Genomic DNA, 115,343 nt, shown 5'->3' with positions numbered 1-115,343 from the left:
ATCGCTAAATGGATGGGAAGGTCTTGGGTTTGCAGTGCAGGCTTATCAAAAACGTGCCTTATCAGTATTAGATTTTATTGAAGATGTTGCCATTAGATCTAAACATAAAGTTATGGTAAGGCTTGTAAAAGGTGCATACTGGGACTTTGAGATAAAAAATGCACAAGAGCTTGGACTTGATGACTATCCAGTTTTCACTAGAAAAGCCTACACAGATGTTTCGTATCTTGCATGTGCGCAAAAGCTTTTGAGTAAAGAAAACAGTTTTTATCCCTGCTTTGCTACTCACAATGCCCACACGCTTTCCGCTATTATTGAGCTCGCTGATAAAGATCATTCAGGTTTTGAGTTTCAGCGTCTTTATGGAATGGGAAAGAATTTGTATGACTACATAACATCAGAACTAGCCAGTAATATAAATTGCCGTATTTATGCTCCAATTGGTAGCCATGATAATCTGTTATGTTACTTAATTAGATGTTTGTTTGAAAATGGAGCGAGTAGTTCTTTTATTAATCAAATAAACAACCCAGAGGTTGATGTTGAAGAGTTAGTTGCAGATCCAATAGATAAAGCAAAAAGTTTTAATTATGAGCCTCATCCAAGTATTCCTTTACCTAAAAATATTATTCCAAAAAGAAAGAGTTCCTCTGGTATAGATATAAACGATTCCTTATCTATGCTAAAAATAGAAGAAGGTATAAAAAGCTTTGCTAACACGCAATGGCAAGTTGGGCCAATAGTAAGTGGTCAATTTTCTGATTCAAGTAATGCACAAGTTATAAATCCAGCAAGATTGGAACATGTTGTTGGATATGTATCAGATACAAATAAAAAACAAGCCTTGGAAGCTTTAGATATAGCATATCATGCATGGCCTGACTGGAAGAATACCAAAGTACAAAGCCGTGCAGAATGCTTAGAAAAAGCAGCTGATTTAATAGAAGGCGAAAGCATGCTAAAACTAATTTACTTACTTATAGTAGAAGCTGGTAAAACTGTAAGTGATGCAATTGCAGAAGTTAGAGAAGCAATAGATTTTCTACGTTATTATGCGGCTGTTGCAAAAAATGATCTAAGTGAACCAAAGGTGCTTCCAGGCATTGCCGGTGAGGATAATTTTATTTTATTTGAAGGAAGGGGAGTTTTTTTATGCATATCGCCTTGGAATTTTCCACTTGCTATATTTATTGGACAAGTTGCTGCTGCACTTGTAGCTGGTAACACTGTTTTAGCGAAGCCAGCAGAACAAACGCCTATCATTGCTTATGAAGCAATCAAGATACTTCTTGATGCTGGAATACCACAAAATGCACTAAGTTTACTTCCAGGAGATGGTGAATTTTTAGGAAGGACTTTAATACCTAACAAAAAAATTGCTGATGTTGCTTTTACTGGTTCAACGCAAACTGCATTTTTAATCAATAAAATGTTAGCTGAAAGGGAAGGCCCTATATCTCCACTGATTGCTGAAACTGGTGGGCTTAATGCTATGATAGTAGATAGTTCAGTTCTTCTGGAACAGGTGACAGCAGATGTTTTACTTTCTGCTTTTGGTAGCAGCGGTCAACGCTGTTCTTCACTGAGGGTCCTATTTATTCAAAATGATATAGCAGACAGGCAAATAAAAATGATATGTGGTGCTATGGAAGAATTAAGGGTTGGAGATCCAATGCTATTTAATACTGATATTGGACCAATTATTGATAAAAATTCGCTTGAGATATTATCTCAGCATACAAAAAAGATGCCAAAAATAGGGAAACTCATTTGTAAAACATCACATCACTCTAATAATGGTTATTTTTTTCCTCCTCATGCCTATGAGATAGAAGATATTTTGCAGTTAAAACAAGAAGTTTTTGGACCAATTTTGCACATAATACGCTATGAAAAATCACATCTTGATAAGGTGATTGATGATATAAATAGCACTGGGTATGGCCTTACATTTGCCCTGCAAAGCCGTGTACAAAACAATATTGATTATATTAGCAGTAAAATATCTGCAGGTAACATCTATATTAATAGGAATCAAATAGGTGCGGTAGTTGAGATGCAACCATTTGGTGGAAGGGGTTTATCAGGTACTGGCCCTAAAGCAGGTGGACCGTATTATTTACATCGTTTTTCTGTAGAGAAAGTGATAAGCGTAAATTCTACTGCTATGGGAGGTAACTCTGCTCTATTATGCTTAAAACCTTAGCTGTAGTCGTTTTATTTTTAACTTAGTAATGATTGAGTCTAGTTTATGTAAAATAGTAGAGAGTTGGAGTGAATGGCTAAGACTGGAAAGAAATCTTGCGCAAAACACTCTTGAAGCTTACAGAAGAGATTTAAGTCATCTGATGTCATTTTTAAACTCAAGTATGGGAGAGATAGTAACACTTAAAACTCTGAAAGGTTTGAGTTTGCATAACATAAGAGGGTGGCTTAGCTTCCGTCATAAAAACAATGTAAGTGCTAAATCTAATGCCAGGGCTTTATCAGCAGTACGCAATTTCTTTAAATATATCAGTAATTATTACGACGTAGATAATCAAATCATATATTCTATATCAAAGCCAATTCTAAGAAGAACTTTGCCTAAAGTGTTATCAAATGACGAGATCAAAACCACTATGGAGGAGATAAAAAAGGAAGATTTTTGGGTTGCACAGCGTAATATTGCAATTATTCTTCTGCTTTATGGTTGTGGTCTTAGAATTAGCGAAGCATTAAGCTTTAAGTTAAAGGATGTAGCGAGTGATGAGATAACTATTACCGGTAAAGGAGGTAAAGAAAGAAGGGTATTTATGCTTCCTATAATTAAAAAGCAAATAGAAAAATATATAAAATTTTGTCCTTACCTTAGTTACAAAATACAAAATCAAGACTTGTTTGTTGGCGTCAGAGGAAAAAAGTTAAGTAGAACTTATTTTGCTAATTACCTGCAAAAGGTAAGGAGAATAGCTAATTTACCTGAGTTTATTACCCCACATGCGTTTCGGCATAGTTTTGCAACACATCTATTTAGAGAGAAAGTTGATATAAGATCAATTCAGCAGCTACTTGGCCATGTGAATTTGTCAACAACACAGATTTACACTCACTTAAACCATAAGGATGTTATCGATATTTATAAAAATTTCCACCCACAAATGAATAGTAAGAAATAAGTAAAGAATATAAAAATTAGTACTAATTTACATTTGTAAGTTTAGTTGTTATAATTATTAATATGTAAATTCCTTAAAAGGGGAGTGGTATGCTTTTTCGTAATAAATTTGTAAAAAGATCTCTTAGTAATTGTCTGTATTTGGATTGTCTATTAGATATTGATTCAAAAGATATAAAAGAAAAATTTAGCTCTTTTGTTATCAAAAATACCGAAGAGAATAGAAAAAAGATATTTTCTCACATTCCAGAAAAGCTTTTTACTAAATTTACTGACGGAGAAGAAAAATATCTAAAAATTACAAAAGCCGATCTATTACGTCACCAAAAAGAACAGATGGCTAATCCTATTAGGGCTTGGGGTAATGATGATGAGTATAGTACAAGGCTTATAACATCTTTGTTATTTGGAGCAACCCCAGGATGGCATGAGTATTGCAAGAATTCATATGAACATGGTCAAGATCGTTATATACATGATCAAAGGGCTGGTGGCGGCAGAGCAAAACAATTTTTAAATTGGATGTATGATGATGAGGGCTATCCAGGGCGTCTTGAAGAGCAAAATGAATATGAAAATCTCATACCTCTTTGTTTTCCTAACCCGGAGTTATTAAGACCGCATTTCAGTTGCATGGGTGATGGTCGGTATGCTTTGGTTGTTTCAACTAGCTGGGGGTGTAGCGAGTTATATCATAAATTATATGAATTAAATCTATTAAACAAATTCACTATTCAAGTAGATGAGAAGACAAATGAAGCAAGGATTATAGCACCTTTCTGCACCTGGCAAGAAGCAATTGCGAAGATTTTAGAAGAACAAAGTTTAGAAAAAGATTTGTCTTTAGAGCAGCAGAAAACCCATATTATTTCTTTAATAATAGAGTTTGTTAAAGATCAAGCTACTAAAAATAAAGAAGAAATTCAAGACATTGAGCAATTGCAAAAGAAAGTTACAGATTTTATTCAGAGTATAAATAATGTAGCAAAAGATGAAAATTCTAATGTATGTCAAGTACAGAAAGCAATCAAAGCGCTTTATCAAATAAGAAAAAACATAACAGCAAATAAAGAATTTTTTGATAAGTTTACAGATGATAAAGGAGTGCTTCAGGCTGAGCAATATTTCCGTGCTTTAACGGCACACATAGATTCTGAAATTACTTTTTTAGTTACTTTTCAGAGTGTTTTAACAAAAAAAGATTTAGATATTTTCTTAAAGCAAACATGCAAAGAAGTTCACAGTGATATAAATGAGCTACTACTTGCGCATGATTTTCTGCTTACAGATGATTTAGAGCACCGTGATATAGTGATTAATTTAACACGCAAGGAGATAAAAGAGTTATATCAATATATATCAGATAAAATCAAAGATTACAAAGGTAATGAAAAAGATAAGTATGAATGGCTACTTCATCAGTTAAAATTACATCCATTATTTGAGTTTTTTAATGTTAGAAATACTAATGAAATGCAAGCTAAAGTTGGCGAGTTATGGAAGATAGTAGAGAGTGATGATTCAAACAAAGAATTTGATAAATCTAGGTTTATTAATGGGTTAACTGAAGTAATCAATAGTTCTGCTGATGATAAGGGCGAAGTACACATTGAGCAGAGTAGGTGGCTGGCGTTTAAACAGTGGCTCTATAATGCTTCATACCATATTCCACTTTCTTCAATCTGGTTGTCTCATGTAAACCCAGGTAAATCACGAACAGGGACAAAATATAAAGGTCAGACTCTAAGGGAAGCATTATATGCACAGAACAGGGTTATTCAAACTTCTGAGTTCTCTCAAAATATTAGAAAGGATTTGAACTTAGATACAGATAACAAGGAGTTTGTAGAGAGCAAACATGAAGCAAGTTGGCTAATAAAAGAATTTCGCAAAAAACATAGAATATCAGGAGCAAAAGAGAAAGTACTTACCTATTTAGGTAAAAACAAAATTCTATGGTATACTTTACTCACTGTCTTTATCTTATTTACTTCTGCTGCTGCAATTGTAGGGAGAGTTTTGTCATATTTAGGTATTGTTCCACCAGTAGTAGTAGATAGAATGATAAATTCACTGCGTGGAATATTTGATGGCTTTGTTGTCATGTTCGGGCTTGATACTATTATAGATAGCATATTTATACTTGCTGCTGATCTAGCAGGTCTAATAGTTAGGTTTGTTGATTATCTTTTACTTTTCGGTCTTGTTTCAAAAACGATACGGTACATGACCAAAGGTATAGGTAGAGTAATTGAAGGAATAAGTAATGGCTTTAAAGCATTATATGAAACAATCAGAATTTACGGCTTAAAGGGTAGCTTCATTCTTTTGCATGACAAAATAATAAACAATAAACAGCCAGCAAAAGAAGAAAAATGTGAAGCAGAAGAAAAGATAGAGAAGAAAAAAGAGATAATGGTAGGTCAAGCACATAACATAGATAATATATCATCCTCAATACAGAAGTTATGGCAAGAATCGCAAATAGAAGGGCATAAGTCAAACGGTGAAAGAATTAAATATATTTTTAATAACCTTAAGTCTCAAATTGAAATTGATTTAGTTGGTAGAGATATAAAATTCCCTAAGCTTTCTAAAAACTTCTTAAGCATGTGTGACTTGAATAATAATAAAAGCAATTTCAAATCTACTTCAGATTGGAATTTTATTAAATTTCAGTATGAGTTCCATTATTTGTTAAGCAAATATCCAGAAAAACTTTTAACAGAAATTTCTGAAAGTAATGACAAAATACAGTATGCAAGAAAAGATATTGCAGCAGAAAATGACAGAATGATAATGTATGATCTTATGGTTGCAGCTTCTTTGCAAACTAAGTTGTCACCAGAAAAGCAAGAGGAAGTGAAATTTGATAATGCTAAAAATATTATTAAAGAATGTATAAATAACCAAGCAAAAGAATTTGTTGATCCAGAAACATTAGATAAAAAAATTGCGGCAATAAAGTGGGCAACTAACGCTTTAGAAAGTCATGATATAGACTTTGCTGTAAAAAAAGCAGAACCTATTTTTCAAACTACAAAGGCCCATATAAGTGCTGAAGTTGCACTTCATGATTATAGTGAAAAATTAAAAGAACTCCGTGATTATGGAAGACAAATATCAGTAGATGAGCTCAATGCTTATGAAATGATTTTTACGCGGTATATTGCAGATGCGCACTATATGCTGAGTAGTATTGATCAACTTACTGCTAAAAACCATGAGAGTAACAGCTTACATCAGTTTAGAGCAGCCTTTAGTGATAATTGCGCACTGCTTGCACCTCCATCTCATGGGGCTAAAGATGCAGCTTTAATTCTTGGAATAGACCGTGGTAGGGTTTCGCTTGTGTCTCGTATAAAAGAGTATACAGTAGATTTCGTTGAGGAATTTCAAGATCCAAAAGTGTTTGCAATAGCTTTTGCTGCATATTATATTGCTGTACAAATTCCAGGTTTATTGAACGTCGCTCATACAATTACTGATGTTCCAGAGATTATGCTTGACCATGCAGGGCTGGGTATGGTTTATGATCACTTTCTTGAAACAGACGTAGGAAGAGCATTAATTGAAATGGTGTACCAAAGAGGTGAGCTATTAAAAGACGTTTGGGTACTGTTTAACGAATTTAAAGATGGTATAATTGGTGAAAGTGAATTAAAAAAGCGTTGGTCTGAGATTAAACAAGAAGTTAAAAAAACAAAATCACATTGTGATCATCATGAGCATGGTAGTGCTAAAGAAAGGCTTACTTCATTCATTAATGGTCTTGTACACTTTATACTTACAATATTCTGTATTAACCTTATTAAAAATTTATTCCATGAAACAAAGACTGAATATCATACTTTCTCCTATTATTATCAAGGAGAACAATGTATTATAGATAATTCTAAGCTAGATGAAACAAAAGGAAATCAAAATATAATAGACAATGGCATGTATAATTTTCCGGAGGTTTCAGAATGTTTGAGTAATTCAGCATTTGTGCAAAAGGTAGTGTTATCCAACTGTGTCAAAGCTAATTTAACTCAACTGAATTTTTAATCTGTTAGGAAAGAAGATGTCAAATTGAGAGATGGTTAATGCCCAATTTGGTATAGTTCAATATTTTGTTTATAGCACTTGCTTGTACAATGTGCTGGTTTTAGTGAATTCCCTGATTTCTATGGGATTGGTAGTATAAACCTAACCGGATCTTAAAACCCCAATTATTTTGCCATGGGAATCCCCATTTTTCTTCCAACTCAAATTTTTAGCCTATTTGAAGCTTTTCTTCAAATCATCCATTTTTGCTGGATACATATTTTAATGAGTTTTATACACTTCTGCGTTGGTTGTTTGTGGCTGTAGGAAAGCTTTTTAACACATTCTACTCTTTTAGATCATTCCAAAGCCTCTCACTTTCCTAATATATGTACTTACTTATGCAACTCCTTAGCTTTACCAACATAAACACTATTGGTTACTGCAGCGCGCCATTCGTTGGTAATAATTTGTCAGTCTGTCGCTGATATTTTGTGGTTGTTTCAATATGTGACATTATATTTTGATAGCCCATATCACTTGCTTAAGTTGATTATTTGAGATTCGATCCTTTGGAGCTCAAATGACCCACTATTTTGTTCCTCATTGTTTGATAGATTTTTAGTCCTATTTCTCAGTTTGATACAGTTTGTTATTATATTAGTAAAAACCCCTAAGTTTACGAGCACGGCTTGGGTGCCTAAGCTTACGTAATGCTTTTGCTTCTATCTGTCTTATACGTTCGCGTGTAACATTGAAAGTTTTTCCTACTTCTTCTAGAGTATGATCTCTTCCACTTTTTCCTAGACCAAAACGCATACGTACAATTCTTTCTTCCTTTGGGGTTAAAGTAGCAAGAACCCTTGTAGTAATATCACGCAAATCAGCAAGTATTGCTGAATCTTCAGGTTTTGAGGCACGTTTATCTTCTATACAGTCGCCAAAAGTACTGCTATCATCATCTCCTATTGGACTTTCCAAACTAACCGGATCCTTTACTATTTTCATAATTTTACGTACTTTTTCAATAGGAATCATAAGTTTATTGCTTAGCTCTTCCACAGTAGGCTCACAACCGTTTTCATGAGTCATCTGTCTTAATGCCCTATTAATTTTGCTTATACTTTCAACCATATGAACAGGAATTCTGATGATTTTAGCCTGTTCAGGTATTGCTCTAGTGATAGACTGCCTAACCCACCAAGTAGCATATGTAGAGAATTTATAACCACGCTTATAGTCAAATTTATCTACAGCCTTTATTAAACCCATATTTCCTTCTTGCACTAAATCGGAAAATGGTAAACCACGATTTAAATATTTTTTAGCAATAGAAACCACCAAACGTAAGTTAGCTTTTATCATTTTTTGCTTTGTTTCATTGAGGATTTTTTCATGCTTTTGTATTCTAGACACTAATTCTTTAAATTCGTGTAAATTATTTTCCCCTAAAAGAGATTGTATTTTACATAACATTTCTTGTATGTAAGAAGTGTTATCACGTAAAAGATCTTTCCACTCTCTGCTAGTATTTGTTTGATATAATAACTGATTATTATATGCTTCTATAAACTCCTTACGGTTTATCTTATAATCTTCAGCTAGAGAAATAATCTTGGCTTCTTCTGCAATAATGGACTTATTTAAGTCATAAATTTGTTTTCTTATTATTGAAACAGCGTTATCACTTAATTTTATCTGCAGTACAATAGCATATATTTTATTATAAATTTCCTCATATTTATTACAATAATCACTACTGGAGAGGTTTTTTCTTTTATCTTTTAACTGTAATATCTGTGCTGTTAAACTAATAATTTCATCTAAAGCATTTATTACTTTAGGCAACAAATCACTTTCCATTTGCAGTATTGACATATTGCTACTTGAAGATACCTTATCTTCATCTTCGTGATCATCTTTAAAGCTATTTTCATGCTCCTTATCATGTGTATTATTATTGTCAATTGAAGAGTTATCTATATCTGCATTTTCAGAATTATAATTGGCATCTAAGTCTATAATTTCTCTAAGTAATATATTGTTATTTATTAACTCATCACGCCATGAAGTTAGTATTTTCAATGTCAAAGGAGACTCAGTTAGTGCTCTTAAAATATTTATCTTCTCATGTTCAATTTTCTCTGCCGTTTGTATCTCTTCTTCTCTAGATAAAAGCTTTATAGAACTCATTTTATGCAAGTATATCCGTACAGGATCACCTGTTTGTCCAACCCATGAAGTATCAACTGATTCTCCTTCAATCTCACATTCTCTGTCAATGCAAGCTAGTTCATTTTCTTCACTTGTTTCAAGTACGTTAATACCAGAGTCCTGTAACAGAGATATGGCTTCATCTACAAAATCTGGTGAGAAGCCATCGTCAGATATAATATCATTTACATCATCAATGGTAACATATCCACCTTTTTTTATTCCTTTTGTAACAAGATTCTTTATAATCTTTTGCTCATTTTCTTGCATATTATTGTTTGATTCCATATTTTTAAAGTAAAGACTGCTATCTGTAACGGATGATTTAAACTATGTCAATTAGGTAAATAAAGTATTACTTACTGTTTTTGCTCAATGCCTCTATTTACTAATTTATTCATTATCCCTACAAACAACCTAATATATTATCAGAGCGGAAGAAGGGGATCGAACCCTCGACCTCAACCTTGGCAAGGTTGCGCTCTACCACTAAGCTACTCCCGCGTTTAAAACTTTAGTAATATAAGGCTATTCCATATAATAAACAATAAAAAAACATCTAAAGTTTGTTTTAAAATTTTTATTTTTAATCTTTATTTTTGATATTTCTAAATCTCCTTCCTTTATTTCTTATTGTTTAGATTGAACATTATAGGTGAAATTATTATCTAAATATTGAATATCATCATTATTTTCTAACACTTCCACTAAATCTATCACTCTTTTAACTAGACCTTCATCATCTATAGTAACTAAATCTTTTGCTTTCCATGCAAGACGTGCATACTCTGGTTCCGCAAATTTTTCATATAATGCATCACGCACTTTGCCAAAATCTTTCACTTCACAAATGACATTGTAAAAATCTTGCTGACCTTCAACATCTAGCACTCCCAGTTCCAGAGAATAGTTAAAAATGTCATCAAAACTTATCTCACCTGCTTTATATACCACTAGTCCTATATGGTCAAAGAGAAAATTCACACTACCAGTTTCACCCAAAATTCCACCATAACGGGAAAATATATAACGTAATTCAGATGCAGTGCGGTTACGATTATTAGTTAGTGCATAAATAATAAATGCAAGACCTGATGGCCCATAGCCTTCATATTGTACTTCTTCGTAATTATTATCAACTGAAGGATTACTGATACTTTTAATTGCAGTTTCTATCTTATCTTTTGGCAAATTTTCTTTGCGTGCAGCAAATATTGCTGAGCGAAGACGGGGATTGAATTCAGGATTAGGTAACCCTTGTTTTGCTGCTACAATTATTTCCCTAATTAATTTTGTGAATTTTTGTGAGCGCTTTGCATCTTGCGCACCTTTTCTATGTTTTATATTTGCAAACTGAGAATGACCAGCCATAAAACTTCAGATTATCGTATAAATAGTAACGCTAAAATACTAATTTTTCTATTACTCTTCCAGCAGATTTTTCTATTACATTTGCTATATTTAAAATACCAGCTTCATCATAGTAATTACCGATTATTTGCAACCCTAAAGGTAACCCTTCACTTGAAAGCCCTGCAGGTACAGACATTGCAGGTAGGCCGGCTAAACTTGCAGGAACTGTAAAAACATCATTGATACACATCATCAAAGGATTTGGCTTATCGTTTAACCCAAATGCACCTGTGGGAGATGATGGAGCTAAAATATAGTCTACTTTTTCAAAGGCATTAATAAAATCCTGTTTTATTAAGGTTCGTGCACATTCAGCTTTGTTATAATACATATCATAGTGACCAGGTGAAAGAGCATATGCTCCCATTAAGATTCTTCTTTTTACTTCCAGACCAAAACCTTCAGCTCTAGTTGATTCATACATCTCTTCAAGCGCTTCTGTTTGGACACGCAGCCCATAACGAACACCATCATAACGTGCAAGGTTTGACGAACTCTCAGCAGAAGAAATAGTATAATAAACAGGTAATGCATATTTAGTATGAGGCAAGCTAATTTCAACTATTTCTGCACCACCGCTTCTCAACCAATCCTCACCTTTTTCCCATAAAGAAACTACTTCATCTTGCACTCCATCCATATTATATTCCTTAGGAATACCAATACGCTTTCCTTTTATGCTGTTATTAATATAAGAGGAAAAGGCAGGAACCTCCTTATTCACAGAAGTTGAATCTCTTTTATCATAACCAGATATTGCTTCTAGCATTAACGCTGCATCTTCAATAGAGCGAGCAAATACGCCAGCTTGATCTAAAGAACTTGCAAAAGCAATCATACCATATCGAGAGCAACGACCATAAGTGGGTTTAATCCCTACTATGCCGCAATAAGCTGCAGGTTGACGCACAGAACCACCAGTATCGCTACCTAAACTTCCAGCACACAAAAAACTAGCAACCGCTACAGCAGATCCTCCTGATGACCCACCTGGAACCACTTTTTCTCCATCACTACTTCGCCTCCAAACGTTTTCCACAGGGCCGAAGTAACTATTAGTATTTGCAGATCCCATAGCAAACTCATCCATATTAAGCTTACCAAGCATGACTGCTCCTTTTTCCAAGAGTAAGCGAGAAACATGGGCTTCATAAGTCGGAATAAAATTTTCTAGCATTTTAGAACACGCTGTAGTCCTAATCCCTTTAGTACAAAAGAGATCTTTTATTCCAACTGGTATACCCAACATTGGTGAGGTAATATCCTGTTTAGCAATAGTTTCATCAGCTCTTTTTGCAGCTGCAAATGCTATCTCAGGCGTTTTAGTTACAAATGCGTTAAGTTTTTCATTCTTAACTGCATCTATATGTGCTTTTGCAAGCTCAACTGCAGAGAATTCCCTTCTCTTTAATCCTTCGTGCATCTGCGCAATAGTTAACCTTAATAGTTCATTCATTTTCATATCTTAATTTCTCAGGAGTTAAAATATTAGCACAAATCTGATTTGCAAACAACTCACTTTTCTTAAGAGCAGATTGCTTTAACTTTTTTATTTATTTTAGTACGGGGAGTAGTTATTATGTTCACTTTAATATGGGGGAGTTAATGAAAGAAGATATTAATGTCTTAAGAAATGCTATTTTGAGAAAAGCTGTTGATGATTGTAATTTACAAAAAGTTGAAGAAGCTTTAAAAGAAGCTACATTAGATAATATCAATCATAGAGTTCATCATAATCATCAAGGATGGTCTTATTACAGTACTTTGCTAGACGATGCAATTGTAGATCAAGATTGCCCAGATTCAATAGCTAATACGCTCATAGAACATGGTGCTGATATCCGTATTAAAGGTGAATATAGAAGAACTTCGTTGATTAACGCAATCATACATAAGAAAGATTCTATTGCACAAAAGATAATCAATGTCATCGTATCTGAAGGGAAAAAGCAAAAATTACTTGAGGAATCAGTAGATGAACATATAAGTAAAGAAATAAGCATTAAAGATAACGGCGGCAAAAGCGCACTATACTATTCTCTTTATTATGAAAGATTTGAAATTACTCAAACTCTACTTCGTTATCATGCAAAAGTAGGAAAAGAAGATATAGAGCTTGCGCGTTCTAAAGGCAACCAACAGATAGTTAAGTTGTTGGAAACGGAGTTTAACGCTCAATTCAGCACGATAGGGGCTACTACCTTAGATACAATAAAACCAGATATTAAAAGTACTATGGAACAGATATGCAACACTAATAGAAGCAATGGTGCTTTTGATTTAAGAAATTGCACAGCTGAAAATACTGCCGTTGCAGACGCTAACAGTACTACTGTTTTAGGTTCAACAACTTTGATTTTATCAATGGCAAATACTGCAGCAGCTGCTATATTAGGAATTGTGATGCAAAATACCCCAAATATACTGACTATATTTAATGGTAAGAGTTCACCTGAGTTTAACCAAACAGATATATCACCTACTCAAAAGGATGATAGCGGATCAACAGCAGGAATTGTTACTGGCACTTTGGGTGCAATTGTTGTTGGAATAGTATGTTGCTTTGTAGTAAAAAAATGGCGTAGTAATCATCAAGAGATAGAATATGATGCAGTATCCAGTACTTTAGATCAATCGCAATCAGAACATGCTAGTCAATCAAGTACACTTGAAACTAGTGTATAATATTATAACTTTTTAAGAGGAAAGCAAAAGTGGTAAAGCTCTGTGAACAGCCATAAAATTCAAAAATCCCATAAAAACCATTTATCGAATCTGCAAAAAATCCTGCTGAAATTTTTTATTTTTCCGAATTACTTGTACAATCATTGCACTTTCCTGTTGGAGGAATTTGCATTTCTTGTTTTTAAGACTGGCTACAAAAGCATATAGCAATTATCAGCTACTACAGTGGAAACATTTTTAATCAGATTTCGTTCTTTTGTCCTGACGTTAGGGTAAATTTTAGGGGCTTGATCTTCAGTTATATCCAAGTGTGAGATCGGACTATTGTCCTGCTTTTTAAGAATGCAAAAATTTGTTCCTATTTTGTCTCTTATATGTATTCAGTCCATATTAATTCACGTTTTATATTTTATCTTATATAGCTGTTCACAGAGCCTAGTGGAAATGCCTTGTATAAGCAGGTGCTATAAACAAAATATTGGACTATGCAAATTGGGCTTTAACCATTTGACATTTTCTTTCCTTGTAGATTGAAAATTCAGTTGAGCTGAAAATCCGGTTTAGCATAATTTACTGCATGTTCCTGCTAATCTATAACTAACCCAATTCCCGGATTTTTGGAATATAAAATCAATAGCATCGTTAATGTTTGGCCAAAAGGTTGGTAGTGTTTTTCTCACAGCGTGTTTAATGGTAAACCAAATATGTTCAATAGGATTTAAATCAGGGGAATATGGCGGTAAAAACATTAATTTACAGCCAGAATTTTCTATTAATTCTCTTATTTTTATGGATTTATGAAAGCTTGCATTATCCATAATTATAGTTTGTCCTGGCTTTAATACTGGAACAAGAGTATTCTCGACATAGGCTTCAAAAATTTCACTGTTACAGTAACTTTCAAATATCATTGGCGCTACAATCCTTCCCTGATTCAATGCTCCAATAATACTAATTCTTTTTCTTTTGAATTCAGGCCTATCAGCAAATAACCTTTTGCAGCCCATCCATATGCATAAATGCGTTATCATCAATGCCAGATTCATCTATAAATATTAAGTCTTCTTTGTTTATTTTAGCTGCTTTTTCTATAAATTCTTTACGCTTTTTCCCATCTCTTTCCTGATACAGAAATTTATATGTATAACCAACTTTTTTGCAATACTGTGCTTTTTACCAAATTTTTCGATTATTTGGTCAACTGTAATATCCTGATTTTTATATAAAAATTTGTTAAAATCATCTATATTTTTGATTGTATGACTATCTCCTTTTTAAAAGCTGGTTTTACATTATCTCCTCATCTTACGCCATCGGTATATTGTCGATATTGAACATCTCTTTTTCATGCTCATCTTTCTTTCACTTTTTAAACTCGTTCTCTCAAATCTTCACTATATGGTTTTAACTCCTCTTTTACCTAATATACCTTTTTATCACACAACCTTACTTGGGGCAATCTATCATGTGTGAGCTATAGATTCAAACAACATATATTGATACTTATCTTAGACCCTAAAAATGGAATTTTAGAAAGAATAAAACAATGCTTCGGCAAATTCTCTAGCATTAAAATTCTTTAGATCTTCTATACCTTCCCCTACTCCAATAGCATGTAGGTTAATTTTATATTTTTGTGCAAGTCCTACCACTACTCCACCTTTAGCACTACCATCTAATTTAGTTATAATGAGACCATTGATATCAGCAATTTCTTTGAATTTCTCTACTTGATTATAAGCATTTTGTCCTGTTGTTGCATCCAGTACTAAGATGGTGTTATGTGGTGCGGATTGATCTTGTTTTTGAATGATTTTGCGTATTTTTGCTAACTCTTCCATAAAATTAGCGTTATTGTGTAGCCTACCTGCAGTATCAATGAGTAAAACGTCTATATTATTTTTAACTGCTTCTTCCATTGCCTTATAAGCAACGCTTGCAGGATCGCTACCATGTTTACCAGTAATTATATTGCACTTTACTCGTTCTGACCAAGCTTCTAGTTGTTCTGTTGCTGCAGCGCGAAAGGTATCACACGCAACAAGTGCCACTTCCTTCCCTAGTTTTTTATACTTATATGCAAGCTTACCTATTGTAGTAGTTTTGCCATTACCATTTACCCCACAAAACATTATTACATGTGGCTTAGCATTTAGATTAAGTGGCCTTTCTATTGACTTTAAAATCTCTTCTATTTCATCTATAATTCTTTTTTGAACCGCTTCAATATTACCATTAAATTTTGAAAATTTACTAACTATAGTACTTGCAGCTTCAACTCCAATATCCATAGTAATTAGTAAGTCTTCAAGCTCTGCTAAGCAATCTATTTTTCTGTCAGCTCTAAAAATCTCCTTAATTTTACTGATGAACTTAAAGCTGTGTAAACTACTTAAAAACTTCACTTTATGCTATTAATGGAAGATAAAACTTACTTTATCAATTACGAATTATCTTCACCTTTAAGAACATCATAACCATTTGCTGCACATAGTTTTGTTGCGTCACCATCACCACCAGTAGTTATAAGATTAACTACTGTAGGAGCACCAAAGAAAATAGCTGCGCCGACAACTATCATAATTATCGTAATCAGCTGAACCTTACCAAAATAAGCTAAAGCAGCTATGAAAAGAACTATTAAGAGAAGTAGCGGCTTACCTATATCTTTTGCAACCTTGAAAACATTGCAGAATACACCTGCAAACACATCAGCCTTAGTACCATCAGTAGCAGTAGCATGGTCTGGAAAGATCGATAATACTAACAACGCCACTAAGACTATAGGAAATATTCTAATACACTTCAAAAAACCAAACATTTTATTCTCCAATTTTGATAAGATATAACCTAAATATGCAAAGTTAATTTTATATTAATTAGCCTGTAGCATTTATATGTCAAGTGATTTTTCTTGTGCGGGCAATTCTTCTCTACCATATATGATAATAGTATTGTGACCATTTATATCCTTATTAACATTTAAGTTAGCACCAAATCTTTTTAAGATTGCTTCGGTGCAATTGTTTGTCGGTTTTACCTCTGTTATTGTTGTTTTACCAGCGGTGTTTAAAGCAGCAAAAAGTATTGCAGATTTTATCTCAGTTGAAGGAATAGTTAAAGTATAGGAAATAGGTATTGTACTATCATAACCAACAACAGCTATGGGAAATGAATTGTCATTAGAAATGAAACCTATGCACATAGATGATAAAGCTTTAATCGTTTCACTGATGGATTTTGAGCGTAAATCTATATCACCAGTCAAGAAAGAGGTAAAGGAATATGTTGATAGAAGACCAATGAGAAGATGCGCTAATGTGTTGGAATTGCCCACATCCAATACATTTTTTGGGGCAACCAGCCCGCCAACTCCAACTCCATGTACTGTATATACATCATCATTTTTAGTAATTTTAACACCCATGAGCTTTAATGCCTGGATTGTTAAGTCAGTACCACTGTTTTCTGCTATCCCCTTGATTACGGTTTTACCAACAGTTTGTGATGCAGTAATTAACAATGCATGTGAAGCAAGATCATTCCCCTTATAATTATACATAATCCAAATTAAATAGTTTAGATGCTATCTCAAATTAACAATTGACAAATATGTACTAATTTTATAACTTTAACCTTTGTTTATTTGCAATTTAAAGATGAAAACTTTTTCACTAAAAGAAAGTGATATCATTAAAAAATGGATACTTATAGATGCAAGTGATATAGTCGTTGGCAGGCTTGCAGCTTTTATTGCAAAAATATTGCGTGGTAAAAATAAACCAGAGTATACTCCTCACATGGACTGTGGTGATAATATTATAGTAATTAATGCTGAAAAGGTGTGTTTTTCTGGAAATAAATTTAAAGATAAAGTTTATTATAGACATACAGGTTATCCTGGTGGTTTAAAGAGTTGTACTCCTAAAAATATTTTAGGTGGCAAATTTCCCGAGCGGGTTATAAAAATGGCTGTAGAGCGAATGTTAGATGATGGTCCTATGGCAAGAAAGCGTTTAAAGAATCTGTACGTATATTCTGGCTCAGAACATAAACATCACGGACAAAAACCTGTAGAGTTGGATTTTGGCTTGTTGAATAGAAAAAATAAAAGGTGTAATGGATGAGTGATATTGTAGATCAAAAAGAAAGTTTGTTGAAACCACACACTGGTAGAAGAAAGGAAGCAATTGCAAGGGTGTGGATTCAGCCTGGTACAGGTAGATTTGTAATTAAAAGAAGCAGAAAAAATAAAGAAGATGCTCTTAGCTATCTAAAAAGAGAATCTATTTTTAAGCTTTTGCAAGGTCCATTTATTGCAACCTCTACTCTTGATAAATATGATGTTATTGCAACTACAAAAGGTGGAGGGCTTTCCGGTCAAGCTGGTGCTTTAGCTCATGGAATAAGTAGAGCATTAGCTAAGATAAGTCCTGACCTACATTCTATACTGCGTAATGAAGGTTTTTTAACTAGGGATTCACGTCAAGTTGAGCGCAAGAAGCCTGGATTACATAAAGCTAGGAAAAGGCCTCAGTTTTCTAAGAGATAATTCTTTTTATGGAATGTAAAAGAGTTGCAGTAATTGGTGCAACTGGCTACACCGGTATTGAGGTTGTACGCCTTTTACTTAATCATCCTAGTGTTACTATTGAATATTTATCAGCGAATCAGAACACTGGTTTGTTATCTAAGATTTATCCCCATATTTTAAATGATGATTTGTTTGTTATCAGTATAGATGAGGTTTATTTTGATAATTTAGATGCTGTTTTTTTGTGTTTACCTCACGGTCAATCTAATCGTCTAATTTCAAAAATACCTAAAAAAGTAAAAGTAATTGATCTATCTGCTGATTTTCGAATTAAGAATTTATCTTTATATGAAGAGTGGTATGGTGCACATAAATCTCCAGACTTAGTTAAAGATGCCGTTTATGGTTTATCAGAAATATATAGAGAGAATATAAAAACTGCTTGCTTAGTTGCATGTCCTGGTTGTTACGCTACTTCTGTTCTTTTGCCGCTTTTGCCCTTATTAAAATTAGGTATAGTAAAAGAGGAATCTATCATTATTGATGCTAAATCAGGAGTTAGTGGTGCAGGAAGAAGTTTAAGTAATGAGAATTTATTTTGTGAGGTAAATGGCAGCGTTAAAGCATATAAAATCTCTAATCATCGCCATATACCAGAGATTGAACAAGAAGCTGGGTTAATTCTACAAAAAGATGTTAGGGTACAATTTACTCCACATTTAATTCCAATAAGTAGGGGAATCTTATGTAGTATATATTTAAATCTTAAAGAAAGTTACTCTTTAGACTATATAAATAGTAAACTGAAGTCCTTTTATAAGGATGCTTCTTTTATTTTAATTAATGCGAATAAATCCATGAATATTCGTTCCGTAGTTGGTACAAATCAATGTCAAATTGGCGTATTCTTGGGAAGGATAGAAAATAGTATAGTTGTAGTGTCATCGATAGATAATTTACTCAAAGGTGCAGCTGGTCAAGCCTTACAAAATTTTAATATAATGTTTGGTTTTGATGAAATGACAGGGCTATCAAATATTCCTTTTTATCCATAAAATGAGTTTAAATGATAAATTTAGTTGACTATAACTAAGGACTTAATATTCTATCTGTGTTAAAATTTTTTGAATAAGAAAGGTATATATATGAGTAAAAGTGAAGTTGTTGATGAAGTATTTGAACAATGTGCTAATAAATTCAATTCTATAAAAAAATTTCATATTAGTGAAATATATGATATTTTTATGCAAGTGATAAAGGATAAGTTATACGAAAAAGGTGAGGTTCGTTTGCATCAAGTAGGTACCTTAAAGGTTATTCATTGTAAAGAAAAGCAATGCCATAATCCTCAGAAGAAAGGTGAAAAGATTACTGTGCCTGCACAAAAAAGAGTGAGATTTAAAGAAAGTATAAGTCTTAAAGAAGGTATTAATTCTTAGTTAAAATTGCCTTCATTTTTTTTATTGAGTGCTCTATTCCGTTAAAGAGAGCGTTGCATATTAAAAAGTGTCCTATGTTGAGTGCTGAAATGTGTGGTATCTTTGCTATTACTGCAGCACTTTCGTAGGTTAACCCGTGTCCGGCATGACATTCTATTTTGTGTTCAACTAGATATTTTGCTGTAGTAGTAATGAGCTTAAATTCTTTTGCTGATGGGTTGTTGCAATAATTACCGGTGTGGAGCTCTACAACATCTGCTTGTAACTCTTTTACATACTTAAGTTGTTCTACGTTCGGCTCAACAAAGAGTGACACTTTAATGTCCAGCTTATGTGCTTCCTTTATCAAAATTGTTAATTCTCTTCTTAGATTCTCATTTATAAGATATAAGCCTCTCTCAGTTGTTATTTCCTTTCTATTTTCTGGTACTATGCAAATAGAGTAAGGTTTTATTTGTTTTGCTATTGTTAGCATTTCATGTGTTGGTGCAATTTCTAAATTTAGTTTTGTTTCTCCAATATTATTTTTTAAATTTCGCACATCCTGGTCTTTTATATGTCTTCTATCTTCTCTTAGATGAACTGTGATGAAGTCAGCACCTGCACTTATTGCAGCTAAGGCTATATCTAAAGGGTTTGGATATGATGTGCCACGTGCGTTTCTCAGTGTTGCTACATGGTCTATATTTACTCCTAAAAGAATATTGTTCATTATTTTACCCTTAATTTGATATACAATGTTTTTATTTATAGTCCTAAATTGCACAAAATCGCCAAAATTTTTCTTTACCTTGGCTTATACCTATTCTTGGGGTACATATATAATCTAGTGAAATATCTGAATTATAAATACAAAAGTTGTGGTTCAATGTTAAATCTTGTTGATTATGTTCTTTCGTCATATTGAGTGTTTTGCATAACTTGCCTGGCCCATTTATGTCTAGTGTATTTGGTTCTATAAGCTTAATCCCACGAATGAGTACTGCAGCTGGATATCCTTGCTTTTCTGTTACTACGTTAAAACAATAATACATACCGTAGATGAAGTATATATAAGAAAAACCCGGCGGACCGAACATCACTGTAGTACGTTTGGTATAGCCTTTAGATGCATGACATGCTGGATCTTCCTGTCCAATATATGCTTCTGTTTCTGTAATAATGCCTCTGTAGCTGAAGAATTTTAGAGTTTTACCAAGCAGCTCTGCAGCAACAGTAAGTGTAGAACGACTGTAGAAACGTTTTGTCAATATTAAGTTATCTGTCATAAACTGTTTTGGATATGTGCTAAATGTCAGTTAAACTAAACCATCTATTGCTGTGTTTAATTTCTTTTTCTGTATTTTATAGTATTGCATAAGATAGTGGCAATTATAAATTTGATTCTGATAAGCATCTTCATTAGTCAACGTAATGTACCTTAACGTACAACTCTTGTTGTAAAATGAATTATACTATTTTTAGTATAAGATTAATACTTTCGTGTTATTTACAGATAATTGATAATTAAGGGAGAATTATATGGGAGAAGAGACTAAGAAATTGTGTGACGTCCAAAAAGAACCTGCGAAAACACTATGTAATAATTTCAATCAATTGATTGATGATTCAAGAAAAGTGTATAAGAGTATAGACGAGAAGTATAAAGATCACTTCAGTGGAATATTGACACTGTTGGATCAAGAATATCACACTTTTTTTAAAGAAGTTGGTATTACAGCTGATGCATTTATTCCAGCTTTAGATAATATTTATAAAAAGATAGACAGTCTTGCCAAAACAGATGATTTGAAGAGCATGGTTAAGATAAATGATTTAAAGGGTTTCATTAAAAAAGGGGATTTAGATAACCTTGTCACAAAAGGGGATTTAGGTATTAAAAACGCAAATTTTGATCTAAAACAGCTTGCTAAAAAAGATGATATAAAGGATCTTACCAAACAAATCAACAGTCCTACTAATGCACCAGTTAACTTGGATGGCCTTGCAAAAGAACAGGATCTAAAGAGTCTTGCTCAAGAGGTTAACAGCATCAAAACTGCTACTAGTAAAATTGATAAGCTTGCCAAAACAGATGATCTAGAGAAGCTTGCCAAAACAGATGATCTAGAGAAGCTTGCTAAGACAGATGATCTAGAGAAGCTTGCTAAGACAGATGATTTAAAAGACCTAGCTAAAACTGATGATTTTGCCACTCTTAATCAACAAGTAGCTGATTTAGTTCAAAAGGATGAAACCTTTTATAAGGCAACAACTGATCAAATCGCAACGGTGTCACAAAGAACAAATACTATGTCTCAAGAAGCAAAAGTGAAACTAGTCAAGGGTAATGAGATAGCAGGTAAATATGAAGCTGAGATACAATTAGCAGATGGCAGTAGCAAAATTGGTATTTTTTCTCCAGAGGGGTACTATTTTTATGAGGGCACTATTTATGTTTATGATCATCTCAGACCTGAAATTAGTATCGACTTGCCATCACAATTTCACTTTTTAACAGTAGTAAAAACTGAAGAAGGCAAATATAAATTAGCTTTCTGCAATAAAGGTGGTGAATCATATTATGATGTTCCGAATGATCATAGACTAATAAATCCGATAGATATTAAAAGTATAAAAAATATTGATTTCGAAAAATATTATAATAAAAATGGCTCAAATCCATCGTTTATTGCTAAAATGAGCAGCGATAGTTATCCAAATCCAAATTCTCACCAGCATGGTGTAGATGTGTATGAGATAGGCGATGGAGGAAAAGAGATAGGATCACTCATAGATGAATTTGGTTACTACGATAGTCAAGGTAAATTTCATTATTCCAATAATTATATAGATGCCCAAGACCATTCTTATGATTCTCTTTTGTTTACCATTAATAAAGGACAGGATAATAAGTGTAGCTTGCATAAGATGCATGAGGGTACAGGTGATATAGATCTTGCTAGTGATACTGCTACATGTAGTTTAGTTGAATATGTAGCAAATTATGTAAATGGTGTATATTTTTAAGTTTAAGTTGTACGAGTTTGTTAAGAATCAAAAAAGATGCGATAAAGTAAGAATAACGAACAAGAAGAAAGGTGGGAAAATTATAAACGGAAGCTTAATGTCAGTTTACAGATTTTCCTTCATTCTTCTTTTTTATGAAGATTTTAAACGGGTTCTTAGGTAGTGTCGACATTAAAAAAATATAATGTTTCTTTTTAGACACAGCAAAACAACAAAAATTCATGTTAATGCATTGGGAAATCCGATAATTAACGCCCGATCAAAGAAATGACATTACGCAAGCAGCATTTAATATTTGTAATATTTATACCCTGGCGATACCGTATCAAAGCACAGCTCAGTGAAATTAATCAATAATTTGGTATTTTGCAACTACTTAGATTTTTCATAAAATATGAGAAAAAGAATTAAAAGATAAAAGGGAATTGAAAAAAGATGTTAAAAAGAATTTGATTTAGGAATTGTGTGTTGATTTTTTAATCGACCTATTGTTGATTTAGTGCCAATCTGGAGAGGTGTACAACATCAGAGAGAGGAGCGTTTTTAGCCCTTTTCACGGATTCCCACCATGAAAAGACTACCAGTTGATAATTGGAAGCGCTATGGTTATATGTTTTAAGGCATATAACTATAAGGATATCAACCCTTACTCTAGGCAAAAGAGCCTAAAATAGCTAAAACTATTCAGTAGGTCGCCAAAGATCCTATTCAATATATTCAGATCTTCTTTTCCTATACATCTGCCACTTTAAAGGCCGCCTCTACAGCCTCAATCTCTCCAGATTGGCTCTCTCTTTATATCATATATGTTTTAAACCATGGAAGCAGAATTTTTGCAGTTTTTTATTGTTTTTTTAAATTTCTCCTTAAACTTGCTATATTAGCTGCTTTTAACCATCTTTTTAAATGTTGACACTGCCTAGATGCATGGCATATTGGATTTTCCTGTCCAATATATGCTTCTGTTTTTGTGATAATCCAAAGAATTTTAGATTTTTGCCAATGCAGAACAGTAAGGACTATAGAAACATCTTGTAAGTATTAGATTATCTGTCATTTTAGATATATGTTAAATGCCAGTTGAGCCAAATCCCCCACTACCACGCTTAGTTTCTTCATTAAATTCATCAACCAGTTGCCACTCTACTTTAACTATTGGACTAATTATAATTTGTGCTATTCTATCTCCCCTATTTATAATATATAATTTATCACTTAGATTGATCAAACAAACTTTTATCTCTCCCTGATAGTCTGAATCTATAGTACCTGGTGAATTAAGTACTATTATGCCAAATTTCATTGCTAGGCCCGACCTTGGGCGTATCTGCCCTTCGCAATAATCTGGTATTGAAATTGCAATGCCAGCCGGAATCAATTCCCTGTTCATCGGCTCTATGTTAACGGGATTATCTATAGCTGCATAAAGATCCATTCCTGCACTTTGTAGTGTTGCATAAGACGGAAGCAGCAGACCCTCATAGTGAGGAAGTGTTTTTATTTCAATAAGCATATCTTAAGTAAATGTAATATATCTAGCAAGTGTATCTTAAACGTACAATTCTTTCTATAAGAATGAGTTACACCGCTTAGTATAAACTTAACCTAATGTTGTCACATTATTTTCACACTAATTAATAATAGAATATGAGTAAGTGCGATGATCTTAAAAGGATGCCAAAAGAAATATGTCAGTTTATGGAAAATAAGTTCGAACCAGAGGTAACAAAATGGCTCGATGCATATGCAAAATTGAATAAAGACGATGATGGTAAAAGAGAGATTGCTGATGAAGTTAAAAAATTAGATGAGTGTTTGCATAGTTATTTTTTTGACCTTCGTATTGAACCAAAAACACTTTTAATGTTAGTAAAGGGTATGCTTGGTGATTTAGAAAACCTTGTTAAAAAATCAGATTTGGGTGTTGAAAAAGAAAGTGTTGATTTAAAGAAGCTTGCTGAGAAGAGTGATCTAAAGAATCTTGTCAAGAAGGAAGATTTGGGTGTTGAAAAAGAAAGTGTTGATTTAAAGGAACTTGCTAAAAAGAATGATCTCGATGACCTTACTAAGGAAGTTAAAGGTATTAAAGATGCTACTGATAAGATAAAGGATATTAAAACTGAGACTGATAAGATAAAGGATCTTGCTAAAACAACCGATCTACCTGATATAAGCAACCTTGCTAAAAAAGATGATATACCTGATCTCAGTAATCTTGCTCAAAAGAATGATCTAAAGGAACTTGCTAAGACAGCTGATCTACAAGGCCTTGCTAAGAAGAGCGATCTAGGCGACCTTACCAGGAAAGTTGAAGGTATTAAAGATGAAACTGATAAGATAAAGGATCTTGTCAAGAAGGAAGATTTAGGTATTAAGGACGATGAAAAACTTGATTTAAAAAACCTTGTTGAAAAAGACGATCTGAAGGAGCTTGCTAAGAAGAATGATCTCGATGAGCTTAACCAACGGGTAGCTGACTTTGCTCACCAAGATCAAGCTTTTGATCAGGCAATAACTAAAGAGATCAAAACGATCTCACAGGGGGTAAACGTCATACCTCAAGAAGTAAAAGTAGAATTCGTAAGAGGTAACGAAGTAGCGGGTAGATATGAAGCTGAGATAAAACTAGAAGGTAATAAGATTGGTACTTTTTCTTCGGTAGGACACTACTTTTTTGACAATAGGATTTATATCTATGACCACTTCAACCCTCAAGTTAGTATTGATCTGCCACCGCAATATCACTTCTTAAAAGTGATAAGAACTGAAGAAGATGGGTATAAGTTAGCCTTCTGTAATGAAGGCGGACAAGAATATTATAAGATCCCAAGTGACTACAAGCTAATTAGTCCAGAAAATCTTAAGAGTATAAAAAATATTGATTTTGAAAAATATTATGCCAAAAATGGCTCAAGCCCATCATTTGTTGTTAAAATGAACAGTGCTAGTTATTCAAATTCTAGTCAGCATGGTGTAGACGTGTATGAGATAGGCAATGGAGGAAAAAAGATAGGATCACTCATAGACGAATTTGGTTACTACGATAGTCAAAATAAATTTCATTATTTCAATAATCATATAAATGCTCAGGATCATTCTTACGATTCTCCTGCATTTACTATAAACAGAGGAGATATTGAGTGTAGTTCGCATGAAATGCAAGTGAAAGCACGTGATATAGATCTTGCTAGTGATACTGCTGCATGTAGTTTAGTTGAATATGTAGCAAATTATGTGAATGATGTGTATTTTTAAAATGTACCTTTGGCCGGACTTGAACCGGCATGCTTTTGCAAGCAATAGATTTTGAGTCTATCGTGTCTACCATTCCACCACAAAGGCTAACATTTGAATTATATTATCATAAATCCTAATAAGAAGAAAATTTTAGTTAAATTATGCTGTGCATTCAAAACTAGCCAATTGGATAATAAAAATATAACTAATCTAAAAGAGAATTAGTACTCTATTTTATCTCTCGATTTTAGCTCATAGTACTTGAATGCACAGAAATGAGAGAAGTTTTAAAAAGGGAGTATTCGGGTTATATTGTTTACTTAACTGCGCGATTGTAACGCTGTAATTCTGTTCGCACAGCGTATTGGCGCGTTTGTGTAATATCTGTCCCATAATATCTCCTTTTCTACTAAGGAATACCATTACTTGATGGGACTAAACAACTAACCTGTGGTATCGTCTCAAATTTGGGAGAACAACCTGAAACTTGAAGTCCATTTTTACAATAATATAATCAAAGGAAAGGGATTTGAAGGGATGTTATGTAGATCATATAGTATAGAATTTGCCTGAAAATAGGGTAAGATAAGACAAGAAGCAAAAGAGATAGTTCAAAAGATGTGTAGAATCAGGGGTATATAATGTTTCTATACTCGGGTGTTGGTTCAATTGATAAGGAAAGAACTTAAGAAAAATATAATGAAGAATAGAAAAGCTTTTTTCATTTTTTTATTCTAATTCCTTGTAAAGAACAAAACTTCAATAATAGTAGAATATTTATGAAAATTTAATTTATAGAAAATAAAGTTTTGAGATTTTTTGATGGTATATAAGTTCAAATATTTGCAAAACTTTATTAAATAATAAGTTATATTGTTCAAAAAAGGATTAAGTAGTTGTCTGATCTTACTATAACTGATTTTAGCAGATTGCTTGTTAGTGAAATACATAGAATATTGCCTCAAGATAATTCTAATAGATTACATTTAGCTATGCGTTATAGCGTTCTTGCTCCTGCTAAGCATTTGCGGCCATTTCTTGTTTTTGCCTCTTCTTGGATTTTTGGAATAAAAGAAATTTTAAAAGTTGCAGCTGCAGTTGAGTTTATCCATGTTTATTCCTTAATACATGACGACTTGCCTTGTATGGATAACAGTGACTTTCGTCGAGGTCAACCAGCATGTCATAAAAAATTTGACGAAGCAACTGCAATACTTGCTGGAGATGCATTGCTTACTTTGGCATTTGAAGTACTATCTACTTCTATAGAGGATAGTAATAAATGCGTCAGAGTAATTAAGACTTTATCTACTGCTATTGGATATAATGGTATGGTAGGAGGGCAGGTTTTGGATTTGGTTGCTAGCAATGTTGGTAAAGTACATGACGTGCATTTGCTAAAAACTGCTAAACTTTTTTCTGCTGCATGTGAAATTGGAGCAATAATGGGTGGAGCGTCAGGTGAAGAATGCAAAGCTTTATCAAGCTATGGAATAAAGATCGGTCTTGCATTTCAAGCAAAAGATGACCTTAATGACTATTTGCAAAAGAATGAAACAAGTAATATTGTACTTTCAATAGGTTTAGAAAATACGAAAGAATACATAAAAAAGTTACTTGATGATGCAGCTAATTACCTTAATTTATTTTTAAATAGAACTAATTATTTATACTCTGTGGTAGAGTTAATAAGAGATTTGTAATGGAAGAGTTTGTGTTCAAGTTACTTAAGAAATTTGTAGTGAAAAAACTTGTGCCCAAGTTGCTATGGATAGGAGTTGTAATTACCTTACTTATTACTACTTTTAGTTTATCTGTTTCTTATTTTACAAATAAAGGTGATGTAGGCAAGGCAGAAAAAAAGCCAGACAAAGGATATGAGATCAATAATTTAAATGATGGGATTATCCAGACAATAGCTTTTTCTTTGCTAAAGCCTATTCTTGAGGCTAGAATTGACTATTATATAGAAAAACATGGGCTACTTGATTACTTGAAGAAAATAAGAAAGCAAAAAGAATTTAAAGATTTAGTAAATTTTTATGACATAAGCTATGGTAATGGTAAAAAAGCTCTATGCGGAAGCAAGGTTTCATTACAGGTGTATAAGCTCTTAAATTATGATAATATCCTAAATAAGGAACAGTATTTGCAAAAGTTTATGAATCTTAACATCAGTTCTACCTCTGAGCGTAAGATAGGGGAGGAAAAAGAATTGGACTTAGGAATAATTGGTATGAAAGAAGGTGGGGAACGCATTATATTGATTAACCATAATATGGATAATGCAGAGGATGCAAATACCAGTGATAAAAAATCCTACTATATAAAACTTCTCTCTGTTAAAACTGAGTCTCCATCTTCAGTTGATAATTTAATGATTTTTGATGATGCAAACTATACAAGTGGTATGCCAGTAATGTGTGGTGATGAGGTAGAGATAAACTATTCGGTGCGCAAGCATAATGGTGAATTATTTACTGACAACCAATCTGCACGTTTTAAAGTTGGTGATGGTAAGGTACCACTAGCTATTGAACTTGGAGTTCTAAAAATACAAGAGGGGGGAAAGCGGACAATAATTTCTCCTTCTGATCTTCTTACAACTACTAATGATATGGTTATAGATCATATAAAACCTGATGAAAAGAATGTGGCAATTATTAACCTTAGTGTAGTACAGAGTAATGATCTGAATTGACCTTAAGCTTATGAATGCTTTTAAGATCTCTGCAAATTTTAAGCCTACAGGTGATCAACCTAAAGCTATTGATGAGCTAACTTTAGGGCTTGAAAGTGGCAAAAAAGATCAAGTACTTTTGGGTATTACTGGTTCAGGTAAAACTTTCACTGCTGCAAATATTATAGAGAGAACACAAAGGCCAGCTCTTATTATTGCTCACAATAAAACTTTAGCAGCACAGTTATATGAAGAAATGAAAGCGTTTTTTCCAGGTAATGCTGTAGAGTATTTTGTTTCTTATTATGATTATTATCAGCCGGAAGCTTATTTACCACAAACTGACACTTATATTGAAAAGGATTCAGTTATAAATGAAAGAATAGATTTACTTAGGCACTCCGCTACGCGTTCTCTGCTTGAGAGACCTGATGTTATAGTTGTAGCTAGTGTTTCTTGTATTTATGGCCTTGGTTCTCCAGAAGCATATTTGCATATGGTAGTATCTTTAAATGTAGGTGATGTGATAAAAATTCCTATGTTATTAAATAAGCTTACTGAACTTCAATATAAGCGTTCAGAGTATGAGTTTAGTCGTGGCACGGTCAGGGTGCGTGGCGATACAGTTGATATATTTCCTTCTCATCTCGAAAACAGAGCTTGGCGTTTGTCGTTTTTTGGTGATGAGATAGAGGAAATTTTTGAAATTGATGTGCTGACAAATAAAGTCATTAGTAATTTAGATAAGATCACTATTTTTGCAAATAATCACTATGTAACTCCAAGACCAACGCTTTTGCAGGCGATTGATTTGATTAAAAAGGAAATGAATGAGCGTGTAGAATGTTACTATGCGCAAAACAAAATAGTTGAAGCTAAACGTCTAGAGCAAAGGACAAATTTTGATATAGAAATGATTAGAGAAGCAGGAAGTTGCAAAGGAATTGAAAATTACTCGCGTTATCTCTCTGGTAAAAAAGCGGGTGAACCGCCACCAACACTGTTTGAATATCTACCACAAAATGCAATTCTGTTTATTGATGAAAGCCATGTAACAATTCCACAAATAGGTGCTATGTACAGTGGTGATCGTGCGCGTAAATCAAATTTAGTTGATTACGGCTTTAGACTTCCTTCTGCTTTAGATAATAGACCTCTAAAATTTGAAGAATGGGAAAATATGCGTCCACAAACTATTTACATTTCAGCTACACCTGGGAAATACGAGCTAGAAAAAACGAAGGGATTATTCACTGAACAAGTCATAAGGCCAACAGGCCTTTTAGATCCAATTTGTATTGTTAAACCTACAGAAAACCAAGTAGATGATATTATTTATGAATCACAAACTGTAATAAAGGAGGGATGCTGCGTTTTAATTACCACCTTAACAAAAAAAATGGCAGAGAATTTAGCTGACTATATGTGTGAAATTGGCACTAAAGCCAATTATTTGCATTCTGACATTAATACTTTTGAAAGAATTGAAGTTATAAATAAATTGCGTACAGGTGGTATACATGTTTTAGTGGGGGTGAATTTATTGAGAGAAGGGCTTGATATTCCTGAATGTGCGTTAGTTGGAATTCTTGATGCCGATAAAGAAGGATTTTTACGCTGTGAAACTTCACTTATCCAAACCATCGGACGTGCAGCACGCAATGTCAATGGTAGGGTGGTTCTTTATGCAAATAAGATGACAAAATCATTGGAGAGAGCATTAAAGGAAACTGAAAGGAGGAGAAAAATACAAAAAGATTATAATGAGTTACATAATATAAAGCCAGTAAGTATAGTAAAATCTGTTTTGAGTTCCCTGCAAAATAGAGTAACAGGGGATGAGGAAGTAAATTGCAAACAGACAAGCAAAGAAGCATTAAGGAAGCAGATGCTGGAGTATGCAGAAAACTTGGAATTTGAAAAAGCTGCGAAAATTAGAGATATTATAAGTAGTTTAAAATGATAATTGTGAAATAATGTGTATAATTTATTTTATATATTTTATGACTTTTAAACCTTATATGCTAAGATATTTTCTATTGCGTTACTTAAGTAGGGATTAATGGGCAAAGTTTATCTAAATAAAAATATTATACCACAACCTCAGGAGGATGGGGACAGCATCTTTCTGGGTAAAATAAGGATAGAGGACCTACAGAGTGGAAATCTTACTCAGCAGTTAGAGCAAAAGTGTGATGATCTGTTAAAACACAATCTCCTCAAAAGATTAGGGCCTGAAGCAGGTTTAAATGAACTTTTAGATTCAATAGATGTAGTAGAGAATGAATTAGACAAAGAATTTAGTAAAAAACTAGATATTAGTGAAGTATTTTGGAAGAAAGTTTTAAAACTACTAAACTTTTTCAATGAAGTGCTTAATTTAAATTTGGATTTAAAGCTAGGAGATGAGCTAGTTCTTACAAAAGAAAAACAAAAAAGGAAAAATTTACTGTTTTCATTTCTTGATGCCATTCGAAAAAAGCTTTTCAAAAAAGAATTAACTTTAAAAGAAATGCTAAAACTACAAATAAAAGCGTTAGAGGAGCAGTTAAGTAGTGAAAACGATCCAGAGGTTGTTAGTCAAATTAAAAAACAATTAGAACTCTTGATGGAACTTAAAGCTAAACTTTTTGAGCTTTCGCTGGAGCAAGGTTTAAACAGAACTACAGAATGGATTTTGACAATTGGTGCCATGCAAACTGTTGCTGAAATGGTGAATAAAGCAAAAGAAATAGTAACAACAAAAGGGCAATGGCAAAAAGTTGATAGTCTATTAAGCTCAGGTAGCTTTGTAGGACAAATTAGTAATGTTTCTCAAAATAATAAAGGTATGGAAAACATCAAAACCAAACCTTTCATGCCTGTTCAAGAGCTAAATAACAATTTAAGTCTCATTCCTCTATCACAAAACATTGCTAAAGATAATAGTGGCTTTTTAAAACTACTATATACGCTTCTTGCACTTGCAAACATTTATGCAGCAAAGCATATGGAACTAGGAATGGGTGGTGGTAAAGAAACAACTACTCAAAAAGTACCTACTGCTGCAAAAGCAAGTGGTCAAACCCAAAAGCAAATTCCAGTAAATCAAGATGAAGTGAAAAAAAGTCGAAAATTTTCTTCTGGTAGTAAAAATCAAAATACAGAGTTACAAGCGCAAAAAGAGCAACCAAATTCATGGGTGCAGGAAGTTAATGTTCAACAATTAGAGATAAATCAGAGTAAAATTTATGGAAAATAAATGTGATTGAGATATGTTATATTTGATATATAATTTAGCTATGGTTATACCTCGGAGGGGATATGAAATGGAATTTAAAAAGTAAAGAAGCTTTTGTACAAGCTTTAAATATAGAATTTTTAACAATAACAGGCACTTATACTAATTTTCAGTTTGGAAAAGCAAAAAGTTATCGAAGCAAAGATCAAATTTGTATGCTATTTCCTAATGGTAAACAAGAAGAGTGTCAAAAATATTTAGAGCAAGTAACTGCAAAATATAAAGGCGCTATAACTTCATTTAAAGAAAGTAATTTTGATGTTAAAAGCTTTCCTTTTTGCATGAGTCCAGGTCGATTTAGCACTAGCAGTAGAAGGGGAGTCAAGTTTAAAGTTCCTTTAGATAAAAAGGTAATAAATAATTTATACTATATGTTTATTTTTCAGATTTTATCATTTAAGCTAAATGTGACAAATCTTCCAAATGATCTTGATTTGGATGAAGATGATAAAAATAAGGGATATGTTGTTGGTTGGGCCTTTCCTAGAGGTGACGGTAATACATCTAAACGAAAAAGAGAAGTAGAGGATCTTTTGAATAAGTATAGTTTTTCTATAAAAAATGGGTCTATATTAGATGAAAATGATGATCTATGTGATTGCACATACATCCATAAACATAGAGCCGACGAAGCAGTACAAAGAGCAATAGAAGACTTTCCCACTGAAATATTAGGACAATATCCAACAAAATTACTTACGTTATTTAACATTTTTTATCATGATCTAAGTGCTAAAGAAGGAATGAATTCAGATTGTGAACAATTTATAAAAGAAACGTGGATTAGGTGCGTACACACAGCAAAGGCTAATGACAGCATTGTAAGTTTTGATTATTATGGAGAAGATTCTGACAAAATGAGGGATCAAGAGCATGTAGAGGAAGTATATAATTTATATAAAGGTAAGGAAACTAATGAAATTTTTCATAATTTTATAAATCTTACACAAAAGGACCATAATACTATTACAGTCTCGTTTAACTTTAATCTTCATAATATGAATACCATTATGAAGAAGGTGCCTTGTGATATAGGTTATGTTGAGAAAGCGCTAGAATTTGCTATTGAGCAGCGTAACAGGGCTGTCTGCATTTATGCTGAAGTAGCAAATAATACTGCCCCTTCAAGTAGTAAACAAAATTTTTTACCAATACCTAATGATTATCTAGAAAGTAATGCGTCTTCAAGTCGTAAAAATTCAATTAAAAGTAATGATTCAGCACTTGGAAAATCTCCTGCTAAGCCTAGTAGCCCTGAATTACATACTAATGCTGCATCTTTTGATTCTGGCCGTGGCAGTAGCTCAAACTCACCTCTTAAAAAGTACAAAAGCAATAAGTCAACTCCTGCATCACCTGCGCGTTCTGATGTTTCTGGTGTTACTGTTGTTAATAAAGATAGTAGAGCGGTATCAGGAGCTGATATAGTAGATCTTGGCAAAAAACCTAATGAGGTAGGAAACAGGAGGTTTTCTCGTAATCAAATTCGCTCAAAAAGTGTTCCTTTGGGTGGACCTAAAGGTGTTTTGAGCGCAATAACGATAAGGAGAAGTTCTAGTGATATAAGAGTCAAAGTTTAGTTTTAGATGAACAAAAGAGAGTTAGCCCTCTTAAGGAGTTTTATAACAGCTATAATGTAGTTTCTTATAGGAGGTTTATACTATTTTAGTTTTTTGATTTAGTTAGAATACCAAATACTGAAACAGCAGCACCAAGAGCTATAGCTATGCACCCAAGCCAGATAGCTATAACTCCTGGTCTGTAGTATACGCGTGTTGCGATTCCCTTGTCTTTGTCTATATCACCGATAGTGACGTGTATGTCAAATAAAGGATGATGATAAATATCACTTTTAATTTTCTTTTGCTTCTCAATTGGATAAAACCTGTTTTCAGGTGTGAGCAGCTTATTGCTTAAGTTTTGGATAACGAAACTTCCTTTTACTGCGCTAAAATTTTTATCTTTTATAAATTCAGCATTAATTAGACTTATTTTATATTTATTTATACTAATGCTTTCTCCAATTCTCATATAGCTTTCATTTTCCTCTTGCCAATTTGCTGCTGTGGCTACCCCTAATACTAAAACTGCTACACCTATATGAGATATCATCATTGCATAATAGGTTTTTGAGATACCTTTTGCTAGAGCAATTGATTCTAAAAGAGGTAGTGAAAATAATTTTGTTCTTTTGCTATAACTCTCTAAAATGGAAACAAATAAAGCAACTGCAAGTGTTATGGCAGTAGTGGCCATAACCCCTTTTTTAAAGATAAAAGGGATGGTTAAAAGTGCTAAAAAAAATGAGAATTTATATTTGCTAAATATTGAGATCAATTTACTACCATTCCAGCTAAGGTAGGGACCTATAATAGTGAGTATTAGAACTCCTAAGGCAATGCTGTTAAACAATAAATTATAATAAGGTGCACCAACTGAGATTACTTCATCAGTTAAATATTCGAGTATTATAGGGTATAAAGTACCAATGCAGACAACGGTAAAAGCAGTAATAAAAAGTAAGTTGTTCAATAATATTGAAGTGAAACGTGATATAAATGGAAATTGGTGACTGCTTTTTTTTACTTTATTTGCAAATAAAATAAAAGTTATCAAACTACTGGTTACAATAAGATAGGACAAAGCTAGTATGCATAGGCCTTGTTTTGGATTGTTTGCAAACGCATGTACTGAAATTAAAATACCGGAACGCACTAGGAATGTTCCCATGGTACTTGATATAAAGGTCATAATTGACAGCAAAATTGCAAAATTCCTAAGTAAATTGAATTTTTTCACTATCAATATCAGATGCAGAAGTGCAGTTGCAATCAGCCATGGCATTAAAGATACATTTTCTACAGGATCCCAAAACCAAAAACCTCCCCAACCAAGCTCTCGGTATGCCCACCAGCTACCAAGACCAATTCCTAGCGTTAAAAAAGACCAGGATATAAGTATCCATGGGCGAACGATATTTGCCCACTTATTTCCTTCTACTTTAGCTATAAGCCCAGCTATTGATAGTGAAAAAACTGCACTAAACCCTAAATACCCTAAGTATAATATTGGTGGATGAATTACAAGGCCTATATCTTGTAAAATAGGGTTAAAACCTAGACCATTACTAGCTGTGGGTTGAATTTGTGCAAATGGGTCTAAGCTAAACAAAGTAAATGATAAAAAGCCAAAGCAAATGAGATTTTGCACTATAAGAGAAATTTTCTTTGATTGATTGTTGTTTAAGGAAAGTTCTAGCAATAATAAGTATAAGGTCAAAACCCAACACCAAAGTAGCATTGACCCTTCCATGTTGCCCCAAATGCCAGAAATTTTGTATAGTAGTGGCTTTGTTGTGTGGGAGTTATAGTAGACATTATATAAAGAAAAATTATCAGTGATATGACAGTAAAGTAAGATTGACAAAGCAAACGTCACGCATAAAAAAGTAATAGCATTTAATGCTCGAGAGGGAATTGAAAAAAAAGGTGTGAAGATATAAGTTGAGGTTAAAACACAAGCTATTAATAGAAATAAGTTACCCAGAATGGAAGACATTGTATGTAGAATATTTATAAATCAAAGTGGGACTGGTAGGACTTGAACCTACGACCCCTTCGTTATGAGCGAATAGCTCTAACCACCTGAGCTACAGTCCCGTATCTTTATTTAAGTTAACATATATAGCTGAGTTTGTCTAATCTTCTATTTCACTATTAACCCACTTAACAAGAGTCTCAAAATCACAACCACCAATTTTTCTTGCCAATTCTTTTCCGTTATTCAATATGATTAAAGTAGGTATAGACATAACATTGTAAGATGAAGCAGCTTCTTGTACCTTATCTATATTAAGCTTGCATACTGTTATTTTTTCCTTATGACTTTCAGCTAATTTTTCTATATGAGGCATTAAAGCTTTACAAGGCCCACACCATTCAGCCCAAAAGTCAACTAAAACAAAATCATTATTTTTTATAACTTCATTAAAATGATTATCATCTTTAATTTCTACGATACTCATAAATTACCTAGCTAACTCAGATTTGTTAATAATATAAAATTGAAAGTACTTTGCCAATTAAAAAATTAATTCATTTTTGTAGTTAGTTTAAAAGTTGAATAATGCAGTAGCGTATATATCGCAATTGCGATTATAGAACACGTTACCGTCAGAAGTAAATTTGGCACAATACTATAACTCACCTTACTAAAATACCCAACTATTGATACACCTACTGCACCAAAAATCATTTGCATAAACGCTATCAATGCTAAACTTAAACCAGATTCTTCAGTTTCTTCCAATGCTGAGGTAACACCATTACTAATTACAAAGGCAAAGCCCACGTTTGCTATTAGCCAGAACGACTCCATAATTACTATAGTTAAGCCAATATTATAATATAGAAAGATTAAAGATAAATCAGATATAAGAGGTAAAAACAGACCTATAAGCAACATATTTTTTATTCCAACTTTTTTGACAAATTTTCTATTGATAGCAGCACCTATCATATAGGATATAATTATTATGGTAATTAAGTATCCATAATATTTAGCTGATATATTCATTCCCTTAATTAGTACAAAAGGTAGATTACCAATGTATGCCCAAATCCACATAAAATTTAGAGAATTAATTGCTGCAAAACCTAAAAATCTATAATTTTTAAAGATTTCAATATATTGTTTTAATATTTTGCACAAAAGCTCAGTTAAAGTTAAATCTTTGCACTTAGGTTTATCAACTGTCTCCTTAAATTTAAAGAAGAGTGATAAAAGAGTAAGTACTGACAGTACTGATATAATTACGAAGAGGAGGCGCCAACTATAGCCACAAGATATGATGTAACTGCCAATTATTGGTGCTATTGCTGGGGAAAGGGCTACTGTCATATTTAATTTTGATATAACTTGGGAACACTCATATCCGGAATACATATCCTTTATTGTTGCATAGCCAACAACAACTGTAACTCCAGCACCAAGCCCTTGGATAAAACGCATTAGTATCAATTGCATTATATTTTGTGCAAAACAGCATGCTATGCTAGCTAAGGCAAATATTGTCATTCCAACCAATATTACTTTACGCCTACCATATTGATCTGAAAGTGGCCCATAGATCAGCCCTGATAGAGAAAGTCCGATAAGATTTAAATCGATAGTAAATTGTACGATGCTATTATAAGATTTAAAATACTCAGCTATTTTAGGTAAAGCAACAGCATAGATGTCAGTAGACATGTCAGTAATTGCTATAGATAAAATAACTAAGATAGACACAAGAGTTTTTGCATTGCACATGTTTAAAATTTAATAAATTAGAAAGATACAGTAACTTCAGTACAAAACAACCTCATTTTGTGTATTAATACTACTCTCTGTTATGGGTTGAGACTTCGTGCATTATGAGAGGAAGCTGTAGGATTAGTCACATTAGAGTGTACAGAATAAGTTAAAGCGGCAACGCTAAGAGCAATTAAAACTGTTGCACCTATAGCAACTGTGATATCAATGATATTTAGCTTTTCACTAGGAACAAATTTTCTTAAACCTTCAGGAACAAAGTACGCTAAAGTTCCAGATGTTCCTACAGCAATGAATACAAGGAAAGCATAATTTTCTTTTTCAGAAAACGCATCTTTTATACCTGCACTTAGTTTTTGAAGGTTAGAACGTTTATGGTTGTAAGTATTATCAATGGTGAAGTTGTTAGATTGACTTGTCACTTCAAGATTACATACAGCATTATGTTGTCTATAATTTGGTGGTTGGTTGTCGTCGTTATAGGTATTATTATAAGATGAATTACTTGGGTACTCTGTATTGTGCACATTAGGGCTTTGAAGTTGGTTTTTTAAATTAATTACTTTATCTTTTGTTTTTTTATACAAAGATATTACACTTTGAGCAGCACTTATAATAATGTCACTTCCAGCTTCCTTTACACTGGTCATTTGTTCTAATTGCACTTCCCTTCTTTTTAACTCTTCTTCTTGCTCATCTAGTAAATAACTACGAGTTACTCCTTCTATTTTTCGTATTTCTAATTCTGCTAATTCTATGCAACTATAGTATATATAGTGAATTTTTTGGTATATTTTTTCATACAGTGCTTTTTCCTCTTGTTTTTGATTAATTTCAATACATTGCTTTATCTGAGATTTTAGATGATGGAATAAAATGGAAGCATCCCTGCTTTCGCCACTGGTAGTACCTTGATTTAATTCTTTCCACTCTTTAAGCTTGCTACTAAGCTCCTTGAATAATTCAAGAATGTGCCCAAGTGTAACTTTATTTTCAACTTTTTCATTTTCCTCTATACAGTCTGTTTGTTCACCAGAGTTCGTTAGAGATAGGTTGATATTCTCTTGTATATTACCGTTTTTAGTATTACTTAACCCTGCATCTTGCTCAGCCAATGATTTACCTATTTCACCTACTATCTGGTTATTCTTGCTCATTTGAATATCAAGCATTAACTGCTCAAGTTCTTCAACATGCTTTTCTAAAAGTTTTGATAAGTCATTGGCATTTTTGTTAATAAAGAGATATATCTTTACAACCTCTTCGTAGCGTTGAATTGCATACGAAATACTCTTTCCAATATTGACTATAATCTTTTCCTGTTCTGAATCAAGGTTTGGCTTTATAATTTGAAACTCTCTGACCTTCTCATCTCTAAACTCATTAAAGTTACTGATATTATCATCTAAAGTAGCTTGTATAATAGACTCATCAGAAAGTTGATCATCTTGCTCTACTTTCTGCTCCCTACCACATTGTAAGGTATTTATTTTTTCTAGTAATTGCTTGCAAACGTGTTGTACTCTACGATGGACAAATTCGCATGCTTTTTTCAAACCTAGCTTTAGCGAAGTATAGTCATTTGCAGGTGTAATCTTGACAAAGCATTCTTCTTGCCAGTCTACATCATATTCTATATATTTTTGAGGTTCAGCTTTTACTTCTTCTTCTTGGGGCTTATTATGGCTTAATAATTTATCGACGTTGATGTCTATTGAACAGAATAAAAGTTCTTTTCCTTCTTTAGTTTTTATTAGATTGCCAATTTGCTTTAAATTACCAGAAATACGACTAAAGCTTTTCAGAAATTGATTTTTTAAAAAATCAATTTCTGAATTTTCATCTAAAAGATGATTGTTAATTTTTAAGTCTTTATGAGCAATAACGTACACGCATGATGGATTATCCTTGTCGTAAAAGAAATTAGACAAATAACAGCGCACTGGATTGCTGATGTTGTCTAAAAATTCTTTTCTGCATGAATCTAATATAGATATACCGCTAATTAAACCTTCAACATCTTTTAATCTGTCAATCGCAATTTTTTGAGCTTCAGCTTCTAGTTTAAATTTTACTTTTTTAGTGCAAAACAAATCTAAAACTTGCACATGCTGTGGTTTGGGATTAGCATAATCTTCTGGCTTTATAAGTGGTATAGCATGCTTTTTTAGCTTTTCACAGATAGTAGGAACTAGCTCTGAATATGAACTTGTTTTAAGAGAAAAAATATTTTCTTTGTCAACTTCTGCAGAAATGGAGAATTTATTTTCGTTAAAACACAAAGCAAAAAAGCTTATTAAGGATGCAATTTTATAAATTGTAGAGTCATATATAAGCTGTGACTCTTTTTGATCCAAGTCACTTTCAACTCTCACTTCAAAATTAAAATATACTTTTTCTTCTGAGACCGACTTCTTTAATTGCAAATGTCCATCTTCATAGTAAAGAGAAGAAGTAAAGCAGGTGGCATTTTCAATTCTAATTTTGGCTTTGTTGCTACCATTTTCCTTTTTATCTTCCTGGCCATTTTTTATCTCAATATCTTCACTAAATATCTTTTCTATCCTCTGCAGGTTGCTAATTTTAGTGTCTCCATTACAAGATGGATCATTAAAGAACAACAAAAAATCAATTAAGTTCTGCGAAAAAGGATTATCTAAACTATAGCTAAGAAGTGAATATTCACCTTCTTTACATTTAATCTTAAATTGGCTTGCGTTATCTCTAAAAATACTACTTACTAATTCAACGTCGTTTTGCTTTGTGGTTAAGCACAGTATTGTCTCTTGCTGTTTAATGTTATCTTTATTATCTCCGATAGTTTTTTTAGCAAAAAATGGATATATATTTAACTTGTCTTGTGATTTAACTACTGGTTGATTGTAATCAATCTCAATCAGTGATTTTATTACATCATTGTTTGTTAATTTTTTAAAATTTGATGTACAATTTAATATGCCTTCCATATGTCGCATATTTATTTCACTTTCAGCAAAAGTAATTTCAACTTCTGTACTCTCATTACTGCTAATTTGAAAGTTTAAATTATCTTTATTAATCTCAATGAATTCTATTTCTTCTTCTCCGCTAATTAGATTCTGAACAAAATTTTTTGCTTTATCAAGCAATTTTCTATTGCCTTTCTGCTTCTCTTTACTTTCTATGTATATGTCACTGTTTCTAATATATTTTTCTACTATAAATGTTTCTTGACGATTTCCTATTCTTACTGAGACATCTTTGTTCTTTTGGCTATTTGGTAAAACAAAGGCTGGAACAATGTAAAGGTTTAATAATTCTATAATTGCATAATTTAAATCCTTATTGCTCTGATTAAGATTGAATTTTACTCCTGTTATTTTGTCTTGAGACCTTATATATTCGACTTTCTCAATGTTAAATATTTTGTGAATGTCTTCGTTCAATTCTTCTAAATTTATATTTCTCCTAACATTACGCATCAGAAAACCATTTTAATTACTTGTGATTAACAAGTATAGCTAATTTTTTAATATTATTCAATAATATATTCACATTAAACTATGTTGTAAGATTAATATTTGGTTAATTGCAGTGAAGCTTTGCTTGGTAAAAAAGAAAATAGTTTTGCTAAAAATTGAATAATCAGTCAGTTATTTAGAGATGCTTTAAGTTGCTAATTTCATTAATTTGAATAGAATTATTCTATAAAAATTTTTTTTGTAATGTGAATAATGGAATGGTGTGCTTGGGTGTGGTTTTGTCACCACATGGTATTAAAGGGGCAGTAAAAATAAAAACTTTTACAGAAAAACCAGAGAATATTGCTATTTATGGTGAATTAACTGATGGTAACAAAAGCTATACAATAAAATCTGTATCTATAATGAATGATAATATTGTTATTGCGTATATTAGAGGTATTGACTCTCGTTGTGATGCTGATCTTTTAAGGAATAAAAAGTTATACATATCAAGAGAAAGTTTGCCGCTGTTGACAAATGAAGATGAGTTCTATGTAGAAGATTTAATCGACTCTAAGGTGAAGCTTATAAATGATATAGATTATGGTTATGTTAAAGCTGTATACAATTTTGGTGCTGGTGATATAATTGAGATCTTAATAAAAGAATGTAATAAAGCAATCATGCTACCTTTTTCAAAAGAGATATTTATACATATAGATTCTAAACAAAAAATTATCACACTAGATTTGCCTGAGTTTATTGATTAAAATGATCACATTTAACGTATTGACTTTATTTCCTGAAATGTTTCCTGGACCTTTAGGCTATTCTCTTGTTGGTCAAGCGTTGCGTAAAGGAATATGGAATTTGAATGCTATAAACATTCGTTCTTTTGCAGATGATAAACATGCAAGTGTTGATGATACGCCATATGGTGGAGGGCAGGGCATGATTATGCGTGCTGATGTAATAGGTAAAGCAGTGGATGACGTCTTGTCCTCAAATCAAGATACTAAATTAATCTATGTAACACCATCTGGTAGTAAGTTTAGTGATAATATTGCAAGAGAATTATCTTGTCTTACTAATGTTACAATATTGTGTGGTCGTTATGAAGGTGTGGATCAAAGAGTAGTTGACGCCTATCCTTTTTATGAGTTAAGTATAGGGGATTATATATTATCAGGAGGTGAGCTTGCTACTATGGTATTAATTGATGCTTGTGTGAGGCTTATTCCTGGAGTAGTAAAAAACAGCGATAGTGTTGTAAATGAGAGCTTTGCTAGCAATACACTTGAATATCCTCAATATACTAAGCCTCGTCAGTGGAAAGGGTATTCAGTGCCAGAAGTGTTGCTTTCTGGTAATCACGAAGCAATAAATAAATGGAGACAAGATAAAGCTTTATTCATTACAAAAGAGCGTCGTCCTGATTTGTTAAATAATTTAAATGGAGGTAAAAATGACTAACTTACTCGAGGAATTTAATCGTAAACAAATTCAAGCTATGGATAGAAAAATACTTGAATTTCGAGTTGGTGACACTTTGAAAGTTACAGCAAAAGTTGATGCTACAAGTGAGCGTACCCAAGTGTTTGAGGGGGTATGTATATCTAAAAGGAGAATGCGTAATCTTTCTTCTAATTTGCATGCTTCTTTTTTTCTTAGGAAGGTGAGTTACGGAGAGAGCATAGTATCACAATTCTTTGTTTACTCTCCTTTATTGGTATCAATAGAAGTTATAAGACTTGGTAAAGTACGTAGGGCTAAGCTTTACTATCTTTGTGCTTTATATGGAAAAGCAGCAAGAATTAAGGAACGCAAAATACATATCAAAACAAGATCTACTGAGTAATAATATGGCAAATGCACCAAAATTTCGTATTGGCATTGGATATGATGTGCATAGATTTATCGCACTTGAAGATGATAAGAGTAGCTGTGAAATAAAAATTTGTGGAGTGTCTGTAAAACATGATATGGAAATAGAAGCGCATTCTGATGGTGATGTTGGGATTCATGCAGTTGTTGATGCAATGCTTGGGGCTATGGCGCTTGGAGATATAGGACAGCATTTCCCCCCTACAGATCTAAAGTGGAAGGATAGAGATTCTAGTCATTTTTTAGAATTTGCTGTTAAGCAGGTAAAAGATAAAGGCTATTTTGTATCTAATGCTGATATTATCATCGTATGTGAAAAACCTAAGATAAGTCAATATAGAGATAGTATGAAAAAACGTATGTCAGAACTTTTACAAGTAAATAATGATCTTGTTGGTGTAAAAGCAACTACTACAGAAAGATTAGATGATATAGGACACTGTAAAGGCATAGCTGCATATGCTACTGTACAGATACAGCGTGTAAATTGGTTTTATTTTTTTTTCAATTGTTGTTTTCAACGATTGGTAAGGTAATACCCTGTTGCTTCATATATTTTCCATTCATTGCATCGTATGACTTTTCACATTCGTCATAAGCACTTAAAAAAATAAACTGACATGCACCTTCGTTTGCATATATTTTTGCTGGAAGTGGTGTTGTATTAGAAAATTCTAAAGTTACATGCCCTTCCCATCCTGGCTCAAGTGGGGTGACATTTACTACTATTCCACATCTAGCATAAGTTGACTTGCCAACACAGATAACTAGAACATCTCTAGGTATACGAAAATATTCAATGGTTTTTGCTAAAATAAAACTATTTGGCGGGATTATACATATGTCATCTTGTTTATCAATGAAATTTCCTGAAGAAAAATTTTTAGGATCAATAATAGTTGAATTTATGTTTGTGAATATTTTAAATTTGTTATCTACTCTTGCATCGTAACCATAAGAAGAAAGCCCATAAGAGATAATGCCTTTACTATTTTTATAGTCAACAAAAGGCTCTATCATGTTAGATTTTTTGACTTTATTTTTTATCCATTTATCAGGCATTACAGCCACGAGGTTAACCCTATTAAACTCATCAAATGATTGTTAAATAAAATGTTGAAGATGTAAAGGTTTTTTAAATTTTTGAATAGCTTAATGATGTTACAAGGTGTTAAAATAATTTTATTTTTATATTGACTATTGATGTTTATTATTTTATCTTTTAGCTTGTAATGTCACTGTTTAAGTTTTTATGCCAACGATAAATCAATTAGTACGGAATGGTAGATCACCTTCTTGTTCTCGTCGCGCAGGTAAAGTTTCAGTTCTTGGTGGTAGTCCCCAAAGAAGAGGGATATGCATAAAGGTATATACAACTACTCCCAGAAAACCTAACTCAGCACTACGCAAAGTAGCGAGAGTGAGAATTAAAAGTACTAATAGAAGAGTTAAAAGGAGTAAAGAATCTTACGAGGTACTTGCATATATTCCTGGTGAAGGTCATAATTTACAGGAGCATTCTTCGGTTTTGTTATGTGGCGGTGGAGTAAGGGATGTGCCTGGTATACACTGTCGTGTTATAAGAGGTGCTGCAGATGCTGGTCCTGTACAAAATCGCAAGAAATCTCGTTCAAGATATGGTGTTAAGAAATCTGGCAAATGAGGTTATATGTCGCGTGGTTATAATAAAATAAAAAAGAGGATTATTCTTCCAGATGTATGTTATCATAGTACTTTAGTTACACGTTTTATTAATAAGCTTATGAAGTGTGGAAAAAAGTCTATAGCTGAAAGGATTGTTTATAAGGCTTTATCTCTTGCTGAAAAAAAGCTTGGGGAAGATGCATTGTTTATTTTTAATAATGCAGTTAAGAATGTTACTCCCACTTTGGAAGCACGTTCTCGTCGTGTGGGCGGTGCAACTTACCAAGTTCCAGTTGAAGTTAGAAAAGAGCGAGCTGTTTCTTTGGCGTTGAGGTGGATTGTTAAGGCGGTTAGGGCTGCAAGAAAAGGGAAAAGTACTTCTTATTATTTATACATTGAGTTAGTTAATGCTTATAATAAGCGTGGTGAAGCGTTTAAAATATGTGAAGATAAGTATAAGGCAGCTATATCATATAGAGTTTATTCTCATCTTAATTTTTAATTGTGTATAGGTTTTTGTGTGGCTAATAAGTTTGATATATCAAAATATAGAAATATAGGGATAATGGCTCATATAGATGCTGGGAAGACTACTACAACAGAACGTATATTGTTTTATACTGGTAAGGAAAATAGGATTGGGGAAGTACATGATGGTGCTGCTTCTATGGATTGGATGGATCAGGAAAGGGAGCGTGGAATAACTATTACGTCTGCTGCAACTACTTGTTTTTGGGGGGATTATCGTATCAATATTATTGATACTCCAGGTCATGTTGATTTTACAATTGAAGTTGAAAGGTCTTTGCGTGTTTTAGATGGTGCTGTTGCTGTTTTTGATGGTGTGGCGGGAGTTGAACCGCAATCGGAAACTGTTTGGCGTCAAGCTGACAAGTATAATGTTCCTCGTATTTGTTTTGTAAATAAAATGGATAGGATTGGAGCTGATTTTGATAAATGTGTTGGCATGATGAAAGAAAAGCTTGGTGCTAAGCCATTAGTTATTCAATTGCCTATTGGTAAAGAAAAGGATTTTATAGGTGTAGTAGATCTGATTTTTATGAGGTCTGTGCTATGGAGGGATGAAACGTTAGGTGCTGAATTTTATTATGATAAAATACCAGATGATATGCTTGAAGTAGCAGAAAAATATCGAGAATTGATATTAGATGAAGCTTCTAAAGTTGATGATAAAATAGAAGATTTATATTATAATAGTCAAGGTATTTCTTCTAATTTATTGATAGATAGTATTAGAAAAGGCACTATAAATAGCAATTTTGTTCCTGTGTTGTGTGGTTCAGCTTTTAAAAATAAGGGGGTTCAACCTCTTCTAGATGCAGTAGTTAATTTTTTACCTTCTCCTCTTGACATTAAGGTAATAGAAGGAAATAATCCAAAAGATCCAGAACAGATAATTGAAATTAAGCCATCAGTTAATGAAAAGTTTGTTGCTTTAGCTTTTAAAGTAATGAATGATAAGTTTTCTGGTAGTTTAACTTTCATACGTATTTATTCTGGTGTGCTCAAATCTAAGTTCACTATTTTAAATTCTAGAAAAAACAGTACAGAACCAGTAGGTAGAATGTTGCTTATGCATGCTAATAATAGAGAAGATATAACTGAGGCGTGTGCTGGTGATATAGTTGCTTTGATAGGGTTAAAAAATACTACAACTGGTGATACTTTGTGTTCTCCTGATTTTCCTATAGTTTTAGAATGTATGGACTTTCCTGAGCCAGTTATGGAGATAGCTATAGAGCCTAAATCTACAGCAGATCAAGAGAAGTTAGGTTTGGCTTTAAATAAATTGGTTGCAGAAGATCCTTCTCTCAAAAGAATTGTGAATCCTGAAAGTGGTCAGACTGTTTTAAAAGGGATGGGAGAGCTTCATCTTGAGATCATTGTAGATAGAATAAAACGTGAGTTTAATGTTGAAGTAAATGTTGGTTCTCCTCAAGTTGCATATAGAGAAACTATAACAAAAGCCGTTGAGATTGATTATACCCATAAAAAACAAACTGGTGGTGCCGGACAGTTTGCAAAAGTTAAGATATTATTTGAGCCTCTTGAACGAGGGGATGGATTTCAATTTGAAAGTAAAATTACAGGAGGCAGTATCCCAAAAGAATATATACCTAGTGTACAGAGTGGATTGGAGCTTATAAAAGAAAATGGTGTCATAGCCGGGTTTCCTGTAATTGATTTTAAAGCTACTCTTCTTGATGGCGCGTTTCACGATGTTGATTCAAGTACTTTAGCTTTTGAGCTTGCTGCTAAAGGAGCTTTTAAGGAAATGTCAAGTAAAGCGGCTCCAAAGTTGTTGGAACCTATAATGAAAGTAGAGGTAATGACTCCTCAAGAATATAGGGGTAATGTTGAGGGAGATATATGTAGCAGGAGAGGGGAAATTTTACACCCAGAAACGCATGACACTATGGTTAGTAGAAAAGGAAAAATTTTACACCCAGAAACGCATGACACTATAATTATTTGGGCATCAATTCCTTTATCTAATATGTTTGGATATGTAAATGTTTTGCGTTCTATTTCTCAGGGAAGAGCTCAATATAGTATGAGTTTTTCTGGGTATAGTGAGGTGCCAAAATACATAATGGATAAATTGAAGTCGAATATTTAAAATTTTAGAGGCACAAATGAGTGAAATAGAGGAGAGGAAAGATCATATAAACACAGGGACGATAGGGCATGTTGATCATGGGAAGACGACGTTAACAGCAGCGATCACAAAGGTGTTAGCGAGCAAAGGACAGGCTAAAGCTATAGGGTATGATCAAATTGATAAAGCACCGGAAGAAAAGGAGAGAGGGATAACTATTTCAACTGCACATGTTGAATATGAAACGGAGAGTAGGCATTATGCACATATAGATTGTCCTGGTCATGCTGACTATGTAAAAAACATGATAGTTGGTGCTGCTCAAATGGATGTAGCAATACTTTTAGTATCTGCGGTTGACGGTCCTGAGCCGCAGACAAGAGAGCACATATTGCTTTCAAAGCAGATAGAAATAGAAAACATCATAGTTTTTTGCAATAAAGTTGATGTTGCAGAGCAAGAGATGATTGAGTTAGTAGAGATGGAGGTTAGGGAATTGCTAAGTGAGTATGGTTATAGTGGTGATGATATTATAATAATAAAAGGTTCTGCACTTAAAGCATTAGAGGGCGATGATAGTGAATTAGGTAAAGGTGCGATATTAAAATTAATGGAAGTGTTAGATAGTGTTCCAAAACCTATAAGAGATTTAGACAAGACGTTTTTAATGCCGATAGAGGACGTATTTACAATACCTGGGCGTGGTACAGTAGTAACAGGTTGTATTGAGCGTGGTAAGGTAAAAGAAGGTGATGAGATAGAAGTAGTTGGACTTAGAGAAGTACAGAAAACAGTTTGCACTGGCGTTGAGATGTTTAAAAAGAGATTAGGATGGGGAAAAGCTGGTGACAATGTTGGTATTCTATTACGTGGTGTAAAGAGAGAGGATGTAGAAAGGGGGCAGATTTTGGCGAAGCCTGGTACAGTTACACCACATAAGAGATTTAAGGCTGAAATATATGTATTAAAAGCAGAAGAAGGAGGGCGAAAAACACCATTTGGATCGCATTATCAGCCACAATTTTATTTTAGAACAACTGATGTAACTGGTAGTATGAGGATTTTAGATGGCAAGGAAATTGTTATGCCTGGAGATCAGGTAAGTATGGAAGTAGAGTTACAGAATCCTTATGGAATAGCAATGGAGAAGGGATTAAGATTTGCAATAAGAGAAGGTGGTAAGACTATTGGTTCTGGTATTGTTAATGATATTTTAGAGTAGGTTTTATTGCATGAGAGAGTAGCTCAATTAGGTAGAGCGTTGGTCTCCAAAACCAAAGGTTATAGGTTCGATTCCTGTCTCTCTTGCTTTTTTTATTAGGTTGGTGATGATAAGGGCTTTAATGTGTTTTTTTAGCGAAATAAAACAAGAGATTGTTAAAGTTTCTTGGGCAAAAAAAGAAGAGATCATGTATTTTTTGTTTTTAACTATAGTAATAATATTATGTTTTTCTGTTTTTTTTTGTTTGGTGGATTTTTCATTTTTTTATGTAATTAGGGTTCTGCTTGGGGTTATATATGATATATAAATCGAAAGAGTGTTTGGAGCAGGAAAGGAAGGTGCAAATATTTTTTAACACTGTAGATGCTGTACAAGATGCAGAGGAAAAAAGTTTAAAAGGTATAATAGAAGTTTTTAAAGAAATGTTAGCACAAGGAATTGATGTTAATGTCAGAAATGGAGAAGGTGAAACGCCTTTAATAAGGATTATTAATTTTATTCCAACATCTGGTGATAAGGAAGGTCAGTATCATGAAATGATTAATCTACTTTTGAAAAATGATGAATTAGATATAAATCTTAAAGATAATAATGGAAGGACTGCGTTAGATCTTGCTATTTTATATTTGTTTGAAAAAATAGTAGATTTATTATTGGGCCATAAATCCATGGCTTATGATACATTAAAAAGAACGATCCAATCTAAAGTGCAAAGTGATTTTAGTGAAGCAATGAAGGAAAAAATAAGGAACTGTAAGCTTTATAGAGAGGGTTTAGAAGAAAGTTTGGAAAAACAAGAGTATGAGTGGTATATTATAGAAGTTTTACCGCGGAATGAAGAAAGAGTTTGTAATTTTATTTTAGATCCAGCAAGAAAATTGTATCCTTTTTTTGTTAAAAGGGCGCTTGCGCCATTTGTGGAGAATGCAACGAAGAAAACCTTTCTTTATCCTCGTTATGTGTTTATACATATGAAACTGTGTGATAAGTCTCTCAAGATTATAAAAAGTATAGAAGGAGTGTTTAGGTTTTTAGGTGGGGATAAACCGCGGATTGTGAGTAATACTGAAATTGATACTATGCTTAATAATTTAGATCGTAGTGAGCTCTGTAATCAGTCTAAACAGAAGTATGAGATTGGAGAGTATGTAGTAATTACACAAGGTGCGTTCAAAGGTTTTTGTGGAGAATTGTTTTGTGTTAATTATGATAGGGGTGTTGCTAAAGTGAACATAAGGGTATTCAAGTTTTGTACATCACCAGTAGAAGTCAGGTTAGATCAAATAGAAAGAAAGGATTAATTATGAAAAGTGCTACTATTATATCTAGAGTTAAGTTAAGCATGAATGTAGGTAAGGCAATGCCAGGGCCTAAAATTGCTTCAGTCCTTGGTCCACGTGGTATTGCTATACCTAAATTTTGTGAAGCTTTTAATAAAATGACTAGTGATAGTAATAAATATAAAATTGGGGATTCAATTGCAGTGAGGGTAATTGTGTATGATAACAAATCTTATGATCTTTTTGTTAATAATGCACCTGCAGTTTCTGATTTATTGAAACAGGCTACTTGCTTAGCGAAGGGAACAAGCAACCCTGGCAAGGAAGTTGTATCTAAGATTAATAGATCAGTGCTAACCGGTATAGCTAAGCTTAAGATGTCTGATATGAAAATTAATGAATTGAAGTCGGCACTGAAAATGGTGTTAGGTACTGCTCGTTCCATGGGCATAGAAGTTGAAGGTTTAGAAGAAGATTAATTTATAGGTATTTGATGCAACAAGGTAATTTACAAACTTATGATATTATTGATTGTTTAAAGATGGTTGTGGGTTCTTCATCAACTAAATTTATTGAGTCTGTTGACGTTGCTGTGAGGCTTAATGTAGATGTGCGTAAGCCTGAAGAGCAGGTTAGAGGTGTGGTTGTCTTACCTAAAAGTACTGAAAAAAATATTAAGGTTGCTGTATTTACTGATAATGAGTATTTGTTAAAGGAGTTAAAATGTATAGCAGATGTTATTGGCGGTAAGGATTTGGTTAACTCTATATTGGTTAACTCTATGAAGGAAAATAGGAAGCTGCTGGATGTTGATTGGTGTATTACAACTTATGATTTTGTGGAATATATTAAGCCTGTTGCTAAAATTCTCGGGCATAAGGGGCTTATGCCCGATCCAAAATTTAACACCGTAACACCTGAAGTTGTAAGAATGGTTAACATTATAAAGTCTGGTCAAATTAAATTTAAAACTGATAAGTACGGTATTATTCATGCTAAAATAGGAAATATACAATTTAGTGTTAAGGATTTGTTTGCAAACTTTATGGCCCTGGTGAAAGCTATAAATGATGTTAAACCTAACGGTATAAAAGGGGATTACTTTAAGAGTATTTTTATTAATTCAACTATGGGTAAATCTTTAAGGGTTGGTAAAGTGGGAAAAATATTTTCTAAGGAGTATTATAGTGAAGCGTAGTTGTAAACAAAAGCATTTGAATAATTTAACAAATATTATATCTCAAAATAGTTTTGTGATTTTAGTTAATTTTAATTATCTTGCTGCAGATGATTCAATTAACTTAAGAAATGAAATAAAATCTACAGGTGGTGGTTTTCTTGTTGTAAAAAATAGCTTAGCTCGTATAGCTATTGTTCAAATAGGTAAGTTTAATTTTTTACTTAATAAGTTTATCGGTCCGGTTGCAATAATATATTCATCTGATATGATAGCAACTGTAAAAGTTCTAGTTAATTTTATTAATAATGATCGCGAAGGAGTGTCTATAGTTTGTGCAGCTAATTTAGATCGATTATTGACTAAAGATGATGTTGTTGCATTAGCTAAATTACCTTCTTTAGATGAGATGCGTATTAAGATAATACGTTTAATACTTATGGTTCCTAATAGGTTAGCTTATCTTTTAAATTTACCTGCTAGTAGGGTGTTCAGAGTTTTAAACTCTAAATAAAAGTCTTTAATTATTATTGAGGTTGTTGTTATGAATAGTGAAATTAATGAAAAAGAATCTTTGTTAAAACAAATACTTTCTTTAGATTTGTTGGGAGCCTCTGAGCTTGCTAAGGGATTAGAGAATGAATTGGGATTGCCTCCAATGGGTTCGTATGTACATCCTGCTCAAAGTTCAGTAAAAAATGATTCTGAAACTCCTACAGTTGAAAAAGCAAAGGAATATAGTGTTATTTTAAAAGAATTTGGTAGTGATAAAAAGGTGTCAATTATTAGAGCTATAAGGGAAATAAAAGTAAGCTATAATCAGGGTGAACTGACTTTAAAAGGTGCTATGGATTTTATTGGGTCATTGCCAAAAGCTGTGGTATCTAATATGTCAGAAAAAGAGGCTGAAAAGATTAAAGAAATGCTTATAGGTGCTGGTGCATCTAAAGTTGAACTTGAGTAATATTAATTGAATTATACTTTAATTTTTGAGACACTTAAATGACTTCTTTCTTACCTTTAATGATGAGCAATTTGAATCTTTCTGTTTCAACTCCGAGGCTTTCTTATGCAAGGTCGGCTGATTTAAAAAATTTTTTAGTAGATTTAATAAAAATGCAAAGAGATTCATATAATTCTTTTGTTGATATGGATCTTGATGGTAAAAGTAAATTAAATTCTATGTTTCACTCAGTTTTTCCCATTTGTGACTCATTAGGGCGTGCAATTCTTGAATGTGTAAATTGTAAAATCGATAGTCCTAAATATGATGAGTATGAATGTATAAAACGGGGTATAACTTTTTCCATTGCTATTCGTATAGTGCTACGTCTTACTGTTCTCGATATTCAAGAACTTAAAGAGATGAGGGGTGAGAATATTGAAGATAAGAATGTAAAGTATTTTAAGGAACAGGAAGTATTGATTGGTGAATTACCAATGATGACTGCTAAAGGGACGTTTGTTATTAATGGAGTTGAAAAAGTTATAGTCTCTCAAGTGCATAGATCTCCTGGTGTCTTTTTTGATAATGATAAAGGAAAAACATATAGTTCAGGTAAGTTAATTTACTCTGCTCGTATTATTCCTTATAGAGGTTCATGGTTGGATTTTGAATTTGATGCAAAAGATATTCTCTATTTTCGTATTGATAGAAAGAAAAAATTACCTGTATCTTTTTTGTTGAGAGCATTGGGCTTATCAAATAATGATATACTTGAAAAATTTTATAAAAAAGTAAAATATGTTAGATGTGGAGATCGCTGGAGAGTACAATTTTTGTCTGAAAGGCTTCAAAACATTAAATTGCCATTTGCTCTGACTGACGTTAACAATAATGTTTTATTGGAAGCAAATGTGAGAATAACTTCTAAGCTAGTTAAGAAATTATGTAAAGATGGCTTAAGAGAATATTTTATACCATTTACTGCCATATGTAGCTTGTTTTTAGCAGAAGATTTAATTGATGCGTCAACTAATACTGTGCTTTTTTCAACCGGAGATTTACTAACTATTGAAGATGTAAAAAAAATAAAGCTACTTTCTATTAATGAAGTATCCTTATTAAATATAGATAACGTTTCAATTGGACCATATATTTTAAATACGCTATTTTTAAATAAAAATATATCTTATCAAGATGCCTTATTTGAAATATATCGGGTTTTACGTCCAGGTGAGGCCCCAACTCTAGAGTTGGCAAAGTCTTTTTTCAATAATTTATTCTTTAATGATGAATATTATAATCTATCTGATGTTGGTAGGGTGAAACTTAACTTTCGTCTTGGGTTAAATTATGGTGAAAATCTGACAATTTTAACTGTAGATGATATAATTGAAGTAATAAAAAATTTGGTTTTATTACGTGATGGTAGGGGAGAAAGTGATGATATTGACCATCTTGGCAATAGGAGAATAAGATCTGTGGGGGAATTTGTTGAAAATCAATTTAGATTAGGTTTAATCAAGCTACAGCGTATTGCTATTGATTATATGTCAACTGCTAATTTTGATGATGCAGCACCGCATGATTTTGTTAATCCAAGGGTCCTTACTACTGTTTTGAAAGATTTTTTTAATTCTTCCCAGCTTTGTCAATTCATGGATCAAACTAATCCTTTATCTGAGATAACTCATAAACGTAGGTTATCAGCTTTAGGGCCTGGTGGATTAACAAGGGATAGGGCAAGTTTTGAAGTGCGAGATGTACATACAACTCACTATGGGCGTGTTTGTCCTATTGAAACACCAGAAGGGCAAAATATAGGATTAATCAATAGTTTAGCTGTGTATGCTCGTGTTAATAAATATGGCTTTATTGAGAGTCCTTATCGCAAGGTGGCAAATGGTATAGTAACTGATCAGATAGAATATCTTTCTGCAACAGAAGAGGATTTCTATTATATTGCTGATGCTAGTGCAAAACTTGATAAAAATAACCACTTTATTGATGATATGTTATATTGTCGTTATAGTGGTAACTTTACAATGATCCAAAGTAATCAAGTAAATTATATTGATGTTGCTCCTAAGCAAGTTGTTTCTATTGCAGCTTCACTTATTCCTTTTTTAGAAAATGATGATGCTAACAGAGCATTAATGGGCTCAAATATGCAGCGTCAGGCAGTACCTTTATTAAAACCTGAGGCTCCATTAGTTGGTACTGGTATGGAATCTATAGTTGCAGCTGATTCTTGTTATGTTGTCTTAGCTAAGCAGGATGGTATAGTTGATCGTGTTGATGGTATATATATAGTTATTTGCGTTCTTGATGCAGAAAAAGAAAAATGTTTGGATGTAGATATCTATAAAATGAGGAAATTTTCTCGTTCTAATCATAGTACTTGTATTAATCAGAGGCCTTTGGTAAAGCCTGGTGATTATGTAAAAAGGGGTGATGTTATTGCTGATGGTTTTGCAATTGATAAAGGAGAACTTGCCCTTGGAAGTAATTTATTAGTGGCATTTATGTCATGGCAAGGTTATAACTTTGAAGATTCAATTATTATTTCGAATGCAGTTGTACAGGAAGATATTTTTACTTCAATACATATAGAGGAGTTTGAATGTGTAGTTCGTGATACAACTTTAGGACCTGAAAGAATAGTTCGTTCTATTCCTGATACTAGTGAAGAATATTTGCATCATTTGGATGATATAGGAATTGTAAATGTTGGAGCAAAAGTTAAACCTGGTGATATTCTTGTTGGTAAAGTTACCCCTAAACCTTCAGTTTCTTTACAGCCTGAAGAAAAGTTACTAATAAGCATTTTTGGTGAAAAAATATTTGATTGTGTAGATTCTTCCCTATATTTATCCCCGGATATTGAGGGGACTGTAATAGATGTCAATATACTGATGCGCAGGGGTATTGAAGAGAATGATAGGTTCTTATTGATAAAACAAAGAGAAATAGTGAATTTTAAGAAGGAATATGGATATGAAACTGATATAGTAAGTAATTATTTTTATAATAAGTTAAAGGAAATTTTAATTGGTTCTTGCATTAAGCAAGGTGATAAGGTGTTTGTCATAACTGAGGAATTTTTAAATTCTATTTCAAAAAATCAATGGTGGACTTTGAAAGTAAGTGACTCTTCTCTCTTAGAGGAAGTAGAAAAGTTAGAAAAAGAATTCAATCTAAAAATGGATAACGTCCATACTAAATTTAAACAGAAAATGGAGCAATTAAATTCTAGTTATGACTTGCCTCAAGGTGTTCTAACTATAGTTAAAGTATTTGTTGCGGTAAAACATGGGTTGCAACCCGGTGATAAAATGGCAGGACGTCATGGTAATAAGGGTGTTATTTCTCGCATTGTTCCAGTGGAAGATATGCCATATTTGGAAGATGGAACTCCTGTTGATATAATTCTTAATCCTCTTGGCATTTCATCTAGAATGAATATAGGACAAATACTTGAAACCCATTTAGGTTTAGCATGTGTGAAGTTAGGGGAAAAAATTGGCAAAATGTTGGATGACTCTAATGAAACCTCGATATCTGACTTGCGGGATTTTTTGTTACGAATTTATTGTAATGACCGTATTATGTGTGGTCAAATAAAAGCATTAAATGATAACTGTTTGATATCATTTGCAGAAAGAGTACGTAAAGGTATACCTATTGCGGCTCCTGTGTTTGAAGGTCCAAAAGACTATGAAATAGCTAGATTGCTTGAACTTGCCGGAGTAGACAAATCTGGGCAGGTAGAGTTATACGATGGAAGGAGTGGTGAAAAGTTTAATCGTAAAATAACAGTAGGGTATATATATATGCTCAAATTACATCACCTTGTTGATGATAAGGTTCATGCTCGTTCTGTTGGTCCTTATAGTTTAGTTACACAACAGCCTCTTGGTGGAAAATCTCATTTTGGTGGTCAACGTTTTGGTGAAATGGAATGTTGGGCACTGCAAGCTTATGGATCTGCATATACATTGCAAGAAATGTTAACGGTAAAATCTGATGATGTTGTTGGTAGACTTAAGATTTATGAGTCAATAATTAGAGGTGATAGTAATTTTGAGTGTGGGATTCCTGAGTCATTTAATGTAATGGTAAAAGAACTACGCTCTTTATGTTTGGATGTAACATTAAAACAAGGAAATGATACTATAGATATACCTCATTGTACTAGTATAGCACAGTCTTTTGATAAAATTGGCATATCAATTGCTAGTCCTGAGAGGATTAGAGCTATGTCCTATGGAGAAGTAAAAGATATTTCAACTGCAAATTATCGTACCTTTAAAGTAGAGAAAGGTGGGTTATTTTGTCCGAAAATTTTTGGTCCTGTTAATGATTATGAATGTTTGTGTGGAAGATATAGAAAAAGGAGATATAGGGGAGTTGTTTGTGAAAAGTGTGGTGTAGAAGTAACATCGTCTAAGGTTAGAAGAGAAAGGATGGGTCATATAGAGCTTGTGTCTCCAGTAGTACATATATGGTTTTTAAAGTCTTTGCCGTCAAGGATTGGTACTCTTTTAGATATGTCTCTTAAGGAGATAGAGAATATTCTTTATAGTGGTGATTTTATTGTTGTAGATCCTGGTGTTTCTTCTTTTGTTAAAGGTGAGGTTCTTAATGAACAAACTTATAATGAGTGCGGTGAAGGTAGTTTTACTGCTCTTACGGGTGCAGAAGCAATAAGAGAATTACTTGCATCTTTAGATTTATACTCTACTAGGTCTAAATTAAGGACCGAATTAGAGTCAGTCACATCAGAGATAAAGAGGAAAAAAATTATTAGAAGGTTACGTATTGTTGAGAATTTCTTAAATTCTGGTAACAAACCTGAGCATATGGTGCTTACGACAATACCAATACTTCCGCCTGACTTGCGTCCATTGATTTCGCTTGAGAACGGTCGTCCTGCAGTTTCTGATCTTAATCATCATTATAGGACTATTATTAATAGAAATAATAGATTAAGAAAGCTGTTGAGCTTAAATCCACCTGCTATTATGGTTCAAAATGAAAAAAGGATGCTGCAGGAGGCTGTGGATGCTCTTTTTGATGGTAGTCGTCGTAGCAGTCTGGCAAATAAAGCTGGAAGCGTTGGTTATAAAAAGTCCTTAAGTGATATGTTAAAGGGTAAACAAGGGCGTTTCCGTCAAAATCTTTTAGGTAAGAGGGTAGATTATTCAGGAAGGTCAGTAATAGTTGTTGGTCCTACATTGAAGTTGCACCAGTGTGGTTTACCGAAGAAGATGGCATTAGAGTTGTTCAAGCCTTTCGTTTACTCCAAACTTAGGATGTATGGTGAAGCTCCTACAGTTAAGTTTGCTAGTAAGATGGTGAAATCTGAGAAGCCAGAAGTATGGGATATTTTGGATGAAGTAATACGAGAGCATCCGGTTCTGTTAAATAGGGCTCCAACCTTACATAGGCTCAGTATTCAAGCATTTCAACCTGTGTTAATTGAAGGTAAAGCAATACAGTTACACCCTCTTGTTTGCACAGCATTTAATGCTGATTTTGATGGCGATCAAATGGCAGTTCATGTCCCTTTATCTTTAGAGGCACAACTTGAGGCAAGAGTGCTTATGATGTCAACAAATAATATCCTTAACCCTTCTAATGGAAAGCCAATTATAGTTCCATCTAAGGATATAGTACTTGGTATATATTATTTAACACTACAACAACAGATTGATGATTCAGAAAGTAATAACTTAATGTATTTTTCTGATTTTGGATGTATTGAACATGCTTTAAATTGCAAAATGATTAATATACATTCTAACATAAAATATGAAATGAAGTTTTTTAATGATGATGGGAAGGAATATTATAATACTGTTCATACCACACCAGGTCGCTTAATACTATGGCAGGCTTTTCCTGAACATAAAAATTTGAACTTTAGTTTGGTTAACCAGGTTCTTACAGTGAAGGAAATAACCAATTTAGTTTCTTTAGTTTATAGAAATTGTGGTCAAAATGAAACTGTTTTATTTTCTGATAGGTTGATGTGCCTTGGTTTTGAATATGCAACACTTTCTGGAATTTCTTTTGGCTATTCTGATATGGTTATACCAGAAAGTAAAGCTATGCATGTTAAAAATGCCACCAATGAAGTAAGGAAATTTTCTATGCAATATCAAGAGGGGCTGATAACCAAAAATGAAAGATATAATAAAGTTGTTGATGAATGGTCAAGATGTACAGACTTTATAGCTAATGATATGGTTAAAGCCATGTCTGTTTGTGACAAAAAAAATAACTTAAATTCTATCTATATGATGGCTAGTTCTGGTGCAAGGGGATCTGTATCACAGATGAAACAGTTAGCTGGTATGCGTGGTTTGATGGCAAAACCCTCTGGAGAAATTATTGAAACCCCTATTATATCTAATTTTCGTGAAGGGTTAAACGTATTTGAATATTTTAATTCAACTCATGGTGCTAGAAAAGGCTTAGCTGATACTGCTTTAAAAACAGCAAATTCTGGTTATCTAACGCGTCGTTTAGTTGATGTTTCTCAGGATTGTATAGTAACTGGATATGATTGTGGCACAACAGATGGTATAATTGCTAAGGCAACTATAGAGAGTGGATCTATTGTTGCAACTTTATCTAGTATTATTTTAGGAAGAGTAGCAGTTATTGATACTTATAATCCTATTACAGGTGAAATATTAGTGAAAGAAGGAGAATTGATTGATGAAAATAAGGTTGAGCAGATAAATATTGGTGGGTTAGATGCTATGAAGATTCGTTCTCCTTTAACTTGTAAGTTTACTGATGGGATATGTTCTTTATGTTACGGTAGGGATCTTGTAACTGGAAGATTTGTTGCAATAGGTGAAGCCGTCGGTGTAATTGCTGCTCAATCTATTGGTGAGCCTGGAACTCAGCTTACTATGCGTACTTTTCATATTGGTGGTGCAGTAACGAGGGGGGCTGAGGTTTCTGATGTTATTGCTGCTTTTAATGCAAAAGTAAAAATTATTAATAGCAATATAATAGTAGATAAAAATGATAATAAGATAGTTATGGGTCGTTCTTGTGAAGTGGCGTTATTGGATGATTTTGGTAATGAGAAGTTCAAGCATAATTTACCTTATGGTGCTAAACTTTATATTAGTGATGGAGAAACAGTTGAAGTTGGAGATAAAATAGCAGAGTGGGATCCTTATACTGTTCCGATTATAACGGAAAAAACAGGTATAGTATCTTATAGGGATTTAATAGATGGTGTGTCAATTAGTGAGGTGATGGATGAATTGACTGGTATTTCGAATAGAGTAGTTGTAGATTGGAAATTAAGTATTCATGGGGCGAATATTCGTCCTAGAATAGTGTTGCTCAATGATGCTGGTGATGTAATTACGCTTGCAAATGATCTTGATGCTCACTATTTTATGCCGATAGGAGCGGTTTTAAATGTACAGGATGGTCAAAAAGTATATGCTGGTGACGTGATTACAAGGATTCCTAGAGAGTCGATAAAAACTCGTGATATTACTGGAGGGTTACCTAGAGTTGTAGAGTTGTTCGAAGCTCGTCGTCCTAAAGAACACTCTGTAGTGAGTGAAGTAGATGGCTGTGTTGAATTTGGTAAAGATTATTATAGATCAAAGCGTCGCGTATTTGTTAACCCTGTAGATGGTCAGAGTTCTCCAATAGAGTATCTTATTCCTAAGGGTAAGCATACTATAGTTAATGAGGGTGATTTTGTTCGCAAGGGTGATTTACTCATGGATGGTGATCCTGATCCTCATGATATTTTACGTGTTTTAGGAGTAGAGGCATTAGCAAATTATATGACTTCTGAAATACAGCAAGTTTATAGGTTACAAGGTGTCCGTATTGATAATAAACATATAGAAGTTATATTAAGGCAGATGCTACAAAGAGTAGAGATTACTGATCCTGGTGATACTATGTATCTAATTGGGGAAAGCGTTAATAGGCAGGAGATTCTGCAAATTAATGAGTCATTGTTAAGTGCTGGTAAGAGGGATGCAAGTTATGTTTCAATTTTGCAAGGTATAACTCGTGCAAGCCTTGCAACTGGTTCATTTATTTCAGCTGCTTCGTTTCAAGAAACTACCAAAGTTTTAACGGAAGCAGCTTTTTATGGGAAAGAAGACCCTCTTTCTGGTTTAAAGGAAAATGTGATAGTTGGCAGGCTAATTCCTGCTGGTACTGGTCTTATTATGAATAAGCTCAAAAAACTCTCTGCTCTAAATGAAGAAGATTATTCTCAATACTATAACAATTTTGAGTTATATAGTGATAAAATTCTTGTGGAAGGAGAAAAAGTTCTTTAAAGATGATTTTTTTAAAGTTTGTTGTCTGTTAGGATAGGGTTTTTGTTTTTTTATACTTTCACAAGTATGTAGAATTTGTTGGGTTAAGGTACATTATTGGTTGCAAATGTAAGAGTGGTAAAGGAAGGGGAGGGGGTAGAGGAAGGAGCACTGTAAAGGCAGTCAAAAAGGAAGTGATTAGTTGATAAAATGCAATATTCAGTTGATAATTGGCTTGTTGATCTTAAAATAGCTTGATTGAGAATAATCAAAAACGAGGCAGAAGAGGCAAAAATGGTATATGTAGAAAAATATATGAGAACACAAAAATTGTATATTCCTTCTATAAAATTGACAATTTGATTAATCTTTTTAAACTCAAAATTAAAAACAGTGCAAAAATATATGACAAAGGAGATTTTAAAAAGTGTTAAATCAATAACCAATGCCGTTTGTATAAAAAAAGACAATTTCTTTTTAGAAGGAAAGTCTACAAAAGAAAAAATTACAGAGCATCTCAGTTTACTGCATGATAATCCAAAATGTAGATTTGAGGTATTAATTGATATTTTTGCTGTCGATTACCCGCAAAAAGATAAACGCTTTGAGCTAATATATAATCTTCTTAGTATAGTACACAACGTTAGATTGTGTTTAAAACTTGAAATAGGAGAGAATGACTCTCCCCCAACAGTGACTAATATTTTTAGCACAGCATCTTGGTTTGAGCGTGAAGTGTTTGATATGTATGGTATAGAATTTACCGGGCACCCAGACTTGCGTCGCATTCTTTCAGATTATGGATTTAAGGGGCATCCAATGCTTAAGGACTTTCCTCTTGTTGGTTATGAGGAGGTAAAATACGACATAGAAGCTAAAAAAGTTGTTTATAACCCTATAGATCTCGCACAAGATTTTCGCATGTTTGACTGTCTTTCTCCATGGAAGGGTACTGAGTATAAAAAACAGGAGAAATAATAATTTGTATATTTTTGAAATTTTATTATAACAACATTTGCAGTGGCGCTTCTATGTAGGATTTAAAGATACTTAGAAATCTTGCTGCTAGCGCGCCATCAACTGTCCTATGGTCAACAGAAAGCGTAATGCTCACTATATTTGCTATTTCTATCTTATTGTCCACAACAACAGGTCTTTTTTCAGATGCACCCACCGACATTATACATGATTGAGGTGGGTTGATTATCGCACTGAATTGTTTTATGCCAAACATCCCGAGGTTGGAAATAGTAAATCCTCCACCTTGAAATTCTTCAGGTTTTAATTTCCCAGATTTTGCTCTACTTATCAGCTCTTTTACCTCTCTTGATATAGCCGATATATTTTTTTGGTTAGCGTTTTTAACAATAGGCGTAATAAGCCCATCTTCCAGCGCCACTGCCACTGAGATGTCTACAGTAGAATACTTAAGTATTTTATCTCCTGCCCATGATGCATTTACTTCTGGAAATTTCTCCATACTAAGAGCAACTGCTTTTATGATAAAATCATTGATTGTAATCTTACTGCCAGATGAATTGATTTCCTCTCTAAGCTTTAGCAGTTTATCGATTTGGCAGTCTATTGTTAAATAGAAATGCGGAATGGTTTGCTTTGCTTCAAGTAGGCGTTGTGCTATAACCTGCCGCATACTGCTTATTTCAATAATTCCTTCATTTTCTATACTTTTTGCACTATTTGCCTCAAGCACATCAGCTTTAATTATACGCCCGTAAGGGCCAGTACCTTTTATAGATTTTAAATCTATGTTTTCTTTTTCTGCTATAACTTTCGCTAAAGGGCTGGCTTTAATTCTTCCACAACTTGTTTCTACCACTTTTTTTTCAATAGTTTCATGTTTTTCATTTATTATTTCACTAGGTTGGTTTTGAATATTAGGTTGGTTTAGATTTTTAATATATTCATCTACAGAGCTAATATATTCCTCTTTTGAAGCCATAACAGCAATCACCTGCTTCACTGGAACACCGCTTACTCCTTCTGGGGATAAAATTTTAGCCATAACCCCATCATCTGCTGATTCCATCTCCATTACAGCTTTGTCGGTTTCTACCTCGGCAATAACTTCACCGTATTTAACTTTATCTCCTTCTTTTTTTAGCCATTTGACTATTTTGCCACCAGTCTTGCTCATTGTTGGTGAAAGCGCTGGCATTATTATTTCTATGAACTTCTTATTTAGATTCATCATTCAAACATAAAATTTGTTTTATGTTAATGTAACTCTTTATTTTTGTAAAGATTAAGTAAGTGGGGGGATAAAAGAGGTAACTAGTGTTACCTCTTTAAGTAACTTTGGCTTTAAGCTTATGATGATTATGCTATTTCTTTTGCATCTGCAAAAACTTGACCTGCTTTCACATCTTTGAGGGTTGTACTTTCATCTGCACTTGCTACAAAATTAATTCCAGCTTTTAGAGTTTGATTACTACTTTCCAACTCCTTATTTGCCTTGCTTGTAGTACGATAAAGCGTAAGATAAACTATACCAGCTATTGCTGTTAAAGCACCAACAACTGCAGTATAGTAGAAAAGTTTTTCACTTCCAAGCTTACCTACCATTTCACCAGCTTTTTCACTAAAGTGAGAAGCTACTTGCATCGCAACCACAACAACTGCAGATGCAAATACTATACCAGCACCAACATGTGGTAAAGCATATGCAAAATCTTTAGCCTTTTGGCCTGGTTTCAATTTTTGAATAATTTTAGATACTTTCATTTTAACTCCTTATTAATAAATTAATATTATAATGTTAATCCATATTTTTAATTAAGTCTATAAAAATATAATATTTATTATAGTTTTTTGATACTTAAATGTTATATTAATTAGTTCTAATCTTAATTTATATGGCTCAATTAACTGTAAGAGAAGCTCTTTGTCAGGCTATACAAGAGGAAATGAGGCAAGATCCTTTAGTGTTCATTATGGGTGAAGAAGTAGCAGAATATGAGGGAGCTTATAAAGTCACCAAGGGTATTTTAAAAGAGTTTGGTAGCGAAAGGGTGATAGACACTCCAATAACTGAACATGGTTTTGCCGGGCTGGGGATAGGTGCAGCTTTTGCTGGGCTCAAACCAATAGTGGAGTTTATGACTTTTAATTTTGCTCTGCAGGCTATGGATCAAATTATCAATTCTGCAGCAAAAACAAACTATATGTCTGGAGGACAGCTTGGTTGCCCTATAGTTTTTCGCGGGCCAAACGCTTCTGCTGCACGAGTTGCTGCTCAACACTCACAATGTTTTGCTTCTTGGTATTCCCATATTCCTGGCCTTAAAGTCATTGCACCTTATTTTGCTTCTGACTGCAGAGGCCTTCTAAAAGCTGCAATTCGTGATCCAAACCCTATTATATTTTTAGAACATGAAATAGCTTATGGTCATGAGCATGAAATTTTAGATTCTGAACTATCAAATAATCATTATACTGTAGAAATTGGTAAGGCATCAGTGCTTAGGCAAGGAAATGACGTAACTATTACTGCTTTTTCGCTAAAAGTGAAAGATGCACTAGAAGCAGCAGATATACTATCAGCTGCTGGAATTGATGCTGAGGTTATCGATCTTAGGACCTTAAGGCCACTGGATACCAACGTTATTATAAATTCCGTACGCAAAACAAGTAGACTTGTTAGCGTTGAAGAGGGATGGGGATTTGCTGGAATAGGGGCAGAGCTTGCTGCTCTTATGATGGAGGAAGCGTTTGATTATCTAGATGCACCGGTTGCGCGTGTTGCTGCCAAAGATGTACCTTTGCCGTATGCAGCAAATTTGGAGTACAAAGCGCTGCCACAAGTTGAGGATATAGTAAATGCAGCAAAACAAGTATGTTTTAGACAAAGGTTTTTATGAATATAACGCAAGAGATAGAAAAAAAAATAAACAGTGCAATCAATGCTCACTATATTAGTGTTATTGATGAATCTAGCGATCATGCTGGACATCACTTTGTTTCACAATCTGCAACTTCTCATATTAAATTGATAGTTGTTTCTGATGATTTTAGCAATATGACCTCTTTAGCTAGGCACAAATTGATATATAAAATATTAGAAGAAGAAATAAAGCTAATACATGCAATTTCCCTTAATCTATATACACAAGATGAATATCGATTAAATAAATGAGAAATTTTGTTTTATGCTATCTATTTTTTTAATTCAAAAAATGTATAAGATAGTGTTATTTCCTCTACGTCAGATGTTTCTGGATCTGCTGCAATTTCAGGATCTATAAAAAAAGATACTGGCATGATTACTTTCTTTTTTGGCGGCAATACTTGCTCATTAAAACAGAAACAAGCTATTTTATTGAAATATTTTCCAGCCTTGTAAGGTGTGACGTTATATACAGCCATCGCATTCATAGCGCTATTAGATAGATTCTCCACATAGTAAAACATAAGTTTTTGCTCTCCTGTCCTCACATCAGTATAGCTCAGCTCTGGTTTAAAAATCCATGGCAGGCTGGGCATTACATCAGCATTGAAATAAACTTTTATTTTTTTACTTTTTATATCTTTTGTCAGCTCAAGAGATTTTACTTTTTTTGTCGTCCCACCATAACCTGTTACTTTGCAAAAAGCTTTATATAACGGTACAGAGGCATAAGCTAAAGACAACATAGATAAAACTAAGAACAATAAAGAAAGAACAGTGTGGCTTTTTCTTTTAAGATTCACTTTTTTGCTTATAAATTTTATCCAACATTAGTGCTGCAGCGTTTTGCTCTGCCAGCTTTTTATTACTAGCACAAGCAGATACTTCTCCATATTTTTCTACGTATACTGCAATATTAAAATTTGGTTTATGTGCTGGGCCAAACTGCTCTACTACTTTGTAGACAGGTATGGGCAACTTCTCACCCTGGACTAGTTCTTGCAATATCGTTTTTGCATCTTGAGGAGGGACTAACATATTCTTAGCAAGAGGTTTCCAATACTTTGAGATAAACTTTTTTACAGCTCTTATTCCTGAGTCCAGATATATTGCTCCTATTAAGGCTTCTAACGCATTTTCAAGATTTCTTAAGTTAGATTCACCACCACTTTGACGCTCACCTTCAGCCATAATGATAAATTTTCCTAAATCAATTTGACCAGCAATTTCCCCTAAAGTTAAACCACATACTAAAGCAACTTTCTTTTTAGCTAAAAAACCTTCGTTATCTTCAGGAAAAAGCTTAAATAGCATTTCAGAAACAACCATGTTTAATATACTGTCACCTAAAAACTCTAGCCTTTGGTAATTAAAGGCTCTATTTTCATGCTTACGCCCAACACTTGGGTGGGTTAGGGCCTCCTTTAGTATTTTATCGTTTTTGAACTTATAATTAATAATCTCACTGAAATCCATATATGAGTATGTTATTACTTAAGTTTTATTGTAACATAAAGATTATTATTCTGGCGCTTTATAAGCAGTGCCACAGATTCTTTATCTTCTTTTTTTACTTGTGTAATTATCCTCTTAAACTCATCAATATTTTTAACTTCATTCTGGTTTATGTGGGTAATTACATCACTTCTTCTTATACCTTTAACATAAGCACTACTTTTAACATCAACGTTTAGTACAACAACACCATTGACCCCATCATTTTCTCTTTTGAATTCATTTGACAAATTTGAAACAGTAATTCCAATATAGTCAAAATATAAATCGTCTTCTTCTTTAGCAAGGTTCTCATCATCTTGAATCTTGCCTACCTTTACTGTGATACCAACTACCTCACCTTTTCTGTATAGCTTTACATTAACTTTTTTACCAACTTCTGCCCGAGAAACAACTTGAGGCAACTGAGACATTCTAGTAACCTTCATTTCGTTAAATTCGATAATTATATCACCAATCTTAATGCCAGCCTTGTCAGCAGGACTACCTTTTATAACTTCAGCAACTAACGCCCCTTGTGTAGCCTCTAGCCCTAGAGAATCAACAATTTCTTTTGTGACTGCTTGAACTTTTACTCCAACCCACCCATGTTCAACTTTCTTGCTTTCTTTTAATAACTTTATCACCGGTTCAACAATAACTGAAGGAATAGAAAACCCAATACCTACATTACCTCCAGAAGGAGAGAAAATAGCAGTATTAATGCCTATAACCTCACCATTCATATTAAATAACGGCCCACCAGAATTTCCTTTATTAATAGCAGCATCAGTTTGAATAAAGTCACTGACAGTACCAATATTAATATTACGAGCTATTGCAGATACAATTCCAGTACTTACAGAGCCACCCAGCCCAAAAGGGTTACCTATAGCTATAACACGGTCACCAACTCTTGCTTTATCAGAGTTACCAAACCTCACAAACGAAAGTTTCTTATCAGTATCGATTTTCAACACTGCAAGATCAGTTTTTGGATCTTTCCCTAAAATTCTTGCTTTATTTTGAGTATTATCATTAAGTGTAACTGTAACCTCTTTTGCGTCAGCAATAACATGGTAGTTAGTTACAATTATTCCACTTTCATCAATGATGAAGCCAGAACCTAAAGATATAACTTCCTTGTTTACATCTTGATTCCTATTCATAAAAGGTTCTATTCTTTCAAAAAATTCTCTAAATTCCTCAAAGAGTGAACCACCTGGTAATTGTGGGAACCCTATGCTTTCATCTCTAACTATCTGCTCAGTTGAGACATTGACTACAGCAGGAGCAAGCTGCTCAACCAGATCAGCAAAACTCTCATAATAAACATCATTAGATGACTTCTCTTGAAATTTTTGTTCATCTACTAATGGTATATTTTCTTCTATTGACATATACTTTTTAGCATATGCAACATTAGTAAAAATAGTAATACTCACTATCAATAAGAGTAAAATTTTTCTTCTCATAAGATTACCTTTGCTCCTTGTTAAAGAGATGTAAAAAATCATTATTTGGTGATAATATCATTTTTGTATTAGAGCTAGAAAATGCATTTTTATATGCTTGCATAGAGCGATAAAAACTAAAAAATTCTTGATCAATTACAAGTGCAGTATTGTATATTTTTGCCGCTAATGCATCACCACGTCCTCTTATTTCTTGCGCTTCTCTAATTGCATCTGCAATAATGATCCTCTTTTGTTTTTCAGTTTCTGATCTAATTTTTTGAGCGCTCTCCTCTCCTTCTGCTCTAATTTCTTTTGCCTCCTTTTCTCTTTCAGTTTGCATTCTACGGAATATTGCAGCACTATTCTCTTCTGGAAGATCTAACCTTTTTATCCTGACGTCTATTACATCTACACCAAACTTTTGAGACTCATTACTAACCCCTTCTTTAATAAGATTAATTACTTCTGACCTTTCTGAGTTTAGTAAATTTACAAGTGATATAGTACCTACTTTCTCTCGAACGTTTGCTTCAATAATAGAACCTAAACGTATTGCCAATCCTAACTCAGTTTTTACAGTCTGATAAAACAGTACAGGATCAATTATTCTATACTTTGCATAAGCGTCAGCAATAAAACGTTTTTGATCAAAAGTAATAATTTCTCTCGAACTATAATCAGAACTAATATCTATTATTCTCTTATCAAAAGAGACAATATTCTGTATCAACGGCAACTTAAAATATAAACCACTTGAGTTTATTTTTCTTGCTACCTTTCCAAATTGCAGCACTATAGCCTGCTTTTCTTCACTAACTATAAAAATAGAATTTGATATAGTAAAAAAGAGAAGAAAGCAAAAAACAACGCTAACTATTTTAATAATATTTTTACTCATATACATTACTTATTAGTATTTTGAATGTTTGCAAGTGGTAAGTATGAAAATAAACCTTTTAAATCATCACTAACAACAACTTTTTCAGTATTATTTAATATACTCTCCATAGTTTCAATATACATTCTATTTCTTACCCCTGCTGGTTGATCTTTATACTCATTATATAAAGCAATAAATCTCCTAGTGCTACCTTTTGCGTTGTCAACCACCTCACTTTCATAAGCTTCAGCATCCAACTTAATCTTTATTGTTTCACCCTTAGCTTTAGGCATAATATCATTACTATAAGCATATGCTTCATTTATAATACGCTCTTTATCTGCACGTGCACTCTGAACATCCCTAAAGGCACTAATAACTTTTTCAGGAGGGTCTATTTTCTTAAGTTGTACAGATAATACTTCAACTCCCATTCTATACTGATCAAGTATTTCTTGTAATAAAATTTTAGTATCCTTAGCAATAACTGCTCTTCCTTTTCCTTCTAAGGCAAAAGAGATCATATTTCTACCTATCACCTCACGCATAGCACTTTCTGCTGCACTTTTTACTGTTGCTCCCGCCCTATAATCTCGTACATTAAATAAGTATTCGTAAGCATCTCTTACTTGCCACTGCACTTCAAAATTAACGTTAACTATGTTCTCATCTCCAGTTAGCATCACACCTTCACCACGATCCACATCCTTATTATACCCGTAACTACTTGAGCCAATTTCTTCACGATTTACTTCCTTCACGTTAACTTTTATAATTCTACCTATAGGGTAAGGAAAATTATAACGCAACCCAGAACTACCAACACTACTATACTTACCAAAGATCAACTCTATACTTTCTTCCCCAGGCCCAACAATATAAAATCCTGTAATAATGTAGATTATTAAAATAATAAGCACAATAAATGGGTAAAGATTAGAAGTATTGCCTCTAAAGAAAGAATAATATGCATTTTTTATTATGAGGATTACCCTTTCAAGAGGATCTTGGTTATTATTGTGAGAAAAATTGACTTTTTTATACTTTTTATCATTTTTCCAAGGATCCTGGCCATCAAACATAATTAAATTTAAAATTTATAAAATAAAATCTTAACACGTACATGATTTGATATCAATATAATTTCAATTCAAAACTTAATACTTTGGAGTTAATAAAAATTGAAAATATATTTTTCGACCTTATCACAAATAGTAGCAATATCTTTTTTTATTGACTATACAGCATTTCTCTCTCTTTGTCATTATGTGTAATAACGTTAACTAGTATTTCTTAGGTCATCAGTTTATTATATAATGAGTTTTGTACCTAAAAAGCTAATTTATTTACATAACCCCATATAAGCAATGCACTTGCTTATGTTATTAGGATCGCTTTTTAATCTACCTTTTTTCCTTATTTTAGCCTTTCCTCTCTAATTGCTTTTAACTATTTTTCAATAGATTATACTTTCTTCTGTCTCTTGTTATTTTTAGTATTCTACATTTTAATTTGTTCAGCAATTTAGTTTGGTGATTAGGAGGATTCTTTCCAAATTTTAGACTATATACAACATATTTTTACTGTGACTATCTGCTGCATCACAGCATTTTTAGCTTTTTTCTTAAGCGGAATTAGTATAAGTATGAAATTATAGTTGCTGTAGTCAGTGTAAAGTAGGGGAATAAAATTTGTTAATCGTTTGACTAGAATTTTTTATGTTTTATCTTAAAAGTTGTAAGAAAAAATACCTATTCGCTAATTTAGGTTATAAGTCTATACTGAAGAACGATTCATGTAAAAATTACTTATGTGTAATAAAAGAACGCAACTAGTTTTATCTACTACTTGTTTTCACTTATGCTACTCAGTTTGTGTTTAATACTTATGCTTCTTTAAAAACTTTCTTGTTTTAACCTTACAAACTTCTTTATTTTAGCAATTGCTTGCTCTTCTATCTGCCTTATTCTTTCTTTTGATACGTTATATCTTTTACTTAATGTTTCAAGTGTTTCATTCTTACCATTAAGATGCCTGCTGGTTAAAATATCCCTTGCTCTTTCATTAAGAGTAGAGAGAGCAGCGTTTAGAATATTGCTTCTTAGTTGTTGCTCCTCTTTTTGTACACACACTGTTTCTTGATTTGGCTGATTAGATGCAATTATGTCCTGTAATTCTCTGTTGCTACTATCGCCTGTAAGAGAATTTAGTGATTTATCTCTATACATTAACCTATCATTCATTTCAATAACATTCTGCTCTGATACAGAACATTCATCGGCAATTAACTTAACCTTTTCTTTACTTAATGTACCATTTTCTGTGCAGCCTAAGATCCTCCTTTTTGTTTTTCGCAAACTAAAAAATAGCTTTCTCTGTGCTTGGGTTGTGCCAATTTTTATAAATGACCATGATTTGAGTACATATTCTTTTATTGATGCTTTAACCCACCATATTGCGTAAGTTGAAAAGCGAAAACCAAGATTAGGGTTAAACTTCTTTACTGCATGAATTAGCCCAATATTGCCTTCCATTATCATTTCCATGAGTGAGAGACCATAGTTTTTAAATGTCATGGCAATTTTTACCACAAAACGAAGATGGCTAGTGATAAGTTTATGAGCAGCTTTCATATCATGATTATCGTACCAGTTTTTTGCTAGCTTTATTTCATCTTCTTGAGATAGCATAGGAAATGCTTGCACCTTTCTCATATATTGTACAATATCACCATCGATATGAATAGAAGTTTGTACTTCTGACATTAACATAATAAACTTCTCCCTTTAAACTACCCAAAAACAATTTGACTATCATTATATTAACAAAACTAAAGAATTTCAAGTCTTAATAAATAAATTGATATTTTTATATATTACAATATACTTCTACCATTATTAACCTTTGTTTAAAAAAGTGTTGCGTATTATATCCGGTAAGTACAGCAGCAGGAAAATTGAAACTGACGAGTCTCTAGGCGCAAGACCAACTATGGCACAGGTAAGAAAAGCAATATTTGCTATTCTTGCCTATAGAAAATCATTAACTGGTTCTAATGTACTTGACCTTTTTTGTGGAAGTGGTTCTTTATCATTTGAAGCCTTATCTTTAGGTGCAAAGCATTCCTTCATGGTGGACTTAAACTATAACAATCTTCAATTGATAAAAAGAACTGCGGAGAATTTAAAGATAACAGATAATGTTACTTTAATTTGTTGTAGTGCTGATAGATTACCTAAAGCAGTAGCAAGATGTGATTTTGCTTTTATTACTCCACCATACAATAGTAGTTTTGTTGAACCAACTTTAGCAGGATTAGTAAATTCGGACTGGCTTACAGATGGAGCATTAATAATGCTTGAAATTAGCAAAAACGAGGAGTTTCAATTAGACAAAAATTACAACATAATGTTAAAACGAGTTTATGGTACAGCAAAGATAATTTTGCTTTCTAAAAATTCGTCTGCAAGCTAAGAATATATAACTTTTATACCGCAAGCAATAGACTCTTATCCTAGTCTTCCTTTTGTGTATTTGCTTTCCCTGTCCATTCCTTAAATTTTTACCCATAATTAAAAGGAAATACAGATGTATTAAGTGAGACTTAAGAATTTAAAATTTTTTGGCTTTTTAATCAAATTTAAGATTATTATTTTATATTTTAAAGTATACTTAATTTTTTGGATAAGGTTTGCTAAAGGATTTGATTAAAAGAAGTAAATACCTTGATGATGCAATTGAATGGTATTGCTATAAATATTTATTCTGCATAACAGAAAGAGCATGGCTAATATTGATGATAACTTTTACTTCTTTATGTTTATGCACAGTATTATTAAATCTGTATTTATTGTTTCCATTAAAAAAAGATTTTATTTTCGTTAAATATACTGAACGTAACAGCGATGAATTCACTGTTTTAAAGAAATTAAGTTTTAGTAATGAGGAGAAAGAACAGGTCTCTCTATCTAGGTATTTAGTTGGAAAATATGTAGAAACATATGAATCATATGATTATGATAACCTAGAATATCAAGTGAATTTTATTGAAAATAACTCTGCACGTAAAGTTTACCTAAACTTTAAAAAGAACATGAATTCTGCTAGCATGACAAGCCCAATACTAAAATATAGGCTAGGTACCAAACGAGTTATAACCGTTCAGTCGATAAAATTATCATTTGATCCTTTAGCTTATTCTAGTAATGCTATTGTAACTTTTAAAGCACAAGAAATGAATAAAGAAGCAGTAATTAATACTACATTTAATTCAGTGGAATTAACCTTCACACTTTCAAACATAAAAGTAAGTGCAGCAGGTGTAATACCCTTAAAATTTACTGTTAATGAGTATCAATCTATTCAAACTATTGTTGCCGAACGTTGACTCCACACAGTAAGCTAATTAATATAAATATATTTACTAAATATAAATGAAATATGAAACTGATATAGTAATAATTGGGGCTGGTCCTATTGGGATATTTGCAGTTTTCCAGGCAGGAATGCTAGGTATGAGGTGTCATGTAGTTGATATCTTGCCTGATATAGGTGGGCAATGCAGTGCGCTATACCCAGAAAAACCTATATATGATATTCCAGGATATTCAGTGATTACAGCACAAGGTTTAATTGATAACTTAACTGCACAAGCATCACCATTTCAGCCTACTTATCATCTAGGAGAGAAAGTAGTAGAAATCTTGGATGATAATGAAACTAACTCTATGACTATAGTGATTGAAACTAAACACTCGAAAAAAAAAATAACCTGCAAAGCTGTTATAATTGCTGCTGGTGGTGGATATTTTCAGCCAAATCGCCCACCACTAGAAAATATCTTAGATTATGAAAATAAATCAGTTTTTTATAGTGTAAATAAAATATCTGATTTTGAAGGCAAACAAGTTGTAATTGCAGGTGGGGGTGATTCAGCTGCTGATTGGGCAGTTGAACTATCTAAGGTAGCAAAAAAAATTTATGTTGTGCATAGAAGAAAAGAATTTCGTTGTATATCAGAGACGGCAAAAAAGATAAAATCACTTGCAGAGCAAGGTATAATAGATTTAGTTACACCGTATCAGTTAAATAAACTATTTGGGGAAAATGGTAAGTTGAGCAAAATTTTAGTAAAATGTATTGGCTCTGAAGAAGAAAAACTGCTAACTGCAGATGTTTTGCTACTATTTTTTGGACTGTCAATGGAGCCTGGTCCCATACTAAATTGGGAAATAGAAATAAAGTACAAACATGTAGTTGTTGACCCAGCAACTTGTAAAACTAGCCGTGATAGAGTGTATGCAATTGGTGACATATCAACTTATCCTGGTAAATTAAAGCTCATATTAAGTGGTTTTTCAGAAGCTGCCATGGCCTGCCATGATATATATAAAATTGTTTTTCCAGGCTTACCTTTAAATTTTCATTATTCAACTTCAAAGGGTATACCACAAATTATTTAGCTCAACAAAGAAGTAGTTTCTATATATGCTAATGTAAATTACACAATGCATAAGCTTAAAGCAGGATTAAGGTGCTGTTTTAAACGTTAAAAACATTTTTCGTTTGTGCTACTAGTTCTTCTACTGTTTTGATTGATTTAGTGAACTGCATTTTCTCTTCGTCAGAGAGCTTTACCTCTATAACTTTTTCAATACCATTTTTACCTATGATTGCAGGTACGCCAATAAATAGATCATAAATACCATATTCACCATTTAAATAAGCAGCACATGGAAGAATACGTTTTTGATCTTTTAGATAAGACTTAAGCATACAAACGGCAGATGAAGCAGGAGCGTAATAGGCAGATCCAGATTTAAGTAACTCTACAATTTCTTTCCCTCCATTACGGGTACGCTCAAATATTTCATCAATTTTCTGTTTTGTAATCATCTTCATATCAATAAGGTCAGTTAAAGGAATTCCGCAGACTGCAGAATAATGAACCAAAGGCAACATGGTATCGCCGTGCCCACCTAAAACAAAAGCAGAAATATCTTTGACTGAAACTCCCAATTCTTGTGCAAGAAAATAAGAAAGGCGAGCTGAATCTAGAACTCCAGCCATCCCTACTATCATATTTGATGGTACATCAGTAACTTGCTTCATTACCCAAACCATAGCATCAAGAGGGTTGGTTATAACTATAATAAATGCGTTGGGAGAATATTTTTTGATATTTTCTCCAACTTCTTTCATGACACTTGTGTTAATGCTCAGCAGATCGTCACGGCTCATTCCCGGCTTGCGCGCTATACCTGCAGTGATAATGATTGCATCTGAATCTTTTATATCCTCATAGTTATTGCTGCCAATAATGCTTACATCAAACTTATCAATAGCTGAAGATTGGGCAAGATCAAGCGCTTTACCTTGTGGTATACCTTCGTTAACGTCTAAAAGAACAACATCCCCAAATTCTGCAAGAGCAATCATATGCGCTAAAGTTCCGCCAATATTGCCAGCACCAATTAAAGATATCTTTTTACGTCTTACTGTCATAACTACTTTTATAAAAGATCAGCTCTGTAGTAACATATTTGCCATAATTTAGCTAATAAATTTTTGCCTTTAGCTCCAAACCAGCATCTATTCCTATCTTTTCAGCATCTTCTACATGTGAAAGACGTTCAGTAAAGTGTACATTTTTACCTTGCTCATCAGCTAACATGCACCTTAGATACAATTGATTTTCACCCTGATACTCAGCTAAAGCAGCAAGTGGAGTAAAGCAAGAACCATTAATTGTCCTCATAAAACTACGTTCTGCCTTAATTTGCATAAAGGTTGCCTTATGATTTATTGCCTCTAGCATTTCTATAACTTTAGTATTATCTGCAGAACATTGCAGACATATAGTTCCTTGGCCTACGCTGGGTAACATTTTTTTTGTAGGTAACACCTCTTTTGTGAAATTATGTTTTTGCAGTCTGATCAGCCCAGCTTCGGCAAGTATCGTTCCATCAAATTGTTCTAATTTTTTTAGCCGTGTTGTCACGTTGCCATGCATAGGCATTATATTCAAATCAGGTCTTAATTTTTGTAATTGTACTTTTCTTCTTATTGCAGAAGTGGCAATAGTAGCGCCATATGGAAGAGATAATATATTTTGATATTTATGTGAAACAAAGGCATCATAAGGACTACATCTTTTCAAAATGCAAGGTATTGTCAAGCCCTGTGCAAAAAATGCAGGTACATCTTTAAGGGAGTGTACAGCAATATCTATGTTTTGAGAGAGCAGTGCATTTTCAATCTCTAAAGTAAATAGCCCTTTTCCACCAATGCTAGATAAAGCTACATTAGTATTTTTATCACCTGAAGTTTTTATTGTCACAATTTCTATGTTAAGGTTAGGAAAATGGCTAAGTAACGACTCTTTTGCTTCCATGGCCTGGATAACTGCAAGCTCACTACCTCTTGTACCAATCTTAATTAACATTTTTTATAAAATTACAAATTGTAATAATTTGCAAATTCAACTGGATGGATAGCTAACTCTTTATCTTTGATTTCGCTTTTTTTTGCTATTATATATTCATTAATTTGTTCCTCAGTAAAAACACCACCCTGAAGTAAAAACTCTTTATCATGACTTAGTGCATCTAAAGCACTTTGCAGAGATTGAGAAGCAGTATTTTTTTCAAACTCTGATTGCTCATCCAAAGCTTCACCGGGATGAATTTTATTTTTTATACCATCAAGACCAGCCATAAGCTGCACAGCAAAACAAAGGTATGGATTAGCGATAGCATCAGGAAAGCAAACTTGAACTACCTTGCCGCTATATGGTATCTTAACTGTTGCCTGGGCGGAATCAGCAAAGGAATATCCCAAATGTAAAAGATTAGCATAACTATTTGTTGTGGGCTTTGCAAAAGCACTAATTGCTTGTCCGTGCTTTATGATACCACCAATATAATACAAACATGTTTCTGATATATTTTGATAAAAAAACAAATTCTCATTGTTCTTCCATAAAGACTGACTGCAACGCATACTACTTCTCTCACATCCTTTTATCGGAAAAGGCATAAAAGTTATAGTTTTGCCATATGAACTTGCAACATTGCGCACTACATACTTGAACTTTTGTATATTATCAGCACTACGTAAAAATTCCTCACACTCAAATTCAACTCCACATTTAGAAACACCTTGCAAATAGTGTGATAGAGGTTTTATCCCTACTTCAGACATCATTTCTAAAATTTCTGACCTTATGTCATGCAGCTGATCGTTTGGAGAGGTCATTATATCTTTTAACTCATGCATTTCATCATATTGCTTTTTATTTGGGTTATTTTCTCCTATTAAGTCTAATTTTAAATACGAAGAACACTTACTGGTGTGATATTTTACACTGTCAAAAATATAAAATTGCATTTCAGGGTTGAAATATGCTTGATCCGCGATATTAGTACTAAGCATATGTTTATATGCTCTTTTTGCTATTGATCTAGAATCATACTTGTGCTCTTTGCTATCTTTATCCATAATATCACACAAAATTACAAGTGTTGCTTGTGCACAAAATGGGTCGAGAAAGGCAGTAATTAAATCCGGTAATAAAATTACATTTTCATATACATATCTGTTAGCTACAAAAGAACCATCAATTGGTATTTCATTTGCCAATATAAGCTCAATTTTATTTGAGTCTGCTTTATAAGTTTTGTGATACCAACTGCCAAACAGATCAGTAAAACGAAAATCAATAAATTTTACTGAATTTTGTTTTATTAAATTGAGCACATCATTGACAATAGAAAACACGAGTATTTCTTGAATAAGAAGATGTTTCTAAAATACCGATAAACATCTTGTACTGCAATAAAATTGATTTTTAAAAATTACAATTTAACAAGCTACTTAAGTAATATAGTATAAATTCATAAATGTATAAAATTCAAAAATGAGTAATACTTTAACTAAAGCTAAAATAGTGGAGATAATTAGCAATCAAATAGGTTTATCTAGAAAAGATTCACTGGAAATAGTGGAAGATATAATAAATGAGATAGGGTTAATTCTTGCAAAAGAAGGAGTACTAAAAATCAACTCTTTTGGTACATTTAAAGTTAGTAAGAAAAAAACAAGAATTGTCCACAATCCTAAAACCTCAAAGGAAGTATCAATTAAAGAACATAACATTGTCTCATTTCGCCCTTCAAAAGTTGTAAAGGATCTTATTAATAAGAAAAAAACATAATTTAAATAAATATTATTAAGTAAACCTATCTAAATCTATTGCTCCAAAAAGAGCATTAATTTTTTTACTTGCAATCTCATCTGCAACTACAGCTGGTCTTACCCCTGTCACAATGAGGAGTTAGATCTGGATAAAAGGTAGTTTGCTGCTTTTTTTGACAAAAACTGCCTTATTTCCATCTGGTAAATCATATAACTTGCTTTTGAAAAGCTTTTAATGCTTTGGTTGCTAAAATCAAGATATCTTTGGCGTGCCAATTGTAATCATATCCGCTTTGACACTTAGTTTTTACTTTTTTTCTGGATTCAAAAAATCAATTCCAAAAGTGTATATTGGATGTTTCACTTCTTCTTTAGGGCATTTTCTGTAACCCCAGCCCACCCTTTTCTTGAGCTTCAAGATATCTACCTACAAAGTGCATTCCCCCAAGTTTACTTCACCACAAAATACATGTCTAAAGGTATTATGACCAAACCAGATTATTATCAGTTCTTTTTTGAATGTTGTAATATCTGCGTTAGGTGTAATTATTTGATGATCCAGTTCATCATATATTGAATCCACTTCAGCTTCATAATTAGTATCATTTAGTACAGACATAAATTCTAGGTATCAACTACCATAAACCTTAATTATCAAACTCATTTAACTCAGGTATGGGAGGTAATTTTTCAGATTCTTTTGTTTTAAAAAATGGATTGAACTTATATTCACTACTGTAATTCTACTGTGATCACTGAATATTGACCTAGCAAAAGAGTTATTGAGTACTACCGCTATTAATAAAAAACCTACTAAACCTAATTTTCTCATTTTCTTAAAATTAACTTTTAATATTATAAATAGGTTTGAGAAAAAAGTATTTTTTTAATTTATGATAACTGATGTAGTTGAGTTTACTAAAAAGTTGATTTCTTTGCCGAGTATTACGCCACAGGATGCTGGTGCTATAAATTTTTTAAAAGAAGTCTTAGAAAAATATAATTTTGATTGTCATTGTTTGGATTTTAGTAGTGGCAACGTTACAGTGAAAAATCTTTACGCAAGACTTGGTAATAAGTCTCCAAATTTATGCTTTGCTGGACATACTGACGTTGTGCCGCCAGGGGACATAAAACAATGGACGTCAGATCCTTTCAAACCAGAAATACGCAATGATATTCTCTATGGTAGGGGTGCAGTGGACATGAAAACCACAATTTGTGCGTTTATTATAGCTGTTTTAGAATTACTAAACGAAAGATACAAAATTGATGGTTCAATTAGTTTAATAATTACAGGTGATGAAGAGGGAGATTTTAGTGATTATGGTACAAAATCTGTTTTGAAGTGGATGAGGCAAAATCAGCAAGAAGTAGATCATTGCATAGTTGGAGAACCAACAAGTAAAGAAGTTCTTGGTGATACCATAAAAATAGGTAGTCGTGGCTCAGCAAACTTTAATCTGAAATGTTACGGAACACAAGGACATGTTGCCTACTCACAATTTGCCGACAATCCAGTTAGCAGAATGATGCTTATGCTACAAAGAATAAAAGATTCTGTGCCTGACCGTGGTAGCGAATATTTTGATTCTTCAAACTGTGAAATTACAACCGTTGATGTTGGTAATGATACTACTAACATAATACCTGGTCTTATAACTGCACGATTTAATGTAAGATATAATGATTATTATACTCCAGATACCTTGTTTAAACTGATAGATAATATCTGCTCTGAAGTGACAAAAAAGTATGAATTATCAATGGATAAGGGGAGGGAGGTATTTGTGATAACTCCTAATCAGTACACTGATATGATGGTTAACTCCATTAAGAAAATAACAGGGGTTAATGCAAAATTCAGCACTTCTGGCGGGACTTCTGACGCTGCATTTATCAAAGATATGTGTCCAGTAGTAGAATTTGGTTTATTGAACAAAACTGCTCACAAGATAGATGAAAACGTTGCTGTAGATGATATATACAAAATTACACAGATTTATAAAGAATTTATAAAGAATTTTTTTGAATTGAGAAAAACTATAAAATAACTTCTCGATTTTCTTTTTTAAAGACTGCACATATCTCTTTACAATAAAATGGTACACTTGTTCCTACTATTCCTAGTGCAAAACCTAATGCAGTCCCTAGAATTATCCACCATGAACTTTCTGAAAGATTTTTTACTATTAAACCTGAAATAATTCCTCCTATGATACCTCCTAGAACTATAAATATAGATAAAATAGCAACTTTTGATGCACTTTTTTGCCATAAATTGGCCATAAGTCCTACATCTTCTGCTCTGCGATATGGGTTATATTGCAATTCCTGCCCAAATATTCTTTCCCCCTCACGTATGTGCCTTGATTGTTGTAAATGTATTAAGGACTCTTGCAAGCTTTCTGACCCCCATAACTTTAAATTAACTATTTTAGTTAAGTAAAATTAAGTCATTAAAAAGTCAAGTGTTTACATAGCTTAAGACTGTGATATTAATAAATCTCCTGTCATTTCTTTAGGCTTATCTATATTCAATAATCTTAGCACTGTTGGAGCGATATCACATAAGCGCCCATTCCTTAATTTTATTTCTTTTTTTGGATTTGTGCAGACTACAAATGGTACAGGATTTAGCGTATGAGCAGTGTTTGGCATAGAGCTTTTTTCATCAAACATATCTTCAGCATTGCCATGATCTGCAGTAATTACAAGCGCTGTATTACCTATTTTTGAGGTAGCATCTAGTATTTTTGCTAAACATTTATCAACGGTTTCAATTGCTTGTATAGCTGCATCTATGTTACCTGTATGGCCGACCATATCAGCATTGGCATAATTAACTACTATTAATTTAAACTCTTGCGAATTAATATGTTTTATAAGCGACTCAGTTAGTTCAAAAGCAGACATTTCTGGTTTTAAGTCATAGGTTGCAACTTTTGGCGATGGAATAAGCACTCTCTCCTCTCCTAAAAAGGGATCTTTTCTACCACAATTAAAGAAAAATGTCACATGGGCATATTTTTCAGTTTCAGCAATACGTAGCTGCTTAAATCCGTAATGAGATATAACTTCACCAAGCGTATTGTTAAAATCAGCAGGAGGAAACAGGCACGGAATGCCTAGGTTATACTCTGTCATGCCAAGTATTGAAGAAAATTTTATGGGCTTACATATCTCTATTTTGCCAAGTAAAGCGCTTGCAAGTTGAATTACTCTATCAGCACGAAAATTAGCAATTAAGACGCCATCTTCTTCGTTGATACCACTGTAATTATTACCTATTACTGCTGGCTCGATAAATTCATCAGTAACGTTGTGTTTGTAGCTTTCATTTATAAGTGAGATAGTATTATCATAACGTATCCCTTGGGCAAATGCTGTTGCGTTATAAGCCTTAGCTGTGCGCTCAAAATTGCTATCACGATCCATGCCGTAATAACGCCCACAAGCTGTGACTATCTCAACATTGCTAAGGCCCTTTATATCATTCTGTAGTGTTGCGATATGCTCTATAGCAGATTTGGGTAAAGTATCGCGGCCGTCAAAAAAAGCATGAATGGCAACTTTTATACCTGCGCTAGATGCAATTGTTGCAAGTTTAGAGATGTGTTTTTGATGAGAGTGTACTCCCCCATCAGATACAAGACCTATAATATGACAGGTACCGTTTTTTTTGCCTAAGTCATTTATAAAATCCAACAAAACTTTATTTTCTTTATCGATTTCTTCGTTAATACGCTGCAGGCTCTGCATCACTATTCGGCCACTACCAATGTTCATGTGTCCAACTTCTGAATTACCCATCTGTCCTTTAGGAAGACCGACGTCTAATCCACTGGTAGATATTCTAGATATTGGATAGTTTTGAGTAATAAAATTCCAGCAAGGTTTAGATGCACTGCTAATAGCATTGTATTTGCCATCTTTTGCATTTCCCCAACCATCAAGTATGCACAAAACAACTGACTTAATATTCCCTAAAAATTGCATTATTTGTTTAACCTACGTTCTTCTCTTTCCAAATCTCTTTTCTTAATTGTTTCTCTTTTATCATAAAGTTTTTTACCCTTAGCAACGGCAATTTTTACTTTAGCTATCCCTTTGTCATTAAAATATAGAGATAATGGTATAATTGTAATACCGCTCTCTTTTACTTTGCCAATTAGTTTGTTGGCTTGCTTTTTATGTAGAAGTAGTTTACGTGCTCTTTTAGGACTATGGTTAAAGCGGTTTGCAGGTTTATATTCTGAGATGTGCATATTGTTCAGCCACATCTCCGAGTTTTTCTCACTGACGTATGCATCAGACAAATTAACTTTCTTCTCCCTCAGTGACTTTACCTCGCTTCCCATTAAAATTATCCCTGCTTCTAACTCTTCTAAGATAAAAAAGTTAAATCTGGCTTTTTTATTTTCTATTATTATTTCCATTTATTACTAGATATTCTACTTAACTATCATTATAGCTATGGTTTTTACTATATAAAATGTCTTTATTGTAGCATTTGTAAAATAATTGATTTTTTAGAAAAATGTATTATAATTTTTATATGTAGTAAATATAAATGGATAAATATGAATGAAGATACAACACTACATAATCTAAAAGATAAATGTCTTTCAATTGATGAAACATTAAATGAGATCTCAAAAGATTTGATAGTACTAAATACAGAAAGAAACGAGCAGGAAATGAAAGAGTATTTAGATAAGCTAATAAATAAATATGAAACATTATGTGGAACACTACAAGAGATAGGTGAAGATCTGAAAAAATTAAGTACAAAAAGAAATGAACATGAGGTAACACAGTATTTAGATGACCTAAAAGATAAACATAGCAAATTAGAAAAAGCATTAAAAACGCACAAATCTTCTCTCCTTACAGCACAATCGTATGTTGAAGAACCTATTAAAGGATTAGATAAAACAGGAATATTAGATAATGTGATGGATCAATATAAAAAATTAAGCGAAGAATACAAACGGAGTTGTCTAACTAGTGATGTTATAATGTTGAAAACTAAGATATCAGAGTGTGGTAAAAAAAGAAATAGTTTTTTAAAGAGTATACAAAATACCATACTAAATTTATGGAATAGCTTTATTAGTTGTTTTTGTTTTAGTACTGATACAAGAGAAATGTCTACTCAGAGCTATGAGGGCAAAGAATCAACAGAAGATGTAAAGAAGGGAGTTAAAGAAAAATTAGATTTAAGGGATAAAAAAGTAGATACTTCAAGTAAGTGTAATACAGAATTAGAAGGAGCATCTGTTGACTCGGAAGGACAATCTGGAAGACTTAATGAACATCAGAGATCTTCGTAATAATTTAAGAATCTGTTTATGATATTAAAGTTATGCTACCTTTATAGATAGTTGTTTAGTTTTTATTAAAGCCTAAAATTTTAAACTATACAAATTTCATCCAGATTGGGTTTTTAATACTTTTTAAAAGCTCTATGTGAGCATTGATCTCTTCTTGACTCAAGGGAAAATCCCGTGGTTTATAATATTTTTTACTCATTGAACAGTCATTACCTTCAGCAGTTTGGTCTCTGCTTTGCTTTGCATTGTGAAAGAAAGAAATTTGCAGACCTCCTGTCATTTCAACATATACTTTTGCTAGTAGTTCTGCGTCCACCAATGCTCCGTGAACTTCCCTGCTTTCCAGTGAAATATTAAAACGTTTGCACAATGCATCTAAAGAAGCGGGAGAGCCCATAAATTTTCTCCTTGCCATGCTTAAAGTATCGATTACTCGACTAGAAGAAATGGAGCCATGATTTAGTCTGCCAAGCTCCATATTGATGAATTTTACATCAAATCCCGCGTTGTGTATAACGAGTGCACTATCGGAGGTAAAATCGATAAATTTTTGTGCTATCTCTTCAAATACTGGTTTGTCTTTGAGCATCTCATCTGTAATACCATGGATTTTTGTGGAATGATAGGGAACGTCCCTGCAAGGGTTTATATACTCATGAAAAACAACCCCACTACGAACCTTGTTTACAAGCTCCACGCACCCTATTTCAATAATTCTATGTCCAGAGTCAATATCAAGACCTGTAGTTTCTGTATCAAGCACTATTTCACGTAGTTTACTCACAACTTACCATGTAAAAGGTAATATTAAGGACAGAAGAAAGATAAATCAATTCTCTCAAACTAAATAATTTTTTTTTGATTTACTAATATTTTAATTATATAATCAATATTATTGATTAGGAAGATTAATTATGCATATAAATAATGATAATATCGTTTCAGACAACTTGCCAATATACTTCGTCTGGTTTGGCAGTGACGTCCCACCGAAATATTTTGGTAATTTACTAAAAGCTGCAGATACAAACAAATCAAGAGATATAATTTTAGTCTATAGTGAAAAACATCTATTACCGAATAATAGGAAAAATATTGATCGCATAGAAAACATTAAAATTAATGAAATTAAAGAGAGAGTTGAACTTAAGAGAGATAATGAAACTCAAAACCTTTGGAAGATTGATGTGTATGATATGGAGCTGGATAAACAGATTTATCCTTTGTTAGGTAAAATATTTAAAGTAGATACCTTAAAAAGTACAATTGGTAAGTTTTTAGCCATAAGTGATATGATTAAGTTACAGATAATTGATATTGTTGGTGGTATTTATTTTGATATGGATACTGAAATTATTGGAGAGGTAGGTAATCTTAATACAAAATACGGATTTAGTTTTAATGTTAAAATTAAAGATTGCATAGGATGTGACAAACATGAAGGGAAACACATTAATATTGCTAGCTTAAGTAATTTTCTTGCTAAATGTAATGAAATTAGGGGTGATAGTAATAAAAAACTTTTTAACCTATTTATGTCTGAGCATGTTACATGGGTAAGTACTACAATAGATAAGTATCAAGATATTAATAATACAGCTCCAGTATGGTTTATAGATGATTTTTTTATTAAGAGATGTAAAAGCAAAGGAATAAAAGAAGAAAAATGTTATAAAATGCTGTCCCATTTTGGTAATGGGTTGCCATCATTAAACATAATTTTAGATAATCAGCGGAAAAATGATAGGACTATTAATTACAACAGCCAAGAAGACCTAAAAAAACTTGGCCTTGACAAACAAGACTATGGCAAAAAAAGTAGTGAGTTAGAAAATCTATCATTAGAACAGCCGGGGAATAGCCAAGAAAAGGGTAGATAATTTTAGATTGATAAAATAAATTCATAATATAAAAATTACATATGATTAAAGATTGAGAAATATTATGAGTGGAAAAAGTGCAGCTATGGTGCTCTCTGGTTGTGGCCATGTGGATGGTACGGAAATCAGAGAAGCAGTTCTTGCTTTACTTGCTCTTGAAAAACATAAGGTAAAAGTCAAATTCTTTGCTCCTGATATAGAACAAAAGGAAGTTATAAATCATATAACAAAAGATGTGATGGCAGGCGAGAAAAGAAATGTCTTATTAGAAGCTGCAAGAATTGCTAGAGGTGATATAGAAGATCTCAAAAACGCAAAAGTGCAAGACTTTGATATGCTTGTCATTCCAGGAGGATATGGAGCTGCAAAAAATCTATCTAATTTTGCTGTGAGTCAGGAAAATGTCAGTATTTTACCAGAATTGCAAAACTTAATTTTAGAGTTTTTTAAAGCCAAAAAGCCTATAGGGGCAATTTGCATATCGCCAGCAGTGCTTGTAGCTGCTTTGAAAGGACATGCTCATGATATAGAAGTAACGATAGGTGATGATAGCGATGGCCTTATAGAAAAACTCGGTGGTAAGCATATCAAATGCTCAGCTAATCAGTCAGCTGCTGACAGTAAACATAAAATATTTTCTTGCCCTGCATATATGCAAGATGGTGATGTGTATCAAATATACCTAGGTATAGAAAGTATGGTAGAGTCTGTACTAAAATGCTAAAAATTGCCACTTGGAATGTTAATTCAATACGTAAGAGAGTTGATCAGCTCTGTGATTTTATTGTTAGTGATGAGATTAATATCGTGCTGCTGCAAGAGATCAAATGCACAAATGAACAGTTCCCCTATGAGCAAATTGAAGAGCTAGGATACAAATGTATAGTGCATGGACAGAAAGCAAGAAATGGTGTTGCGATATTATCAAAACATAACGTAGCTGAAGGTAGCTTAAAAACAAGTATTATTGATAATGAAGAAGCTCGTTATTTGGAATGTTTGATTGAATATAATAGCTTTAACCTAAGAGTTGCAAATGTTTACGTGCCCAATGGTCAAAGCATCGATTCTGAAGCATTTAAGTATAAATTGCGCTTTTTTGATGCTTTGTATCAGCATCTGCATGATCTCTTTAAAAAAGAAGAAATCACAATTATAGGTGGTGATTACAATGTTGCTCCGCATGCAATTGATGTACATGACTTATATTCTCTGGATGATCAAGTTTGTTTTAGTATAAAAGAGCGAGAGAAATTCTATGCTCTATGTAATCTTGGGTATAACGATGCATTTAGAATAGCAAATCCTGACAACAAACAGTTTAGTTGGTGGAATTATCAAGGTGGTTCGTGGCAAAAAAATAGAGGGATGAGAATAGATCATATTTTATTATCACCAGAGGCTACAGATAGATTGGAAAAGTGCTATATCAATAATAAGTTACGTGGTAAAGATAATGCTTCTGATCACGCTCCTGTTATATGTATGATGGAGTGATAAAATGTCGGGGCGGAGAGATTTGAACTCCCGACCCCTTGGTCCCAAACCAAGTGCGCTAGCCAGACTGCGCTACGCCCCGCTTATAAATTAAAATATCAATAAGATAAAAAAATGCAAAGAGTTTATTTTAAAATTTAAGGAACTTACAGGTAACCTGAAAAAGAAATAATGAGAGAAAATAAAAGATGTAAATACAAAAAACCATTATTAATTTAACATTATAAAATGAGGTGCTTGCCAGCTTTTATTGATCAAAGGGGTGTAGTCAATTAAATTACAGGGACCAATAAATCTGATTCCTTACCCCTAAGCTGTAGAAGTTTTTGGATGGTTAAAGAAATGCACTAACGGATAGCGAGTATATACATTTCTCTTATAAGGGCTTCTACAGCTCAAGACTGGCATTAGATTTTTAATTTAATACCTTTCAAAAAAGTAACCAATATCAATTAAATGCTATTTTAAATACAAATAGCTCTTTAGCTAAAAAACCATTGAGTAATTTATAAACTATATTTTACCAATGTTACTTATTTTCCTCATTTGATTTTGGTTTCATCAAAGCTATCCTATATCCTAATCTAACAGCTTCTCTATTTAATTTTTTAACTTTATTCTTTAATTCATCGAGATCACTACTGTGTCCTTCATCACTATCCTCTTCATCTGATTCAAGGGGCAAATTATTACCTGAAAGATATTGCTCTTGAATTTTCATAAATGGCTCTAAAGTTTTTTGTAGTAGCTCAGGATTATTTGCTAACCTTTCAATATGCTCTTTGCAAGAAGCTAAGTATTGCTGGGTAAATTTTTCAACTTCTTTGTCCATAGTATATACCTCTAATTTTAATTATTATATGTCAAGATTATGTAAATATCAATAATAAAGCTAAAAATTACAATTATATTAGATCACGAACGTATTGATTTTATATTAACTAAATTTATATTTCTTAGGCATATACTTCTCATCATGTTTTGCGAGCAGTTCATCAGCAATAAAAATATTATTGTGAGTTATTCTTCCCTTTACTACAACACCGTTTTCTTCAGTAAACATTGCTGGCAGAATACCATTATACTCAACTTTTATTTCATTATTAAAATCTGTTATTTTAAAAATAACCCTGTTATTTTTATCTTTATCAATACTACCTTCTACTACCATACCCCCAATACGAATTATTTTATTATCTGTAGGTAAAGAGATAGCTTCACTTACAGTATAAAAAAAAGAAATATTTTCTTTGAGTTTACTTAAAATGAAGAAAAACGCGAAATTTAGTATAAAGAATATTACTGTGATTAATAGGAGCCTTTTATGTTTTTTTTTCATTATTTTTTCTTAAATGCTCTAATATTTTTTTGTTTTTCATGTATTTGAATGAGACAAAAAATACTTCTCCGCTAATTAAAATAAAACTTATTAAATAAGCTGCAATTACATACCAATCATGCATACAAGTTAACCTTTTAAGTTAAATAATTTTAATAAAAAACTTCACCTGATTCAAGAGAAACTAGAGTGTTATCATTAGTATAGATTACTATTTTTCCTTCTTGATCTATATCAGAAAACACACCACTGTATAGATGGTTACCTATTTTAACATTAATTGAACTACCCACCATATGGGCTCTCTCAAACCACATCTTTCTTATCGGCAAAAACCCTTCCAGTAGCCACCTCTGCCTTACTTTCTCAAAATTACTAATTAGCTCTCTTAGCAGAGTTAAGCTGGATATGTTCAAGCTACAAATTTGACTTAAAGATACTGCATATTCAGGGGAAGATAGTATATTAATGCCTATCCCTATAACTAGCCAACTCGTATTTGCTTCTGTTTCCAGTAATATCCCTGCTATTTTTTTATTATTGATCAGTATATCATTAGGCCATTTATATTTTAAATCTAAATTAGCTGATAGAGCAAGAAGAGTATTACCTACTGCCACTGCTGTAATAAATGTAAAATGAGTCAATTGAGTTACATCAGCTTTATCTCTAATTATTATACTAGCATATAAATTTCCTTTAGGAGAAATCCAATCTTTACCATGACGGCCTCTACCGCTGGATTGCATATCAGCAAATACAACTGTACCATCAAGTGCACCTTTTTTTGCCATTTGGGTAGCTTCTAAATTAGTGCTAGATAACTCGTTGTAATGATATAGACAATAACCACTGATCATTTTAGTAAATGCACTAATAAATCAATGATTTTCTTAAATTTTTCTGCATATGCAAAGAATGAGATGTTAATTATAACTGGTATTGTTGAAAGAACTAGTAATCCTCGATTTTCTGCATTTTTTTTGTGTTTGCCTTCATCAAAATATATTACTTTTATAACACGCAAATAATAGTAACATGCAACCACACTTAGTATGATAAGAACTACAGATAGATTAATAAAACCAAATTTAATTAAGCTCGATAATACATAAAATTTGCTAAAAAACCCAGCTATTGGAGGGATGCCAGCCATTGATAGCATAAGTATAGAAAGGTTAAATGCCACTATAGGATCTTTTTTGCCAAGTCCTGCTAAGCACTCAATATTGCAACTATCGTCATCAATTTGTACCAGGTATGAGAATAACCCTATATTAGAAATCAGATATATTATCAAATATATAAATGCACTGGTTATACTTTCTAATGTACCTATAGCAATTGCAATTAACATGTACCCAGCATGTCCTATTGCACTATAAGCAAAGAGTCTTTTTAAATTTTGCTGCTGCATAGCTCCAAAAGCAGATATTGCAACTGATAAAATACTTACAAATATTAAAATGTTTTGCCAATACTGCATCATGCCAGTAAATTCTTCACTTAAAAGCCTAATTAAAAGAGTTACAAATGTGGCTTTAGGAGCTATAGCAAAAAATGCTGTGACAATTGTTGGCGACCCTTGATAAACATCAGGAGCCCATAAGTGGAAGGGGGCAATGGATATTTTAAAGCATATGCTAAGTAAGATTAACATTGCTCCTAAAACTGCTCCAAGTGATAATGTCTCATAATTGCTAAAAAATACTGTTAGATCAGTGAAATTTGTTTTTCCTGTATAACCATAAATTAAAGACATTCCATAAAGCATTATACAAGATGATAAAGCACCAAGAGTGAAGTATTTCACCCCAGCTTCAGATGAATAGACCGACTTTCTCTCAAAACATGCGAGCACATATAGAGTGATGCTTTGCAGTTCAAACGCCAAATAAAATGAAATCAAGTCATTTGCCCCAATGATCGTGATCATACTAAATAGAGAGAATAAGATTATTACTGGAAATTCATAAGAATAATCGTACTTTGAGAAAAATAACATTAGGAGAATAATTGCTCCTAAGATTAAAATTAAGATTTGTGTTAGGTGTGTATACAGGTTTAATTTGAGTAGAGAATTAAAGATGAGAATCTGACCACTTTTATAAGTAAAAACAGCAATAGTTATTGTAATTACTGCGCACGCAAATGCAGATAGGTAAGCTGTATTACGGTTTAGAATCTTACCAAAGAGCAACAGTATCATTGATGATAGGGCGAGGAATATTTCTGGAATGATATATAGAAAATTATTCATTAAATTATAGTTAATAACTTACTTACAGCTGGTTTTAAGTACATAAGTAAAGAGGTTGGATAGATTCCCAAAAGTAAAGTTAAAATAGCTAAAGGCAGTAAAACCAAAAGCTCAACTTTACTTATGTCTTTTGTCAGTAGAGAAGATGTACTTACACCCCATATAACACCCTTGCAAAGATAAAGCATGTACACTGCGCTAAGAATAGTTGCAGTTGCAATAAGTGCTGCAGCAAATTTGATGCTTTTAAATAGCCCAAGTATGCATAAAAACTCACTTACAAAACCGGAAGTAGTTGGTAGACCTATAGCTGCCATGGAGAATAAAACGAACATAAAAGAAAATAAAGGCATTATAGATGCTACTCCGCCATATTTGGTTATATTTAAAGTATTGGTTCTACTGTAGAGCATGCCAACGCATAAAAATAGTGCTGCAGAGATTATACCATGACTTATCATCTGAAAGATAGCACCAGATATGCCTTCTTCATTAAAAGAAAACATTCCAGCAGTAACAAATCCCATGTGTGCTATAGAGGAGTATGCTATTAGTTTTTTTATATCCTTTTGTGCAAACGCAACCAAAGATGCATATATAGTTGCTATTATGCTTAGTATAATGACAAAATTTGCAAAATATAAGCTTGCATTAGGCAACATAGGTAATGAGAATCTTAAAAATCCATATGCTCCCATTTTTATAAGTAAGCCAGCTAAAATTACAGATCCTGCAGTTGGCGCTTGTACATGAGCATCAGGCAGCCATGTATGAAAAGGAAACATAGGAATCTTAACAGCAAATGATATAAATAGTGCAAGCCAGAGCCACTTTTGTACGTTAAAACTAGCCTTAGGTAAAAGGCTCATAAGCTCCTGTATATTACTTGTGGAATAAGTAACGTATATGTATACCACAGCCACTAAAAACAATAAAGAACCAGCAAATGTATAGAGGAATAGTTTAAATGCAGCATATACCCTGTTTTTACTCCCCCATATTCCAATGATTAAAAACATTGGCACCAAAACAGCTTCAAATAATATATAAAACATTATCATATTAAGAGATATAAAGAAGCCAATCACCAAGCTTTCAAGCAATAAAAACAGTGCCATATATGCTTTTGTATAAGAAAGGTTAAGCTTTAAGCTATATATAATGCACAAAGGAAATAGTAATGTAGTAAGCAAAATAAGAGGCAATGAAATGCCATCAATTCCAAGTAAAACATTGCTGCCTAGTTGCTCAACAAACTGAAAATTCTCTATTTGATAATCAAACTGAGCTGCAACTGCAATGCTAATTAAGAAAGTTACTGTAGAAAAAAAGAGTGGTAGCAACTTCACATATAAAGATTTGTCATTAAATCTTGTAAGGAGTAGTAAAAGCGCCCCAAACAAAGGGCTGATCATCATTGTAAACAGCACGGCCTATTTAAACCCGAAAAATTATATAAAATATACTAACTATAAAACCAAAAACCATAATAACAGCATAATCAAATATGCGACCAGTTTGTAATTTTAAACTATTTATTGAACTACATTTAGCTAGTGTAACAATGCCGCCTATACCCAAAGAATCTATAATTTTTACATCAAAAAACTTCCATAAAATTATGGCAAAAAACCTTACTGGTCTTACGAATAGATACTCATATATTTCATCGAAATACCATTTATTGTATAAAAAATTCACTAGAGATTTATTATTTATATTTTTAAATGAATTTCTTATGTAGAGCAAATATGCAAGTAACATTCCCAAGAAGCTAAACAACATTGGTAATAATTTTATGTATATAGGTACACTGTGCTCACTGCTTGTTATCGATATGCTGCCTTGCCAAAAAGAAGCATCTGTTATTGATAAAATGTTTTCTCCCCACACTCCGGAAAAAATTGAGCCAAATGCAAGTATGAGCAAAGGCAAGAGCATAATTTTTGGTAGCTTGTGAGTTTTATTATTTTTCTCTTTACCATGAAATACTAAGAACACCAATCTCCATGAATAAAGCGATGTGAGAAAAACAACCAAGATGCCAGTTACAAATGCAAATTTACTGATGCTATACGCGTTTTCAATAATTAAATCTTTTGAGTAAAATCCAGCAAATGGAAATATACCTGTAAGTGCTAATGACCCTATCCACATAAGTGCATAAGTAAAAGGTATTTTTTTGTAGCATCCGCCCATTTTACGGATATCTTGCTCATGATTCATTGAGTGGATGACGTTACCAGCACACAAGAAAAGTAAAGCTTTAAAAAACGCATGTGTCATAAGATGAAAGATGCCTAAATTGTATGCAGAACTGCCACAAGCTATAAACATATATCCTAGCTGACTACATGTTGAATAAGCTATTATCTTCTTTATATCATTTTGAGCAATTGCAACTGTTGCTGCAAAAAAGCATGTTATGGAGCCAGTAATTATTATAATTTCTCTTGCTATAGGAGATAATTCAAACAATGGTGAACATCTAGCAACAAGAAATACCCCAGCTGTTACCATAGTTGCCGCATGGATTAAAGCGGAAACTGGTGTTGGTCCTTCCATTGCATCAGGTAGCCATGTATGCAGACCAATTTGAGCAGATTTCCCTATGCAACCAATAAACAATAACATGCATATTATATGTATTGTGTTTAATTTAATACCAAGCACTCCTACTATAGGAAAACCTCCTAGAGAGGCTCTGTCAAATACTTCTATAAAATCAAGTGAATCAAATGTATAGTATATTAAAATTATTCCAATAAGTAGGCAAAAATCTCCTATTCTATTGATAACAAAGGCTTTCATAGCTGCTTTGTTAGCTGAGTATTTCTCAAACCAAAAACCTATAAGCAAGTAAGAGCATAAACCTACCCCTTCCCAACCACAAAAAAGCTGGAGGAAATTGCCACTTGTCACGAGTATTAGCATAAAGAAAGTAAATAATGAAAGATAAGAAAAAAACCTTGACTTTCCTTTATCGTGTTCCATATAGCCTGTAGAGTACAGATGTACTACTGTAGAGACAGTTGTAACCACTATAAACATCGTAGTTGTAAGCCTATCTATATTTAATGCCCAGTTTACTCTTAAATTGCCAACTGCAATCCATGAAAAAAGGCCTATAGTACTATTTTGAGAAAAAGTGATAAACAAATACCACGACAACAAGCTAGAGATTACAACCAAAGTTGTTGGTATAACTTGGCCAAAAAATGCATTCTTCTTCAAACTGGAAAGCACTGCTCCTATGAAAGGTAGGAATACGACAAATGTTTCTATGCTGATCATTTCTTCATTAAGCTAGTATCTTCAACGTCTATATGGCCACTATTTCTATAATGTACAACTAAAATTGCAAGCCCCACAGCTGATTCTGCTGCTGCAACAGTTAAAATAAACATAACAAATACTTGCCCTGCTATGTCATTCATATAAACAGAAAAAGCAACTAAATTGATATTGATTGCAAGGAGCATAAGTTCAATTGATAGTAAGATATTAATAATGCTTTTGCGGTTAATAAAGATCCCACATATTCCAATTGTAAAAAGAATAGCTGCAAGAATGAGAAAATGATTCAAAGTTAAGACTTCCATTCTATACCTTCTTTAGTTTTAACTTTAACAACTTTTAGTGATGAGGACTGCATAAGTTGCTTACTCGAACTTTGTTTGCGAACTCCCTCTCTATTTCGCAGTGTGAGAGCAATTGCACCAACAATTGCAACAAGTAGCAATATTCCTGACAAATGAAAAGCATACATATAATCAGTATATATCACATTACCAATTGCAGCCACATTACTAACATTATTATGCGTTACTTGAGCAATTAAACTTTTGGATTTTTTGATTGTATACCATGCACTAAAAAGAAATGCAGATGAACACATAATCCCCATGAATGAATACTTAACAAAACCTTGACGTAACCTAACATAATCTATGTCAAGCATCATCACAACAAATAAAAACAAAACTGCCACAGCGCCAACATAGACAATTACCATAACCATGGCAACAAGTTCAGCACCAAGTAAAATAAATAGCACTGCTGAACTAATAAATGCAGATATGAGCGACAACACTGAATGTACGGGGTTTTTTGTACATACTACAAAAATTGCTGATATTATAGCTAATAAGGAGAAGCAATAAAAAAAGAAATTCATCCTTAAAGTTAAAAGTAACTTTTATTATTAAAGTTAGTTAATTGTATCAAGTCAATAACTAAACAGTTTGTGTCACTTAAATACATGCTTTAAATTCTAATTTTAAAAAGAAGTTTTGTAGCCAAGATAAAGAACTGCAATACCGTAGCTCATATTGCAAAAGCTTGTATTGGTAAAGCCCACCTCTTCAATTTCATTTTTAAACTGTAGTTGAGTGGGGAATTGTCTAATGCTCTCTACTAAATATCTATATGACTCCTCATCTTTGGCAATTAATTTTCCCATTTTAGGAATTATGTTAAATGAATATAAATCATATAATTTAGTAAATATTTTATTTTGATAACACATAGGTGCAAACTCTAAACAGATGAATTTTCCACCTGGCTTTAATGTTCGATACGCTTCTTGCAGAGCTTTTTTTCTATTTGAGACATTACGTATGCCAAACGCTATAGTATAGTAATCAAATTGGTTGTCATTAAATGGAAGATACTCTGCATCAGTGCAACACCACTGCAGAGAAAGCTTATTTGTGTTTATTGCGTTATCACGTCCATTCTTTAGCATTTTATAATTTATATCACACACTGTTACGCTAGTTGTCGGCTCTTTTTCTATTACTTGTAGTGCTACGTCACCTGTCCCGCCAGCAACATCCAGTAGCTTACAGTTTTGGTTTACGTGCATGGTGCTTACCATCCTTTTCTTCCATAGTCTATGGAGACCAAAACTCATCACATCATTCATAATGTTGTAATGGTCTGCAACTGAGTCGAAGACCTTTTTAACTAAGTGTGACTTACTTATCATCTTTATTGTTTTTTAATGTAATTTATAAAGTAATATATAACACCTGTGGAAAATATAGCAGAGATTTAAGCAGTATGAAAGTTTTACTCACAAATGATGATGGTTTTGGCAGTGCCGGGATAACCTTATTATATGAGATAGTATCTGAGCTAAAATTTGTTTCAGAGATATGGATAGTAGCTCCAAGTGTTGACATGAGCGGCTGCAGTCGTTCTTTGAATTTACGAAAGCCAATACAAGTTAATTGTTTGGGAGAGAGAAAATATAGTGTAAGTGGTACGCCTGCAGAGTGTGTAATTCTTGCACTTAATAAGATTATGAACAAAAAACCAGATCTAATTTTATCTGGTATAAATCATGGATTAAACGTTGGTAATGACGTTAGTTATTCTGGTACTATCGCTGCTGCTATGGAAGGTACAACATTATCAATTCCATCTATTGCTTTAAGTCAAATGTATAGCAGTGACCATTCTCAAATAAAATGGGAATCTGCAAAAAGTTTTGCACCTGATATTATAAGCAAACTAGTAGCTACTGGTTGGTCCAAAAATATAGTAATTAACGTTAACTTTCCTGCAGGGAAAGTATTGGGAGTAAAATTTGTCGAGCAAGGGCAGCATAGGATGAGTAGTGATTCAAATTATATAGAAAACATGGGAGACAATGGTCCGTATGTTATACGCGGAGATCGTGTACTCATAGGTAGTGGTGATGTAGATATAGTGAGTAAAGGCTTTATTACTATAACCCCATTAAAGCTAGATTTTACAGATTATGATAGCTTAAAAATTATTGAAAATGCATTTGAAAAACCGCAAATGTATAATCATAAATAGATGAAGTAAAACTGCTTTTGCTAATTTAATCATAAAATAAATATCCATTACTTGTAATAAGAAGCTAATATGACCGATAATATATTTTAGTATCAATTTTTTTGACAACTGTTTTTTATTGTATACTATAATTAGTATAAAATTATATTAGGTATAATTATGAATAAAAAAGAATTAGAACAATTATACTATATCTTTGTTGATAATACGTTTGCATCACCTTCTACTAACACTAATTATTGTGATCAAGAAGAGCTTACCACAATAATTCTCTCTTTTACAAACCAAGACAACAATCAACTTCTGCCTTCCAGTACTATCACAAAGGAGGATGGGAAAAGTATTAATTTCTGTTATTATGCTGCTGCTTTTATAAGATCATCCTTGGAACAAGATAATCACAATGGTTTGTTGTATAAAAATATAATAGGTCAAAGTAGGGATGGAGTTATTAAGTATGTAAAAAATTATATACATGATGAAAAATATTCTCAAATATTTTATGAGGTGTTAGGAAAATATTTAAGTGATGATTATACATTTGATACTATATTGAAAAAATACTTAGATACAAAACGTAGTATTGAAAGCAAAGCAAAAGAAAATACTACTCAACGCAAGCCTAAAACAATCTATAAGCAGTCAATTTCTGAAGTTTCCTATATGACGTATAGTAGTTTTACTGTGCCACATAAAAGTAGTATAATCTACTCCCACTCTCAATCAACCAATACATCTTCTATTAATACACTAAGTGCAATTAAAACAAACTACACGGTACCTTTAATCATATCCGTAATACCATTGTGCATTTTGTTCTATTATATCATCAAGATGACTATAAGATGCTATCATTATATATCCACAAGGAGCACTCGTGATTGTAAGATGATAGATGATGACAATAAGTTGCCACAATCAATATTGCTTTCTTCAGGATATGGGCTTATGAGCCTTGAAAGCGAAAAAACTTGTGATGAGAATCAGCTTTAAGCTTAACTACAGTTACATATAATAAAACTGCTTTTGCTAATTTGGCCATATTAATAAGCTTTAAATAAGTAATTTATTAGAAATTGATATGGTAAAATTTAATATACTTAACATCCTAAAGAAAAAAAGTAGAGTTCCTCACTTTCATTCTGCATTGCAAGTAATCACGGAACCTTCCTGGAGCGGGCGTAGTTATTTTAGTTTTGCTGAAGAGGGATATGTTAAAAACGTAATTGCTTTTCGAGCAATACATATGATTGCAACTGCTGTAGCTTCAATTCCACTTATTTTAAACCACATAACAAATGATGGAAAATCCCAGATTAAGTCTCATCCTCTACTTAAATTATTAAATACCCCAAATCCTACGCTTTCTAAATCAGAATTTATTGAAGGTATTGTTACCTATAGATTAATTAGCGGCAATTCATACATATTGATGATTGAATCACAAAATAGTAAAAATGCTGTTCCCAAGGAATTGTATCTACTACGTCCAGATAGAGTAGAGATAATACCTGATAAAGGCAATATTCCATATATTTATCGGTATAAAGCAGGGAGCAGCAGCTATAACTTTAAAGTAGACAAATTAACTAGTCGTTCAAATATATTGCATCTTAAAACGTTTAATCCCTTAAATGATTTGTATGGGCTCTCACCTATTGAAGCTGCAGCGTATAGTATAGATCAGCATAATCAAGCTGGAGCTTGGAACCAGGCAATGTTGCAAAATGGTGCAAGACCAAGTGGTGCATTAATTGTGCAATCTGCAAAGGATGGAAGTGGTGGACATTTAAATTCTGAACAGTACATGCGTCTTAAAGAACAAATTGAGTCATATTATACTGGTGCAAAAAATGTAGGAAGACCAATTCTGCTAGAAGGAGGGTTAGATTGGAAGGAAATGAGTTTATCACCAAAAGATATGGATTTCATTAAATCCAAAAATAGCTCAGCTCGTGATATTGCCCTAGCATTTGGGGTACCACCGCAGCTACTTGGAATTCCAGGGGATAACACCTATAGTAACCTAATTGAGGCCCGCTTATCCTTATGGGAGCAAACAATACTGCCAACACTTGAGAATATTATTGGTCACTTTAATTCATGGTTGGTACCTAAATTTGGTAATGATCTTTGTTTATCATATGATAAAGACGCAATAGAAATATTGATAGAGAAAAGACAGAAACTCTGGCAGTATGTAAAAATGCAAGTTTTATGACCCTTAATGAAAAGAGAGAGGCATTTGGTTTACCCAAAATACCAGGTGGTGACGTTATAGATAAATAATATTTTTATTAGATGAGGAGAATAGTACATGAATAAGAAGTTTTTCAGTTCAGCATTATCACTTAAGAGCATTGGGGAGAACGGCATATTCTCTGGCTATGCAAGTGTATTCAATATTGTTGATGAGCAAGATGATGTAATATTACCAGGAGCATTTACAGAAACTATATTGAAAAAAGCTGGCAGGATAAAGTTATTGTGGCAACATCAACACGATGAGCCAATTGGCAACATTTTAGAAATCAACGAAAATAAAGTTGGTCTTTATATAGTAGCAAACCTGCTGCTGGACCTACAAAAAGCAAGAGAAGCATATGTAATGCTAAAGTCTGGTACAATTGATTCTTTGTCAATTGGCTATGTGCCTCTGCAGTATGACGTTGATCAGAAAACAGGTGTAAGAGCCTTAAATAAAGTAGATTTGTGGGAAGTAAGTTTAGTTACATTTCCAGCAAATTCACATTCGCGTGTAATTAACATTAAGGATAAGACAAAGGAAGAAGTTAACTTAATTTATGCAATAGAGAAAGCAAAAAAAATATTAAAATGTCACTCTAAAAATTCCTATACTCAAGTTAAAATTAAAGATTTTGAGAATCACCAAGGTTTAATATAGAACGCACAAAAGGCATTGTTATACCAGTAGATCTATACACTGATTTTTTATCAATTGTGTCAACGATATGCTTTATTCTCTCAAAGGAACGTTCAGATTGTGTTAATATATAATCAATTATCTTGGGACTAACTTGTAGCTGCCTATCTGTTAATTGTTTTATTAGCAAAAGCCTAAGCAATTCCTCACTTTCCAATGTGATACCTACACTGATTGTAGATAGTATCCGTGATTTTAAATCATTGAGCTTAAAGGCCAGGGCATTAGGCATTAGAGATGAAGTTAAAAGTAACTTTTTACCATTTTCTTTTGCATAATTATAGCAATGTAGAAACGGTACCTCGTTTTGAATTTTTTCTATATCTTCTAAAATGAAAGCGTTGCTAGAACCTATAGCATCAACAAAATCATTAAGGTTAATAAAAATAGCTTTATTTAATTTCTGCCAGATATGAGCAAGATGAGTTTTGCCTGAACCAGAGGGACCATATAAAATTAAACAGTTCCACGTTTTATCATTTACTGTAAAGTCATAGGCATGTTTATTTCCTGTTAGAATTATATAGTCTTCATGAGCATGGCTTTCTTGATGTTCAAAAAGGCTTAACTGCATTTGCTTTTATTATAAAATTCACTATTGATATAGCTATTTACAATAGCCTTTACAAAAACGCAAGAAATTGCAGTAATAGGGATAGAAAACAGTATACCTAAAAATCCAATCTGCGAGGCACAAATTGTCATGCCAATAATAATCCAGATAGGATGGAGTTGCACTTTTTTGCCTATCAGAAGTGGGGTGATTACCATACCTTCTACTGCTTGTCCAATTATAAAAAGTGATAGAACTGCAAGGTACATAAATAAACTATCAAACTGCGATATTGCAATGAGTAATGCAAGCATTGTGCATGACAGAGAACCAATGTATGGTATAAAAGTCATAATACCGGAAATAAGGCCAATCAGTAGCCAGTAATTTATATTTATTATCTTAAGTCCAATTGAATAAAATATTGCCATTATCAGGCAAACACTAACTTGGCCTCTAAGATATGCTGATATTAGCAAATCAATCTGAATGAAATAATTTTTTACTACATCACGATAAGATATAGGTATTAGACTATTGATATTTGTAATTATTAAAGGCCAGTCATATAGCATATAGAATAACAAAATAATGGTAATGAATATGAGCACTAACGTATTGATTAAATCAATGCTTGAACTAAGAGCACTTGTTATCAAACTTTTTATGATTTTAGATATCGAACTAAGAAATGTTATTATAGTATGACTCTCAAATAAATTCTCTGGCAGATTGTTCATCATGTTAACTGCATCACTAAAGCTATTCATGTCCTCATATATTTTTAGTAACACAGGCATGATTTGATCCTTAATAAATGGCATTTTTTTATTAATTAAGAAGCTAGATAGTGAAATCAATTGTATATATGCAATGGGAGCAACTATGACTAAAAGAGTTAAAAATAATATTAGAAAAGTGAATAATACAAGCAATACAGAGCAAGATCGTGGTAGTTTATATTTTTCTAATTTATTTATGCAAGGGTTAAGCAAATATGCTATAATTGTTGCAACTGCAAGCGGAGATAATATTGGCTGTATAATATATAATGTTGCAATAAGTAGCAGTGCTACTGAACAACCAGTAATGTAATAGTTTAATCTATTACTCATTATGCTATTAAAACAAAAATATATATTAAACTATAAAACTAAAATTGATATAGTTATATTAACCAGGAAAAGAAGTTTCTGGTTGTTGCTCAAGCTCTTGAGTAATATCTACATCACTTAGTTCACTATTTTGTTCTATAACCATACGATAAGTACTCAACCCCGTCATTATTATTGCACATAAAATTCCGATTGTTGCGCTCAAATTGAAATAATAAGTAATATCGTCACCTAAATTGAATGTTGTATTTTCTATTATGAAACTACCTTTTTTTTCTAAAAAACTGATTATCTTATTTGCAATAGCAATTGAATCTAGCATAAGCATTGCAGATAAGATAATTATGACCGTTTTATGTTTTTTTTGCTCTTTTTCGTATTTTTTCCGTTCTTCTTTATGTTTTGTCTGTTCCTTCAAAGTTTTGCTGGATTTGTAATCATAATGCCTGCAGTATACAGCAATAGGGAAAAATATAAGTATACTCATTAGTGTTCCAATAAAGCTAAATATGGTATTTAGACTAACATTACTACCCTCTTTTGAAGAAATGCCAAATATACTAGTTAAGCTTATGATCTGCACTACGGTAGTAATGCTATTTATAAGTGCAATTGAATGACCTGTTATTCTAACTTTTCTTGTATCTTTTTTATATCCTTTATCTTTCCATAAGTGATATAAACTAATTATTGATACCATCATAGATATTGATGATATTAGTAATGCCAAAGAAATGTTAGCAATGATGACACTTTGCTTTTCTCCATTTTTATTAAATTGCGACGCTATCCTAATGATAAGAGTAGCTACATAAGTAAAATAGATAACAAGACCTAGCCGATATTTTAATAAGCCATATAATTTTCCACTTGGGTACTTTAAATAGTTTAAGGTGCTCATGTCTATAGTTATATCATTGGTTAATTTTTTTAGCAATACTTCGTATATATCTTAACTAGAATAGCGATTTAGGTGCAAAACAATATTTGAATTTTATATTTTTACTGTTATATTATCAACTTAACTACAAATAATAGTTATGTTAAGAATATTACTTTTATTAGGAATAATAGTAGGTGTTGCAAGCTTGCCAATAGTAAGTGATCGATTTTTTACGCAAAATAAAAAATCACTTGATAAAGAATCAGTTGAGAAGATAGTAGATGATTATATCAGTGATAATCCAAGTAAGATTTTAGATTCTATAATCCGTTGGCAAATAGATAATGAAAAGAAAAATAATGAAGCAAGAAGTAGTGAAGTAAAAGAACAGATAAAAGTTTATAAAAATGAGCTGCTAGATTTTTCCTACCCCACTGTAGGGAGTAAAGACAGCAGGATAGTAGTAGTTGAGTTTTTTGATTATGCATGTGGATACTGTAAAAAGATGAAAGATGACGTAAAGCAGCTTATTGCTGGTGGAACGGTAAAATATGTATTTAGAGATTTACCAATACTTGGCGATAATTCACTAAGAGCAACAAGAGCTGCTTTAGCGGTACATTTTATTGATAGTAGTAAATATTTAGACTTTTATGATGCTGCTTTAAGTTATAATGATCCTCTTACTGATGATGCTATTTATGAGATAGTGAAAAGTATAGGAATTGATAATCACGATTTTGATAATTCCCTAAACAAAAATGCTGATAAAATTGATGTCATGATTGGAAAAAGCAGGAAATTAGCAAATGATTTAGGTATAAATGGAATCCCAGTTACAATAATAGGTGATAGTTTGTTTTCTGGTGCAGTAGGTTATGATGTATTATATAAGAAAATTAATGAGCTAGCTAATTAACTTTCTTTGCACAAAATTTATGTTCCTCTCTTTTCATCAGCCTAATTATATTTTCATGGTGTCGTATTATTATTAGCGGTGTGGCTACAATTAACGCTACTAATGCATTTTTAAAGTAGAAAAGTGATGCCATTGTTGAAACTAAAACAGCAATCAGTGAAGAAAGTGAAGAGTAGCGGGAAGTTATAAAAACTATAGCCCATGTGCAAATGAATATTGTGCTAACATATAAGTTTATTGCTAGCAATACCCCTATTGTTGTTGCAATACCTTTTCCACCTTTAAATTCTAGCCATACTGGAAACATATGCCCTAAAATAACTGCAATTGCAGCTAAAGAAGTATGATCATTACAAATATTTTGCGTTGCATACACTGCAATAAACCCTTTAAGGCTATCTAAAAATAAAGTTGCAATTGCCATTTTTTTTGAGCCTGTTCTTAGTACATTCGTTGCACCGATATTACCTGAACCTACTTTCTTTACATCTATCCCATTCATTTTGGTGAGGATTAAACCAAACGGTATTGAGCCTATCAGGTAAGATATCAAAAATATTACCATTTTAAAATTCATGCTTGTGCTCTATTTGGTACTCGCGCAAAAATTGGTTGCGTCTTATTATATAGGCTGTGTGCACAGTTACCTATACCATCACCTAACCCATATAGCAAATTATCATTAACATCAGTTAGAGCGCTAGATATTAGCTGGCAACATACTTCCTTTATGCCTACTTCTGCAGACTCTGATGTTTTATTACCTTCTACAGTTTCATTATTTTTACTTTCCACTATAGTTTCCTTTTCAACTACAGCTTCCTCTTTTTTATAATTATATAAATATAAAGCAGTTACCATAGGAATGGCAAATATCCCAGCTGTACCTATGCTTGTTGCTGTAAATACGGCAAGTGCTGCTGTAGCTATACCCATAACAGCTACTCCTAAAGCAGCAATTCTTCCTGCTACTGCTATTTTTCTATTTTCTTCTTTTATACTTAAATTTCCTGTTATAGCTGTTTTTGCTGCTACTACTGCTGCTTTTATAGCTGCAATTGCAGCTATAGCAACTAATATTGCCATAATTGCACATAAAGCCGAAAGCATAAAGCTAGATATTCCAGATAAAGTTGTCAAAAGAAAAACCATAGCAGCAAAGCCTAAAAGTAATTTTTTATCATTCATAATCATACCCCCACACTTAAAATTAATTTTAGACTATATCAAAGTTTTTGTTAATGTTTAATTAAAAATCTTTTTCCGGAGTGATTTGGAGGACTAATTATCCCCTCCTTTTCCATGCGTTCAATAATATTTGCAGCTCTATTGTAACCTATTCTAAGCTGACGTTGTATATAGCTAGTTGAAGCTTTTTTATCTTCTAGTACTACGGATACTGCTTGTCTATATAGCTTGTCACTTTCACTATCATCCTCATCCACTGATGAAGGATTTTCGTCATCTTTGGTGATTTCGTCCATATATTCTGGTTTGCCTTGAGCCTTTAAGTGATCAACTATATCTTGTACTTCTTTATCGCTGACAAAAGGGCCGTGTATACGTTTAATTTTACTGCCACCTGACATATAAAGCATATCTCCCATTCCCAGTAGCTGTTCTGCTCCCTGTTCACCTAAGATTGTGCGACTATCAATTCTTGAAGTTACGGCAAAGCTAATTCTGGTAGGGAAGTTGGCTTTGATTACACCTGTAATTACATCTACTGATGGACGCTGAGTTGCCATAATAATATGAATGCCTGCAGCACGTGCCATTTGAGCTAACCGTTGAATGGAGGATTCTATTTCTTTGCCGGCAACGAGCATAAGATCTGCCATTTCATCGACAATAACAATTATATAAGGAAAAACTTCCATTCTTACCGGTGTCTTTTCAAACAAAGGCTCGCTGGTATCTGGATGAAAACCAACTTGAATATTGTATTCAAGTTTTTGCTCTCTACTTAAGGCCTCTGTAATCTTTTCATTGTAGCCAATAATATTTCTCACTCCAGCATAAGACATCATTTTATAACGAGACTCCATTTCCTTTACAACCCATTTTAAGGCAACAATAGCTTTTTTAGGTTCTGTTACAACTGGAGATATAAGATGTGGTATTGCATCATATATAGATAATTCCAGCATTTTAGGATCTATCATTATCATCTTGCATTGGTCTGGGCTTAACCTATATATCAATGATAAAATCATAGTGTTTATTGCAACTGATTTCCCAGAACCTGTTGTTCCGGCAACTAAAAGATGTGGCATTTTTGTGAGATCCGCAATGACTGGTTCACCGTTAATACTTTTTCCAAGTGTTATAGGCAATTTTAGCTCTGAATTTTTGTATTCATCAGTTTCCAGCAGATCACGTAACAAAACTATTTCTCTATTTTTATTTGGCAATTCTATCCCCATTGCATTACGACCAGGAATAATAGAAATTCGAGCAGATAGCGCACTCATTGATCTAGCTATATCTTCTGCAAGACCAATTACTCTTGATGACTTTGTTCCAGCTTGTGGTTCAAGTTCATATAGAGTAACAACAGGACCATAGCGAACGTTTATAATTTGTCCTTGTACGCCAAAATCACTAAGTACCTGCTCTAAAAGGGATAACGTTTGTTTATCTTCAGATTCATCTAGCTTCTTGTTGATTTGTCGCTCTGATCTGGATAGTAAATTTGTATCTGGAAAGATAAATTCACTTTTTGGCCTGCTGTTAAATTTGTCATCAAAATTTAGTTTATTAATGTATAATTTATCTGTTACGAGATCATTTTTTAATTGTTTTATTGGTTCTGCTTCTATTTTTATGGGCTTTAGTTCTACACTCTTTATATTATTGTTATAAGATTTATAATTTTTGCAGATGTGGTGATGCAAAAAAGCTATAAACTTTACTACATGCTGCCAGCCAACTATACCAACAATACTGATTAGAATTGCTCCTACCAAAGCATAGTAAGGATAAATGGCAAATGCATTACCGATTATTCCACCGTACTTATACCTATTAATTACAGTTAAAGATAACTTTGAAAGTGTGGCGCAGAGACTAAGTGTAAATAATAAAATATTAAGTGTGGTATGTACTCTATTTTTTTTTGTATAGAAAATAAATAAAATGATAGCAAGTGGTATTGTTATACTACCTAAGCCCAAAAATTGGATAAACACATCTGCAGTATATGAACCAAAAACACCAGCAATGTTTTGTACTTTCTTATTTGTTGCTGTATTAAACGAAAAATCAGTGTTGTGATAGCCCAAAATTGATAAAAAAAGAAAAGTTGCAAAAGCAAAAGATATAACTGGCTTCATACATGCAAGTAACTTACTTTGCATAGTAGTATATAGTATATTTAACAAAGTGGATTAATATCAGCAGTAAAAATGGAGCAATATCAATTCCATAAAATGAAGGTATATACCTTCTGATAAAATTAAGCGGTGGAGATACGACTTTATTCAAAGTAGAGATCATACTATATACTACTTGATTATATTGATTAACAATATTAAACCCAATGAGCCAGCTTAAAATTAACCAGGAAAATAAAATAAAGCTGTAGGTATCAAGTAGCATATTAATTAAGTATGGTATAGGGTGCATAAATCAATCATTTTAATCCTCATGCATAGTAGCAATTAATATAAAACAAGTCAAAACTTGAACTTGAAATGCAATTTTTAGTGAATATATTAGTTACTAAAAGTTAAGTGCATTTAATGGATTGGTTATTAGTTTATTCTTCAGTAGGGGTGCTTTTTTTGCTATTTGCGTCTTTCTTTCTCTCTGGTGCAGAAACGGCATTAACTTCAGTTAGCCAGTCCCGTATTCATAAGTTAAAATTAGAGGGTAATAAAAAAGCTGAAATAATAGAACGCTTGCTAAGTAGAAAAAAGATAGTTTTAGGCACGATATTGCTAGGGAATACTGTTGTCAATATCTCTTCCTCTGCGCTTTCAACTGCAATTTTTATGAGATTTTTTGGTAATGAAGGTATTTTATTATCAACAGCTCTTATTACTGTATGCATACTTTTGTTTTGCGAAGTATTGCCAAAGACTTATGCCATACAAAATCCCGAGAGAGTTGCTCTACTTTCATCTTATATTATTAACTTTCTCATCAAGACTCTATCTCCTTTTGCAATAGCTGTTCAATTTATTGTAAACTTTATTTTAAGGTTATTCAGGTTAGATAAAAATAAGGAGGTTATCTCTGCAGCTGATGCAATACGCAATATAATATTTTGGCATGATAGTAAAGGAACTATGCTTAAGGAAGATATAGACATGCTAAGTAGTATATTAGATTTAGCAGAAACTGATATATCTCAAGTAATGACTCATAGAAAAAATTTATTTGCACTAAATATAGATCAAGATAAAGAGCAATTAATAAAAGAAATGTTAACGAGTAGTCACAGCAGGATACCTCTGTGGAAAAATAATCCTGATAATATAGTTGGAATTTTGCATGTAAAAGATTTAATCAATTCTCTGCGCAAGGAGAATAATAATATTGAAAAGGTTGATATTACAAAAATAATGCTCAAACCTTGGTTTGTACCTGATACTACTCCTCTTAGTACTCAACTTCATAATTTTCGTAAAAATAAAAGGCATCTTGCTCTTGTGATTGATGAGTACGGTTCTTTACAAGGGATAGTAACGCTTGAAGATATACTGGAGGAGATAGTTGGTGATATATCTGATGAGCATGACGTAGTAACAGATAATTTAATAAAAAAAGTGTCAGATATGGTTTATCATATAGGTGGGGAAGTACCTGTAAGAGATATCAATAGGCAGCTGCGCTGGAACTTACCTGAGGAAGATGCATCAACTCTTGCAGGAATAATAATTAATGATGCAGAGCGTATACCCGAAGAAGCAGAAGAATTTGACATGCATGGTTTTACTTTTAGAATCCTAAAGAAGGAGAAAAATATTATTACTACTATTGAAGTTTGTATTAAAAATGATACTACTAATAGTAGTTCTAAGTAATTTAAAAGGTATTAAATGGAAATAGCAGATACAATTAATGTAGTTCCTGAAGAGCTTAAATCATATATAGAAAGAATCGAAAAACTTGAGTTAGAAAAAAAAGGAATGCAAGATCATATTCGTGATGTGTATGCAGAAGCAGCAGATAAAGGATTTGATCCAAAAATTATGAAGGAAGTTATAAAACTGAGAAAGATGGAAAATGATGATAGAGAAGAGCAAGAAATGCTACTTGATACCTATCAACGTGCTCTTGGAATGAAAGATAATTGTGAATAAAAGAATTGTAATTGGCATAAGTGGTGCATCAGGAATAATTTATGGTATACGCCTTTTAGAGGTGTTAAAAGAAACCGATTATGAAACTCACTTAGTGGTGAGTAACTCAGCAAAGTTAACTTTAGCTCATGAAACATCTTTAAAGTTTGAGGATTTAAGTTTATTAGCTAGTAAGGCCTACTCTATAGATGAAGTGGGGGCAAAGATTGCTAGCGGTTCTTTTAAAACAATAGGAATGGTTATAGCTCCATGTTCTGTCAATACTATGTCTGAAATTGCATCTTGTATTACTTCTAATTTATTATCTCGAGCTGCAGATGTTGCAATCAAAGAGAAACGTAGGTTGGTTCTGATGGCCCGTGAATCTCCACTGCATCTAGGTCATTTGCGTAATATGGTATCTTTAGTGGAGATGGGGGCTATAATTGCTCCTCCTGTGCCAGCGTTTTACGCTCTTCCTAAGTCAATTGATGATATAGTTAATCATTCAGTCGGAAAAATACTCGACTTATTTGATATTAAACATTCATTATACAACGAATGGCAGGGGCTATAAGCTAAGATGGTAAGTGAGATTATAGATGGTAAGTCAATTGCAAATGATTTGTGTGCAAAACTAACTATAAAAATTAAGCAACTCAAAGAAGATTATAACGTATACCCTTGCCTAAAAGTGATATTAGTTGGTGACGACTCTGCTAGTCACTTGTATGTTCGTAACAAACAAAAAAGAGCAGAACTTATAGGAATTGAATCTGAAACTATATTTCTGCCTAATTCGATATCAGAAGGGGAGTTAATTGACAAAATAAAAGAGTTAAATTGCGATGAGAAGGTCAGCGGTATTTTAGTACAATTACCAGTTCCAGGTCATATTGATTCAAACCTCATTATTAATACTATAGACTCTAAAAAAGATGTTGATGGTTTTCATAATGAAAATGTTGGTAAATTGGTTACTGGGCAAAAAGATTGCTTAATCCCTTGCACTCCTCGAGGGTGTATGCATTTAATCAAGTCAATTGAAGCAAATCTCTCTGGTAAGAATGCAATTGTAATTGGCAGATCAAATATTGTTGGCAAGCCAATGTTTCACCTACTGCTTAGGGAAAACTGTACTGTTAGTATTTTACACTCACGTAGTGAGAATTTAGCTATGCACTGCACTCGGGCTGATATAATTGTTTCTGCAGTTGGCAAACCTAGGCTAGTAAAACAAGATTGGATTAAACGTAATGCAATTGTTATAGATGTTGGTATGAACTTTATACCTGAAGAAAATAGATTTGTTGGTGATGTTGATTTTCTTAAGGTAAAAGAGGTAAGCAGAGCTATAACCCCAGTACCGGGAGGAGTCGGTCCTATGACAATAGCCTTTTTAATGATCAATACTGTTTTTGCTGCTTGCTTGCAAAGCAGTGTAGATTTTGACTTTTTATTAATTTAATATTATAATAAATCTATTAACTTTTAGACCCTTTTAATGGAGATTGTAACAAAAACTATCACTTCAGAAAATTATGATAGTGAGAAAAATAAAAAGCATCTAGTTTACTTTTTTGGGTTAGGTGATTGTATAAGAGATGATGAATCTGAACAGCAACGTTGGGAAGATTGGGAAGGCCAGAATATTGATATCTACATGTTTAATTATCATTATTCAGAAAATGATTACCCTGAGCACTTTTGTAATATAAAATTTAAATTAAAGAGGGCACTAATTACTACAATTGTTGCCTCGGCACTAGGTTTGATAGGTTATTCTATAATTGCATCTCAAATGCCTATAGCACTAAAAGTACCAGTATTTATAGCATTTCTAGTGCCAGCTATAATTGCAGCTATTGTTATGTCACATTATTCAACTGTTACACCAATAGTTAGTTTTTGTACAAAAGGTAAAGATCCAATCAAAGCAGGAGTGGCAATGGTTACAGATTTACTTAAGAAAGGTGTACATCCAGATGATATTATACTTATGGGAAATTCATTAGGTGGTGGGATTGCTGCAGAGGTTCTACATAAGCTTGAAGAGGCAAACATTCATTTTACTTTGATACACAATAATTCTTACAGTTCAGTTCAAGCAGAAATTCAATATTTGTTTGGAAGTTTTATTGCTATGTTAGCAAAGTGGTTTGATTTTAATTATAAGCCAAATGAAATTATAAAATCAACAAAAACTCCTGTTTTGGTTGTAAATAAAATAGGAGATGAAATGATATCAGAAAAAGTTCAGTCTCTATATGGGCTAAAAAGCCAAGTTAATAATAAGGATTCTACAGATAATTTAAAAGTGTTAGTTACCTTAAGATATAAAGACTATAAGAATAGTCATGACTGCGATATTCATAACATAGATGAATTTGAAATGGATATTAGTAATATAGATTGCCTCGGTTCTAATAGACTTTTAAGTAATGAACAGGAATCGTATTCGTATAAGGAACTGTTATGGGGTTTCATTAGTACAGCATACAAATATCTAGAAGAAAAAGAATTAAATAAAAATTTTAAGCTTAAGGACTTTAAACAAAGCAAGTCTTATCAGAAAATAAATAAGGATAAAATATCACTTATTGATATTGATAATTCTAGCGTGCGGATATCTCCTATAATAAGCAGAAAGAAAATGATTTAAGCTATACTAAAATGTGTAATGGTTGATATGATTTTTGCTGCTTATTTGCATCTGTAATGGAATTATCCTCATATTCTTTTTTTAACTCATCCCAATTTTCTGATTTAAAAAGACGTCTATAACCATATTCACCGGTATTACTTAATTTTTGATCTTTTCTTCTATAGTAACCAGTTTCATCTTTATTTTCTGATACTATCACTATGCCAACTTTACTGTATAGTTCTATTGTATTCCAATTTTTTTTAATTATTAAACCTTTTTCTTCATTGTTATATTTATACTTTATCTTAAACCCACTGGTTATAGATTTTCCCCTAAATGAAAAACCTTTAAACTTACCTAAAATAACACCTTTAGTTATAAATTTTTCTTCAAATTCACTTTTACTCTTCATATAGTTAATTGTTCTATCTACAGCATCTTTCGCTAGTTGACGCAACCCGATTCTTGAGGTAACCATCATAAGCTGTGTCTCAAAACTTTGAAATAGATCAAACCCTGCGTTTACTAACATTCTTCTAAAGTCAGCAGAGCCCTCCTGAGAAAAATCTACCAATTTTGATAAATCCGTTACTTTTCTTAAATGATAATTTTTACCTATTTTATTTATTTCATTTGTTATTAAATCAGTTGATACGGATTTTACTACACCACCAACCATGGGAATTTTTCCAACTGGCAAAGCCAATCAACCCTCCTAAAGCATTATTTGCGAGCTTTGCAGATTTTCCTGCTTTTTTAATCTTTCCATTTAGCTCTAAACTGTATAACGCTAACTTCTCTTCAAATTCTTCAACGAAATATTTAAGAAAATACTTTAAATTTTCATTCACTTGATCAGAATAGGTATCTTTTAGATCAACATCAAATTCATTCATAAACTCTCCCCCAGCTTCCAATATTAACAAAAAAACATTTTAATTTAATTAATTAATATTATTAGGTTTAATATTTAGTGTCAAAATAAAAATTAAAAGTCTTATAATTAAACTTTAATTTTATCCAACTGTTTTCATTCCTATCAATATATAGTTAATAGAAATATCATCTACCAATTGCCACTGATTGTTTTTTATGCTGTATTTTATTCCCTTTATATCTCCTAAGGCTACATCATTTTCACGCAAATGCTCCACAATTTCTGCTGGCTTCACAAATTTATTCCAATTGTGAGTACCTTTTGGCAGCCATTTTAATACATATTCTGCTCCAATTATAGCAAACACAAATGACTTTATAGTTCTATTTAGAGTTGATATAAAGATTAAGCCTCCAGGCTTCAATAGATGAACAGATTCTTCCATAAAAAAAGCAAGATTATCTACGTGCTCTATCACTTCCATACACAGTATCACATCATATTTATTTTTTTTCTCTAATTCTTCAATGCTTGTACATTTATATTCTATTTGTTCTAACCCTACCTTTTTAGCATGCAGCTGTGCTGCAAGAATGTTTTCTTCACATACATCTATTCCTAAAACTTTTGCTCCAATGCGGGCTATTGATTCTGATAAAATACCACCACCACAACCTATATCTAATACTGACATTGAGCTTAAATCTTTGTTTATTTTTGCCTTTATGTGCTTAGTAACATATGAAACACGCACAGGATTAATCATATGTAAGGGTTTGAATTTTCCATCTTCATTCCACCACTGATCTGCATATCGAGAAAATTTTGATATTTCTTGATAGTTAATAGTTTTCATATTTCCATTCAGCAAGCTTATTAATACGTGATGTATGCCTACCCCCTGCAAATTTTGTCATTAAAAACTGCTCTATGATTTTTTCTGCTGTTTTATCAGTTACATATTTAGCACCAAGACAAAGAATATTTGCATTATTATGTTCACGTGCAAGTTGTGCAATTTCAACATTATGACATAAAGCAGCTCTTATTTTTCTATGTCTATTAGCTATAATACTCATTCCTGTTCCAGTACTACAAATTAATATTCCATACTTTGATTCACAATTTGCTACACTACTAATAACAGCATTAGCATAATCTGGATAATCAACTGGCTCTGTCTTAGAATAACAACCAAAATCGTAAACTTTGTTACCCAAATTTTCTAAATATGACTTGATTGCTAACTTTAAACTTACACCATTATGATCAGAAGAAATAGATATAGACTCTGACATACGTTAAGAATACTTCCTATATTGAAAAATAGTATTTGTAACTAATGCTCCAGTCAAATATAATTGATCTGCACTTGCTATTTCAAATATTTATTTAAATCAGAAGCAGTGGTGTATGTAATAATCAGTATCCAAACCTGTGATAATATCAATATTAGCATTGTTCTGTACAATGTATGAATTACATTTGCTTATATATCCTTCCAGCTTCATCTTATATCATGGTATAAAATATAACATGGTGTAACACTATATTGTTTTTTATTATTTCTAACATTAACACCTTTCTTAATCAGGAACCACATGGCATTTAAACATTTATATTTTGACAGCTTACCATTATTACCTTGACGTTTGTGTCATGCAATCTAAACAAGTTATCAAAATTGATGCCTAAAAGACACTCTAAAAAATTCAAATAAAAGATCTTTTCATTCCTAAATATAGTTTTCTTCATAATATCTACTTCCTCATGGTTTCATCAATTTTTGCTGTTTAGTTTAATTAGACTAATTTAATTACGAACTCTTAAAATAAAACTTATAAATTAAGTTGCACCAAACATTATTTCTTGCCAAAAACTAAAGCACTTTCCATTACAGAACAAAAAGCTTTTCAATTAAAAATTGCAAGACGTATCACTAGCTATCCTAATAATTACTTTTTTACTTTAAAATATGTTACTTTTATTATAACATAATACTAGATTATAGCTTTATAGTTGAAAAGGGGGATGTCTAATGAATGTAGATTTTAACGTAATTAAAGAGCAATGCACAGATATTGCTAAAATCATAAAAGAAAAAAAGAATAATTTAATAAAAATCTTAATTCAATACGAACCTTATAATGTAGCTCAGTATGAAATTGAGCGATGCGTACGTACACTTAATGATATAGACAAAAATCAGCAATATTTTAAAGAAAAAGTTGACGTTATTTCTGTATTCATGCCATCCAACCTTCCTTTATATTCGCTAGTAATATTTGCATTGATTCCTGGATTTATTGCTGAGGAATTATATGTACATCCAAATACTACTTTGCGTCAGTTGAAAATTATGCAAAACCTATATAATATTTTAAAGATAAAAGAATATTTGTCAAATGTAAATATAACTTCGGAAAAGCACGATGTTTTTATAGAGAAATATGTAAAGAGGTCTAGGGTAATCATTTTTACTGGTAGAGGCACAACAAGGGCAGAAATAGAAAAAGTAATGCCAAAAAATTCAATATTAATTTTTAATGGTTCAGGACATAATCCAGTAGTTGTTGCGGAAGATGCTGATATCGATAAAGCTGTAAAAGACAGCATATTTGTAAAGTTTTTCAATAGTGGTCAAGATTGTGCAGGACCAGACTCAATTTTTATACATAAAAAAATTGCTGATGAGTTTATTGAAAAATTTAAAAATGAGTGTTCTAAATTAATAGTAGGCAAATTCTCAAATAAGAACACATTTATAGGACCAATACATCAAAAAAGTGAACTAAAAAGGTTGGAAAAGATAATTGGTGATAATAAAGACAATGTAATATACGGTGGCAAGGTAGATTATGATAATCTTACTGTGCATCCAACAATTATATTATCGAAAATGACAGAAAAAGCAAATTTTCAAGAAACATTTGGACCTATAGCATTTATTATTGAATATGAAGAAGATGAAGAATTAAAATTATATTTTCAGGATAAAAATGGAAGATATCAATATAATAAAATGTACGTGTCACTATATGGCAACAGCCGATATATCAGACCGAATTGTGATGCAATCCTTTTTAAAGATAACGCTAATACTAAAAATGGTGTAGGGATAGTCTTAAATAACCAAACTGTCCATGATGTGGAAATAGGTACTAAAGCTTACGGTGGATATAGCAAAGGTGCTTCAGCTGTGATATTTAAGAATTCACACGGAAAAATATCTAGCAAAGCTTTGCCTATCCTCATTCCAGAAGTAATAACAGAACTGATGATCAATAAAAAAACAATAAACAATTTGCAAGTTCAAAGTTTTTTAATGCTAAGAGAGATACCTGGCTCAGATATAGATTTTGTGCTGAAAATAGAATATGAATTTAAACAGCAGGTAAAAAACATTTTTGCTAACAATATAGAGTTTGCATTTGTATTTGGTAGCATAGCAAAAAGAACATTCAGAAGGAAAGAGAGTGATATTGATACCTTTATTTGCCTTAAAGAGGATGATAAAGTAAAAACAGCCACTTTTATAGAATGGATAGTTCAGTTTCAATACAGTTTAGACTTAAAATCTGATTTAAAATATCCATCCGAAATAACGACTCATGAATCTTTAGAATCAGCAGTGGAAAATCTCAAAGAAATCAAAATTTCCTTTTCTTATTCTAATGAAGGTTATAAAACCTATGATAAAATATTTTGGGCTTGTGTATTGCCATCATTTCACAAAAAGCGAGCTTTTATTGGTGGCGAAGAGGGCGGAAAAAAGCTATCCAGTTTAGCAAAGAAATGTCAATCATATCCAAAAAAATGGGGGGAAGAGTTTATGCAGTTATTGGATAAGGGTGAAGAAATTCCTATCTCTTTGCAAAAGTGCTATGAAGGTTTGAACAAAGAAAAAATAAAACAAAAATTAACTAAGTTACTTGAAGAACACGAATATTGCGAAATAATGCGTTTAATAGAATTTAATATGATAGAAAATGCAAATAGTAAAGCAAGTTGTAGAGCATATGTAAAAAATGAGCTAAGTCAAGCAAGTGTTGAGGATATAGAAAGTGTTGTACAAATAGGTTAATTGAAAATGTGCCCTATTAAGGGCTACACTTTATCTATAATGACCACCTAAATGAGATACAATGGAAGGAGAGGGATTCGAACCCTCGATACGATTTAAGCCGTATAACGGTTTAGCAAACCGTCGCCTTCAGCCTCTCGGCCATCCTTCCTATAGCTTATAGATGTTAGTTGTAAATTTTGTTGCAGTCAAATTTAAAAAGCTTCAGGTTAGAATTTTAAAATATTGACTATTTTAGTTTATAGCTGTTTAATTAAATTAACATAAATTTTTAAAAACTTATGATTTTTGTATTTCCAGGGCAGGGTTCTCAAATTGTAGGTATGGGGAAAGATATATATAACACCTATCCGGTTGCTAGAGAAGTTTTCCATGAGATTGATGATATCTTAGGAAAAAAATTGTCTAAAATAATTTTTGACGGTCCTATTGAGGAATTAACAATCACAGAAAATGCCCAGCCAGCGCTAATGGCAGTATCAATTGCAACTTTGCGCGTCATTGAACATCTTTTTGGTAAACTTTTCTCCTGTGATAAAGAAATAAGTTATATGTGTGGTCACTCTGTTGGCGAATACACAGCACTTTGTGCTTCTGGAGCATTAAGCCTTGCATCTGCTACAAGATTATTACAAGTGCGTAGCACTGCAATGTGTGAAGCATCATATCAATGCGAAGGTGGTATGCTTGCTTTACTCGGCACTGAGATAGATGAAGTTGATAGACTGCTGAATTCTCTTAAGCTAAATGATGCATGTGAGATTGCAAATGATAACGGTGGTGGGCAAGTGGTGGTTAGCGGCTCAACATCAGCCATTAAGCAGTTAATCAGTGCGATGAAAGATTCAAGTATAAAAAGGATGATTAGACTACAAGTTAGTGGTCCTTTTCATTCCAGATTTATGAGTCCTGCTTATGATATAATAACAGATTTTATAAAAAATGTGCAAATAAACAGGCCGTCCATTCCGATAGTCTTTAACGCTACGGCAAAAGAAGAGGATAACCCACAAATCATAAAGAATCTAATAACAAAACAAATAGTAAGCAGAGTAAGGTGGAGAGAAACTATATTGTATATAGCACAAAAAGGAATAAAAAAATGTATTGAAATTGGTCCTGGTCAAGTTTTATCTAATCTTGTAAAAAGGATCAGCAGCAGCATTGATACCAGAAGTATCAGTAGCATAAGTAATGTTCATGAGTTTATCTCTGATTTTTCATTAGTAGAATAAACTTTTCAATTTTACTTCAAGGAAAGGCCATAGTACTATGGGAAGAATTTTACTCTATAAATAATGCATCTAGAAAAGATATATGAAGGAAAAGCAAAAATTATATTCGCTAGTTCAGATTCTGATTGTGTGATTCAACATTTCAAAGATGATATATCTGCTTTTAATAAACAAAAATTTAATACTATCTATCGCAAAGGAATAAT

The 115,343-nt window shown here is 32.7% G+C and carries 105 protein-coding genes, 6 tRNA genes and 2 pseudogenes (2 of these 113 cut by a window edge); 56 read left to right on the top strand and 57 right to left on the bottom strand.

Annotated elements, in window-relative coordinates; all coding sequences use genetic code 11:
- The 3 genes from putA to AACL19_RS06785 form a co-directional block, all read left to right on the top strand.
- Positions 1-2,206, top strand: the 3' portion of a protein-coding gene (gene putA / locus AACL19_RS06795) for a bifunctional proline dehydrogenase/L-glutamate gamma-semialdehyde dehydrogenase PutA (protein ID WP_339045722.1). Its footprint begins 920 nt before the window's first position; only the last 2,206 of its 3,126 coding nucleotides appear in the window; its start codon lies off the left edge, out of view; it ends in the stop codon at positions 2,204-2,206.
- Positions 2,207-2,234: 28 nt separating this feature from the next.
- Entirely contained in the window at positions 2,235-3,158 is a 924-nt protein-coding gene (locus AACL19_RS06790; RefSeq protein WP_339045721.1) for a tyrosine recombinase XerC, read from the top strand.
- A gap of 89 nt (positions 3,159-3,247) precedes the next feature.
- Positions 3,248-7,207, top strand: a complete 3,960-nt coding sequence (locus AACL19_RS06785; RefSeq protein WP_339045720.1) for a hypothetical protein — start codon at positions 3,248-3,250, stop codon at positions 7,205-7,207.
- Here AACL19_RS06785 and AACL19_RS06780 read toward each other — a convergent pair.
- The 5 genes and pseudogenes from AACL19_RS06780 to gatA form a co-directional block, all read right to left on the bottom strand.
- Positions 7,187-7,409: pseudogene (locus AACL19_RS06780) on the bottom strand (IS256 family transposase); the annotation flags it as partial. The gene AACL19_RS06785 and the pseudogene AACL19_RS06780 overlap by 21 nt on opposite strands.
- 437 nt (positions 7,410-7,846) lie before the next feature.
- On the bottom strand, positions 7,847-9,688 hold the full coding sequence (gene rpoD / locus AACL19_RS06775) for an RNA polymerase sigma factor RpoD (RefSeq protein ID WP_339045719.1): 1,842 nt from the start codon (positions 9,686-9,688) through the stop codon (positions 7,847-7,849).
- Positions 9,689-9,832: 144 nt separating this feature from the next.
- Positions 9,833-9,904: transfer RNA gene (locus AACL19_RS06770), tRNA-Gly, on the bottom strand.
- Between the two features lie 126 nt (positions 9,905-10,030).
- Positions 10,031-10,771, bottom strand: a complete 741-nt coding sequence (locus AACL19_RS06765; RefSeq protein ID WP_339045718.1) for a YebC/PmpR family DNA-binding transcriptional regulator — start codon at positions 10,769-10,771, stop codon at positions 10,031-10,033.
- 31 nt (positions 10,772-10,802) lie between these two features.
- Positions 10,803-12,269: an Asp-tRNA(Asn)/Glu-tRNA(Gln) amidotransferase subunit GatA gene (gatA, locus tag AACL19_RS06760; RefSeq protein WP_339045717.1), complete on the bottom strand. Its 1,467-nt coding sequence runs from the start codon at positions 12,267-12,269 to the stop codon at positions 10,803-10,805.
- 149 nt (positions 12,270-12,418) lie between these two features.
- Here gatA and AACL19_RS06755 point away from each other — a divergent pair, with 149 nt between their 5' ends.
- Complete coding sequence (locus AACL19_RS06755; RefSeq protein ID WP_339045716.1) at positions 12,419-13,498, top strand: hypothetical protein; 1,080 nt, start codon at positions 12,419-12,421, stop codon at positions 13,496-13,498.
- 560 nt (positions 13,499-14,058) lie between these two features.
- Here the strand turns inward: AACL19_RS06755 and AACL19_RS06750 are convergent.
- From AACL19_RS06750 to AACL19_RS06735, 4 genes are all read right to left on the bottom strand, one after another.
- On the bottom strand, positions 14,059-14,544 hold the full coding sequence (locus AACL19_RS06750) for an IS630 family transposase (protein WP_339045715.1): 486 nt from the start codon (positions 14,542-14,544) through the stop codon (positions 14,059-14,061).
- Between the two features lie 483 nt (positions 14,545-15,027).
- Positions 15,028-15,903, bottom strand: a complete 876-nt coding sequence (gene ftsY / locus AACL19_RS06745) for a signal recognition particle-docking protein FtsY (protein ID WP_339045714.1) — start codon at positions 15,901-15,903, stop codon at positions 15,028-15,030.
- Between the two features lie 38 nt (positions 15,904-15,941).
- Positions 15,942-16,319, bottom strand: a complete 378-nt coding sequence (locus tag AACL19_RS06740) for a TrbC/VirB2 family protein (RefSeq protein ID WP_339045713.1) — start codon at positions 16,317-16,319, stop codon at positions 15,942-15,944.
- Between the two features lie 72 nt (positions 16,320-16,391).
- Entirely contained in the window at positions 16,392-17,060 is a 669-nt protein-coding gene (locus AACL19_RS06735) for a hypothetical protein (RefSeq protein WP_339045712.1), read from the bottom strand.
- Positions 17,061-17,157: 97 nt separating this feature from the next.
- Here AACL19_RS06735 and rplM point away from each other — a divergent pair, with 97 nt between their 5' ends.
- From rplM to AACL19_RS06715, 4 genes are all read left to right on the top strand, one after another.
- Entirely contained in the window at positions 17,158-17,625 is a 468-nt protein-coding gene (rplM, locus tag AACL19_RS06730) for a 50S ribosomal protein L13 (protein WP_339045711.1), read from the top strand.
- Complete coding sequence (gene rpsI, locus AACL19_RS06725; protein ID WP_339045710.1) at positions 17,622-18,050, top strand: 30S ribosomal protein S9; 429 nt, start codon at positions 17,622-17,624, stop codon at positions 18,048-18,050. The genes rplM and rpsI overlap by 4 nt, the downstream gene beginning before the upstream one ends.
- Positions 18,051-18,058: 8 nt before the next feature.
- The gene (gene argC / locus AACL19_RS06720; RefSeq protein WP_339045709.1) at positions 18,059-19,087 is read left to right on the top strand and encodes an N-acetyl-gamma-glutamyl-phosphate reductase; all 1,029 of its coding nucleotides are present in this window, start codon (positions 18,059-18,061) and stop codon (positions 19,085-19,087) included.
- 90 nt (positions 19,088-19,177) lie between these two features.
- The gene (locus tag AACL19_RS06715) at positions 19,178-19,471 is read left to right on the top strand and encodes an HU family DNA-binding protein (RefSeq protein ID WP_339045708.1); all 294 of its coding nucleotides are present in this window, start codon (positions 19,178-19,180) and stop codon (positions 19,469-19,471) included.
- On the opposite strand, the gene AACL19_RS06710 is transcribed toward AACL19_RS06715, so the two are convergent.
- On the bottom strand, positions 19,461-20,174 hold the full coding sequence (locus AACL19_RS06710) for a pyridoxine 5'-phosphate synthase (RefSeq protein WP_339046714.1): 714 nt from the start codon (positions 20,172-20,174) through the stop codon (positions 19,461-19,463). The two genes, AACL19_RS06715 and AACL19_RS06710, sit on opposite strands and share 11 nt — an antisense overlap.
- A 52-nt stretch (positions 20,175-20,226) precedes the next feature.
- Positions 20,227-20,739: a DNA-3-methyladenine glycosylase gene (locus AACL19_RS06705; protein WP_339045707.1), complete on the bottom strand. Its 513-nt coding sequence runs from the start codon at positions 20,737-20,739 to the stop codon at positions 20,227-20,229.
- Positions 20,740-20,992: 253 nt separating this feature from the next.
- Between AACL19_RS06705 and AACL19_RS06700 the strand changes: the two genes are divergently transcribed.
- Positions 20,993-22,480 (top strand): hypothetical protein, encoded by a 1,488-nt coding sequence (locus AACL19_RS06700; protein WP_339045706.1) that lies wholly within the window; start codon positions 20,993-20,995, stop codon positions 22,478-22,480.
- Positions 22,481-23,549: 1,069 nt separating this feature from the next.
- Here the strand turns inward: AACL19_RS06700 and dut are convergent.
- A complete protein-coding gene (gene dut, locus AACL19_RS06695; protein WP_339045705.1) occupies positions 23,550-23,993 on the bottom strand; it encodes a dUTP diphosphatase in 444 nt (147 codons plus the stop codon).
- A gap of 134 nt (positions 23,994-24,127) precedes the next feature.
- On the opposite strand from dut, the gene AACL19_RS06690 reads away from it, so the two are divergent.
- Positions 24,128-25,735 carry a hypothetical protein gene (locus AACL19_RS06690; RefSeq protein WP_339045704.1) on the top strand — a complete coding sequence of 536 codons (1,608 nt, stop codon included), beginning with the start codon at positions 24,128-24,130 and terminating at the stop codon, positions 25,733-25,735.
- Between the two features lie 4 nt (positions 25,736-25,739).
- Here AACL19_RS06690 and AACL19_RS06685 read toward each other — a convergent pair.
- Positions 25,740-25,822 (bottom strand) — tRNA-Leu (locus AACL19_RS06685).
- Positions 25,823-26,613: 791 nt separating this feature from the next.
- On the opposite strand from AACL19_RS06685, the gene AACL19_RS06680 reads away from it, so the two are divergent.
- The 5 genes from AACL19_RS06680 (at position 26,614) to AACL19_RS06660 (ending at position 33,257) form a co-directional block, all read left to right on the top strand.
- The gene (locus AACL19_RS06680; protein ID WP_339045703.1) at positions 26,614-27,420 is read left to right on the top strand and encodes a polyprenyl synthetase family protein; all 807 of its coding nucleotides are present in this window, start codon (positions 26,614-26,616) and stop codon (positions 27,418-27,420) included.
- Positions 27,420-28,418, top strand: coding sequence for an FKBP-type peptidyl-prolyl cis-trans isomerase (locus AACL19_RS06675; protein ID WP_339045702.1), 999 nt, complete (start codon positions 27,420-27,422; stop codon positions 28,416-28,418). The genes AACL19_RS06680 and AACL19_RS06675 overlap by 1 nt, the downstream gene beginning before the upstream one ends.
- Before the next feature lie 10 nt (positions 28,419-28,428).
- Entirely contained in the window at positions 28,429-30,360 is a 1,932-nt protein-coding gene (gene uvrB, locus AACL19_RS06670; protein WP_339045701.1) for an excinuclease ABC subunit UvrB, read from the top strand.
- A gap of 99 nt (positions 30,361-30,459) precedes the next feature.
- Positions 30,460-31,638, top strand: a complete 1,179-nt coding sequence (locus AACL19_RS06665) for a hypothetical protein (RefSeq protein ID WP_339045700.1) — start codon at positions 30,460-30,462, stop codon at positions 31,636-31,638.
- Between the two features lie 62 nt (positions 31,639-31,700).
- Positions 31,701-33,257: a hypothetical protein gene (locus tag AACL19_RS06660; RefSeq protein WP_339045699.1), complete on the top strand. Its 1,557-nt coding sequence runs from the start codon at positions 31,701-31,703 to the stop codon at positions 33,255-33,257.
- A gap of 85 nt (positions 33,258-33,342) precedes the next feature.
- On the opposite strand, the gene AACL19_RS06655 is transcribed toward AACL19_RS06660, so the two are convergent.
- The 5 genes from AACL19_RS06655 to AACL19_RS06635 all read right to left on the bottom strand — a co-directional run bounded on the left by AACL19_RS06655 (position 33,343) and on the right by AACL19_RS06635 (position 40,451).
- Entirely contained in the window at positions 33,343-35,235 is a 1,893-nt protein-coding gene (locus tag AACL19_RS06655; protein ID WP_339045698.1) for a heme lyase CcmF/NrfE family subunit, read from the bottom strand.
- A 27-nt stretch (positions 35,236-35,262) separates the two neighbouring features.
- Positions 35,263-35,336: transfer RNA gene (locus AACL19_RS06650), tRNA-Ile, on the bottom strand.
- 38 nt (positions 35,337-35,374) lie between these two features.
- Positions 35,375-35,701, bottom strand: a complete 327-nt coding sequence (trxA, locus tag AACL19_RS06645) for a thioredoxin (protein ID WP_339045697.1) — start codon at positions 35,699-35,701, stop codon at positions 35,375-35,377.
- Positions 35,702-35,766: 65 nt separating this feature from the next.
- Positions 35,767-36,987: a multidrug effflux MFS transporter gene (locus AACL19_RS06640; RefSeq protein ID WP_339045696.1), complete on the bottom strand. Its 1,221-nt coding sequence runs from the start codon at positions 36,985-36,987 to the stop codon at positions 35,767-35,769.
- 80 nt (positions 36,988-37,067) lie between these two features.
- Positions 37,068-40,451, bottom strand: a complete 3,384-nt coding sequence (locus tag AACL19_RS06635; protein WP_339045695.1) for a hypothetical protein — start codon at positions 40,449-40,451, stop codon at positions 37,068-37,070.
- Positions 40,452-40,696: 245 nt separating this feature from the next.
- Between AACL19_RS06635 and rimM the strand changes: the two genes are divergently transcribed.
- Genes rimM through ispF form a run of 4 tightly spaced genes read left to right on the top strand, consistent with a single transcriptional unit; the run spans position 40,697 to position 42,853 of the window.
- Positions 40,697-41,203 (top strand): ribosome maturation factor RimM, encoded by a 507-nt coding sequence (gene rimM / locus AACL19_RS06630; RefSeq protein WP_339045694.1) that lies wholly within the window; start codon positions 40,697-40,699, stop codon positions 41,201-41,203.
- 4 nt (positions 41,204-41,207) lie between these two features.
- Complete coding sequence (trmD, locus tag AACL19_RS06625; protein ID WP_339046712.1) at positions 41,208-41,906, top strand: tRNA (guanosine(37)-N1)-methyltransferase TrmD; 699 nt, start codon at positions 41,208-41,210, stop codon at positions 41,904-41,906.
- Positions 41,899-42,291 (top strand): 50S ribosomal protein L19, encoded by a 393-nt coding sequence (gene rplS / locus AACL19_RS06620; RefSeq protein ID WP_339045693.1) that lies wholly within the window; start codon positions 41,899-41,901, stop codon positions 42,289-42,291. The genes trmD and rplS overlap by 8 nt, the downstream gene beginning before the upstream one ends.
- Before the next feature lie 4 nt (positions 42,292-42,295).
- On the top strand, positions 42,296-42,853 hold the full coding sequence (gene ispF / locus AACL19_RS06615; protein WP_339045692.1) for a 2-C-methyl-D-erythritol 2,4-cyclodiphosphate synthase: 558 nt from the start codon (positions 42,296-42,298) through the stop codon (positions 42,851-42,853).
- Here the strand turns inward: ispF and dcd are convergent.
- A complete protein-coding gene (gene dcd, locus AACL19_RS06610) occupies positions 42,822-43,388 on the bottom strand; it encodes a dCTP deaminase (RefSeq protein ID WP_339045691.1) in 567 nt (188 codons plus the stop codon). The genes ispF and dcd overlap by 32 nt on opposite strands.
- Before the next feature lie 181 nt (positions 43,389-43,569).
- Here dcd and rpsL point away from each other — a divergent pair, with 181 nt between their 5' ends.
- The 13 genes from rpsL to AACL19_RS06545 all read left to right on the top strand — a co-directional run bounded on the left by rpsL (position 43,570) and on the right by AACL19_RS06545 (position 60,499).
- Positions 43,570-43,980: a 30S ribosomal protein S12 gene (gene rpsL / locus AACL19_RS06605; protein ID WP_339045690.1), complete on the top strand. Its 411-nt coding sequence runs from the start codon at positions 43,570-43,572 to the stop codon at positions 43,978-43,980.
- Between the two features lie 6 nt (positions 43,981-43,986).
- The gene (rpsG, locus tag AACL19_RS06600) at positions 43,987-44,463 is read left to right on the top strand and encodes a 30S ribosomal protein S7 (RefSeq protein ID WP_339045689.1); all 477 of its coding nucleotides are present in this window, start codon (positions 43,987-43,989) and stop codon (positions 44,461-44,463) included.
- Positions 44,464-44,526: 63 nt separating this feature from the next.
- Positions 44,527-46,602: an elongation factor G gene (fusA, locus tag AACL19_RS06595; protein ID WP_410519884.1), complete on the top strand. Its 2,076-nt coding sequence runs from the start codon at positions 44,527-44,529 to the stop codon at positions 46,600-46,602.
- Between the two features lie 16 nt (positions 46,603-46,618).
- Complete coding sequence (gene tuf, locus AACL19_RS06590; protein WP_339045687.1) at positions 46,619-47,803, top strand: elongation factor Tu; 1,185 nt, start codon at positions 46,619-46,621, stop codon at positions 47,801-47,803.
- A gap of 12 nt (positions 47,804-47,815) precedes the next feature.
- A tRNA-Trp gene (locus tag AACL19_RS06585) sits at positions 47,816-47,889 on the top strand.
- A gap of 20 nt (positions 47,890-47,909) precedes the next feature.
- Entirely contained in the window at positions 47,910-48,110 is a 201-nt protein-coding gene (gene secE / locus AACL19_RS06580) for a preprotein translocase subunit SecE (RefSeq protein WP_339045686.1), read from the top strand.
- Positions 48,100-49,104: a transcription termination/antitermination NusG family protein gene (locus tag AACL19_RS06575; protein ID WP_339045685.1), complete on the top strand. Its 1,005-nt coding sequence runs from the start codon at positions 48,100-48,102 to the stop codon at positions 49,102-49,104. Before secE ends, AACL19_RS06575 begins: the two co-directional genes overlap by 11 nt.
- Positions 49,105-49,106: 2 nt before the next feature.
- Positions 49,107-49,562 carry a 50S ribosomal protein L11 gene (locus tag AACL19_RS06570; RefSeq protein WP_339045684.1) on the top strand — a complete coding sequence of 152 codons (456 nt, stop codon included), beginning with the start codon at positions 49,107-49,109 and terminating at the stop codon, positions 49,560-49,562.
- Between the two features lie 14 nt (positions 49,563-49,576).
- Entirely contained in the window at positions 49,577-50,281 is a 705-nt protein-coding gene (locus tag AACL19_RS06565; protein WP_339045683.1) for a 50S ribosomal protein L1, read from the top strand.
- On the top strand, positions 50,271-50,774 hold the full coding sequence (gene rplJ / locus AACL19_RS06560; RefSeq protein WP_339045682.1) for a 50S ribosomal protein L10: 504 nt from the start codon (positions 50,271-50,273) through the stop codon (positions 50,772-50,774). Before AACL19_RS06565 ends, rplJ begins: the two co-directional genes overlap by 11 nt.
- Positions 50,775-50,804: 30 nt before the next feature.
- Positions 50,805-51,224 carry a ribosomal protein bL12 gene (locus AACL19_RS06555; protein ID WP_339045681.1) on the top strand — a complete coding sequence of 140 codons (420 nt, stop codon included), beginning with the start codon at positions 50,805-50,807 and terminating at the stop codon, positions 51,222-51,224.
- A 71-nt stretch (positions 51,225-51,295) separates the two neighbouring features.
- Positions 51,296-59,542: a DNA-directed RNA polymerase subunit beta gene (rpoB, locus tag AACL19_RS06550; RefSeq protein WP_410519857.1), complete on the top strand. Its 8,247-nt coding sequence runs from the start codon at positions 51,296-51,298 to the stop codon at positions 59,540-59,542.
- 384 nt (positions 59,543-59,926) lie between these two features.
- Positions 59,927-60,499 carry an NADH-quinone oxidoreductase subunit C gene (locus AACL19_RS06545; RefSeq protein WP_339045680.1) on the top strand — a complete coding sequence of 191 codons (573 nt, stop codon included), beginning with the start codon at positions 59,927-59,929 and terminating at the stop codon, positions 60,497-60,499.
- Positions 60,500-60,524: 25 nt separating this feature from the next.
- Here the strand turns inward: AACL19_RS06545 and AACL19_RS06540 are convergent, their stop codons facing one another.
- Entirely contained in the window at positions 60,525-61,730 is a 1,206-nt protein-coding gene (locus AACL19_RS06540) for a pyruvate dehydrogenase complex dihydrolipoamide acetyltransferase (protein WP_339045679.1), read from the bottom strand.
- 128 nt (positions 61,731-61,858) lie between these two features.
- Positions 61,859-62,263, bottom strand: a complete 405-nt coding sequence (locus tag AACL19_RS06535; protein ID WP_339045678.1) for a hypothetical protein — start codon at positions 62,261-62,263, stop codon at positions 61,859-61,861.
- Positions 62,264-62,394: 131 nt separating this feature from the next.
- Here AACL19_RS06535 and AACL19_RS06530 point away from each other — a divergent pair, with 131 nt between their 5' ends.
- Positions 62,395-63,399, top strand: a complete 1,005-nt coding sequence (locus AACL19_RS06530; protein WP_339045677.1) for a pyruvate dehydrogenase complex E1 component subunit beta — start codon at positions 62,395-62,397, stop codon at positions 63,397-63,399.
- Positions 63,396-63,674, top strand: a complete 279-nt coding sequence (locus AACL19_RS06525; protein ID WP_339045676.1) for a BolA family protein — start codon at positions 63,396-63,398, stop codon at positions 63,672-63,674. Before AACL19_RS06530 ends, AACL19_RS06525 begins: the two co-directional genes overlap by 4 nt.
- A gap of 20 nt (positions 63,675-63,694) precedes the next feature.
- Here AACL19_RS06525 and AACL19_RS06520 read toward each other — a convergent pair whose 3' ends face one another.
- From AACL19_RS06520 to rpoH, 6 genes are all read right to left on the bottom strand, one after another.
- Positions 63,695-64,171, bottom strand: a complete 477-nt coding sequence (locus AACL19_RS06520) for a cytochrome c oxidase assembly protein (protein WP_339045675.1) — start codon at positions 64,169-64,171, stop codon at positions 63,695-63,697.
- Between the two features lie 46 nt (positions 64,172-64,217).
- Positions 64,218-64,901, bottom strand: a complete 684-nt coding sequence (gene rnc / locus AACL19_RS06515) for a ribonuclease III (protein ID WP_339045674.1) — start codon at positions 64,899-64,901, stop codon at positions 64,218-64,220.
- Positions 64,902-64,915: 14 nt separating this feature from the next.
- Entirely contained in the window at positions 64,916-66,394 is a 1,479-nt protein-coding gene (locus AACL19_RS06510) for a Do family serine endopeptidase (RefSeq protein ID WP_339045673.1), read from the bottom strand.
- A 4-nt stretch (positions 66,395-66,398) separates the two neighbouring features.
- Positions 66,399-67,274 (bottom strand): protease modulator HflC, encoded by an 876-nt coding sequence (locus tag AACL19_RS06505; protein WP_339045672.1) that lies wholly within the window; start codon positions 67,272-67,274, stop codon positions 66,399-66,401.
- A gap of 5 nt (positions 67,275-67,279) precedes the next feature.
- Positions 67,280-68,338, bottom strand: coding sequence for an FtsH protease activity modulator HflK (gene hflK, locus AACL19_RS06500; RefSeq protein ID WP_339045671.1), 1,059 nt, complete (start codon positions 68,336-68,338; stop codon positions 67,280-67,282).
- A gap of 813 nt (positions 68,339-69,151) precedes the next feature.
- Entirely contained in the window at positions 69,152-70,027 is an 876-nt protein-coding gene (gene rpoH / locus AACL19_RS06495; protein ID WP_339045670.1) for an RNA polymerase sigma factor RpoH, read from the bottom strand.
- A 145-nt stretch (positions 70,028-70,172) separates the two neighbouring features.
- Here rpoH and AACL19_RS06490 point away from each other — a divergent pair, with 145 nt between their 5' ends.
- The 3 genes from AACL19_RS06490 (at position 70,173) to AACL19_RS06480 (ending at position 72,718) form a co-directional block, all read left to right on the top strand.
- Positions 70,173-70,730: an RsmD family RNA methyltransferase gene (locus AACL19_RS06490; protein WP_339045669.1), complete on the top strand. Its 558-nt coding sequence runs from the start codon at positions 70,173-70,175 to the stop codon at positions 70,728-70,730.
- A 229-nt stretch (positions 70,731-70,959) separates the two neighbouring features.
- Positions 70,960-71,643 carry a VirB8/TrbF family protein gene (locus tag AACL19_RS06485; RefSeq protein ID WP_339045668.1) on the top strand — a complete coding sequence of 228 codons (684 nt, stop codon included), beginning with the start codon at positions 70,960-70,962 and terminating at the stop codon, positions 71,641-71,643.
- Between the two features lie 46 nt (positions 71,644-71,689).
- Entirely contained in the window at positions 71,690-72,718 is a 1,029-nt protein-coding gene (locus tag AACL19_RS06480; protein WP_339045667.1) for an NAD(P)/FAD-dependent oxidoreductase, read from the top strand.
- A gap of 79 nt (positions 72,719-72,797) precedes the next feature.
- Here AACL19_RS06480 and mdh read toward each other — a convergent pair whose 3' ends face one another.
- Genes mdh through AACL19_RS06465 form a run of 3 tightly spaced genes read right to left on the bottom strand, consistent with a single transcriptional unit; the run spans position 72,798 to position 76,013 of the window.
- Positions 72,798-73,760, bottom strand: a complete 963-nt coding sequence (gene mdh, locus AACL19_RS06475; RefSeq protein WP_339045666.1) for a malate dehydrogenase — start codon at positions 73,758-73,760, stop codon at positions 72,798-72,800.
- Positions 73,761-73,812: 52 nt separating this feature from the next.
- Complete coding sequence (gene hemC / locus AACL19_RS06470; RefSeq protein ID WP_339045665.1) at positions 73,813-74,700, bottom strand: hydroxymethylbilane synthase; 888 nt, start codon at positions 74,698-74,700, stop codon at positions 73,813-73,815.
- 11 nt (positions 74,701-74,711) lie between these two features.
- Positions 74,712-76,013, bottom strand: a complete 1,302-nt coding sequence (locus AACL19_RS06465; RefSeq protein WP_339045664.1) for a glutamine synthetase beta-grasp domain-containing protein — start codon at positions 76,011-76,013, stop codon at positions 74,712-74,714.
- 160 nt (positions 76,014-76,173) lie between these two features.
- Between AACL19_RS06465 and AACL19_RS06460 the strand changes: the two genes are divergently transcribed.
- Positions 76,174-76,470 (top strand): HU family DNA-binding protein, encoded by a 297-nt coding sequence (locus AACL19_RS06460; RefSeq protein ID WP_339045663.1) that lies wholly within the window; start codon positions 76,174-76,176, stop codon positions 76,468-76,470.
- A 408-nt stretch (positions 76,471-76,878) separates the two neighbouring features.
- Here the strand turns inward: AACL19_RS06460 and AACL19_RS06455 are convergent, their stop codons facing one another.
- The gene (locus AACL19_RS06455) at positions 76,879-77,070 is read right to left on the bottom strand and encodes a hypothetical protein (protein ID WP_339045662.1); all 192 of its coding nucleotides are present in this window, start codon (positions 77,068-77,070) and stop codon (positions 76,879-76,881) included.
- Between the two features lie 274 nt (positions 77,071-77,344).
- Between AACL19_RS06455 and dapE the strand changes: the two genes are divergently transcribed.
- Positions 77,345-78,505: a succinyl-diaminopimelate desuccinylase gene (gene dapE / locus AACL19_RS06450; protein WP_339045661.1), complete on the top strand. Its 1,161-nt coding sequence runs from the start codon at positions 77,345-77,347 to the stop codon at positions 78,503-78,505.
- Here the strand turns inward: dapE and AACL19_RS06445 are convergent.
- The 3 genes from AACL19_RS06445 to smpB all read right to left on the bottom strand — a co-directional run bounded on the left by AACL19_RS06445 (position 78,495) and on the right by smpB (position 80,890).
- The gene (locus tag AACL19_RS06445) at positions 78,495-78,854 is read right to left on the bottom strand and encodes a hypothetical protein (protein WP_339045660.1); all 360 of its coding nucleotides are present in this window, start codon (positions 78,852-78,854) and stop codon (positions 78,495-78,497) included. The two genes, dapE and AACL19_RS06445, sit on opposite strands and share 11 nt — an antisense overlap.
- An 81-nt stretch (positions 78,855-78,935) precedes the next feature.
- Positions 78,936-80,450: a 2,3-bisphosphoglycerate-independent phosphoglycerate mutase gene (gene gpmI, locus AACL19_RS06440; protein WP_339045659.1), complete on the bottom strand. Its 1,515-nt coding sequence runs from the start codon at positions 80,448-80,450 to the stop codon at positions 78,936-78,938.
- On the bottom strand, positions 80,450-80,890 hold the full coding sequence (gene smpB / locus AACL19_RS06435; protein ID WP_339045658.1) for an SsrA-binding protein SmpB: 441 nt from the start codon (positions 80,888-80,890) through the stop codon (positions 80,450-80,452). Before smpB ends, gpmI begins: the two co-directional genes overlap by 1 nt.
- 144 nt (positions 80,891-81,034) lie before the next feature.
- Here smpB and AACL19_RS06430 point away from each other — a divergent pair, with 144 nt between their 5' ends.
- On the top strand, positions 81,035-81,787 hold the full coding sequence (locus tag AACL19_RS06430; RefSeq protein ID WP_339045657.1) for a hypothetical protein: 753 nt from the start codon (positions 81,035-81,037) through the stop codon (positions 81,785-81,787).
- Positions 81,788-81,872: 85 nt separating this feature from the next.
- On the opposite strand, the gene dnaQ is transcribed toward AACL19_RS06430, so the two are convergent.
- A complete protein-coding gene (gene dnaQ / locus AACL19_RS06425; RefSeq protein WP_339045656.1) occupies positions 81,873-82,571 on the bottom strand; it encodes a DNA polymerase III subunit epsilon in 699 nt (232 codons plus the stop codon).
- Positions 82,572-82,701: 130 nt separating this feature from the next.
- Here dnaQ and AACL19_RS06420 point away from each other — a divergent pair, with 130 nt between their 5' ends.
- The 3 genes from AACL19_RS06420 (at position 82,702) to xth (ending at position 85,164) form a co-directional block, all read left to right on the top strand.
- On the top strand, positions 82,702-83,667 hold the full coding sequence (locus tag AACL19_RS06420; protein ID WP_339045655.1) for a glycosyltransferase: 966 nt from the start codon (positions 82,702-82,704) through the stop codon (positions 83,665-83,667).
- A 64-nt stretch (positions 83,668-83,731) separates the two neighbouring features.
- Positions 83,732-84,391, top strand: a complete 660-nt coding sequence (gene elbB, locus AACL19_RS06415; protein WP_339045654.1) for an isoprenoid biosynthesis glyoxalase ElbB — start codon at positions 83,732-83,734, stop codon at positions 84,389-84,391.
- Positions 84,385-85,164: an exodeoxyribonuclease III gene (gene xth / locus AACL19_RS06410; protein WP_339045653.1), complete on the top strand. Its 780-nt coding sequence runs from the start codon at positions 84,385-84,387 to the stop codon at positions 85,162-85,164. The genes elbB and xth overlap by 7 nt, the downstream gene beginning before the upstream one ends.
- Before the next feature lie 7 nt (positions 85,165-85,171).
- Here the strand turns inward: xth and AACL19_RS06405 are convergent.
- From AACL19_RS06405 to ubiE, 10 genes are all read right to left on the bottom strand, one after another.
- Positions 85,172-85,246, bottom strand: a tRNA-Pro gene (locus AACL19_RS06405).
- Positions 85,247-85,693: 447 nt separating this feature from the next.
- Positions 85,694-85,996, bottom strand: a complete 303-nt coding sequence (locus AACL19_RS06400) for a hypothetical protein (RefSeq protein ID WP_339045652.1) — start codon at positions 85,994-85,996, stop codon at positions 85,694-85,696.
- A gap of 105 nt (positions 85,997-86,101) precedes the next feature.
- Complete coding sequence (gene ccmE / locus AACL19_RS06395) at positions 86,102-86,503, bottom strand: cytochrome c maturation protein CcmE (protein ID WP_339045651.1); 402 nt, start codon at positions 86,501-86,503, stop codon at positions 86,102-86,104.
- Between the two features lie 152 nt (positions 86,504-86,655).
- Entirely contained in the window at positions 86,656-87,363 is a 708-nt protein-coding gene (locus AACL19_RS06390; RefSeq protein WP_339045650.1) for a biotin--[acetyl-CoA-carboxylase] ligase, read from the bottom strand.
- Positions 87,360-88,763 carry an NADH-quinone oxidoreductase subunit N gene (locus AACL19_RS06385; RefSeq protein WP_339045649.1) on the bottom strand — a complete coding sequence of 468 codons (1,404 nt, stop codon included), beginning with the start codon at positions 88,761-88,763 and terminating at the stop codon, positions 87,360-87,362. The genes AACL19_RS06390 and AACL19_RS06385 overlap by 4 nt, the downstream gene beginning before the upstream one ends.
- Positions 88,763-90,181, bottom strand: a complete 1,419-nt coding sequence (locus AACL19_RS06380) for an NADH-quinone oxidoreductase subunit M (RefSeq protein WP_339045648.1) — start codon at positions 90,179-90,181, stop codon at positions 88,763-88,765. The genes AACL19_RS06385 and AACL19_RS06380 overlap by 1 nt, the downstream gene beginning before the upstream one ends.
- Before the next feature lie 19 nt (positions 90,182-90,200).
- A complete protein-coding gene (gene nuoL / locus AACL19_RS06375) occupies positions 90,201-92,057 on the bottom strand; it encodes an NADH-quinone oxidoreductase subunit L (RefSeq protein ID WP_339045647.1) in 1,857 nt (618 codons plus the stop codon).
- The gene (gene nuoK / locus AACL19_RS06370) at positions 92,054-92,365 is read right to left on the bottom strand and encodes an NADH-quinone oxidoreductase subunit NuoK (RefSeq protein ID WP_339045646.1); all 312 of its coding nucleotides are present in this window, start codon (positions 92,363-92,365) and stop codon (positions 92,054-92,056) included. The genes nuoL and nuoK overlap by 4 nt, the downstream gene beginning before the upstream one ends.
- A complete protein-coding gene (locus tag AACL19_RS06365; RefSeq protein ID WP_339045645.1) occupies positions 92,353-92,940 on the bottom strand; it encodes an NADH-quinone oxidoreductase subunit J in 588 nt (195 codons plus the stop codon). Before AACL19_RS06365 ends, nuoK begins: the two co-directional genes overlap by 13 nt.
- A gap of 102 nt (positions 92,941-93,042) precedes the next feature.
- Complete coding sequence (ubiE, locus tag AACL19_RS06360) at positions 93,043-93,753, bottom strand: bifunctional demethylmenaquinone methyltransferase/2-methoxy-6-polyprenyl-1,4-benzoquinol methylase UbiE (RefSeq protein ID WP_339045644.1); 711 nt, start codon at positions 93,751-93,753, stop codon at positions 93,043-93,045.
- 74 nt (positions 93,754-93,827) lie between these two features.
- Here ubiE and surE point away from each other — a divergent pair, with 74 nt between their 5' ends.
- The 4 genes and pseudogenes from surE (at position 93,828) to AACL19_RS06340 (ending at position 97,497) form a co-directional block, all read left to right on the top strand.
- Positions 93,828-94,592, top strand: coding sequence for a 5'/3'-nucleotidase SurE (gene surE / locus AACL19_RS06355; protein ID WP_339045643.1), 765 nt, complete (start codon positions 93,828-93,830; stop codon positions 94,590-94,592).
- A gap of 159 nt (positions 94,593-94,751) precedes the next feature.
- Positions 94,752-95,585 (top strand): hypothetical protein, encoded by an 834-nt coding sequence (locus AACL19_RS06350; protein ID WP_339045642.1) that lies wholly within the window; start codon positions 94,752-94,754, stop codon positions 95,583-95,585.
- A gap of 88 nt (positions 95,586-95,673) precedes the next feature.
- Positions 95,674-96,881 (top strand): annotated as a pseudogene (locus AACL19_RS06345) (phage portal protein).
- A gap of 28 nt (positions 96,882-96,909) precedes the next feature.
- Positions 96,910-97,497: an HK97 family phage prohead protease gene (locus AACL19_RS06340; protein ID WP_339045641.1), complete on the top strand. Its 588-nt coding sequence runs from the start codon at positions 96,910-96,912 to the stop codon at positions 97,495-97,497.
- Here AACL19_RS06340 and AACL19_RS06335 read toward each other — a convergent pair.
- From AACL19_RS06335 to AACL19_RS06325, 3 genes are read right to left on the bottom strand one after another with little or no spacing between them, the layout of a single operon-like run.
- Entirely contained in the window at positions 97,463-98,110 is a 648-nt protein-coding gene (locus AACL19_RS06335) for an HdaA/DnaA family protein (RefSeq protein ID WP_339045640.1), read from the bottom strand. The two genes, AACL19_RS06340 and AACL19_RS06335, sit on opposite strands and share 35 nt — an antisense overlap.
- Positions 98,101-99,204 (bottom strand): AI-2E family transporter, encoded by a 1,104-nt coding sequence (locus AACL19_RS06330; RefSeq protein WP_339045639.1) that lies wholly within the window; start codon positions 99,202-99,204, stop codon positions 98,101-98,103. The genes AACL19_RS06335 and AACL19_RS06330 overlap by 10 nt, the downstream gene beginning before the upstream one ends.
- A 58-nt stretch (positions 99,205-99,262) precedes the next feature.
- Positions 99,263-100,141, bottom strand: coding sequence for a hypothetical protein (locus AACL19_RS06325; protein WP_339045638.1), 879 nt, complete (start codon positions 100,139-100,141; stop codon positions 99,263-99,265).
- A 103-nt stretch (positions 100,142-100,244) separates the two neighbouring features.
- On the opposite strand from AACL19_RS06325, the gene AACL19_RS06320 reads away from it, so the two are divergent.
- Positions 100,245-101,006, top strand: a complete 762-nt coding sequence (locus AACL19_RS06320; protein ID WP_339045637.1) for a DsbA family protein — start codon at positions 100,245-100,247, stop codon at positions 101,004-101,006.
- On the opposite strand, the gene plsY is transcribed toward AACL19_RS06320, so the two are convergent.
- Genes plsY through AACL19_RS06300 form a run of 4 tightly spaced genes read right to left on the bottom strand, consistent with a single transcriptional unit; the run spans position 100,999 to position 104,606 of the window.
- Positions 100,999-101,571, bottom strand: a complete 573-nt coding sequence (gene plsY / locus AACL19_RS06315; protein ID WP_339045636.1) for a glycerol-3-phosphate 1-O-acyltransferase PlsY — start codon at positions 101,569-101,571, stop codon at positions 100,999-101,001. The two genes, AACL19_RS06320 and plsY, sit on opposite strands and share 8 nt — an antisense overlap.
- 8 nt (positions 101,572-101,579) lie before the next feature.
- Complete coding sequence (locus tag AACL19_RS06310) at positions 101,580-102,194, bottom strand: hypothetical protein (protein ID WP_339045635.1); 615 nt, start codon at positions 102,192-102,194, stop codon at positions 101,580-101,582.
- A gap of 50 nt (positions 102,195-102,244) precedes the next feature.
- Complete coding sequence (locus AACL19_RS06305) at positions 102,245-104,341, bottom strand: FtsK/SpoIIIE family DNA translocase (RefSeq protein WP_339045634.1); 2,097 nt, start codon at positions 104,339-104,341, stop codon at positions 102,245-102,247.
- A 13-nt stretch (positions 104,342-104,354) separates the two neighbouring features.
- Complete coding sequence (locus AACL19_RS06300) at positions 104,355-104,606, bottom strand: YggT family protein (RefSeq protein ID WP_339045633.1); 252 nt, start codon at positions 104,604-104,606, stop codon at positions 104,355-104,357.
- A 143-nt stretch (positions 104,607-104,749) separates the two neighbouring features.
- On the opposite strand from AACL19_RS06300, the gene AACL19_RS06295 reads away from it, so the two are divergent.
- The 5 genes from AACL19_RS06295 to AACL19_RS06275 are packed head-to-tail and all read left to right on the top strand — an operon-like array spanning position 104,750 to position 108,956.
- Positions 104,750-106,036: an HlyC/CorC family transporter gene (locus AACL19_RS06295; RefSeq protein WP_339045632.1), complete on the top strand. Its 1,287-nt coding sequence runs from the start codon at positions 104,750-104,752 to the stop codon at positions 106,034-106,036.
- Between the two features lie 15 nt (positions 106,037-106,051).
- Positions 106,052-106,315: a DUF2312 domain-containing protein gene (locus AACL19_RS06290; RefSeq protein WP_339045631.1), complete on the top strand. Its 264-nt coding sequence runs from the start codon at positions 106,052-106,054 to the stop codon at positions 106,313-106,315.
- Positions 106,308-106,871 (top strand): UbiX family flavin prenyltransferase, encoded by a 564-nt coding sequence (locus tag AACL19_RS06285; RefSeq protein ID WP_339045630.1) that lies wholly within the window; start codon positions 106,308-106,310, stop codon positions 106,869-106,871. The genes AACL19_RS06290 and AACL19_RS06285 overlap by 8 nt, the downstream gene beginning before the upstream one ends.
- Positions 106,872-106,877: 6 nt before the next feature.
- Complete coding sequence (gene folD, locus AACL19_RS06280; protein WP_339045629.1) at positions 106,878-107,762, top strand: bifunctional methylenetetrahydrofolate dehydrogenase/methenyltetrahydrofolate cyclohydrolase FolD; 885 nt, start codon at positions 106,878-106,880, stop codon at positions 107,760-107,762.
- Between the two features lie 36 nt (positions 107,763-107,798).
- On the top strand, positions 107,799-108,956 hold the full coding sequence (locus AACL19_RS06275; protein ID WP_339045628.1) for a hypothetical protein: 1,158 nt from the start codon (positions 107,799-107,801) through the stop codon (positions 108,954-108,956).
- Between the two features lies 1 nt (position 108,957).
- Here AACL19_RS06275 and AACL19_RS06270 read toward each other — a convergent pair whose 3' ends face one another.
- The 4 genes from AACL19_RS06270 to rpiB form a co-directional block, all read right to left on the bottom strand.
- Positions 108,958-109,647 (bottom strand): hypothetical protein, encoded by a 690-nt coding sequence (locus AACL19_RS06270; RefSeq protein WP_339045627.1) that lies wholly within the window; start codon positions 109,645-109,647, stop codon positions 108,958-108,960.
- Complete coding sequence (locus tag AACL19_RS06265) at positions 109,586-109,837, bottom strand: hypothetical protein (protein ID WP_339045626.1); 252 nt, start codon at positions 109,835-109,837, stop codon at positions 109,586-109,588. Before AACL19_RS06265 ends, AACL19_RS06270 begins: the two co-directional genes overlap by 62 nt.
- A 120-nt stretch (positions 109,838-109,957) precedes the next feature.
- Complete coding sequence (ubiG, locus tag AACL19_RS06260; RefSeq protein WP_339045625.1) at positions 109,958-110,674, bottom strand: bifunctional 2-polyprenyl-6-hydroxyphenol methylase/3-demethylubiquinol 3-O-methyltransferase UbiG; 717 nt, start codon at positions 110,672-110,674, stop codon at positions 109,958-109,960.
- A complete protein-coding gene (gene rpiB, locus AACL19_RS06255; RefSeq protein ID WP_339045624.1) occupies positions 110,661-111,116 on the bottom strand; it encodes a ribose 5-phosphate isomerase B in 456 nt (151 codons plus the stop codon). Before rpiB ends, ubiG begins: the two co-directional genes overlap by 14 nt.
- A 740-nt stretch (positions 111,117-111,856) precedes the next feature.
- Between rpiB and AACL19_RS06250 the strand changes: the two genes are divergently transcribed.
- Positions 111,857-113,902 carry an aldehyde dehydrogenase family protein gene (locus AACL19_RS06250; RefSeq protein ID WP_339045623.1) on the top strand — a complete coding sequence of 682 codons (2,046 nt, stop codon included), beginning with the start codon at positions 111,857-111,859 and terminating at the stop codon, positions 113,900-113,902.
- A 62-nt stretch (positions 113,903-113,964) separates the two neighbouring features.
- Here the strand turns inward: AACL19_RS06250 and AACL19_RS06245 are convergent.
- Positions 113,965-114,053 (bottom strand) — tRNA-Ser (locus AACL19_RS06245).
- A 130-nt stretch (positions 114,054-114,183) separates the two neighbouring features.
- On the opposite strand from AACL19_RS06245, the gene fabD reads away from it, so the two are divergent.
- Both fabD and purC read left to right on the top strand, forming a co-directional pair.
- On the top strand, positions 114,184-115,137 hold the full coding sequence (gene fabD, locus AACL19_RS06240; protein ID WP_339045622.1) for an ACP S-malonyltransferase: 954 nt from the start codon (positions 114,184-114,186) through the stop codon (positions 115,135-115,137).
- A gap of 63 nt (positions 115,138-115,200) precedes the next feature.
- Positions 115,201-115,343, top strand: the beginning of a protein-coding gene (gene purC / locus AACL19_RS06235) for a phosphoribosylaminoimidazolesuccinocarboxamide synthase (protein WP_339045621.1). The gene runs 586 nt beyond the window's last position; 143 of the gene's 729 nt are visible here — the first part of the coding sequence; its start codon is at positions 115,201-115,203; its stop codon lies beyond the right edge, outside the window.

It is taken from the genome of Candidatus Mesenet endosymbiont of Agriotes lineatus, from assembly GCF_964019585.1.
In the GTDB taxonomy this organism is placed as follows: domain Bacteria; phylum Pseudomonadota; class Alphaproteobacteria; order Rickettsiales; family Anaplasmataceae; genus Mesenet.
The sequence above is the reverse complement of the archived record's forward strand: the minus strand, read 5'-3'. Positions and strand labels throughout refer to the sequence as shown.

Bases quoted from the DNA above. Each gene is read 5' to 3' on its own strand.
- nuoL (WP_339045647.1), bottom strand. From the start codon at position 92,057: ATGATCAGCATAGAAACATTTGTCGTATTCCTACCTTTCATAGGAGCA.
- AACL19_RS06310 (WP_339045635.1), bottom strand. From the start codon at position 102,194: ATGAATGATAAAAAATTACTTTTAGGCTTTGCTGCTATGGTTTTTCTT.
- AACL19_RS06545 (WP_339045680.1), top strand. From the start codon at position 59,927: ATGACAAAGGAGATTTTAAAAAGTGTTAAATCAATAACCAATGCCGTT.
- AACL19_RS06380 (WP_339045648.1), bottom strand. From the start codon at position 90,181: ATGATGATCAGCCCTTTGTTTGGGGCGCTTTTACTACTCCTTACAAGA.
- AACL19_RS06665 (WP_339045700.1), top strand. From the start codon at position 30,460: ATGGGCAAAGTTTATCTAAATAAAAATATTATACCACAACCTCAGGAG.
- dapE (WP_339045661.1), top strand. From the start codon at position 77,345: ATGATAACTGATGTAGTTGAGTTTACTAAAAAGTTGATTTCTTTGCCG.
- AACL19_RS06385 (WP_339045649.1), bottom strand. From the start codon at position 88,763: ATGAATAATTTTCTATATATCATTCCAGAAATATTCCTCGCCCTATCA.
- AACL19_RS06555 (WP_339045681.1), top strand. From the start codon at position 50,805: ATGAATAGTGAAATTAATGAAAAAGAATCTTTGTTAAAACAAATACTT.
- AACL19_RS06755 (WP_339045716.1), top strand. From the start codon at position 12,419: ATGAAAGAAGATATTAATGTCTTAAGAAATGCTATTTTGAGAAAAGCT.
- fusA (WP_410519884.1), top strand. From the start codon at position 44,527: ATGGCTCATATAGATGCTGGGAAGACTACTACAACAGAACGTATATTG.
- rpoD (WP_339045719.1), bottom strand. From the start codon at position 9,688: ATGGAATCAAACAATAATATGCAAGAAAATGAGCAAAAGATTATAAAG.
- argC (WP_339045709.1), top strand. From the start codon at position 18,059: ATGGAATGTAAAAGAGTTGCAGTAATTGGTGCAACTGGCTACACCGGT.
- AACL19_RS06340 (WP_339045641.1), top strand. From the start codon at position 96,910: ATGAATAAGAAGTTTTTCAGTTCAGCATTATCACTTAAGAGCATTGGG.
- trxA (WP_339045697.1), bottom strand. From the start codon at position 35,701: ATGAGTATCGTAGAAATTAAAGATGATAATCATTTTAATGAAGTTATA.
- AACL19_RS06335 (WP_339045640.1), bottom strand. From the start codon at position 98,110: ATGCAGTTAAGCCTTTTTGAACATCAAGAAAGCCATGCTCATGAAGAC.
- surE (WP_339045643.1), top strand. From the start codon at position 93,828: ATGAAAGTTTTACTCACAAATGATGATGGTTTTGGCAGTGCCGGGATA.
- rpsL (WP_339045690.1), top strand. From the start codon at position 43,570: ATGCCAACGATAAATCAATTAGTACGGAATGGTAGATCACCTTCTTGT.
- ispF (WP_339045692.1), top strand. From the start codon at position 42,296: ATGGCAAATGCACCAAAATTTCGTATTGGCATTGGATATGATGTGCAT.
- AACL19_RS06265 (WP_339045626.1), bottom strand. From the start codon at position 109,837: ATGAATGAATTTGATGTTGATCTAAAAGATACCTATTCTGATCAAGTG.
- fabD (WP_339045622.1), top strand. From the start codon at position 114,184: ATGATTTTTGTATTTCCAGGGCAGGGTTCTCAAATTGTAGGTATGGGG.
- AACL19_RS06520 (WP_339045675.1), bottom strand. From the start codon at position 64,171: ATGTTGTCTTTAGCTTATGCCTCTGTACCGTTATATAAAGCTTTTTGC.
- AACL19_RS06575 (WP_339045685.1), top strand. From the start codon at position 48,100: ATGATATATAAATCGAAAGAGTGTTTGGAGCAGGAAAGGAAGGTGCAA.
- rpoH (WP_339045670.1), bottom strand. From the start codon at position 70,027: ATGTTAATGTCAGAAGTACAAACTTCTATTCATATCGATGGTGATATT.
- AACL19_RS06705 (WP_339045707.1), bottom strand. From the start codon at position 20,739: ATGACAGATAACTTAATATTGACAAAACGTTTCTACAGTCGTTCTACA.
- gpmI (WP_339045659.1), bottom strand. From the start codon at position 80,450: ATGCAATTTTTAGGGAATATTAAGTCAGTTGTTTTGTGCATACTTGAT.
- AACL19_RS06690 (WP_339045704.1), top strand. From the start codon at position 24,128: ATGAGTAAGTGCGATGATCTTAAAAGGATGCCAAAAGAAATATGTCAG.
- AACL19_RS06750 (WP_339045715.1), bottom strand. From the start codon at position 14,544: ATGAATCTGGCATTGATGATAACGCATTTATGCATATGGATGGGCTGC.
- AACL19_RS06535 (WP_339045678.1), bottom strand. From the start codon at position 62,263: ATGAAAGTATCTAAAATTATTCAAAAATTGAAACCAGGCCAAAAGGCT.
- AACL19_RS06250 (WP_339045623.1), top strand. From the start codon at position 111,857: ATGAATGTAGATTTTAACGTAATTAAAGAGCAATGCACAGATATTGCT.
- AACL19_RS06290 (WP_339045631.1), top strand. From the start codon at position 106,052: ATGGAAATAGCAGATACAATTAATGTAGTTCCTGAAGAGCTTAAATCA.
- rpiB (WP_339045624.1), bottom strand. From the start codon at position 111,116: ATGTCAGAGTCTATATCTATTTCTTCTGATCATAATGGTGTAAGTTTA.
- gatA (WP_339045717.1), bottom strand. From the start codon at position 12,269: ATGAATGAACTATTAAGGTTAACTATTGCGCAGATGCACGAAGGATTA.
- hemC (WP_339045665.1), bottom strand. From the start codon at position 74,700: ATGTTAATTAAGATTGGTACAAGAGGTAGTGAGCTTGCAGTTATCCAG.
- secE (WP_339045686.1), top strand. From the start codon at position 47,910: ATGATAAGGGCTTTAATGTGTTTTTTTAGCGAAATAAAACAAGAGATT.
- ubiE (WP_339045644.1), bottom strand. From the start codon at position 93,753: ATGATAAGTAAGTCACACTTAGTTAAAAAGGTCTTCGACTCAGTTGCA.
- AACL19_RS06525 (WP_339045676.1), top strand. From the start codon at position 63,396: ATGAATATAACGCAAGAGATAGAAAAAAAAATAAACAGTGCAATCAAT.
- rpsI (WP_339045710.1), top strand. From the start codon at position 17,622: ATGAGTGATATTGTAGATCAAAAAGAAAGTTTGTTGAAACCACACACT.
- ubiG (WP_339045625.1), bottom strand. From the start codon at position 110,674: ATGAAAACTATTAACTATCAAGAAATATCAAAATTTTCTCGATATGCA.
- AACL19_RS06505 (WP_339045672.1), bottom strand. From the start codon at position 67,274: ATGAGTAAAAATATTATTAAAATAGTTAGCGTTGTTTTTTGCTTTCTT.
- AACL19_RS06740 (WP_339045713.1), bottom strand. From the start codon at position 16,319: ATGTTTGGTTTTTTGAAGTGTATTAGAATATTTCCTATAGTCTTAGTG.
- AACL19_RS06295 (WP_339045632.1), top strand. From the start codon at position 104,750: ATGGATTGGTTATTAGTTTATTCTTCAGTAGGGGTGCTTTTTTTGCTA.
- plsY (WP_339045636.1), bottom strand. From the start codon at position 101,571: ATGGTAATATTTTTGATATCTTACCTGATAGGCTCAATACCGTTTGGT.
- rplM (WP_339045711.1), top strand. From the start codon at position 17,158: ATGAAAACTTTTTCACTAAAAGAAAGTGATATCATTAAAAAATGGATA.
- AACL19_RS06320 (WP_339045637.1), top strand. From the start codon at position 100,245: ATGTTAAGAATATTACTTTTATTAGGAATAATAGTAGGTGTTGCAAGC.
- dut (WP_339045705.1), bottom strand. From the start codon at position 23,993: ATGCTTATTGAAATAAAAACACTTCCTCACTATGAGGGTCTGCTGCTT.
- AACL19_RS06675 (WP_339045702.1), top strand. From the start codon at position 27,420: ATGGAAGAGTTTGTGTTCAAGTTACTTAAGAAATTTGTAGTGAAAAAA.
- AACL19_RS06565 (WP_339045683.1), top strand. From the start codon at position 49,577: ATGCAACAAGGTAATTTACAAACTTATGATATTATTGATTGTTTAAAG.
- AACL19_RS06540 (WP_339045679.1), bottom strand. From the start codon at position 61,730: ATGAATCTAAATAAGAAGTTCATAGAAATAATAATGCCAGCGCTTTCA.
- AACL19_RS06640 (WP_339045696.1), bottom strand. From the start codon at position 36,987: ATGTGCAATGCAAAAACTCTTGTGTCTATCTTAGTTATTTTATCTATA.
- AACL19_RS06275 (WP_339045628.1), top strand. From the start codon at position 107,799: ATGGAGATTGTAACAAAAACTATCACTTCAGAAAATTATGATAGTGAG.
- AACL19_RS06635 (WP_339045695.1), bottom strand. From the start codon at position 40,451: ATGCGTAATGTTAGGAGAAATATAAATTTAGAAGAATTGAACGAAGAC.
- smpB (WP_339045658.1), bottom strand. From the start codon at position 80,890: ATGGAAATAATAATAGAAAATAAAAAAGCCAGATTTAACTTTTTTATC.
- AACL19_RS06390 (WP_339045650.1), bottom strand. From the start codon at position 87,363: ATGATCAGTGGTTATTGTCTATATCATTACAACGAGTTATCTAGCACT.
- AACL19_RS06420 (WP_339045655.1), top strand. From the start codon at position 82,702: ATGCATATAAATAATGATAATATCGTTTCAGACAACTTGCCAATATAC.
- AACL19_RS06735 (WP_339045712.1), bottom strand. From the start codon at position 17,060: ATGTATAATTATAAGGGGAATGATCTTGCTTCACATGCATTGTTAATT.
- AACL19_RS06330 (WP_339045639.1), bottom strand. From the start codon at position 99,204: ATGAGTAATAGATTAAACTATTACATTACTGGTTGTTCAGTAGCACTG.
- uvrB (WP_339045701.1), top strand. From the start codon at position 28,429: ATGAATGCTTTTAAGATCTCTGCAAATTTTAAGCCTACAGGTGATCAA.
- AACL19_RS06530 (WP_339045677.1), top strand. From the start codon at position 62,395: ATGGCTCAATTAACTGTAAGAGAAGCTCTTTGTCAGGCTATACAAGAG.
- AACL19_RS06660 (WP_339045699.1), top strand. From the start codon at position 31,701: ATGAAATGGAATTTAAAAAGTAAAGAAGCTTTTGTACAAGCTTTAAAT.
- elbB (WP_339045654.1), top strand. From the start codon at position 83,732: ATGAGTGGAAAAAGTGCAGCTATGGTGCTCTCTGGTTGTGGCCATGTG.
- ccmE (WP_339045651.1), bottom strand. From the start codon at position 86,503: ATGAAAAAAAAACATAAAAGGCTCCTATTAATCACAGTAATATTCTTT.
- AACL19_RS06655 (WP_339045698.1), bottom strand. From the start codon at position 35,235: ATGTCTTCCATTCTGGGTAACTTATTTCTATTAATAGCTTGTGTTTTA.
- AACL19_RS06400 (WP_339045652.1), bottom strand. From the start codon at position 85,996: ATGGACAAAGAAGTTGAAAAATTTACCCAGCAATACTTAGCTTCTTGC.
- AACL19_RS06785 (WP_339045720.1), top strand. From the start codon at position 3,248: ATGCTTTTTCGTAATAAATTTGTAAAAAGATCTCTTAGTAATTGTCTG.
- AACL19_RS06790 (WP_339045721.1), top strand. From the start codon at position 2,235: ATGATTGAGTCTAGTTTATGTAAAATAGTAGAGAGTTGGAGTGAATGG.
- folD (WP_339045629.1), top strand. From the start codon at position 106,878: ATGGTAAGTGAGATTATAGATGGTAAGTCAATTGCAAATGATTTGTGT.
- tuf (WP_339045687.1), top strand. From the start codon at position 46,619: ATGAGTGAAATAGAGGAGAGGAAAGATCATATAAACACAGGGACGATA.
- AACL19_RS06300 (WP_339045633.1), bottom strand. From the start codon at position 104,606: ATGCTACTTGATACCTACAGCTTTATTTTATTTTCCTGGTTAATTTTA.
- rnc (WP_339045674.1), bottom strand. From the start codon at position 64,901: ATGGATTTCAGTGAGATTATTAATTATAAGTTCAAAAACGATAAAATA.
- AACL19_RS06570 (WP_339045684.1), top strand. From the start codon at position 49,107: ATGAAAAGTGCTACTATTATATCTAGAGTTAAGTTAAGCATGAATGTA.
- AACL19_RS06460 (WP_339045663.1), top strand. From the start codon at position 76,174: ATGAGTAATACTTTAACTAAAGCTAAAATAGTGGAGATAATTAGCAAT.
- rpsG (WP_339045689.1), top strand. From the start codon at position 43,987: ATGTCGCGTGGTTATAATAAAATAAAAAAGAGGATTATTCTTCCAGAT.
- AACL19_RS06700 (WP_339045706.1), top strand. From the start codon at position 20,993: ATGGGAGAAGAGACTAAGAAATTGTGTGACGTCCAAAAAGAACCTGCG.
- xth (WP_339045653.1), top strand. From the start codon at position 84,385: ATGCTAAAAATTGCCACTTGGAATGTTAATTCAATACGTAAGAGAGTT.
- AACL19_RS06365 (WP_339045645.1), bottom strand. From the start codon at position 92,940: ATGAATTTCTTTTTTTATTGCTTCTCCTTATTAGCTATAATATCAGCA.
- AACL19_RS06430 (WP_339045657.1), top strand. From the start codon at position 81,035: ATGAATGAAGATACAACACTACATAATCTAAAAGATAAATGTCTTTCA.
- AACL19_RS06510 (WP_339045673.1), bottom strand. From the start codon at position 66,394: ATGAGAAGAAAAATTTTACTCTTATTGATAGTGAGTATTACTATTTTT.
- AACL19_RS06765 (WP_339045718.1), bottom strand. From the start codon at position 10,771: ATGGCTGGTCATTCTCAGTTTGCAAATATAAAACATAGAAAAGGTGCG.
- AACL19_RS06305 (WP_339045634.1), bottom strand. From the start codon at position 104,341: ATGAAGCCAGTTATATCTTTTGCTTTTGCAACTTTTCTTTTTTTATCA.
- AACL19_RS06350 (WP_339045642.1), top strand. From the start codon at position 94,752: ATGAATAAAAAAGAATTAGAACAATTATACTATATCTTTGTTGATAAT.
- rplS (WP_339045693.1), top strand. From the start codon at position 41,899: ATGACTAACTTACTCGAGGAATTTAATCGTAAACAAATTCAAGCTATG.
- AACL19_RS06480 (WP_339045667.1), top strand. From the start codon at position 71,690: ATGAAATATGAAACTGATATAGTAATAATTGGGGCTGGTCCTATTGGG.
- nuoK (WP_339045646.1), bottom strand. From the start codon at position 92,365: ATGGAAGTCTTAACTTTGAATCATTTTCTCATTCTTGCAGCTATTCTT.
- AACL19_RS06455 (WP_339045662.1), bottom strand. From the start codon at position 77,070: ATGTCTGTACTAAATGATACTAATTATGAAGCTGAAGTGGATTCAATA.
- hflK (WP_339045671.1), bottom strand. From the start codon at position 68,338: ATGTTTGATGGCCAGGATCCTTGGAAAAATGATAAAAAGTATAAAAAA.
- AACL19_RS06715 (WP_339045708.1), top strand. From the start codon at position 19,178: ATGAGTAAAAGTGAAGTTGTTGATGAAGTATTTGAACAATGTGCTAAT.
- mdh (WP_339045666.1), bottom strand. From the start codon at position 73,760: ATGACAGTAAGACGTAAAAAGATATCTTTAATTGGTGCTGGCAATATT.